The organism is Bradyrhizobium sp. 153 (genome assembly GCF_023073835.1).
Classification (GTDB): Bacteria; Pseudomonadota; Alphaproteobacteria; order Rhizobiales; family Xanthobacteraceae; genus Bradyrhizobium.
Genome location: NZ_JADPKH010000097.1, coordinates 1 through 110,461, shown reverse-complemented (window position 1 = coordinate 110,461; position 110,461 = coordinate 1). Strand labels below are relative to the sequence as shown.

Sequence of the window (110,461 nt, the reverse complement as noted above, 5' to 3'; positions counted from 1 at the left end):
GCGGACGAGATAGGGTGAGGTATAGGCGTGGACGCGCAAGCCTGCGGCCTCCAGCGTCGCGCGCAGATAGGCGAGCGTGGAGCCCTTGCCGTTGGTCCCGGCGATGTGGATCACCGGCGGCAGCTTGCGTTCGGGATGGCCGAGCCGCGCGAGCAGACGATGCATCCGCTCGAGCCCGAGATCGATGCGTTTCTGATGCAGGGCCGACAGCCGCCCGATCAGTTCGCCGAGCGGCGGCTTTGTGCTGTCAGAGGAGGCGTTCACGCGTGGGGCGCAGCCGGCGCCGTCTCGGCGGCCGATACGATCTGCGCGGGGCTCGCGACCGGCTGCACCGATCTCGATGCGCCTTCCTGCGGCGGCGCCTTGGTCAGCAAGCGGCAGAGCCGCGCCAGGGTCGGACGCAATTCGTGGCGATGTACGACCATGTCGACCATGCCGTGCTCCTTCAGATACTCGGCGCGCTGGAACCCCTCGGGGAGCTTTTCGCGGATGGTCTGCTCGATCACGCGCGCGCCGGCGAAACCGATCAACGCGCCGGGCTCGGCAATGTGCACGTCGCCCAGCATGGCGTAGGACGCGGTGACACCGCCGGTGGTCGGATTGGTCAGCACGACGATATAGGGCAGTTTTGCCTCACGCAGCATCTGCACCGCCACCGTGGTGCGCGGCATCTGCATCAACGACAAAATGCCTTCCTGCATGCGCGCGCCGCCCGATGCGGCAAACACGATGAATGGCGACTTCTTCTCGACCGCGAGCTCCATTCCACGCACGATGGCTTCGCCCGCGGCCATGCCGAGCGAGCCGCCCATGAAATCGAAGTCCTGCACGGCGACGACGACGGCGGAGCCTTCAAGCTTGCCGTAGCCGACCTTGATCGCGTCGTTGAGGTTGGTGCGCGCGCGCGCATCCTTGATGCGGTCGACGTATTTTTTCTCGTCGCGAAACTTGAGCGGGTCGGGCGTGACCTCGGGCAGCGCGACGTCGAACCAGGTCTCGTTGTCGAAGATCGACTTCAACCGCGCCACCGCGCCCATGCGCATGTGGTAGTTCGAGCCGGGGATGACGAACTGGTTGGCCTCGACGTCCTTGTAGAACACGAGCTGTCCGGAATCCGGACACTTGATCCACAGATTCTCCGGCGTCTCCCGCCGCAGCATGTTGCGGATCTTCGGCCGGACCACATTGGTAAGCCAGTTCATGCTTTGCTCCGATGCGCGAACCCGCCTCGCGGGTCGCCTGTAGAATATATGGCGGCCGGGCCGCTGCCCGGCAAGCTGCCGTGTCGCCTGCCCGGAAAGCGGAACTATGGCCTATTCCGCCGCTTGCTGCGCCCCCTTGACGCCCTGGGCCAGGGCCGCCGTCAGCTCGGCGACGGCGTCAACGGTTTTATCGGTCGCTCGCCCCTCGGCATCGAGGCTGTTCTTGAGCGCATCCACCAGTGCTGTGCCAACCACCGCACCATTGGCGTGCGAGGCGATCGCCTTGGCTGTCTCCGGCGTGCGGATGCCGAAGCCGACGCAGACCGGCAGCTTGGTATGTCGCTTGATGCGCGCAACGGCTTCGCTCACCGCCGAGGAGTCCGCAGCCGCCGCTCCGGTGATACCGGTGATCGAGACGTAGTAGACGAAGCCCGATGTGTTGGCGAGCACGGCCGGCAGGCGCTTGTCGTCGGTGGTCGGCGTCGCCAGGCGGATGAAGTTGAGGCCGGCCTTCATCGCCGGCAGGCACAGCTCGTCGTCTTCCTCCGGCGGCAGATCGACGATGATGAGGCCATCGACACCTGCGCTCTTCGCGTCAGCCAGGAACTTGTCGACGCCGTAGATGTAGATCGGATTGTAATAGCCCATCAGCACGATCGGCGTCGCGTTATCGTCCTTGCGGAAGCCGCGCACGAGCTCTAGCGTCTTCTTCAGCGTCATGCCGGCCTTGAGCGCGCGGAGACCCGCGGCCTGGATCGACGGACCATCGGCCATCGGATCGGTGAAGGGCATGCCGATCTCGATCACGTCGGCACCCGACCGCGGCAGCGCCTTGATGATCTCGAGCGACGTCGCCGCATCAGGGTCGCCGGCCATCAGGAAGGTCACGAAGGCCGGGCGGCCCTGCTTCGCAAGCTCGGCAAAACGGGTGTCGATACGCGTGCTCACTTCTTGCCCCTCAGGATGTCGCCGACTTGCGGGACGTCCTTGTCGCCCCGGCCGGACAGATTGACGACCATCAGGTGATCCCGAGGCCGCTTCGGCGCGAGCTCCATCACCTTGGCGATGGCGTGCGCCGGCTCGAGCGCCGGAATGATGCCTTCCAGCCGCGACAGCAATTGGAACGCAGCGAGTGCTTCGTCGTCCGTCGCGGAGAGATATTTGACGCGCCCGACCTCGTGCAGCCAGGAATGTTCGGGGCCGATGCCGGGATAGTCGAGACCGGCCGAGATCGAATGCGCGTCCTGGATCTGACCGTCCGCATCCATGAGAAGATAGGTGCGGTTGCCGTGCAGCACGCCGGGACGGCCGCCCGCGATCGAGGCGGCGTGCAGCTGCGTGAGTCCGTGGCCGGCGGCTTCGACGCCGAAGATCTCGACGGAGGGATCATCGAGGAACGGATGGAACAGGCCCATCGCGTTCGAGCCGCCACCGATGCAGGCCACCAGCGAGTCCGGCAAGCGGCCCTCGATCTCCTGCATCTGCGTCTTGGTCTCGTTGCCGATGATCGACTGGAAGTCGCGCACCAGCGTCGGATAGGGATGCGGGCCCGCCACCGTGCCGATGCAATAGAACGTGTTGTGCACGTTGGTGACCCAGTCGCGCAGCGCTTCGTTCATGGCGTCCTTCAGCGTGCGCGTGCCTGACTGCACCGGCATCACCTTGGCGCCCAGCATCTCCATGCGGATGACGTTGGGCTGCTGCCGCTCGACGTCAACGGCGCCCATATAGACCACGCATTCGAGGCCGAAGCGCGCGCACAGCGTCGCGGTGGCGACACCGTGCTGGCCGGCGCCGGTCTCGGCGATGATGCGCTTCTTGCCCATGCGCCGCGCCAGCATGATTTGGCCGAGCACATTGTTCACCTTGTGTGAGCCGGTGTGGTTGAGCTCCTCGCGCTTGAGATAAATCCTGGCGCCGCCGAGATGCTCGGTCAGGCGCTCAGCGAGATAGAGTGGCGAGGGCCGGCCGACATAGGTCTTGAGGTAGCCGTTCATCTCGGCCTGGAACGCCGGATCGGCCTTGGCTTCGGTATAGGCCTTCTCCAGATCGAGGATCAGCGGCATCAAGGTTTCGGCGACGAAGCGGCCGCCGAAAATACCGAAATGGCCGCGCTCGTCGGGGCCACTACGGTAGGAATTGGGTTTGGCGACGTTCATCGGACACTCAACTCTTGGCTCGTATCTTGGCTGGCGCGCGCGGCGCGGATGAAGGCCTTGATCATCTCCGGATCTTTCACGCCCGGAGCGCTCTCGACACCGGAGGAGACGTCGACGCCGCCGGCTCCGGTGACGCGGAGGGCTTCCGCAACGTTGTCGGCGTGAAGCCCGCCCGAGACCATATAGGGCAGGCTCACATCGAGATTTTGGAGCAGGTGCCAGTCGAAGGGGGCGCCGAGACCACCGGGGCGGGTTGCATCTTTCGGTGCGCGCGCATCGAACAGGATGCGGTCGGCGACTGCGGCGTAGCCGGGCAGCACCGCGAGATCGGCAGATGTGGCGACCGGCACCGCCTTCATCACCGGACGGCCGAACCGCTGCTTGATGTCGCGCAGCCGCGCCACGCTCTCCTTGCCATGGAGCTGAAGAATGTCCGGCGCCAGCGCGTCCATGATGTTGTCGAGCATGGCATCGTCGGCATCGACGATCAGCGCGACCTTGAGCGCACGGCGCTTCACCTGGCGCCCGAGATCGCGTCCCGCTTCCAGCGACAGGTGCCGCGGCGACGGCCGAAAGAACACGAAACCCACCATGTCGGCACCCGCCTCGAGCGCCACCTCGAGCGTCTCGGGCGTGGACAGACCGCAGATTTTGACGAGCAGGGACATGGTCTCAAAGGGGATGGAGGCCGCGGGCCCGCGGCCGGAAAACAGGGCTTTCGATTGCGGCCGCTTCTACAACGTCGCGCGCTGCTTGTCTCGCCCGATGGGCCCATAAAGGCCGACCCCCGAAGGGACTGGGAGGCGCTGGGACTCGGGCCTTGCCGCCGCCATTTGGGCCCGCAGATCGGCCAGTTCGCCCCTGGCAGCGCGTGCATCCGCCTCATTGCGGCGCGCCGCGCGCCGCCAGTGCCACTGGCCGAGCCAGACTGCGCATCCACCCGTCAGCACGCCAAGGGCAGCGACCAGGATCAAAAGCAGGAACAGCGGCAAGGTGACCGACAGCGAGGGGTCGGCCGACATGAAGGGATCGAAGGAGACGGTGACGAAATGCCGGTTGGCGACGGCGAAAACCAGCAGGAGCAGGCCCAGCGGAATCACGATCAGCGCGGTCAGGAACTTTCGCATCTCGCTTCGCTCGCCTTGAATCAAGCTTGCGGCCGCATCATGCGCGACCGCAGAAAATCCTGATGCCCGGCTCAATCTGCCGCGCCGGGATCCGGATGGTCGCGGTTCAGCCGCTCGCGCATTTCCTTGCCGGTCTTGAAGAACGGGACGCTCTTCTGGTCGACAGGCACATGAGCGCCGGTGCGCGGATTACGTCCGGCGCGTGCAGGGCGATGCTTGACCGAGAAGGCACCGAAGCCGCGCAGCTCGACGCGATCACCGCGTGCGAGGGCCGCTACGATCTCTTCGAGAATCGCATTCACAATGTTCTCGACATCCCGCTGGTACAGATGCGGGTTGTGCTCGGCGATACGCTGAACAAGTTCGGATTTGATCATCGAGAGATAGGACCCGGGAGCGTGCGGATGACCATTTCCGTGAAAATACCTTGATCTGTCAAGACGCTAAATCAAGATTGAGCGTCGTGAAAATACGTGACAAATGCCGAAAAAGCAGGCTGTGCCGGCACCCGTCACGCGGGAAAACCCCCGCACGCTCGCCTCGGTTCCGGTCAGTTTGACGCGGCCGGCTGCCACAGGGCCAGCATTCCATCCATTCCGAACCGATCGACCGCCTGTGCGACGCCGGTTTGCCCGATTTGATGCGCAATCGAGCTCAAACCCAGCGCTTCCAGCGTCACGGCGGCGGCCGTCTTGAGGAAGGGCAGATCGCCGAAGCGCGGCTCGAGCTTGTAATCGCGCACGCTGAGCCCCTTCTTGACGCCCTTCTGCTCGACCAGCCAGGTCACCGCCGTCTTCTCGTCGCCGATCTGGTCGATCAGCTTGAGATCGATCGCCTGGCGGCCGGTGAAGACGCGGCCATCGGCCACTTTCTCGAGCAGCGTGTCATCCATGCCACGCCGTTCCTTCACCAGGCCCCTGAACCAGGCGTAGGAATCCTTCACCAGCGCATCGAGCGCGGCCCGCGCCTCGGGGCTGGTGGGCTCGAAACCATTGGGCGCGGCCTTCAGCGGCGACGACTTCACCTCCTCGACCTTGACGCCGATGGTCTTCAGCAACTCGGAGACATTGGGGTATTGAAACAACACGCCGATCGAGCCGACCAGCGAGCTCTGCTGGGCGATGATGTGGTCGCTGGCGATCGCGGTGATGTAGCCGCCGGAGGCGGCAAGGCCCTCGACCACGACGACGAGCGGCTTCTTCGCCTTCAGTCGGGTGAGCGAATCGTAGAGCTGCTCGGAGCCGGCGGTGGTGCCGCCCGGCGAGTTGACGTGAACGATGACGGCAGCGGCCTGCGAATTCTCCAGCCGCTCCAGCGCCTGGGTGCGATCGGAATCGCTGCGGATCAGGCCCTCGATGTGGACGCGCGCGATCGAACCAGCAGACGCGAACGTGCCGCGCGCACCTGGTGTCGCGATCAGCGCAAAGCTCGCGATCGCCGCGATCGCGATCAGCGCGGCCATCACGCGCCAAAACGTCAGCTTGCGGCGGATCCTGCGGCGATCGACGATGATGTCCGAATCCAGCGACATCGGAATATCTCCAAAATGAAAGACGGAGCGCGTTGTGCCGTCACAGCGTGACCGTCGGCTTATTCTCGATACATCAATTGCGGCGCAATTTGAAGAAAACAAGGCCCGTCCTAGCCCGGATGGAGCGAAGCGCAATCCGGGATTGGCGGCGCAAGGACTTTCCCGGATGACGCTGCGCTCCATCCGGGCCGCGAGCACGCAACAAAAAGCCCCGGCTCGCGCCGGGGCTTCGATGCAGCGAAACGTGCGTTTCGCTTACTTGTTGTCGCGGTTCTTGAGCGCGGTGCCCAAGATGTCGCCGAGCGTTGCACCCGAATCGGAGGAGCCGTACTGCGCGATGGCTTCCTTTTCTTCGGCGACTTCGAGCGCCTTGATCGACACCTGGACCTTGCGGGCCTTCTTGTCGAACTGGATCACGCGGGCATCGACCTTCTCGCCGACGGCAAAGCGTTCAGCGCGCTGGTCGTTGCGGTCACGGGCGAGCTCCGAGCGCTTGATGAAGGTCGAGAAGTCGGTACCGGCGATCTTCACCTCGATGCCGCTCTCCTTCACTTCGAGCACTTCGCAGGTCACGACCGCGCCCTTCTTGACATCGCCCGGCTCGGCGAAGGGGTCGCCTTCGAGCTGCTTGATGCCGAGCGAGATGCGCTCCTTCTCGACGTCCACGTCGAGCACCACGGCCTTGACCATGTCGCCCTTCTTGTAGTTGTCGATCACCTGCTCGCCCGGAAGCTTCCAGTCGAGGTCGGAGAGGTGGACCATGCCGTCGACGTCGCCTTCGAGACCCAGGAACAGACCGAACTCGGTCTTGTTCTTGACCTCGCCTTCGACCACCGAACCGGTCGGGTGAGCTTCGACGAAGACCTCCCAGGGGTTGCGCATGGTCTGCTTGAGGCCGAGCGAGATGCGGCGCTTGACGGAATCGACTTCCAGCACCTGCACGTCGACTTCCTGCGAGGTCGAAACGATCTTGCCGGGGTGCATGTTCTTCTTGGTCCACGACATCTCGGAGACGTGGATCAGGCCTTCGATGCCCGGCTCGAGCTCGACGAACGCGCCGTAGTCGGTGATGTTGGTGACGCGGCCGGTGAAGCGGGCACCCAGCGGGTACTTGGCTTCGATGCCCTGCCACGGATCATCCAAGAGCTGTTTCATGCCCAGCGAGATGCGGTGCGTCTCGTGGTTGATCTTGATGATCTTGACCTTCACGGTCTGGCCGATCGAGAGCACCTCGGTCGGATGGTTGACGCGGCGCCAGGCGATGTCGGTGACGTGCAGGAGGCCGTCGATGCCGCCGAGATCAACGAACGCACCGTAGTCGGTGATGTTCTTGACCACGCCGTCGATGACCTGACCCTCTTCGAGATTCTGCACCAGCTCCTGACGCTGCTCGGCGCGGGTCTCTTCCAGCACGGTGCGGCGGGACACGACGATGTTGCCGCGACGGCGATCCATTTTGAGGATCTGGAACGGCTGCGAATTGTTCATCAGCGGCGCGACGTCGCGGATCGGACGGATGTCGACCTGCGAGCGCGGCAGGAAGGCCACGGCACCGTCGAGGTCGACGGTGAAGCCGCCCTTGACCTGGTTGAAGATGACGCCGTTGACCTTCTCGTTGTTCTGGAACGCCTTCTCGAGCTTGCCCCAGCTCTCTTCGCGGCGCGCCTTGTCGCGCGACAGCACGGCTTCGCCGAGGGCGTTCTCGATGCGATCGAGGAACACTTCCACCTCGTCGCCGACCTTGATCTCGCTGTCACGGCCGGGGCCGGAAAATTCGCGCAGGGCAACGCGGCCCTCGGTCTTCAGGCCGACGTCGATGACGGCCATGTCCTTTTCAATTGCAACCACCTTGCCCTTGACGACGGAGCTTTCCTGCAGGTTGCCGCCTGCGAAGGATTCGTCGAGCATCGCGGCGAAATCGTCGCGCGAGGGGCTATAGGTATCAGCAGAAGTCGAAGCCATTTGTTCTCCAGTTGCGGAAGTCTTGCCGGCCGTTGGGTTCATGGGCGCATCGCACACGCAGTGTCGGAAGGTCCGCAAGACCTTCGAGCGACCGCTCGCGGCTCCGGCTCGGTGCTGGAGCAGCGGAAGCGGGCCGGCTGAGGCCCGCGCGTTCGATACGTGGAAATTCTTGTCCGGAGCCTGGATCGCGTCGGCCCCAAATAGGGACCGAAGGTTATCGACCTCAAAGAGCGGGAGCGGGCGCTTCCTCCAATGACGGCTGCGGCTTAACCCCGCGACCGGCCCGCTCGGACGGCCTCGATAATGTCGATGGCAGCCCGGACGCCGCCTTCTATATCCAGTTGGGAGTTATCAAGCAAGTAAGCATCCGGCGCCGGCTTTAAAGGCGCAATCGGCCGGTTCTTGTCGCGCTCGTCGCGCTGCATGATGTCGGCAAGCACGGCCGCCTCGTCCGCCTCCTCGCCCCGCGCCCGCGCCTCCATGGTCCGGCGGTGAGCGCGGACCCTGGGGTCGGCGACCACGAAAATCTTCACGTCGGCATGGGGGCAGATCACGGTTCCAATGTCCCGGCCATCGAGCACGGCGCCGGGCGGATCGGCGGCGAATTGCCGCTGGAAATTGACCAGGACTTCGCGGACTCTCGGAATGGCCGAGACGATGGAGGCCCCCTCGCCGACCGTCTGGGTCTTGAGGACGGGATTGCCGAACTTTTCGGGGTCGAGTTCCAGCGCCGCCGCGACCGCGGCTGCCTCGTCGCGGAGATCATGACCGGACTGCATCAGCTCGTAAGCCACTGCGCGATAGATGACGCCGGTATCGAGATGGCGATAACCGTAATGGTGGGCGAGGCGCTTGCCGAGCGTCCCCTTGCCCGAGGCTGCGGGCCCGTCGATGGCGATGATCATGAAAACTCGGCCCCTAGCGAACGCATCATCGGAATGAAATCCGGAAAGCTGGTGGCGATGAAGGCGGTGTCGTCGACGCCGACCGGCTGGTCGGACGCGCAACCCATCACCAGCGCGGACATCGCGATGCGATGGTCCATGTGGGTGGCAACAACGCCCCCGCCGGGCACGTGACCGCGGCCTTCGACGATCAGATCGTCACCGGAGACCTCGACCTTGACGCCGTTGACGCGAAGCATGTCGGCCGTGGCCTCGAGCCGGTCGGATTCCTTGACGCGCAGCTCTTGCAGGCCGCGCATGATGGTCGTGCCCTCGGCGAAAGCGGCCGCGACGGCCAATACGAGGTATTCGTCGATCATCGAGGGCGCGCGCTCCGGCGGCACCTCGACGCCGCGCAGCTTCGACGCGCGCACGCGCAGCTGGGCCATCGGCTCGCCGGCGTCGCGTCGTACGTCGCTCTCCTCGATCGAGGCGCCCATTTCGCGCAGCGTGGTGAACAGGCCGGTGCGCAGCGGATTGGTCATTACGTCGGACAGGACGACGTCGGAGCCATCGGCGATCAGCGCGGCAACGACGGGGAAGGCCGCCGAGGACGGGTCGGCCGGCACGATGACGTTGGCACCGTGCAGCTCTGGCTGGCCTTGAAGCGTGATGCGGCGGCCGTGCTGGCCTTCCTTCGTGGAGGTGATGGCGGCACCAAAATGCTGCAGCATCAGCTCGGTATGGTCGCGGCTCGCCTCGGTCTCGATCACCGTGGTTGTGCCCGGCGCAGCCAGGCCCGCGAGCAGCACGGCCGATTTGATCTGGGCCGAGGCGACCGGGGTCATGTAGGTGATCGGCAGCGGATCGCGCGCGCCCTGCAGGGTCAGCGGCAGACGGCCGCCCTCGCTGCCCGACAAGGCCCTGGCGCCCATCTGTTCGAGTGGATCGAGGATCCGGCGCATCGGGCGGCTGCGCAGCGAGGCGTCCCCGTCGAACACCGCCGAGATCGGGCAACCCGCGACGGCGCCCATGACCAGGCGGCAGCCGGTGCCGGAATTGCCGAAATCCAGCGCCGCCTTGGGCTGGGCGAAGCCACCGACGCCGACACCGTTCACCGTCCAGGCGAAATCACCGGTGCGCTCGACCCTGGCGCCCAGCGCCTGCATGGATTTGGCGGTGTTGAGAACGTCTTCGCCCTCGAGCAGTCCCGAAACCCGGGTCTCGCCGACCGCGAGCGCCCCCAGGATCAGGGCGCGGTGGGAGATCGACTTGTCACCGGGTACCCGTACTTTCCCGGTCAGGGGGCCGCTGGCGCGAGACTGCAGCGGCCTCGGTTGGTCGGAATGGGTCAAGATTGTGTCCTTGGATGCGCCCTAAGGGGCTGGGGCGCAGGTACCACATGGTCCGCGCCCCGTCACGGGCATGTCGTTCTCCTGTAATGCGCTATTGACAGCGGGCCGCCAACTAGCCAAGTGAAGCACCGCTTTTCAGACATTCCCAGGATTCCTGCCGTGGCCAAGTCCGAACTCGGAACTAAACGTATTTGCCCGACCACGGGCAAGAAGTTCTATGACCTCAACAAGAATCCGGTGATCTCGCCCTATACCGGCGAAGTGGTGCCGATCGCCCCGGTCGCGCCCGCACGTGCGTCCCGCGGCGCCGAAGCCCGCAACGTGGCCCCGGACACGACGCCGGAGCCGGCAGAGGCCGAGGAGTTGGTCTCGCTCGAGGAGGCCGACGCCGAGGAGAACACCGGCAAGGTCAAGGCCGTCGTTCCGGAGTCCGAGGACGACATCGAGGTCGACGAGACCATCGAGGATGACGATGACGACGATTCGACCTTCATTGCCGACGACGAAGAAGGCGATGAGGACGTAACCGACATCATTGGTGATGTCGGAGGTGATGAAGAGACTTGAGATCAGCCCTGATCTGTGAAAAAGGGTGCACCGCGCGAGTCACCAGGGCTCGCCGGTTGGGGTGATCCACCAGGTTCATCCGGTCTAAGTTAAGGGGCCATAGCTCAGCTGGGAGAGCGCTTGCATGGCATGCAAGAGGTCGGCGGTTCGATCCCGCCTGGCTCCACCACGCTTCGCCCTTCGGGCTTCGCGTGGCGCAGCCACGCAGAGCCCGAAGGGTAAAGCGTGGTGTCCGGCGTAGCCCGAAGGGCGAAGACGGACTGGTGCGACGCCCACCTAACGACTACCCAGGCGATAGGCGTCAATGTGGTACGTCTACATTCTCCAAAGCGTTGACTTTCCTGATCAGGAATACATCGGCGCCACGGAAGATTTGAAGCGGCGAATTCCGGAACACAATGCCGGCAAATCTAGCCACACCGCTAAATATAAGCCTTGGAAACTGATCTGGTACTGCGCCTTCCCCGACAAGTACAAAGCTCTGGCGTTTGAAAAGTACCTGAAGTCTCATTCCGGCCGCGCCTTCACGAAGAAGCGGCTTTCCTAGGCTCTGACGAACTCCCCTACTCCCCGATCACCGCATTGAGCCGGTCGCGCAATGCGACGATCTCGTCCTTCATTGCGACCAGTTCCGGCACCGAGCAATCCGAGGCCGCCAGAATGGATTGCGGCACGCTGCGTGCCTTGTCCTTCAGCGCCTGGCCCTGCGGCGTCAGGGCGATCAGCACCTGACGCTCGTCCTCGCTCGAGCGGGTGCGCCTCACGAGATGGGCGGCCTCGAGCCGCTTGAGCAGCGGCGTCAGCGTGCCCGAATCCAGGAACAGCTTCTCGCCGATGTCCCTCACCGGTACGTCGTCGCGCTCCCATAGCACCAGCATCACCAGATATTGCGGATAGGTCAGGCCGAGCCGACCGAGCAGCGGCTTGTAGACACGATTGAAAGCATGCGCGGCCGAATAGACCGCAAAGCAGATCTGATTGTCGAGCCGCAGCGGCGCGTCCGCTGCCGATGGTTTCCGGGCCATGGGGACTCTCACGGGATTTGCCCGTATTGTGGGGTCGGGCGGCCGTAAATTCAATTGCAAACAATTAAATGTGAGGCACTGTAATTTCAGTTGTGCGCGATCTAATTGAAGCGATACAGATCGCGTCCACCCGAACCCCCAGGGAGATGAAAATGTCCGTGAACGTCCTCTACAAGACCAGTGCCAAGGCGACCGGCGGCCGCGACGGCCATGCTGCAACGCTCGACGGCGCCCTAGACGTCAAGCTGACCACGCCGAAGGAGCTCGGCGGCGGAGGCGGCGCCGGCAACAATCCCGAGCAGCTGTTTGCGGCGGGCTATGCGGCCTGCTTCATCGGCGCGATGAAGTTCGTGGCGTCGCAGGGCGGCCCCAAGGTTCCCAATGACGCGTCCGTCACTTCGACCGTCGGCATCGGCCCGCGCTCCGAGGGCGGTTTCGGTCTCGAGATCGATCTCGCCGTCTCGCTGCCGGGCCTGGCTCGCGCCGAGGCTGAGGCGTTGGTCGAGAAGGCGCACCAGGTGTGCCCGTACTCCAACGCCACGCGCGGCAATGTCGACGTTCGTCTGACGGTCGTCTGACCGCAATTGCGGATTGGCTGGCCCGAGATCCCCCTCGGGCTGGCCGCTTCCCATTGGTTTGCCATTCTGGGATTGCGCCGCGGCGGCGCATGCGGCCCTACGCGCGAAGCCATTGCTGGGATGCACGAACCTCGCTAGGCCTGTGATCAAGCATCGACACAGGGGAAGCGAAGGCATGAGTTCTGAAGCCGCCACAGGTGCCATGAGCGGATTGCGCGTCATCGATCTCACGCGCGTGCTCGGCGGTCCCTACTGCACCCAGATCCTCGCCGACCACGGCGCCGACGTGATCAAGGTCGAGCCGCCCGCGGGCGACGAGGTGCGCGAATGGGGCCCTCCCTTCCATGAGGAGGATGCGGCCTATTTCGTCGGCATCAACCGCAACAAGCGCTCGATCGGCCTCGACCTCGCCTCCGAAGGCGGCCGCGCCGTGCTGCTGAAGATGCTGGAGACGGCCGACGTCCTGATCGAGAACTTCAAGCCAGGCACGCTGGAGAAATGGGGCATCGGCAACGAGGTGCTGCGCGCAAAATTCCCGCGCCTCGTGCACTGTCGGATCTGCGGCTTCGGCGCCGACGGCCCGCGCGGCGGCAATCCCGGCTATGACGCCATCATCCAGGCCATGACCGGCATGATCGCGGCGACCGGCTCGCCGGAGAGCGGCCCGATGCGGATCGGCGTGCCGCTGGTCGACATCACCACTGGCCTGTACGCGGCGATCGGCATCCTGATGGCGCTGTCGGAGCGCCAGCGCTCCGGCAGGGGCCAGTTCCTGGAGACGACGCTGTACGAGACCGGCCTTGCCATCATGCATCCGCACACCGCCAATTATTTCATGCATGGCAAGCCACCCGCGCTCACTGGCAACGAGCATCCCAACCTCGTGCCTTACGCGATCTTCCCGACGAAAACCGACAACATCTTCATCGGCGTCGGCAACGACGGCACGTTCCGCAAGCTCGCCAAGGAGATCGGCAAGCCCGAGCTCGGCACCGATCCGCGCTTTGCCCGCAACAAGGACCGCATCGCCAATCGCGAGGCGCTGCGCGCCGAACTCGCCGCGGTGTTCAGCCAGCACGAGGCCGAGCCGCTCTGCAACCGCCTGCTCGCGGCGGGCCTGCCCGCTGGCCCGGTGCAGAAGATCGACCAGGCACTCACGAATCCGCACACGATCGCGCGCGGCGATATCATCGAGAAGGATTGGTACAAGGGCGTCGCCTCGCCGATCCGGCTCGACCGCAGCAAGCCGAGCCTGCGCCGCCTGCCGCCGAAATTCAGCCAGCACGCGGCTGAGGTGCTGGGCGAGTTCGGCTACTCCCGGGCGGACATCGACGCGATGGTCGAAAAGGGCGTGGTCTGCGGCCCCGAGCGTAAGCGCTGAGGCCTCGTGAAATAGACTTCAGCGTTGCCGCAACGGCGGTGCGCTCCCTCCCCGCTTGCGGGGGAGGGTTGGGGAGAGGGCGTCTCCAGAACGGGACAATCCCCAAGCGGAGAGAGCAGTCACCCGCGCCTTCGGCGCGACCTCTCCCGCAAGCGGGAGAGGTGTTCGAGATCGCCGCCTGATGGACAACTCACGTCATCCAATGCCGCACTGCGGCGCGAGCACGCGTGTGCAGCGCGAACGCACGGCGCGGTCTCCCGCACGCCTTCGCCTATTTTCCGGCTTCCCTTTTCCAGCGCTTGCCGCTTTCGTTTCGGCCGCTTACACAGTCATGTGAACGTCATGTGGCACTGCTAGCGCAAGCGCTTCTTTATTGACGGGCAAGGGAGGTTTTCTTGATGGCTCTTCGACATTTTGGTGCGGCTGCGGCTGTCGCAGTCACGGTCGGCATGATGGCCTCGCCGGCCCTGGCCGTGACCGACATCCAGTGGTGGCACGCGATGACCGGCGCCAACAACGACGTCATCGTCAAGCTCGCCACCGACTTCAACGCGTCGCAGAGCGACTACAAGGTAATCCCGACCTACAAGGGCAACTACCCCGACACGATGAACGCCGGCATCGCGGCCTTCCGCGCCGGCAATGCGCCGCACATCATGCAGGTGTTCGAGGTCGGCACCGCCACCATGATGGCGGCGACCGGCGCGGTGAAGCCGGTCTACAAGCTGATGGCCGAGACCGGCGAGAAGTTCGATCCGAAGGCCTACCTGCCCGCGATCACCGGCTATTACTCGACCTCGAAGGGCGAGATGCTGTCCTTCCCGTTCAACTCGTCGTCGACGGTGATGTGGGTCAACCTCGACGAGCTGAAGAAGGCGAACGTCGCAATCCCGAAGACCTGGCCTGAAGTGTTCGATGTCGCCAAGAAGCTGCACGACAACGGCCACCCCACCTGCGGCTTCTCCAATTCCTGGGTCACCTGGGTCAATCTCGAACAGCTCTCCGCCTGGCACAACGTGCCGCTGTCGACCAAGGCCAACGGCCTCGACGGCTTCGACACCGTGCTCGAATTCAACGGCCCGCTTCAGGTCAAGCACCTCGAGAAGCTGGTCGAGCTCCAGAAGGACAAGACCTACGATTATGCCGGCCGCACCAACACCGGCGAAGGCCGCTTCACGTCAGGTGAATGCCCGCTCTATCTGACCTCCTCGGCGTTCTTCGGCAACGTCAAGGCGCAAGCCAAGTTCGCCTTCACCGCCGTGCCGATGCCCTATTATCCCGACGTCAAGGGCGCACCGCAGAACTCGATCATCGGCGGCGCCTCGCTCTGGGTGATGGGCGGCAAGTCGGCCGACGAGTACAAGGGCGTCGCGAAATTCCTGGGCTTCCTGTCCGACACCGACCGCCAAGTCTACATCCACAAGGCCTCCGGCTATCTGCCGATCACCAAGGCGGCCTATGAGAAGGCCAAGGCGGAAGGCTTCTACAAGGACCAGCCCTATCTCGAGACCCCGCTGCTCGAGCTGACCAATAAGGAGCCGACCGAGAATTCCCGCGGCCTGCGCCTTGGCAACATGGTGCAGCTCCGTGACGTCTGGTCGGAAGAGATCGAGCAGGCGCTCGCCGGCAAGAAGACCGCCAAGCAGGCGCTCGATGCCGCGGTCGAACGCGGCAACACGATGCTGCGGCAGTTCGAAAAGACCGCCGTGAAGTGAGGCGATCGGCGGCAGGCCGGTAACCCGGCCTGCCGCTCCTGCGCGCATCATGCAAAAGCAAGCCATTTTCCAATCGAAGCTATTGCCCTACGCGCTGGTTGCGCCGCAGCTCGCGATCGTCCTGATTTTCTTCTACTGGCCGGCGTTGCAGGCAGTGATCCAGTCCTTCCTGCTCCAGGACGCCTTCGGTCTTTCGACGAGCTTCGTCTGGTTCGACAACTATCTCGAGCTTCTGCAGGACCGCGCCTATTTCGAAGCGATCGTGCGGACCTTCTTCTTCTCGTTCGCCATCGCGGTCTCATCGCTATCCTTTGCGCTGCTCCTCGCCGTGATGGCGGACAAGCCGCTGCGCGGCTCGATGCTCTACCGCACGCTGCTGATCTGGCCCTATGCGGTGGCGCCGCCGGTCGTCGGCGTGCTCTGGATTTTCATGCTGCATCCCTCGCTGGGCGTGCTCTCGCGTTATTTGCGCGTCCTGGGCATCGACTGGAATCCGCTGCTCGACGGCGACCAGGCCGCAACGCTGATCATCCTCGCCGCCGCCTGGAAGCAGATCTCCTATAATTTCCTGTTCTTCCTCGCGGGCCTGCAGAGCATCCCGCGAAGCGTGCTGGAGGCCGCCGCGATCGACGGCGCGCGCCCGATGCGCAGGTTCTGGACCGTGACCTTCCCGCTGCTGTCGCCGACCATCTTCTTCCTTTTGGTCGTCAACATCGTCTACGCCTTCTTCGACACGTTCGGCATCATCGACACCATGACCCGCGGCGGTCCCGGCAAGTCGACGGAGACGCTGGTCTACAAGGTCTATTCCGACGGCCTGCTCGGCGGCAATCTCGGCAGCTCCGCGGCGCAATCGGTGATCCTGATGATCATGGTGATCGTGCTGACGGGAATCCAGTTCCGCTTCGTCGAACGCAAGGTGACCTACTGATGGTCGAGGAAGAAGGCTTTCGGCGCTACGTCGCTCATATCATCCTCTGGATCGGGATCGCGATCGTCGCCTTCCCCGTCTACATCGCGATCGTCGCCTCGACCCAGGACAACGCGCTGATCGCGAACGGACAGATGTCGCTGCTGCCAGGCGGTCATTTCTTCAAGACTTACTACCAGACGATCTTCATCGGCACGAGCGGCTCGACCCGGGAGCCGGTCGGCAACATGATGCTGAACTCGCTGGTGATGGCGCTCTTGATCGCGGTCGGCAAGATCGCGATCTCGATCATCTCGGCCTATGCGATCGTGTATTTCCGCTTTCCGTTCCGGATGCCGATCTTCTGGCTGATCTTCATCACCCTGATGCTGCCGGTCGAGGTGCGCATCTATCCCACCTACAAGATCGTCGCCGATCTGCACATGCTCGACAGCTATGCCGGCCTGTCGCTGCCGCTGATCGCGTCGGCCACCGCAACGCTGCTGTTCCGCCAGTTCTTCATGACCGTGCCGGACGAGCTTTTGGAAGCCTCGCGGATCGACGGCGCCGGTCCCTTGCGCTTCTTCTGGGATACGCTGTTGCCGCTGTCGCGCACCAACATGGCGGCGCTGTTCGTCATCCTGTTCATCCTCGGCTGGAATCAATATCTCTGGCCGCTGCTGATCACCACCCGCGACGACATGCAGACGATCCAGATCGGCATCCGCAAGATGATCACCACCACCGACGCGCTGACCGAATGGCCGATCGTGATGGCAACTGCCGTGCTGGCCATGCTGCCGCCGGTGTTCGTCGTCGTCGCCATGCAGAAGCTGTTCGTGCGCGGCCTGGTCGAGACGGAGAAGTAGGTTCTTGCAAGTGAGTTTTCATGGCTAACGTCACCCTGCGCAACGTTCGCAAGACCTATCCCGGCGGCTTCGAAGCCATCAAGGGCATCGACGTCGATGTCGGCGACGGCCAGTTCTGCGTGCTGGTCGGCCCGTCCGGCTGCGGCAAGTCGACCTTGCTGCGCATGGTCGCGGGGCTGGAGACTGTCACCGGCGGCGAGATCGACATCGGCGGCCGCGTCGTCAACCAGATCGAGCCCGCCGATCGCGACATCGCGATGGTGTTTCAGAACTACGCGCTCTATCCGCATATGAGCGTCTACAACAACATGGCCTATGGCCTGCGCAACCGCGGAATGGCGGAAGCCGAGATCAAGACCCGCGTCGGGGAAGCGGCGCGCGTGCTCGAGCTCTCCGCCATGCTGGAGCGCAAGCCGCGCCAGCTTTCCGGCGGCCAGCGCCAGCGCGTCGCCATGGGCCGCGCCATCGTGCGCCAGCCGAAGGTGTTTCTGTTCGACGAACCGCTCTCCAATCTCGATGCCAAGCTGCGCATCGCGATGCGCGTCGAGATCCGCAGATTGCAGCGCCGGCTCAACACGACGTCGATCTACGTCACCCATGACCAGCTCGAGGCGATGACGCTCGCCGATATTCTGGTGGTGATGAATGGCGGCCAGGTCGAGCAGGTCGGCAATCCCCTCGCGATCTACCAAAAGCCGGCCACGACCTTCGTCGCCTCTTTCATCGGCGCGCCGCCGATGAACCTGATGTCCACCCGTCCCGACGAGATCAAGTCGCAGCTCGGCGGCAGCGCGGGCGAAGCCGGCATCCTCGGCATCCGTCCCGAAGACTTCGTCATCACCGACCAGACGCCCGCCGGCGGCGTCGCGCTGCCACTTACCGTTGAAGCGATCGAACGCGTCGGCGCCGAAACCTTCGTCTACGGCTCGCGGGCTCAGGAAGACCAGCGCGTCGCCGCCACGCCCGGCGAGCTGCCGCCCGGCGAGGTCATCGTCCGCCTTCCCGGAACCGAGGCGCCAGCCATCGGCCAGCAGATCCGCGTCGCAGCGGTTCGCCAAAAGCTGCATTTGTTCAGCGGCGATGGGCGGAAGCGGTTGGAAGCCTGACCGGGTTCCGAAGGGACAGCTAACAAAAAGTGCGAAAACAACCCCATGCACAGTAGCGGGGCCTTGTTTTCATTGACATAAATCGGCCTGCAATTTGCCGTCCCCGAACTTGTCCCGGGCGTTGCTCTGGCTGTCGAGAGAAAGGTCGTGGGGGATATCGGCGAGCGGTAGCGACGCCGTCCTACGGACGGCCATGCCCCGGCCATGACGATGTGGAAACGCCCGGCGCGAAGCAAAGCGCATCACATGCGGGAATGCCACCTGTGCAGGGCTCCTGCTACCTGCTTGAACCCACACGGGGATATGCCCATATTGCTGACCAAGGGGTGCCGCTTGCGGGCTCCGACACACCAAAGTCGCTTCTGCGAGGACTTTGTAAACTATGTCTCGTGTTCCAACGCTCTCCAGTCCCTTCCTGCTGGGCTTCGACGAGATCGAGCGCGTGCTCGATCGGGTCGTCAAAGGTGCCGACGGTTATCCTCCCTACAATATCGAGAGGTGCGACCGGTCGGACGGCCAGCCCGAGCGTTTGCGCATCACGCTGGCGGTCGCCGGCTTCACCCGCGACCAACTCGATGTAACTATTGAGGAAAACCAGCTCGTGATCCGCGGGCGGCAGCAGGACGACAAGACCCGGCAATACATCCATCGCGGGATCGCCGCCCGCCACTTCCAGCGCACCTTCGTGCTGGCGGAGGGGATGCTGGTGCTGGGTGCGGATCTGAAGAACGGGCTGTTGTCGGTCGATCTGGCCCGGCCTGAACCGGAGAGGATCGTTAAGACAATCGCTATCAATGAACACGAATAATGGAACGAGTAGCGGACTCGACCGCTTAGTGTTCCAGAGGAGTCGAGACCATGAGTGAAGGTCACGTTGCGTTCGAATACGAAGCCAAGAATGTCTCGCCCGAGACGCTGGCAACCCTCGGCGAAGGCCATATCGCCTATGTGAAGCAGATCCGCTCGGAGGACGTGCCGGGCCTGTTTCCCGAAGCACCGAAAATCGCGCCGGGCTTAAAACTCTTCGCGCTCCACGCCGCCGACGGCACGCCGATCATGCTGACCGACAGCCGCGAAGCCGCGATCGCCAATGCCTGGAGCAACGAGCTGCAAGCGGTGAGCGTGCACTGAGCACGCGCGTCGCGCGAACAGGGTTTCAAACGGGCATGCCTTCATGAGAAGGCGTGCCCGTTTTCATTTCGGGAGATGCAGTCTCGCGCGTCGTCACTGCGAACGCGGCGGAGTGCGGCTTAACTCTCGTGTCCCGGACAAGCTGCAACGCCCAGCGCTGCGCTGCGTCCGGGGCACGCGCCCTTAGAGTCGGCAATGACGCTCAAGCCGCCGTCGCCGGCGGCAGGGCCAGCACCGAATAGATCGCCTGGGCGTCGCGCGAGGCGCGGAGTTTCTTGGCGATGTCCTGGTCGCGCAAGAGGCGAGCGATGCGGGCGAGTGCCTTGAGATGGTCGGCGCCGGCGCCTTCGGGGGCGAGCAGCAGGAAGACGAGATCGACCGGCTGGCCGTCCATCGATTCGAAATCGATCGGGCGATCGAGGCGCGCGAACAGGCCAAAGATCTTTTCCAGCTTGGGCAGCTTGCCGTGGGGAATGGCGACGCCGTAACCGACTGCGGTGGTGCCGAGCTTTTCGCGCTGAAGCAGGACCTCGAACACGGAGCGTTCGTTCTGCCCGGTCAGCTCGGCGGCCTTGGCCGCGAGTTCCTGCAACGCCTGCTTCTTGCTGTTGACTTTCAATGCCGGGAGAATCGCCTCGGGTGCGACCAGATCGGTAATCGGCATGGAAGCTTTCCGAGGTGAATTAAGCCGTCAGGTTCCGATTTGGCCAGCTTGATAGACCAAGCTGCGCCGACGTCAATAACATGAAGCAGGAGGCGGACTTAGCCCCGGTCCTGATGTGGGGCGCTTCTACTCCAACGCAATCCCGGTGCCAACTCCCGCGTGCGGCTTTGCCACGGACATTGTTAAAGGCCCGGGATGGTACGGAGCCCGGGTCTCGGACCTAACCATCGGACTTACCGTCCACCTTGGCCCCCGGAGGGTCGATCCAGCCGACATTGCCATCCGCCCGGCGGTAAATGATGTTCACCCGGCCCGAGGAGCCGTGCTGGAAGACCAGGCAGGGCGCCCCGCTGAGGTCGAGTTCCATGACGGCCTCGCTGACCGAGAGGCGCTTCAGCGAGGTGGTTTGCTCGGCGATGATGACGGGGCTGTAGCCGGCGACCTCGTCCTCGCCTTCGGGCGCCTCGAGCACATAGCTCGTGGCATCGAGCGCAGCCATCGCCTCGGAGGCGACATGGGCCTTGCGGGCGGAACGGTCCTTGAGGCGATTCTTGTAGCGGCGCAGCCGCTTCTCGATCATCACCAGCGCCTGGTCGGCGCTGGCATAGGCGTCCGGCGCGTTCGAATCGGCCTCCAGCGTGATTCCCGAATCGAGATGCAGCGCGCAATCGGTGCGGAAGCCGAAGCCGTCCTTGCTCAGCGTGATGTGACCGGAATAATTGCCGTCGAAATATTTGCGCAGCACCTCATCCGTGCGGTCGGCAACGCGGCCGCGCAGGGCCTCGCCGACGCTGATGCTCTTTCCCGAAATTCGAAGAGTCATGTGATGCCTCGCTTGGTTCAAGTGCCTAGCTTGGATCGGTCTCGATGGGACATCGAGAGTAGCGCGATTTCGCGCCAGCGCAATCAGGCCGGCTCGGTGTTGCGGGGGCGATCGGACATTGCGGTGGCGAGGACGTTACCAAGAGCGCTCTGCTTGTCGCGGCGGCGTTGCACCGAAGAGGGAATGCGCATGGCTTCGCGGTACTTCGCGACCGTGCGGCGGGCAATATCAATGCCCGAAGCGCGCAAGCGTTCCACGATGGTGTCATCCGACAGGATTGCCGTGGGCGCTTCCGAATCGATCAGCTGCTTGATGTGGTGACGTACCGCTTCGGCGGAATGCGCCTCGCCGCCGTCAGCCGAGGCGATTGAGGCCGTAAAGAAATATTTCAGCTCGAACGTGCCGCGATTGGTCGCCATGTATTTGTTGGCGGTAACGCGCGACACCGTGGATTCATGCATCTGGATGGCGTCTGCGACAGCCTTCAGATTGAGCGGCCGCAAATGCGCCACGCCATGGGTGAAGAAGCCGTCCTGCTGGCGCACGATCTCGGTTGCAACTTTCAGGATGGTGCGGGCGCGCTGGTCGAGTGCGCGCACGAGCCAGGTCGCGTTCTGGAGCGCATCGGTGAAGTAGGATTTGTCGCCGTCCTTGCCGATCTTCTTCGACAGCTCGGAATAGTAGGTCTGGTTGACCAGCACGCGCGGCAGGGTGTCGCTGTTGAGCTCGACATGCCAGCCACCGTCGGGACCGGGGCGGACATAGACATCGGGCACCATGGTCTGGAGCCGCGCCGAGCCGAACTTCATGCCGGGCTTGGGATTGAGGCGGCGGATCTCGCCGATCATGTCGGCGATGTCCTCGTCGTCGACGCCGCAGACCTTGCGCAAGGACGCGATGTCGCGCTTGGCGAGAAGATCGAGATGCTCGACCAGGGCCTGCATCGCCGGATCATAGCGGTCGAGCTCGCGGAGCTGGATCGCCAGGCATTCGCTCAAGTTGCGCGCGCAGACGCCGGGTGGATCGAATTTTTGCAGCACGGCAAGAACGTCCTCGACGTCCTGTTGCGATGCGCCGAGACGCTCGGCGGCCTGGCCGAGAGCCGGCGGCAGATAGCCGGCCTCGTCGACGAGGTCGATCAGGTACTGGCCGATCATGCGCTGCGCCGGCGCGGTGAAGGCAACCGAGAGCTGCTCGGCAAGATGGTCCGACAGGGTCCTCTCTGCCGCGACGAAGGCTTCGAGATTGTAGGGTTCATCGCCGGAGGCACCACCGCCCCACTCGGTGTAAGTGGTCGGCGCGGCGTCCTGGGCATTGCGCGCGGCCGCCTCGGCCGGCTCCTCGGAGAAGACGTTGTCGAGGCCGGTGTCCAGGGTCTGCTCGATCTCGGCGCGGGTGCCGAGATCCTTGCTCATCCATTCTTCCTGTCCGGGCTCGAACGCCTCGGCGCTGCCGCCAAAGCCGTCGTCACCAACCCCATCACCGTGGCCGCCTTCGTCACCATCACCGAACTGGCTGGCCTCCGCGGTCGCTTCAGCGCCGCCGGCCTCGTCATTGGCCCGCTCCAGCAGGGGATTACGCTCGAGTTCCTCCTCCACGAAAGTCGTGAGATCGAGATTGGACAATTGCAGCAGCTTGATCGCCTGCATCAGCTGCGGCGTCATGACCAGCGACTGCGATTGCCGGAACTCTAATCTCTGCGTAAGCGCCATGAAGCAAGAACCGTTCCCAAAATTGGTCCGATTTTTGCTTATCCTAGTCCGGGCCCGATGTACACGCCTTGACGCCGCGCAAAAACAGGCTAGAGGCGGAATTCCTCGCCAAGGTAAAGCCGGCGCACGTCCGGATCGGCGACGATCTCATCCGGGGTACCCTCGGTCAGGATTTCACCGGCATAGACGATGTAGGCACGATCGGTGAGGCCGAGCGTTTCGCGCACATTGTGGTCGGTGATCAAGACCCCGATGCCGCGATTGGTCAGATGGCGGACGAGGTCCTGGATGTCGCCGACCGCGATCGGATCGATGCCGGCGAAGGGCTCGTCGAGCAGCATGTAGTTCGGCCGTGTCGCCAACGCGCGCGCAATCTCGACGCGGCGGCGCTCCCCACCTGATAGCGCGATCGACGGCGATTTCCTGAGGCGCGTGATGTTGAACTCGTCGAGCAGCGAATCGAGCTGGTGCTCGCGTTTCTTGCGCGAGGGCTCGACCACTTCGAGCACCGCGCGGATGTTCTGCTCGACGGTGAGGCCGCGGAAGATCGAGGCCTCCTGCGGCAGATAGCCGATGCCGAGCCGTGCGCGCTGATACATCGGCAGCTTGGTGACATCGTGCCCGTCAAGCTCGATCGCGCCGCGATCGGCCTTGATCAGGCCGGTGATCATGTAGAACACGGTGGTCTTGCCGGCGCCGTTCGGGCCGAGCAGACCGACCGCTTCGCCGCGGCGCACGTAGATGCTGACGCCGCGCACCACCTGACGACTGCCAAAGGCCTTTTCCACACTGTGCACAGCCAGGAAGCCGGGCCGCCGCAGCAGCTGCCCGCCTGTACCATTGGATCTGCTGCCGGCCCTGACCGGGTGAACCGCCTGCGGACGCGGCGGCTCGGCTCGATAGTCCGCCTGATAGTCGGCGTGATGGTCTCCTTGGAACTGGTCGGGCGCACGCACCGGCTGGCTCCGGGCGGTCGGCGGCGCATCCCGCACCGGGCTGGTGACGAGACCGCCGACATCGTCACCGAGCGCGCTGATGTCCTGACGCGCAAATCCTGGCCGGCCGCGTTTGGCGGGTCGCCGACGGAACATGCTGAAGAGATCGACCATCCCCGCCTTCTAGCCTTTCACGACGATCCTGCACGACAATCCTGCACGATGGTCCGCGCGTGATCCCGCGATCTGCCGCCCCGGTCTTTGCGATCCGCCGGTGCAGCCTGAGTGAGGGATGTCTCATGCCCAGTGAAACACGCCCGAAAAGCGGCGAACCCCGCTTCGAAAGCCCTTCGCGCTAGATACAGTCTTGCCGGGCAAGCTTCAACCTCGGATCGGGAGCAACCAAAGCAAGTTATTGAATTTACTTTTGTTTACTTGCGCCGGGCAACTGCAGAGGCGGTGCTGTGCCGGGTTTGGCGCCTTGCCCGCAATCATTGCTGCCGCCCTGCGGCAGCAGGGCCTGGACCCGGCCGCTCTCGGATTCCACCCGCGACACGCCCGTGGTCATGTCGACCATCAGGCGGTCGCCGCGCAGCACGTTCTTGCACTGCGTCAAGACCACGCCGCCGAGCATGGTGATGAGGTTGGTCTTGGTGTCGAACACGGCGGTCTCGCCCGTTACCACCTGGTCCTTCTGAGTGACCACGACATTGCCGCGCGCCTCCAGCCGCTTGATCGCGGAGCTGCCGCCCGGGCCGGGCGTTGTCGACTGCATCGGTGCCGCCTTCGCGCCCTTGGCCGCCGGCTGCGGCACGGCCGGCTTGTCGCCGCCGCCCGATTCATAAAACACCACCAGCGTCTTCGAGGTCATGGTGGTGTCGCCCTGCACGACCTTCACATTGCCGGCGAAGGTCGCCTCCTTCTTCTTGTCGCGCATTTCGAGCGAGGCGGCCTCGATCTGGATCGGCTGGTCGCGGTTTTGCGAAAAGCCCTGCATCGCGTTGGGCACGCCTTGCATCGTGCTCTGTGCAATGGCGGCCCCGCCAGCGACCACCGCAACGACGGCGGCGACAAGCACGGCTGTGCCGAGGACGGCACTCCGCATGTAGTCGCTGCGCGAAAAAAAACTGATCATGGAAATCACTTTGAATTGGCAGACTTGTTCTGAGGCGTACGCGTCTTTGCAGGTGGCGCAGGCTCGGCCGGGGGCGCAGGCTGTGCGGCGGCGGGGTCGTCCAGCTTGTCCAGGTGCATCACCACATTGCCTTCGAAGCGGATGAGATCGCCGCCCTCGGTGATCCGCAGCCGGTCCGCGGTCAGCGTGCCGTTGGTCAGCTTGACGTCGACGCGCTCGTCGGAGGTGACCGTGCCCTTGTTCATGTCGACGAAGGCCGAGTTCAGCCGCGCTTCGTAGCCGGTCGAGGTGCGCAGCAAGATGTCCTTGTGCAGATCGAGCTGCTGCTGCTTGTTGTCGAAACGGCCGGTGCGGGCGTCGAGGAACAGGGTGGATTGATCCTCCATCAGCACCTTTGCACGCAGATCCGAAAGATCGACATGATCGGGGTCGGTGATGTCCTGCGTCGCGGTCTTGGCCCAGAGCTCGTAGGGCCGCTGGTCAGGCGTGAAGCCGGCGAGGTGCGGCGTTTCCATGGTGATCTTAGTGCCCGACACCACCAGGTTTCCGGAATCGAGCGGCAGTTTCGGCATCAGCATGCGGAACGGATTGAAGACCGACACGCCGACGATGGCGGCCATGGAGAGCAGCACCGCGCCCGGCACCGCGACACGCAGAATCCGCACCAGGCGGCTGTGGCGCGCCGCGCTGGCAAACTTCGCCGCAAGCGCGGCGTCGTAGGTGGGATTCTGGGCCGAATTCACCTGGACTCCTGATTCACTCCTGAAGTGGCGCTCGCCTTGTCCGGTGGAAGGACGCCCCATTGTACCCGGCGCCGCCAAAATATGCAGCCGGCGACAGGCCGTTACGAAAGTGTCCGAAACGGGGCGGCAGCCCTGACCCTAGCGGCCACGAGCGGCATCAGGAATGCGCGAAAATGTCCTCTTCCGCCCAGCCCTGGAGGTCGAGCAGGGCGCGGGTCGGCAGGAAGTCGAAACAGGCCTGCGCCAGCGCGGAGCGGCCTTCCCGCACCAGCATGGCATCGAGCCGCTCGCGCAGGCCGTGCAGATGCAGCACATCGGAGGCGGCATAGGCGAGCTGCGGCTCGCTCAGGCTGTCGGAGCCCCAGTCGCTGGACTGCTGCTGCTTGGAGAGGTCGATGTTGAGCACCTCGCGCACCAGGTCCTTCAGACCGTGGCGGTCGGTATAGGTGCGGGTCAGGCGGGAGGCGATCTTGGTGCAGTAGATCGGCCCGGTCATGACGCCGAAGGTCTGGTACAGCACCGCGATATCGAACCGCGCGAAGTGGAAGATCTTCGTGATGGCGGGATCGGCCAGCAGCGCCTTCAAATTCGGCGCGTCGGTGTGCCCCTTGGGGATCTGCACCACGTCGGCGCTGCCGTCGCCGGGCGAGAGCTGCACCACGCAGAGCCGGTCGCGGTGCGGGTTCAGGCCCATGGTCTCGGTGTCGATCGCCACCGCTGCGGTGTAGCGGGACAGGTCGGGCAGGTCGCCGCGATGCAGGCGCACGGTCATGGCGTTTCAAAACCTCGAATGGTGTCGGCAGAATAGGCTAATCGGGATTCCCCGCGATGTATCCACTCACGGCGGGCCGCGCAAGCGCCGGCCGTGACCTTACGGGTCCGGTCAGATCGCCGCCAGCATGATGCAGATCATCGCGGCCACCGTGATGCGGCTGGGGCCGTCGCGGAAAGCGTAGATGATCGGATCGTCAGGCATCTCGCGGCGGTGCGCCATCATCAGGGCGCGGCCGAACCAGTAGAGCAGCAGCGGGTTGAGCAGCCACAGCATCCAGGGACGGCTGTAGAGCGGCGTCACCGCGGAGGAGGAGACGTAGAGCGAGAACACCGTTGCCGCGTTCATCGCGCTCGCCGCCGCCATCGCGGCGATGACATGCAGATCAGTGATCCTGTAATCGCGGTTGGAGGGATCGGCGAGGCCCGCGCTCTCGCGCATGCTGAGCTCGCTGAAACGCTTGATCAGCGCCAGCGAGGTGAACACGAACAGCGAGAAGATCAAAAGCCATTCCGACAGCACCACGCCGACGCCGACGGCGCCGGCGATGATGCGCAAGCTGTAGAGACCAGACAGCGTCACGACGTCGACCAGCATCTTGCGCTTGAGCGCGAGCGAATAAGCGATCGTGGTGACGAGATAGGCGCCGAGCACGCCCAGGAAGAGAGGCGAGATGCAGAGGCTGGCGACAAGCGCGAACAGCCACAGCGCAGGAATCGCTGCTAGCGCCGCGGAGATCGGCAGATCGCCGGCCGCGAGCGGGCGATGGCGCTTGGTCGGATGCTGCCGGTCGGCCGAAAGATCCAGGAGATCGTTCATCAGATAGGCGCCCGACGCGCAGGCGGAAAACGCCATGAACGCCAGCAATGCATAGCCGAGCGTTGGAAGGTTCATCTGATGCGCGGTGAGCGCCGGCACGAACACCAGCGTGTTCTTGGCGTATTGATAGACGCGCAGGGCCTTGGCCCAGGTTTTCCAGCTGACGTGGCTGTGGCCGCGGCTCTCGATGCGCTCGATCGCGCCGCGATCGAACGGCAGCGTATGGCCCGCGGCAAGATCGGCCGGCGTCACGACGCCGTCAAAGCCAAGATGTGCGGCAATGCCCGCCGCATGATCGGCGAAACGTCCGGCGACAAGATATATCTTCGCGCCCTGCGCCCGCGCCGCCAGCGCCTGATTCAGCACATCGGAATCATAGGGCAGATGGGCATAGTCGATCTCGGCCCGCGCCAGGATATCCGTGAGCGCGGCCATACCCGGGCGTCCGCCGGCGCCGAAGCGGGCCAGCATGCGGCCGGGCGCACTGAACAGCGCTTCCATCAGCAGTTCGGAACGCAGCAGCGCGCCTTCCAGATCGATCACAAGCGTCCGCCCAGCCGCCGCAATTGCCGACGGTGCGGGGGCGCCAGAATCATGTTGCCAGGCAGGCTGCTCCATCCGGAAACACTCTTACTTGACGCAAAATGACCGGCCCAAAGGCCGGGGAGCAGGGGAAAGGGATGGTCGCGAGCCTAGAGGGCATTCGCTAAGGGCGGCTTAATTCCCCCGGACAGGAGCGGGTTCGCGCGGGCGCCCTGTTGCCCGGATCCCACAACCCGCCCCGCGCTTCCTGTTGCGGCAGAGCTTTTACCTTGCCGCCGGTGGACATCGTCGCCGTCCACCCTATCTGCCAGTTTCGCGCGCCCCGCCGCGCTTACCCTGAATCAGGTGCCATGACCGAACAGACGCTCGCCGCGGCCGTCGACGACCCACAGGAGCGCCAACGCGGCTTTTCGCGCTATCAGGCGCTGCTCATCGCGCTGCTCGCGTTCACGCAATTCACGATCATCCTCGACTTCGTCATCATGTCGCCGCTCGGCGCCATCCTGATGCCTGCGCTCGACATCACGGCCGGGCAGTTCGGCGTCGCGGTCTCGGCCTACGCGTTCAGCGCGGGGATCTCGGGCATCCTGGCCGCCGGCTTTGCCGATCGGTTCGTCGCAAGCGCCTGCTGCTGTTCTTCTATGTCGGCTTCACGCTCGGGACCATGCTCTGCGCCGCCGCGCAGAACTACCATGTGCTGCTGCTCGGCAGGATCGTGACCGGATTGTTCGGTGGCGTGATCGGCTCGGTTGTGCTCGCCATCATCACCGATCTGTTCCCGCTGCACCTGCGCGGCCGCGTGATGGGCTTCATCCAGACGGCGTTTGCCGCAAGCCAGGTGCTCGGCATTCCCGCCGGGCTGTTCCTCGCCAATCACTGGAGCTGGCATGTCTGCTTCGCCGCGATCGTCGTGGTGTCAATCGCAGCGATCGCGGTCATCGCTTTCACCATGGAGCCGGTCGATGCGCATCTGAAATTGAAGCAGGACAGAAACCCGTTCCGGCACTTGATCGCGACCGTCGGGCAGAAGCGCTATACGCTGGCCTTCGCCGTCACGACGCTGCTGGCGACCGGCGGGTACATGCTGATGCCGTTCTCCAGCGCCTTCACCGTGCACAATCTCGGCATCGACATTGCGCATCTGCCGACGATCTATCTCGTCTCCGGCCTGTTCAGCATCGTCACGGGGCCTCTGGTCGGCAGGGCGAGCGACGCGTTCGGCAAATACCCGACCTTCGCGTTCGGCAGCGTCGTGTCGGTGATCATGGTGCTGGTCTACACCCGTCTCGGCCACGTCTCGCTCGCGACCGCGATCCTCGTCAACGTCTTGATGTTCGTCGGCATTTTCTCGCGCATGATCCCGTCGCAGGCGCTGATGTCGGCGATCCCCGATCCGAGCCAGCGCGGCTCGTTCAGCGCGGTCAGCGCCTCGCTTCAGCAGCTCTCCGGAGGACTCGGCTCAGTGCTCGCCGCCGCCATCATCGCCCAAGCGGCGGACGGCTCGCTGATCCATTTCGACCGGCTCGGCTACGTCGTGGTCGCGACGACGATCGTCGCGCTGGGCGCGATGTACTTTGTGCAGAAGGCGGTGGCGGAGCGGGCGGGAAAAGCGGGTGGTGTGAGAGCGGACGGGCTGATCTGTCCCATCAAGGGACCCATGCCACCTCGGTGCTTGGATCGTCGGCTACCATCGCGACTGATCGGAAGCAGCCCCATTTTGCGTCAAATCTTGCAAATGGTGCCCAGGAAAGGACTCGAACCTTCACGGCCGTTAAGCCACTGGCACCTGAAGCCAGCGCGTCTACCAATTCCACCACCTGGGCATGCCGTTTGGGGCACGGAGGCGGTTACTACGGTTCGGTGACGCCGTTGTCAATTCATGCGTGAAGCCTGTTGCGGGATGCCGATTGCGCATCGCAAACCGGCCCGATACAAGCCTGACAACCCCTTACCCACCTGCAGGAACCGACCCCATGGCATCGAATCTGGACACGCTCGTCACGGTTTTCGGCGGATCTGGGTTTTTGGGCCGGAACGTCGTCCGCGCCCTGTGCAAGCGCGATTACCGCATCCGGGTCGCGGTGCGGCGGCCGGAACTCGCCGGATATCTCCAGCCCTCCGGCAAGGTCGGGCAGGTCCACACCGTGCAGGCCAATTTGCGCTATCCGGCCTCGGTCGAGGCGGCGCTGCGCGATTCGCATGTCGTGATCAACCTCGTGGGCGTCCTCACCGAGAGCGGCGAGCAGACCTTTGACGCCGTCCAGGCCAAGGGCGCCGAGACCGTCGCCAAGGCGGCGGCCGCCGCCGGCGCCAGCCTGGTGCATGTCTCCGCGATCGGCGCCGACGCGGAATCGCCCTCGCGCTATGCCAAGGCCAAGGCGGCCGGCGAAGCCGCGGTCTTGGCCGCCGTACCGTCGGCGACGATCTTCCGCCCTTCCGTGATGTTCGGGCCCGAGGACCAGTTCACCAACCGCTTTGCCGCGCTGGGGCGAATGTTGCCGGTGCTGCCGCTGATCGGCGGCGAGACCAGGATGCAGCCGGTCTATGTCGGCGACGTCGCCACCGCGATCGCTGATGCCGTCGACGGCAAGGCCAAGGCCGGCGCGACCTATGAGCTCGGCGGGCCGGAGGTGCTGACCATGCGCGAGATCATCGAGACCATCCTCGAGATCACGGACCGCGAGCGAATGCTGATCCCGCTGCCGTTTGGGCTCGCCCGCTTCAAGGCCGCCTTCCTGCAATTCGCGCCGGGTGCACTGAAGCTGACGCCGGACCAGGTCACGATGCTCGAACGCGACAATGTCGTGTCGGATGCGGCGAAGGCCGCTGGCCTGACGCTGGAAGGGCTCGGCATCACGCCGGATTCGCTGGAGGCGATCGCCCCGCAATATCTCTGGCGTTTCCGCGCGGCCGGCCAGTTCCAGCGCAAGAGCGCCTAAAGACTCTCTCTCCGTCGTCATGGCCGGGCCGTTCGGAGAACGGCGTCGCTCTGCTCGACTATGCGAGGCCATCCACTCAGATCAGCGGTCGCAGCAAGACGTGGATGCCCGGGTCAAGCCCGGGCATGACGAGTTTGGAGGACGAGCAGGGCCAGAGGACGCACCGTCAGCGCGGCGAGACGTCAAAACTTCAGCTTCTTGAACACCGCTTCCGGCAGCGTCTTGATGATCAGCATCACGAGGCGCCATTTGCCGCTGACATAGACGACGTCGATTTTCCTCTCGACCGCCTGAAGGATCGCATCGCCGACCACCGGCGCCTCCACCGTGAGCGGGCCGATCAGCTTCATGCCTTCCGTCATCTTGGTGCGGACGAAGCCGGGCTTGACGGTGACGACATGCACGCCGCCGCGGCTGGCGCGGGCACGCAGGCCGGACAGGAAGGCGGAGAAGCCCGCTTTGGCCGAGCCGTAGACATAGTTCGAGGCGCGGCCGCGATCGCCGGCAACGGAGGACACGCCGACGATCGTGCCAGTGCCGCGGCCCAAGAATTTTTCGGCGAACAGGCCGAGGATCAGCGACGGGCCTTCGTAGTTGGAGCGCATGATCGTGGTGGCGTGGGCGAGATCGGATTGCGCGTTCTCCTGCACGCCCAAAAGGCCGACGATCGAGACCACGACATCAGGCAACGCCGGCAGGCCGCCGACAAAGCTCTCGAATGACGCGGTGTGGAGCACATCGAATTTGTGAAGACCGACCTCGATATTGTAACGCGCGCGCAGATCGGCGGCATCCCGCTCCAGCGTGGCGACGTCGCGGCCGGCGAGGGCGACGTCGTATCCCGCCTTGGCGAAGGCGCGCGCGGCGGCGCGGCCGATATCGGAGGAGCCACCCAGCACAATTGCGGACTTGCGTGACGTCACGGGCTAGACCTCATCAAACAGGCGTTGTGAAAGCTTCGAGCGGATGTTGCCTGTGGGATCAAGCGATCTGCGGATCGCGTTGAACCGCTGCAAGGCGGGATAGCCGGCCGCGAACGTCGCGCGCGACTGGCGCGCATCCTTGGCGAGGTACAGCCGCCCGCCGGCAGCGACGACCAGGCGATCGATCTCGTCGAGGAAATTCAGGATGTCGCCCTTCAGCGGGAAATCCAGCGCCAGCGTGTAGCCGGGCAGCGGAAACGACAGGATGCCGTCGCCCTGGCCGAGCTTCTTGAGCACGGCGAGGAAGGAGGCATCGCCGCGATGCGCGACGCGCTGGAGGATATCGCCGAGCACCTCGCGCGCGCCCTGCTCCGGAATCACGCATTGATGCTGAAGGAAGCCGCGCTTGCCATAGATGCGATTCCAGTCTTTGAGGCCGTCGAGCGGAAAGAAATACGGATAGAGCGAGACCACTTGGCTGCCGCCGGCGCGCCGCGCGCCCACGCGGTAGTACAGCTCGTTGAAGGCGCGAATGCTGAGGCGGTTCAGCGTGATCGAGGGCAGATCGACGGGGACGCCGAGGCCGGGATCTTTGCCGACGGGAAACGCAGCGGCGCCAGCGGCGAGTTCGTCTCTGCCGGCGTGTTCGCCGAGATAGATCAGCGCGCGGCCGAGATCGCGTCCTCGCGCCGCGCAATCGAGCCAGGCCACCGAATAGGTCGCAGCATCGCCCGCGTCGAGCGCTCGCATCGCGGCATCGAGATCGGACGCAGAGATCACCCGCTCGCGGATCCATCCGGTTTCGACCGGCCGCAACCGCATCGTCGCCTCGAGGATGATTCCGGTCAGGCCCATGCCGCCGACGGTCGCGAAAAAGGCATCGGAATTCTGCTCGCGCGAGGTTTCGATCACCTCGCCCTGCCCGGTGCGCAGCAAAATGCTGTCGAGGTAGCGACCGAAGCCGCCCTCGCCATGATGGTTCTTGCCGTGCACGTCGGCAGCGATTGCACCGCCGATCGACACGAAGCGCGTGCCGGGCACGACGAAGGGCAGGAAGCCGCGTGGGCCGAATGTCTCGATCAGGTCCGACAGCAGCATGCCGGCCTCGAGGCGGATGCGCCCGCTCGCCGGATCGAACCACCTGACCCGGTCGAACCCCGTCATCGCGACGGTCCTGGCGGCGCCGATCGCGGCATCGCCATAGGCGCGGCCATTGCCGCGCGCGACGGTGCCGGCCGAGACAGCCTCGCCGACGGCCGCGAACGAGCGCGGCCGCAGCACGTTGCTATCGACGACCGGAAAACGCCCCCAGCCGCTGACGAGGGTCATGGTTCAGCTCCTGTGCCGGGCACGCCGCCCTGGGCTGGAGACTGATTAGCGATCAAAAGCTTATTTTGCGTTGAAAACACCAGCAACCGGGTGTCTCGATGCCCACCTCTCCCCAGCGGGGAGAGGTGCGTCGGAGCACTTCAGCGCGAGCTGATTTGGATCGAGGGTTTCTGGCTTTACCGCCCCAGCGCCAGCGCGATCAGGCCGAGCGTGCCGACGATGACGCGCCACCAGGCGAACACCACGAAACCGTGTCGGGTGACGTAGGTCAAGAACGTCTTGACCACGATGATCGCGGTGATGAACGACACCACGAAGCCGATCGCGACGATGTTCATATGGTCCATCGTCATCTCGGCGCGGTTCTTGTAGAAGTCGTAGGCGAACGCGCCGATCATGGTGGGGATGGCGAGGAAGAACGAGAACTCCGCCGCCGCTCGCTTGTCCGCACCGAGCAGCATGGCGGCCACGATGCTGGCGCCGGAGCGCGACACGCCCGGGATCATCGCCACGCACTGCGCGATGCCGATATAGAGATACATCAAGAGTGGAAACTTGGTGGCTTCATGCTCGCGCGGCTTGAGCTCGAGCTTGTCGACCCAGAGCAGGATGGCGCCGCCGACGATCAGCGTGAAGCAGACGACCCACGGATTGAACAGCATGCTCTTGATGTACTTGCCGGCGAGGAGGCCGACGATCACGGCCGGCAGGAAGGCGACCAGCACGCCGATCACGAAGCGGCGCGCATAGGCATCGCCCGTGAACAGGCCAATCGCGACGTCCCACAGCTTCCTGAAATAGAGCCCGACGATCGCGAGGATCGCACCCAGCTGGATCAGAACCGTAAACGAATCCCAGAAGGCACCTTCACCAAGCTGGAAGAAGCGCTCCGCGAGCAAGAGGTGGCCGGTCGAGGACACGGGAAGGAACTCGGTCACCCCCTCGATGATGCCGAGGATCACTGCCCGTATTGCGTCTGACATATTACGGTCCATTTCGGCTGGAAAAGCGGGGCTCTTCTCGCCTATTCGCCCCCATGCCGCAATCGCAAAATGCGACGTCACGCCCTTGCTTCGCGGTTTTGAAGGACTAGTGTGGCGCCGCACAAATATTGATGGATTCTTAAGCACCATCAAATAGTCAAAGGCTTCATGTTTACGCTGTTTCATCATCCGTTCTGTCCGCACTCGCGCTTCATTCGCTTGATCGTGGGCGAATACGGGCTCGACCTGAAGCTGGTCGAAGAGCGCAGCTGGGAGCGGCGCGAGGCGTTTCTGCTGCTCAATGCGGCCGGCACGACACCAGTTCTGGTGGACGACGAGCAGCCGCCCATACCGGGCGCGGCGATCATTGCCGAATATGTCGACGAGGCCTATGGCGCCGCGATGGGCCCCAAGCGCCTGATGCCGGAAACCATCACCGAGCGCGTCGAGGTGCGCCGGCTGATGGCCTGGTTCAACGAAAAATTCTTCGAGGAGGTCTCGCACCCTCTCGTCACCGAGCGCATCTACAAGCGGTTCATGAGCGAGGAGGACGGTGGCGGCCCGCCTTCGGCCGACGTGATGCGCGCGGCCAAGGCAAACGTGCGCTATCATCTGGCCTATATCGGCTGGCTGGCGCAGACGCGTAACTTCCTCGCGGGCGACCGACTCACCTACGCGGATCTCGCCGCCGCGGCGCATCTCTCGGCGATCGACTATCTGGGCGACGTGCCATGGAGCGAGGACGATGCAGCAAAGGCGTGGTACGCGCGGGTGAAATCCCGCCCGTCGTTCCGTCCGCTCCTCAGCGAATGGCTGGCCGGGGTGCCGGCGTCGCGGACTTACGTGGACCTGGATTTCTGAATTGCGATCCGACTGAACTGAAGACACAGCTGGCGCACGAAGCACGCGCGCTCGGCTTCGACTGCATCGGCATCACTGCACCCGGCACGATCGAGAGCGCCGGAAAATACTTCCTTGAATTCATCGCCTCCGGCGGCCATGGCGACATGGATTGGCTGGCCGCGAGCCCTGAGCGCCGCGTCGATCCGCGCGGACTGTGGCAGGATGTGCGCTCGGTGATCATGCTCGGCGTCAATTACGGCCCCGACCAGGATCCGCTCGCGATCCTCAAGCAGCGCACGCATGCGGCGATCTCGGTCTATGCGCAAGGCGACGATTATCACGATCTGATCAAGAAGCGGCTGAAGGCGCTGGCGCGCTGGCTAATTGCGACCGCGCCGTCGGACGTAAAGGTGTTCGTCGACACCGCGGCCGTGATGGAGAAGCCCTTGGCGCAAGCCGCGCATCTGGGCTGGCAGGGCAAGCACACCAATCTCGTCTCGCGCGAGTTCGGCTCCTGGCTGTTCCTCGGCGCGATCTACACCACGCTCGAGCTGCCGCGTGACGACGCAGAGATCGACCATTGCGGCTCGTGCCGGGCCTGTCTCGACATCTGCCCGACCGCGGCGTTCCCTGCGCCCTACAAGCTCGATGCGCGGCGCTGCATCTCGTACCTCACCATCGAGAACAAGGGTCCGATCCCGCGCGAATTTCGCAAGGCCATGGGCAATCGGATCTATGGCTGCGATGATTGTCTTGCCGCCTGCCCCTGGAACAAGTTCGCGCAGGAGGGTCGCGAGGCCAAGCTCGCGGCGCGTGACGAGCTGCGCGCGCCTGCGCTCGCGGCGCTGGCCCGGCTCGACGATGCTTCATTCCGCACGCTGTTCACGAAGTCGCCGCTGAAGCGCATCGGCCGCAATCGCTTCGTACGGAACGTGCTGATCGCGATTGGCAACTCCGGGGAGCTAGCGCTGGCTGCGGAGGCGCGGCGATTGCTCGACGATGCAAGCCCACTGGTGCGTGGGGCGGCGGTGTGGGCGCTGGGGCAATTGGTGGAGCGCGAGGCGTTTGCCGAGGTGAGGCTGCAGGTTCTCGATCGCGAGCCCGACGAGAGTGTTCGTGAGGAGTGGCGCGCAGAATTCACGGTTAGCTCCTCATCCTGAGGAGCCGCGCAGCGGCATCTCGAAGGATCGAGGCCGAGCTGCCGCAGCGGAGCCTGCATGGTTCGAGACGGCGCTTCGCGCCTCCTCACCATGAGGGTTGAGGGCCTTGATTTCCCCGCGCCTTTCTTCAATCTCGCGCCTCATGACAAACATGCCTTTCTTTACCCGCGACGGCGACACATTCCATCCGACGGAAGTCGCCAACGGTCCCTGGGATCCGAAATCGCTGCACGGACGCGTCATCATCGGCCTGCTCGGCTTCGTCATCGAGGAGCGTCATTCCGGCCCCGAATTGGTGCCGGCGCGGCTCACCGTCGATATGTTTCGGCTACCGACCATCGACAAGCCGATTGAAGTGACGACGCGCCTGGTGCGCGACGGCCTGCGCATCCGCGTGGTCGAGGCGGAGTTTGTCTCCGGTGGCGTCAGCATGGCGCGGGCGTCTTGCCAGCTGCTGCGCAAGACGCAAAATCCCGAAGGCAATGTCTGGTCACCGCCGAACTGGGACGTGCCGAAGCCGGCCGACATTCCCAAGCCCACCGATCCCAGGCTCGGCATGAACGGCAAATGGACGACGCGCCCGATCGTCGGCCATATGGGCTCGCTCGGCCCGCGCCGGCTCTGGATGAGCGACGTGCGCGAGCTCGTCGCGGGCGTGGCGATGACGCCGTTCGTCCGTGTCGCCACCGGCGCCGATTTCGCCAGCCCGTTTGCCAATGCCGGCGACAGGGGGCTCGGCTACATCAACAGCGACGTCACCATCTATCTGCATCGCCTGCCGATCACAAACTGGATCGGATTCGAGGTGGTGAACCATCACGCCACTGATGGCGTCGCGATCGGCGAATGCTGGCTCTATGATGAACAGGGACCGATCGGGACCGCCACGGTCGCCGCACTGGCGCAGCGCAAGCCGATGGCGAATCCGTCGAAGCGGTAGCGCTCTCTCTACTCGTCGTTCCGGGCTCGCGCCAAGGGCCGCGCCCCGGAATGACGAGTGGAGACAGTTACGCCAAATGCCGCTGCATTTCCGGGCGCGCCTTCAGCTCGGCGCCCTGCTTGGCCACGATCTTCGCGATCCGCTCCGGCGCAAACTTCAGGTCGACGAACGCCGGCGCAGTGTTGGCAACTTCGTGATAGCTGGCAATCTTGCCCTCACGCAGCGTCATTATCGCCACGCCCTCGAACATCGCCCGCGCGCCATTCGCGTCCAGCAGGGTCGAACGATAGCTGAAGGTGTAGCGCGCATAGAGCGTGGTGCCGTCGGTGACGGGATCGTGCATGTCCCAGCGGAAATCGGTCGCCGTGCGATAGAACCAGTCGTCGATCAGCTCGGCGATCTTCTCGCGACCGGTGAAGACACCGTAGAAGACGTCGTGGTAGATGCCGTCCTCAGTGAAGAGGGCGGCGAACGCTTTGCCGTTGCGCTGCTCGACCGCGTCGCAGAACGCACGCAGCATGGCGACGGTGGTCATTGGCATTTCTCCCTCCCCGTTCTCTGTCATGCCCCGGCTTGCCGGCGCATCCAGTACGCCGCGGCTTCTCGGCTTAGGTATGACGGCCTCTGGAATACCGGATCGTCCGCTCAAGTCGGACGATGACATCGAGTGCTGAGCGGCAGTTTCACCCGATCTCCGCCACGGCGGCAAGAATGCGCGCGATGTCCTGCGGGCGGGAGAGGCGGTGATCGCCGTCCTGGATCATGGTCAGCACGACGTCGTCAGCCGGCAGGCGATGTGTCAGCGCGAAGGCGTGCTGCCATGGCACGTCGGGATCTTTCGCGCCCTGCAGGATGCGGATGGGGCAGCCGAGATCGATGGCGCTGCCGAGCACCAGGTGATTGCGTCCCTCCTCGATCAGATTTCGCGTAATCGGATAGGGCGAGCCGTCGCCATAGTCCGACGGCCGCAGCCAGAGGCCCTTGGTCTCGATCTCTTTCTTCACCGCCGGCGAAAAGTTCTTCCACATCAGCTCCTCGGTGAAGTCGGGCGCCGGCGCGATCAGGACGAGACCGGACAGCGAGGCCACGGCCTGTTGCGTCTCCTGGCGCTTCTTGATCTCGCGCGCGAGCAGCAGTGCCATCCAGCCGCCCATGGACGAGCCGATCAGGATTTGCGGGCCGGCGCAGAAGCGCTCGAACACTGCTACGCTCTCCTCCAGCCAGCGTCCGATGGTTCCATCGGCGAAATCGCCGCAGGATTCGCCGTGACCGGAATAGTCGAATCGGACCATTGCGCGGCCGTGCTCCCCGGCCCAGGCATCCAGCGCCATGGCCTTGCTGCCCTGCATGTCCGATTTGAATCCGCCGAGCCAGACCAGCCCGGGGCCTTTTCCGGCGCGGCGGCGCACCGCAATTCTGCGCGCCAACGGGCCTTCGCCCACGGTGATGAAGTCGAGCACGGTATCGGAAATTGCATCGGTCATGGAACGTTTACTCTGGCTGTGCTGTTTGAGCTGTTTGGACACGTCCGCCAGCACAATCCGACCTCGGCATTGGCCGTTTGGGACGCTTGCGGAACAGAACCAAGGTGTCTATGTCGTCTGCGTGCCAACGGGCGTGGCCAAAATGCCTCGCATTTGAGGGTTTTTCGCCTCTCGCACGAGCGACTTGCTTGCCGGCAAACGCATCTTCCTTCAAGATAGCCGCTTCCTTCACAACTTTGGAGAACCACCCATTCGCCGTCCTAATAAAGCTCCGCCCGCTGCCAGCAAAGACGGGCCGCGCATCAATGATGATATCCGCAATGCGCAAATCCAGCTGATCGATCAAACCGGTGACAACAAAGGCACGGTCGAGACGGTCCTGGCCATCAAGATGGCTCAGGAAGCCGGCATGGATCTGGTCGAGATTTCGCCGAATACCAGCCCTCCCGTCTGCAAGATCATGGACTACGGGAAGTACAAGTATTCCGCTCAGAAGAAAGCCGCCGAAGCCCGCAAGCGGCAGAAGACCGTCGAGATCAAGGAGATCAAGCTCCGTCCGATGATCGACGATCACGATTACGACGTGAAGATGCGCGCGATGCAGCGGTTCTTCGAAGAGGGCGACAAGGTCAAGATCACGCTGCGCTATCGTGGTCGCGAAATGGCGCACCAGGAGATCGGCACCAAGCTTCTGGACAAGATCAAAACCGACGTCGCCGAGCTCGCCAAGGTCGAGCAGGACGCAAGGTTCGAGGGTCGCCAGGTCGTGATGGTTCTGGCGCCGCGCTGACGCCGGCTCTTTGGGACTGAGAATTCAACGGCCCGTCCGGATCTCCGGCGGGCCGTTTTGTTTGTCAGGTTCTCGTCGCCTGCCAGGTGCCGCTACAGCGGTCGCCGGAAATGATGCCGTTCCACGAGCCGGCGCCGTTCATGCCGGCGAGCCGGCCGCCGCCGCTGGCGTGGGTGGCGCCGACCCAGACCTGGACCGCCACAGCGCCGCCGCGATTGACTTTGCCGGACACCCGGCCGCCGCCGGCGGACGACACCCGGCTGCCGGTGATGGTGAAGGGGACGCTGTAGCCGGAGCTGCAATTGCCCCGTGTGGTGGCGAAGGTGACATTCCAGATGCCGTCATAGCCGCTGACCCGGGCATCGGCAGTTGAAGGCGCCATGGCAGCGGCCAGCACGGCGAGCAGCCCCAGGCGGCGCGGGCGCGCAAAGCTGGAGAAAGAGGAAATCGATCGCGGGAAATGGGCCATTGGGTCCTGCTCCGGACATGAGGCGTGGACATTGGGGGTAGCAACCCCAAATAGTCGGCGGCTAGGTTCCGGCGGTTCATCGTTGCCATTTGGCTCCCGCTCTGTCATAAGCCCAGCCTTCATCGCCCGGCTGATTAAGGGCTGCCGTGGCGGTGTTTCGTGCGGGTTTCGCGCTCGTTCGCAAAACCTGAGCACAATCAACGCTCTAACGAGCATTTTAGACGGCCAGCCGCCTTCACGGGCGGATTTCTGTTGCGGCCATAGGAGAGCCAAATGCCCAAGCTGAAGACCAAATCGGGCGCTAAAAAGCGCTTCAAGGTGACTGCCACCGGCAAAGTGATGCACGCCCAGCGCGGCAAGCGTCACGGCATGATCAAGCGGACGAAGAAGCAGATCCGTCAGCTGCGCGGCACCCGCGTGCTGTTCAAGACCGACGGCGACAACGTCAAGAAGTACTTCTTGCCGAACGCCTGATCGCGTCCACGATCACTGCCACCTCGCGCCGCGTTCGCGCGGCGATCCGAAACCGAAGTCATCTCTGAAGGATTTTTGTCATGTCTCGCGTCAAACGCGGTGTGACCGCCCACGCCAAGCACAAGAAAGTCTACAAGGCCGCCAAGGGCTTCTATGGCCGCCGCAAGAACACCATCCGCGCCGCCAAGCCGGCGGTCGAGAAGGCCATGCAATATGCCTTCCGTGACCGCAAGCGCAAAAAGCGGACATTCCGCGCGCTCTGGATCCAGCGCCTCAACGCCGCAGTCCGTCCGTTCGGCCTGACCTACAGCCGATTTATCGACGGCCTCGCCAAATCTGGCGTCACCGTGGACCGCAAGGTGCTGTCGGATCTCGCGATCAACGAGCCCGCCTCGTTCCAGGCGATCGCCGAGAAGGCCAAGGCCGCGCTTGCGGCGTAACAGGGCCGACGCCGCGCTGGCGGCGTAGCCGTCCTCCACTGTGCTCTGCACAGCGTTCAGCTTGTGATGGCCCGGGCAGAGGCGCGTCTTGCCGCCTTACTGCCCCGGCCGTCATCTCTTGCGCAAGCATACTTCTCAGACGTGGATGCCCGGCAGCGCGCCGGGTGTGACGGGCTAGGATCATCGGCTCAGCATCCTGGCCAAAAGGGATTGCCATGACCGATCTTGCCCAGCTCGAAGCCCAGATCATCACCGACATCACCGCCGCGGCGGACGAGGCGGCGCTCGAAGCCGTGCGTGTCGCAGCCCTTGGCAAGAAGGGCTCGATCTCCGCACTGCTCGCAACGCTCGGCAAGATGTCGCCGGACGAGCGCAAGACGCAAGGCGCCGCGATCAACCAGGCCAAGGACAAGGTCACCGAGGCGCTCGCAGCAAAGCGCGACGTCTTGAAGTCGGCGGCGCTCGATGCCCGGCTGGCCGCCGAGACCATCGATGTCACGCTGCCCTTGCGCGATGCCGCGGCCGAGGCCGGCCGAATCCACCCGCTGAGCCAGGTCTGGGACGAGTTGACCACGATCTTCGCCGACATGGGATTCTCGGTCGCCGAAGGCCCCGATATCGAGACGGATGATTACAACTTCACCAAGCTGAATTTTCCGGAAGGCCATCCCGCGCGCGAGATGCACGACACCTTCTTCTTTCATCCGAAGGAAGACGGCTCGCGCATGCTGCTGCGGACCCACACCTCGCCGGTGCAGGTGCGCACCATGCTGAGCCAGAAGCCGCCCATTCGCGTGATCTGCCCGGGTCGCACTTACCGCATCGATTCGGACGCGACCCACACGCCGCAATTCCACCAGGTCGAAGGCCTCGTCATCGACAAGCACTCGCATCTCGGCCACCTCAAATGGATCCTGCACGAGTTCTGCAAGGCGTTCTTCGAGGTCGACCACATCAACATGCGCTTCCGTCCCTCGTTCTTCCCGTTCACCGAGCCCTCGCTTGAAGTCGACATCCAGTGCCGTCGCGACAAGGGCGAGATCCGCTTCGGCGAGGGCGAGGACTGGCTGGAGATTCTCGGCTGCGGCATGGTGCATCCGAACGTGCTGCGCGCCTGCGGCATCGATCCCGACGAGTACCAGGGCTTTGCCTGGGGCATGGGCATCGACCGCATTGCCATGCTGAAATACGGCATCGCCGATCTGCGCCAGCTGTTCGACAGCGACGTCCGCTGGCTGTCCCATTACGGCTTCAAGCCGCTGGAGGTACCGACGCTGGCTGGGGGGCTGAGCTCGTGATGGTCAGCGCTGGGAGCAATTCCACAAAGACCCTTTCCGTTCCCTCCCCCCTTGTGGGGGAGGGTCAGGGAGGGGGGTAGCCGCAGATGCCGCACACAGTGGTGAGCGACCGTCAGCGCAGCCGAGCGAAGCAACTTCGCCGCACGATGACGCGCGCTGAGACACTGCTATGGCGATATCTGAAAGCTAATCGCATGGATGGCCTGGGCGTCCGACGTCAGACACCGATCGGGAGTTACATCGCCGATTTCGTGTGCTTCTCATCGAAGCTAATTATCGAGCTCGATGGAGAATCTCACAATTTCGAGGAACGGCAGAAGGCAGATCAGCGTCGTGATGCGTTCTTCGTCGCGGAAGGATTTCAGGTTCTGCGTTTCACGAATGAGCAGGTGATGTCAAACCTTGAGGGAGTTGTCGAGGCAATCCGCCAGGCAGCTTCCGTCAGAGCGCGCGGCTTACCCCCCTCCCTGCCCCTCCCCCACAAGGGGGGAGGGAACACTGGCACCGACCAAGATCAATTCGTAAACACCGACAAGAACCGAGGCACACAGCCATGAAATTCACCCTCTCCTGGCTGAAGGATCATCTCGACACCGACGAGCCCCTGGAAAGGCTCGCCGACAAGCTCACCATGATCGGGCTCGAGGTCGAGAACATCGAGGACAAGGCGAAGGCGCTGAAGCCCTTCACCATTGCGAAGGTGATCTCGGCCGAGCAGCATCCGAATGCGGATCGCCTGCGGGTCTGCATGGTCGACACCGGTGACGGTGGCGCGCCGGTGCAGGTCGTGTGCGGCGCGCCGAATGCGCGGGCCGGGCTCGTCAGCGTGTTCTCGCCGCCCGGCACCTACATTCCCGGCAAGGACATCACGCTCGGGGTCGGCACCATCCGCGGCGTCGAGAGCCGCGGCATGCTGTGCTCGGCGGCCGAGCTGCAGATATCCAACGACCATGACGGCATCATGGAATTGCCTGCGGACGCGCCGATCGGCGCCGGCTACGCCGAATGGGCCGCGCTTGGCGATCCCGTGATCGAGATCAACCTGACCCCGAACCGGCAGGACTGCACAGGCGTGCACGGAATCGCGCGCGATCTTGCCGCTGCCGACATGGGCAAGTTCAAGGACCCCACGATCAAGCCGATCAAGGGCGAATTCCCCTGCCCGGTGAAAGTGACGGTCGAAGACGCCACGCTGTGCCCGGGCTTCGCGCTGCGCCTCGTGCGCGACGTCAAGAACGGCCCGTCGCCGGAATGGCTCCAGAAGCGGCTGACCGCGATCGGGCTGCGCCCGATCAACGCGCTGGTCGATATCACCAATTTCATGACGTTCGATCGCGCACGGCCGCTACATGTGTTCGACGCCAAGAAAGTGAGCGGCAATCTCGTCGTACGGCGCGCCCGCGAGGGCGAGAGCCTGCTGGCGCTCGACGGCCGCACCTACAATCTCGATCCCAATATCTGCGTGATCGCGGATGAGCACGGCGTCGAATCGCTTGCCGGCATCATGGGCGGCGAGGCCTCGGGCTGCGACGAGAACACCACCGACGTTCTGATCGAATCGGCGCTGTGGAACGAGATCAACATCGCCCAGACCGGCCGCAAGCTCGGTGTGAATTCGGATGCGCGCTACCGCTTCGAGCGTGGCGTCGATCCGGCCTTCATGGTGCCGGGGCTCGAGCTCGCGACCAAGCTGGTGATGGAGTTGTGCGGCGGCACGCCGTCCGAGACCGCCGTGGTCGGCAAGGCCTTCGGCGACGACCGCGTGATCGATTTCCCGGTCACCGAAGTCAAGCGTCTGTCCGGCATCGAGGTGCCCCAGCCGGAGATGAAGCGCATCCTGACCCATCTCGGCTTCATGATGGCGGGCCCAGGCCCGGTGGTGAAGGTCGCAGTCCCCTCCTGGCGCACCGACGTGCACGGCAAGGCCGACATCGTCGAAGAGATCGTGCGCATCTTCGGTGTCGACAAAGTGCCGATGACGCCGTTCGAGCGCGGCGAAGACGCACGCAAGCCTGTGCTGACCCCGCTTCAGCTGCGCACCCGGCGCGCGCGGCGCGCGCTGGCGAGCCGCGGCATGGTCGAGGCCGTGACGTGGTCGTTTATCGCAAAACCCGCGGCAAAATTGTTCGGCGGCGGCCAGCGCGAGCTCGAGGTGGCGAACCCGATCGCATCCGACCTTTCCGACATGCGCCCGACGCTACTCGCGGGCCTGCTCGCGGCGGCGCAGGCCAATGCCGATCGCGGCTTTGGCGACGTCGCGCTGTTCGAGGTCGGGCAGCTGTTCAGGGGAGACCGCCCGCAAGATCAGTTCATGGCGGCGAGCGGCGTACGCCGCGGCTTTGCGTCCTCGGAAGGTCTCGGCCGGCACTGGTCCGGCTCGGCGCAGGCTGATGTGTTCGACGCCAAAGCCGATGCGCTGGCGGTGCTCGCCGCTGCCGGCGCGCCGATGCAGGCGCTTCAGATCGTCGCCGGTGGCCCCGGCTGGCTGCATCCGGGGCGTTCGGGCACGATCCAGATCGGTCCGCAGAACGTGCTTGGCTATTTCGGCGAGATGCACCCGCGCGCGCTCGAGGCGCTCGGGGCCGACGGCCCGCTGATCGTGTTCGAGGTGATCCTCGACCGCATTCCGGAGGCGAAGAAGAAGCCGACCCGCGCCAAGCCTGCGATCGAGCTGTCGGCGTTCCAGCCTGTTATGCGCGACTTCGCCTTTATCGTCGATCGCACAGTCAAGGCCGGCGACATCGTGCGCGCGGCGCAAGGCGTCGACAAGAAGCTGATCACGGGGGTCAGCGTCTTCGACGTCTACGAGGGCAAGGGCATCGATGACGGCAAGAAGTCGATCGCGATCGCGGTCACGATCCAGCCGCGCGAGAAGACGCTGACTGACCAGGAGATCGAGGCTGTGGCCGCGAAGGTCGTGGCCGAGGTGACGAAGAAGACCGGCGGCACTCTTCGCGGATGAGCCTGACGGACTTTCTGCCGAAGGACGTCAGCCTCACCATTGCGATGGCGCTCTGCGCTGTCGCGTTCGTTTCGGGCACCGCCCGCGGCTTCTCCGGGTTCGGTTCGGCGCTGATCTTCATGCCGCTGGCGAGCAGCATCGCTGCGCCGCGGCTCGTGGCTGCCTTGCTGCTCGTGATCGATTTCGTCGCGGCCGCGCCGCTCCTGCCCGACGCCTGGCGCAAGGCGGACTGCAAGGCCACGGCCGTGATCGTGCTGGGCGCGCTGATCGGCGTGCCCCTTGGGACCTATTTCCTCAGCGTACTCGAGCCCGTCACCACGCGCTGGATCATCTCCTGCTTCGTCGCCGCGCTGCTGCTCCTGCTGCTGTCGGGCTGGCGCTATCGCGGCAAGGACCACACCTGGCTCTCGGTCGGCATCGGCGGCCTTTCCGGCTTCTGTAGCGGGCTGGCGCAGACCGGCGGTCCACCGATCGTCGGGTATTGGCTCGGCCGTCCGATTGCGCCGATCGTCGCGCGCGCCAACATCGTGCTGTTCTTCGGCGCGTCGGATTTCTTCTCGATGGTGAGTTACGCGAGCACGGGCCTGATCTCGCGCGAGTCGCTCGCGCTTTCGCTGATCGTCGGCCCGGTCTATGCGATCGGCGTCGCGTTCGGTGCATCACTGTTCGGCCGCGCGAGTGAGAAGGTGTTTCGCGGCATCTGCTACGCGTTGATCGCGCTGGCGGTGATTGCCGGGCTGCCGGTGCTGGATGGGATATTGCGGTAAACCAATGCTGTCGTCCCCTGCGAATGCAGGGGAACCATACCGCGTGATCTATCGATTAGGCACGAGTGACCCCCCCGACGAAGATCTTTTATCTGCTGGTCTTCGCCAAGCTCTCCCTGTGGTTTGTGGGTCCCTGCGTTCGCAGGGACGACAGCGGAGTGTTTGGGGACTGATTGCCTCACTGCCGCGGCACGCGTCGCTTCTTGGTCGACTGCGTCGGGACATCCGCCGGCTCGTCTTTGAGCGCGCCGATCTTGCGCAGCGCGGCGTCCGCGGCGCGTTCGCCGCTTTCCCAGGCGCCGTCGACGGTGCCCCACAGCGTCTCATGCGTGGCTTCGCCGGCAAGGAACATGTTGCCGATCGGCTCCGTCAAAACCTTTCGCGAGAGGTGACCGCCGGGCGCGGCCGCCGACATCGCGCCCATGACATAAGGCGAGGCATTCCAGCGCGTCGCGCTGGTCTTCTGCACGGCGGCCGCAGCTTCGCTGCCGAACAGTTTGGTGATCCACTCCTTCGCGAAAGCCGTCATCGCCTGCTCGCCCTGTCCGGAGAGATCGCGGCCGAACGAGCCGCCGACGTCGATTGAGCACAGCACGGAGCCGCCGATATTGGCGAACAACAGCGCCGTACGCGTCGAATTGCTCTGCTCGATCAGGGTGTCGTCGCGCGACAGTCCGAGCGGGTTGCCCGGCAGTTGCAGCACGATGCGATCGTAGCTGCCGAGGGTGAGCTTCGATGCCGCGTCCAGCGTGCGTTTCGGAATGTCGGGTCCGAACTTGATCGCGCCAGAGGTCAGTACGTTGGTCGAGACGGTGATGATGGCGGCGCGGGCCGCGATCTTGCCGCTTGGGGTCTCCACTCCGACATCGCGATTGCTCCAGACGATCCGGCTCACCGGCGTCGACAGCACCACCGGCGCCTGCTCGCCGAGTTTCGCGATCAGCGTCCCCAGACCCTGGCGGCAGGCGATCGCGCCATTGCGGTCCTGCGCGCGGGCCTTGTCGATGGCCGAAAGCTCCTTCAGATCCTTGCCCGCGAAGCCCGCGCCCAGCATGAACTCGGTCGCGCCAGCCCAGTCGCCGAGATCCTTCGGCAGCACGGAGGCGCAAGAGGTGTCCAGCTTGCCGCGCGCGGCGTCGTCGATGGCACGGTTGGTGCGGACCAGCGCGGCCAGGAACTCCTCGGTTTCGCCGGCGCGCGCATTGCGGCGGCCGATGCGCATTTTCTGGCCCGATGGCGCCGGCAGCACGTCGAGCCCGGCGCTGCGCGCCAGCCGGATCATCGGATTGGTGTCGGGATTGTGCATCCAGCGCGCGCCGCGGTCGAACGGCGTGCCGAAAATCGTGCTATCCGTGATGCAACGGCCGCCGATCTGGGCCGCCGCTTCCACCACCACAACCCTGCGGTTGGCGGCCATGATGCGCCGCGCTGCGGCAATCCCCGCAGCCCCCGCGCCAATCACGACGACATCGGCCTCCCGCGGCGGGGTCGCGGCGGTCGCGCGCAGCACAGGCATCGCGGCAAGGCCCGCCGACGCCGAAAGGAAGCCGCGGCGCGTGATAGTCATGTCATGGTTTCCGGGGACTTGCGACGTATGGGAACAGCCCGCGAACCTTGCCGTATCTGATGTTGCGCAGCAACCATCATGGTGAATCAATCGTACTTGATCTCACAGAGTGATGAACCGAATTGCAACACGTTTGGACCATGATAGAGAAGGGAAAAAGACGGCCGGAAAAGGCCCTGGGGGGAGTTTGAGATGGGGACGGTCCTGGACTCGGTCGGCAAGCTGATTGCCGCGTACCTCTCGAAGGAGGTGCCGGGCTACGAGCCGTTCACGCCGAGCGACCCGGAGCACCTGCGCGGCGTCATCGAGCCTGGCGACGTGCTGCTGGTCGAAGGCAACAACCGCATCTCCGGTATCATCAAATATCTGACGCAGTCGACCTGGTCGCACGCTGCGCTCTATGTCGGTCCGATCGAGGGCGCGGAGGAGGCTGACGGCGAGCCGCATGTGCTGATCGAGGCCAATATCGGCGAGGGCGTCACCTCTGCGCCTTTGTCGAAATATTTTCCCTATCACACCCGCCTCTGCCGCCCGGTCGGGCTGTCCTATGAGGACCGTACCACCGTCTGCCGTTATGCGATCAACCGCATCGGCTTCGGCTACGACACCAAAAACATCGTCGACCTCATGCGCTTCCTGTTCCCGCTGCCGATACCACAGCGCTGGCGGCGGCGCATGATCGCGCTGGGATCGGGCGATCCCACCAAGATCATCTGCTCGGCGCTGATCGCGCAGGCGTTCGACGCCGTGCGCTACCCGATCCTGCCGAAGATCACCAAGGCCGGCAGCCGCGCCGCTCGCCGCGAAATTCTGCACATCCGCGATTCCTCGCTCTACATGCCCCGCGACTTCGACATCTCGCCCTATTTCGAAGTCGTGAAACCCACCATCGTGCACGGCTTCGACTACACAGCCTTGCACTGGGCCGACAAGCAGAAGCCGCTCGAGGAGGTGGCGGGCACATTCAGTGTGTTTCCAGAAACGCTCCGTGCGCCGCCGCTCGTTCCTGAGGCGTCTGACGAAGCGACGCCGGCTGAAATTTCGGCTGAAGAAGTGAGCAAGCAACCTGCCGAGATGGCCGAACGAATGTCGGAGCATTTCCCGCTGCTAAAGAGATTGGCGATGTACCGCCCGCGGCGGCGGGGACGGGCAAGGGAGAGGGTGGCGTAGACCGCCTCCCCGCTGTCGTCCTGGCGAAAGCCAGGACCCGTTACCCCAGAGTGCAGTTTGACGAAGGCTCCGCGTTGGGTACGATTACCGCGCGCAGCCGAGAGATTCCGCGGTATGGGTCCTGGCTTTCGCCAGGACGACGCTGGGGCGTATCTCGCGCGTCCCTTTGCAAAGTCATTCTACAGTCATTGCGAGCGCAGCGAAGCAATCCTGACTGCCGCCGCGGTGAGATTCTGGATTGCTTCGCGGAGCCTGTCATCGGGCCGCGCTTCGCGCGGACCGTTGGCTTGCAATCGCGAAAGTAGGAACCTACCGCTCCGCCCGTCCGATCACTGCCATCAGCTCCGCGATCTTCTCGCGCTGATCGGCCTTGTCGCCACTGGCGATGGCGTGCTCGACGCAATGGGCGACGTGATCCTTCAGGATCTCCTCCTCGACCCGGCGCAGCGCGGCGCGCACCGCCGAGATTTGCGTGACGATGTCGATGCAGTAGCGATCTTCCTCCACCATTTTCGAGAGGCCGCGAACCTGACCCTCGATCCGGCCGAGACGTTTTCCGACAGATGTCTTGATGTCCATGCGCATGGGGCCTATATACCCCCCTAGGGTATCAATTGCAAGGGCGGAGCCTCGCCATGAACGACGCCGACCACGGGGACCATCACAAGCAGGAAACACATGCCGGATGCGGCTGTTCCAGGAAAGCCGCGCCGGCCGCAAAGCCGGCATCCTCCTGCTGCGGCGGCCACGGCGATCATGCCGGCCACGCCGATCATCATCACGGGCATGACCATGGCGGTGTCGCGACGAAGGTCCTCGATCCCGTCTGCGGCATGACGGTCGATCCCACGACCTCGAAGCACCACCTCACACATCACGGCGAGACGTTCCATTTCTGCTCGGCCGGCTGCCACACCAAGTTCGCCACCGATCCCGCCAAGTACCTCGCCAAGGACAAGGCGCCCGAGCCCGAGATGCCCGCGGGCACGATCTACACCTGCCCGATGCACCCCGAGATCCGCCAAGTCGGCCCCGGTAGCTGCCCGATCTGCGGCATGGCCTTGGAGCCGGAAGTCGCGAGTCTGGAGGCCGGTCCCAATCCCGAGCTCGCCGACATGACACGGCGGTTCTGGATCGGCGGGGCGCTGGCACTGCCGGCCGTGGTGCTGGAGATGGGCGGCCACCTCGCCGGCCCGCACAGCTGGATCGATCCGACATTGTCGAACTGGCTCCAGCTCTTCTTCGCCACGCCGGTGGTGCTGTGGGCCGGCTGGCCATTCTTCGTCCGCGGCTGGCAGTCGCTGCGGACGCGCAACCTCAACATGTTCACGCTGATCGCGATGGGCACAGGGGTGGCCTATGTCTACAGCGTCCTCGGCACCGTCGCGCCGCAAATATTCCCTGATACCTTCCGTGGCCATGAGGGTGCGGTCGCCGTTTATTTCGAGGCAGCTGCCGTGATCACGGTGCTGGTGCTGCTCGGCCAGGTGCTGGAGCTGCGCGCACGTGATGCGACCTCGGGCGCGATCAAGGCGCTGCTCCAGCTCGCGCCGAAGACCGCACGACGCGTCGAGCCTGATGGCAGCGAGCACGAGGTCGAGATCGATACGCTGCATGCTGGCGACCGTCTGCGCGTCCGCCCCGGCGAGAAGGTGCCGGTCGACGGCATCCTTCTCGAAGGCCGCTCTTCGCTCGACGAATCACTCGTCACGGGCGAATCCATGCCGGTCACCAAGGAGAGCGGAGCCAAGGTGATCGCCGGCACGCTGAATCAGTCCGGCAGCTTCATCATGCGTGCCGACAAGGTCGGGCGCGAGACGCTGCTGTCGCAGATCGTGCAGATGGTCGCCGACGCACAGCGCTCGCGCGCGCCGATCCAGCGCTTGGCCGACCAGGTCGCCGGCTGGTTCGTGCCGGCCGTGATCGTTGTCGCGCTCGCGGCCTTCGCTGCCTGGGCTTGGTTTGGACCAGAGCCGCGTCTCGCCTTCGGTCTCGTCGCAGCCGTCAGCGTGCTGATCATCGCCTGCCCCTGTGCGCTCGGGCTTGCGACTCCGATGTCGATCATGGTCGGTGTGGGCCGCGGTGCACAAGGAGGCGTGCTGATCAAGAACGCCGAGGCGCTGGAGCGAATGGAGAAGATCGACACGCTGGTGGTCGACAAGACCGGCACGCTGACCGAGGGCAAGCCCAAGGTGGTGGCGATCGTGCCGGCTGCCGGCTTTGCCGAGAATGACGTCCTTCGCCTCGCCGCCAGCGTCGAGCGTGCCAGCGAGCATCCCCTGGCCGACGCGATCGTGCGCGCGACAAAGGAGAAGCAGCTCACTCTTGAGCAAGTCGAGCATTTTGACTCGCCGACCGGCAAGGGCGCGACCGGCAAGGTCGAGGGCAAGAGCATCGTGCTCGGCAATGCCAGATATTTGTCGTCGATCGGAATCGACACCAAGCTGCTCGACGCCGAAGCCGAGCGGCTGCGCGGCGACGGTGCGACGGTGATCAACATGGCCGTGGACGGCCGGCTCGCCGGCCTGTTCGCGATCGCCGATCCGGTCAAGGCGTCGACCCCGGAGGCGCTGAAGGCACTCGCGGCCGAAGGCATCAAGGTCATCATGCTGACCGGCGACAACCGCACCACGGCGCAAGCGGTGGCGCGCCGGCTCGGCATCGCCGAGGTCGAGGCCGAGGTGCTGCCGGACCAGAAGAGCGCGGTGGTCGCCAAGCTGCAAAAGGCCGGCCGCAGCGTCGCGATGGCCGGCGACGGCGTCAACGACGCGCCAGCGCTGGCGGCCGCCGAAGTCGGCATCGCAATGGGCACCGGCACCGATGTGGCAATGGAGAGCGCTGGCGTGACCCTGCTCAAGGGCGATCTCGTCGGCATCGTGCGCGCGCGAAGACTGTCGCAGGCGACGATGAGCAACATCCGCCAGAACCTGTTCTTCGCCTTCATCTACAACGCCGCGGGCATCCCGATCGCAGCCGGCATCCTCTATCCGGCGTTCGGCCTGCTGCTCTCGCCGATCATCGCTGCGGCGGCGATGGCGCTGTCCTCGGTGAGCGTGGTCGGGAATGCGCTACGGCTGCGTGCGACCAGGTTGTGAATCGCTTGCGCGGCCAGGCAAGATATAGGTAGCCCGGACAGGCCAAGCGACACGCGAGGAGAGATATCTGATGCAGCGAATTACGATCACGATCGAGGATGATCTGCTGGCGGAGATCGACGCGGCGGCGGAAGCGCGCGGTTACCAGAACCGCAGCGAGATCATCCGCGATCTCGCCCGCGCCGGCCTGCAGAAGAGCAGCGAGGATACCACGCAGACCGGCTCCTGCGTCGCGGGGCTCGTCTACGTCTATGACCACGCCGCCCGAGATCTCTCAAAACGCTTGGTGCAGGAATTCCATGGCCATCACGACCTCGCGCTGGCGACCCTGCACGTCCATCTCGACGACGACAATTGCATGGAGATGACGGCGCTGCGCGGCGCCGCCTCCGAGGTCAAGCATTTCGCCGATCACATCATCGCCGAACGCGGCGTGCGCTACGGTCGCGTGGTGATGATCCCGACCGGCGAAGCCAAGCACGTAAAGGCGCGCAAGCACAGGCAGGGCCATCGGCATGAGTAGCAACTAGCCGCACACGCGGTGCCGACCCCTCTCCCCTTGCGGGAGAGGGTGGCTCACCGCGGAGCGGTGAGACGGGTGAGGGGTATGTCTCCGCACATCCAACTCTCATTTGAATGCGAAACAACCCCTCATCCGGCGCTTCGCGCCACCTTCTCCCACAAGGGGAGAAGGTAAGAATGAAGCCGCCCTTGCCGATGCCACATTGGGTGTCTACCTCTCGCGTGTTGCTTATTTCAGAGGGTCCCCATGCTGGATGCCGCCGTGAAGGCGTTGTCGCAAATGATCTCGCCGCCGATGCGCTCGATCCTGTGGCGATCGATCGGGCTTGCGCTGGTGCTGATCACCATCCTGGCGATCGGCCTGCAGCGGCTCCTCAGCTGGTTTGCGACCTCTGGCGAGGTCTGGCTGGAGGGCCTGCTCGGGCCCGGCTGGCATTCCTCGCTTGAAGTCCTCTCGTGGATCGTCTCGATCGCAGCGGGCCTCGGCGTCGTGTTCGGCGGCGTCTTCCTGATGCCCGCGATCACCTCGCTGGTGGCGAGCCTGTTCGTCGACGACGTCGCCGACGTCGTCGAGCGTGAGCATTATCCCGCCGAGCGGCCGGGCGTTGCGCTGCCATTCGGCCAGGCAATCCTCGAGGGCATCAAGACCGCGCTGCTGACGATTGTGGTTTATCTGATCGCGTTGCCGCTGGTACTCTTCGCCGGCGCCGGCTTCCTGATCTTCTTCCTCGCTGCCGCCTGGCTGCTCGGCCGAGAATATTTCGAGCTCGCGGCCATGCGCTTCCGCCCGCCGGAGCAAGCCAAGGCGATGCGGCGCGACAACGCCGCAACCATCTTCACCGCCGGTCTCTTCATCGCCGCCTTCGTCTCGATTCCGATCGTGAATTTGGCGACGCCGATCTTCGGCATGGCCTTCATGGTCCACATGCACAAGCGGCTATCCGGTCCGCGGCCCGAACTGATCGAGCCGGCGCGGCAGATGCGGTGACGCGCCCGGCGCGGCACTCAGACCGTCTTCTCCGGCCAGCGGCAGAGATCGTTGATCAGGCAAACCTCGCAGCGCGGCTTGCGCGCGAGACAGGTGTAGCGGCCGTGCAGAATCAGCCAATGATGGGCGTGCAGCATGAACTCGGCGGGGATCACCTTTTCGAGACCGAGCTCGACCTCGAGCGGCGTCTTGCCGGGCGCAAGCCCGGTGCGGTTGCCGACGCGGAAGACATGCGTGTCGACCGCCATGGTGTGCTCGCCAAAGGCCATGTTGAGCACGACATTCGCGGTCTTGCGTCCCGCGCCGGGCAGCGACTCGATCCCCGCGCGCGTCCGCGGCACCTCGCCACCGAATTCGCTGAGCACCTTTGCCGACAGCGCAATGACGTTTTTCGCCTTGGTGCGATAGAGGCCGATGGTCTTGATGTACTCGCGTAGGCGCTCCTCGCCGAGATCGAGCATCTTCTGCGGGGTGTCGGCCACCTCGAACAACGCGCGCGTCGCCTTGTTCACGCCGGCGTCGGTGGCCTGCGCCGACAGCACCACGGCGACCAGCAGCGTGAACGGGTTGACGTGCTCGAGCTCGCCCTTCGGCTCCGGATTGGCCTTGCGGAAACGGCTGAAGGCCTCGTGAATTTCGGCGGGCGTCCAGGGTTTTGTCGCTTTGAGCGATTTCTTCGCGGGAGCCCTCGGCTTCGCAACGGCCGGCTTTGGCTTTTTCTTCAGCCCGGGAGTTTTGCGCGGGACCGGCTTGCGGGTGATTTTCGCCATGATTGGGATATACTGAGCGACGATGAGCACAGGCAACGAAATTGAGCGCAAGCCTTCTGAAGATCCGCGCGAAGTGCAGATCTTCTCCGCGCTGCTGACGCCACATCGCTCGCTGAATCGCACCGGCTTCCTCGCCGTGATGCTGTTCCTGAGCGTGGTCAGCTTCGTCACGGGGCTCGCCTTTCTGATGATGGGCGCCTGGCCGGTGTTCGGCTTCTTCGGGCTCGACGTCCTCGTGATCTGGTGGGCCTTCAAGGCCAATTTCCGCGCCGCGCGGGCCAGCGAGGAGATCATGGTCACCCCTTCCGAATTGCGCGTGCGTCGCGTCAGCGATCGCGGCCAGGTCGCCGAATGGACGTTCAATCCGCTCTGGGTCCGGCTCGACATGGAAATCGACGAGGACTTTGGCATCGAGCATCTCTACCTCATCTCGCGCGGCCACCAGATCCAGATCGCCCGCTTCCTCGGGCCGGACGAAAAGGCAAGCTTTTACAAAGGCTTGTTTGAGGCATTGAACGCCGCCAAGCGCGGCCCGACCTACAACCCGGTCAGCTGATTCCAGATCGGAAATCGGGTGGTTTCGCACCCTTCCCTCTCCTACATTTCGGTCATGATGACACTCGCCATACATGACCAGCGCCTGGCCAAGCCGGGCCCCCAGAACGCCGCGCTGCGCGACTATGATTCCGTGCGCCGGGCGATCGCGTTCATCTCCGAAAACTGGCGGACGCAGCCGACCATCGAGGCGATGGCAGATGCGGCCGGCGTCACGCCCGATGAGCTGCACCATCTGTTCCGCCGCTGGGCCTCGATCACGCCGAAGGCATTCATGCAGGCGCTCACCCTCGACCATGCCAAGGGGCTCCTGCGGGATTCTGCGAGCGTCCTCGATGCGGCGCTCGACTCCGGCCTGTCAGGCCCCGGCCGCCTGCACGATCTCTTCGTCACCCACGAAGCGATGTCGCCGGGCGAATGGAAGAACGGCGGCGTGGGATTGACGCTGCGCTACGGCTTCCATCCCTCGCCATTCGGCACCGCGATCGTGATCGCGACCGACCGCGGCTTGTCGGGGCTGGCCTTCGCCGACCATGGCGAGGAGAAGATCGCGCTCGCCGACATGACGCGACGCTGGCCAAAAGCGACTTATGTGGAAGATCACGAAGGCACCGCGCCGTTGGCGCAGCGCATCTTCGACACGAAGCTGTGGCGGCCGGACCAGCCGCTACGCGTGGTCCTGATCGGCACTGATTTCGAGGTGCGGGTGTGGGAGACCCTGCTGAAGATTCCGATGGGACGCGCGGTGTCCTATTCCGACATCGCCTGCAACATCAACAGCCCGAAGGCCTCGCGCGCCGTCGGGGCCGCGGTCGGCAAGAACCCGGTCTCGTTCGTGGTGCCCTGCCACCGCGCCCTCGGCAAGAGCGGCACGCTCACCGGCTACCACTGGGGCATCACCCGCAAGCAGGCGATGCTGGGCTGGGAGGCGGGGCGGCTGGGAATGCAGTAGCTATTGTCATCCCGGCCTGGTCGGCAATCGCGCAAGGTCGGGACGACACCGAATGTGAGGGCGCGGTCTCACCGCACCTCGCACGATCGCGGCCTACCCCGCCAGATCCAGTTTCGACGCCACGGTTGAATCCGCATTGAGGCGGTAGATGATCGGCACGCCGGTCGCGAGCTCGCGCTTCAAAATGCCTTCAGGTGAAAGCTTTTCCAGCACCATGATCAGCGCGCGCAGCGAGTTGCCGTGGGCGGCGACCAGCGTGCGCTTGCCATTGAGCACGCTGGGCAGAATCTCCTGCACGTAGTACGGCAGCGCCCGCGCGAGGGTGTCCTTCAGGCTTTCGCCGCCGGGCGGCGGCACGTCGTAGGAGCGGCGCCAGATCAGCACCTGGTCCTCGCCCCATTTCTTGCGGGCGTCATCCTTGTTGAGGCCGGAGAGATCGCCATAGTCGCGTTCGTTCAGCGCGAGGTTCTTCGAAGTCGGCAGGCCTTCCTGCCCGAGTTCACCGAGGATGAGGTCGAGCGTGTGCTGCGCGCGCGTCAGCACCGAGGTGTAGGCGACGTCGAACACCAGGCCCTGCGCCTTCAGCTTACGGCCGGCTTCCTTCGCTTCAGTCACGCCTAGCTCGGTGAGATCAGGGTCCTTCCAGCCTGTGAACAGGTTCTTCAGATTCCATTCGCTCTGGCCGTGGCGTACGAGCACGAGAAGACGTTCGCTCATTCACTGCTTTCCGTTTCGTTCAGATGTCAGACAGGCCGAGCACGTCGGCCATGGAGTAATGCCCCGGCTTCTTGCCATGCGCCCACAGCGCCGCCTTGAGCGCGCCATGGGCGAACAGCATGCGGTCCTCGGCGTGATGCGACAGCGTCAGGCGCTCGAACGGGCCGAGGAAGCTAACACTGTGATCGCCGGCCGCGGTGCCGCCCCGCAGCGAGGCAAACCCGATGTCGCCCGGGCGGCGCGTGCCGGTGAGGCCGTCCCGGCCGCGCGCGGCGTGCTCATCGAGCGGTATGCCGCGGCCGCTCGCGGCCGCCTGGCCCAGCATCAGTGCCGTGCCCGAGGGCGCGTCGACCTTCATGCGATGATGGGTCTCGACGATCTCGATGTCAAAACTCGGGTCGAGCGCTTTGGCGACGCGCTTGACCACGGCCGCGAGCAGGTTGACGCCGAGACTCATATTGCCGGATTGCACCACGACAGCGCGGTTGGTCACGCTCTTGATCACGGCGTTATCCGAGCCCGACAGCCCGGTCGTGCCGATGACGTGGACGAGGCCGCGCTCGGCGGCGATCGCGACATTGGCGATGGTCGCGGCCGGCACGGTAAAATCGAGGATGCCGTCGGCATCCTTGGACATCGCCCATAGGTCGGCAGAGAGCTTGATGCCGTTGGCCGGGAGGCCTGCGAGCACGCCGGCATCCTTGCCGAGCAGCTCCGAGCCCGGCGCCTCCAGCGCGCCGGCCAGCACTGCGCCTTTGCTCTCGGCAATCGCCCGCGTCAGCGCGCGGCCCATCCGGCCGCCGGCCCCAGCAACAATCAAGCGCATGTCGGACATGGTGTGATCCTCTCCGCTGCCGTTGTAGCGGGGGCAGACAGTTCCGGCAACCGAGGGGCCTGACACCATCGTCATTCCGGGGCGATGCGCAGCATCGAACCCGGAATCTTGAGATTCCCCGGTGCGCAATTGCGCACCTGAGGCCTGGGCCTTCGGACCATCCCGGAATGACGGCGTGCTTCAGCCGTCCGACGGCTGCGGGCCGTCATAGCCCTCGATGATAATGAGATCGGCGATGGAGTGCGGCTGGCGCACCTTGATGTTGGCTTGGTATTCCGGCGAGTTGTAGCAGGCGAGCGCGGTCTCGTAGTCCGGGAATTCGATCACGACGTTGCGGTTGCGGCTGGCGCCTTCGACGGCGGTGAACTTGCCGGCGCGAACGACGAAGCGGCCACCCCATTTCTTGAAGATCGGACCGTTGGCGACGGCATAGGGCTTGTAGCCCTCGTCATTGCTCACATCGACGCGCCCGATCCAGTAGCCTTTTGCCATTGTTGTTCTCCCTCTTGTTAATCAGCCGAGCGCCTGCGCGATCTCGGCTTGAATGGCTTCCGCGATTGCCTTGGGCTCGGTGGCTTCCACCACCGGCCGCCCGACGACGAGGTAGTCGGCGCCGGCAACGATGGCGCGGCCGGGCGCCATGATGCGCTTCTGGTCGCCGCTTGCCGAACCCGCCGGGCGGATGCCGGGCGTGACGAGGCTCATCTGATGGCCAACAATCTTGCGCAAGGCACCCACCTCTTCCGGCGAGCAGACGAGACCATCGACGCCGAGCACCTGCGCCTGCTGCGCGCGCGCTTCGACCAGTTCGGAGACGCCGAGCCGATAGCCGGCCGCGTGCAGATCATCCTCATTGTAGGACGTCAGCACGGTGACGGCGAGGATCTTCAGGTTCGAATTGGCGCGGCCTTCGACAGCGCCCTTCATGGTCTGTGGATAGGCGTGCACGGTGAGGAAGGTTGCGCCGAGCTTGGTGATGCTCTCGACGCCTTGCGTCACGGTGTTGCCGATGTCGTGCAGCTTGAGATCGAGAAAGACCTTCTTGCCCTTGTCGGCGAGCCGGCCGACCAGCGGCAAGCCATCGGCATAGGCGAGCCGGTATCCAATCTTGTAGAAATTGACGCTATCGCCGAGCCTGTTGACCATCGCTTCCGCGATATCGACGCTCGGCACATCGAGCGCAACGATCAAGCGGTCCTTCGGGGCGATCTCGGCTGGCGTCATGTCACCTCACATCATGCGTTGGGAAATGTCGATCAACTGCCGCACCAGTGCCTGCAACGCGGCGATATCGCCCTCGTTCTTCAGCCTGTCCATATCGTCATAGGCCTGGTCGGCAAAGGCAAGCGTGAGCTGGTTGGCAATCACATTGGCATGGCAGGAGGTCAGGATCAGCCGCAACGCCTGCAGCGCACGGGCCGCGCCCAGCCGGCTCTGTGAGGCGCCGGCGAGCGCGAAGACGCGATTGCGGAACACGTCGCCGCGCGCCTCGTGCAGATCGTGTACGCGGCTGACCCAGTCGATCGCGTTCTTCAGCAGCGGCGGCACCGAAGCATTATATTCGGGCGTGACGATCAGCACGCCGTGATGCGCGCCGATCATGCGCTTGAGATTGATTGCGTGCTTGGGCACGCCGGATTTGGCCTGGAGGTCGCCGTCATAGATCGGCAGCGGAAAATCAGCGAGCGAGATGCGGGTGATTTCGACGCCGGCCTGGGCGAATTCATACGCCGCGACCGCCGCCAGCTTCGCGTTATGCGAGCCGGTGCGCAGCGAGCCGGGAATGATCAGGATCTTGGGAGCTGACATCCAATCCAATGCGTTCGGCGAAAAGAGCCCGCCGCGCAAAACGAGGAGCCGGCGGAATTAATCCTTGCGATACACCCAGACGCGGGCCGGCGGAAGGTTCATCCAGATCCGTTCAGAGGCCTCTGTGGACACGCCGGGCAGTGATTTCGGGATCGGCGGCACCACCGCATAGGTGAACTGGATGAAGGGCGCACCGGGCGCCAGCGCCGTGAAGGCGTCGCGGACGAGCCGCAGCCGCGTCAGCATCGGTTTTGTGACGAGCGGCAGGCCGGAGACGACCGCGGAGGCCGGCTCGCTCAAGACGTTCCAGAGCGTATCGCGCAAGCGATAGGCATCGCCCTGCACCACCTTGGCCTGCGGGTAGCGGTCGCGCAGCAGCGCACAGAAGCCAGGATTGTATTCGACGAGGACGAGACGCTTCTGGTCGATGCCGCGCTCGATCAAAGCCGAGGTGATGGCACCCGTGCCGGGCCCGAGCTCGACTACCGGAGCGTCGGAGTCGATATCGACGTAATGGGCCATGGTCCGAGCCAGCAGCTTGCCCGACGGCATCACCGCGCCCATGTGCAGCGGCTTTTCGATCCACGATCTGAGAAAGCGTACCTCATCATCGAGACGAGGCTTCTTCAACGCACGCGCGGACGATGGCAATGGCATGTCTGGACCGGACGGGACCGCAGGACGCGGCGTGTCAGAAAATGGTCATAAAGACGTATAGGCCGAAGGCGGCACGGTCAAGACGCGTCAACTCGCCCGATTACCGAAGAAATCCTTGACCTTGGCGAAGAAGCCCTCTGATTCCGGCTGCGTATTGCCGGAGGACAGCTTTTCGAACTCGGCCAGCAATTCCTGCTGCTTCCTGGTGAGGTTCTGCGGGGTCTCGACCACGACCTGGACGTACATGTCGCCCATCTGGCGCGAGCGCAGCACCGGCATGCCCTTTGATGCGATGCGGAAGCGGCGGCCCGACTGGGTTCCGGCGGGCACCTTCACCTTGGCCTTGCTCTTCTCGATCGTCGGCACCTCGAACTCGCCGCCAAGGGCGGCTGTCACCATCGAGATCGGCACGCGGCAATGCAGATCGGCGCCGTCGCGCTGGAAGAACTGGTGCTGGGCCAGCGACAGGAAGATGTAGAGGTCGCCGGGCGGGCCGCCGCGGACCCCGGCCTCGCCCTCGCCGGCGAGCCTGATCCTCGTGCCGTCCTCGACGCCTTGCGGAATGTTGACTGACAGCGTGCGCTCGCGGGTGACCCGGCCCTGTCCCGAGCAGGACGGGCAGGCATCCTCGATCATCTGGCCGCGGCCCTGACAGCCGGGACAGGTGCGCTCGAGGGTGAAGAATCCCTGCGACTGCCGCACGCGCCCGGCGCCGCCGCAGGTCGAGCAGGTCTTCGGCTTGGTCCCGGCCTTGGCGCCGATGCCCGAGCAGGCCTCGCAGGTGACCGAGACCGGAATCTCGATCTGCGCGTTCTTGCCGCCAAAGGCTTCCTCGAGCGTGATCTCCATGTTGTAGCGCAGGTCGGCGCCACGCTCGCGACCGCCGCGGCCGCGCTGTCCAGCCATGCCGAACAGGTCTTCGAAAATGTCAGAGAAGGAGGAGGCGAAGCCCGCGCCGAAACCGGCACCGCCGCCGCCGAAACCGCCGCCCTGCTCGAACGCGGCATGGCCGTAGCGATCGTACGCGGCACGCTTGTCCTTGTCCTTGAGGATCTCGTAGGCCTCGTTGATTTCCTTGAACTTGACCTCGCTGGTTTGATCCCCCGGATTGCGATCGGGATGGAATTTCATCGCCAGCTTGCGAAACGACGATTTCAGCTTGGATTCGTCGGCGTCGCGATCGACCTCCAGGGTCTCGTAGTAGCAGCGCTTGGTGGACGTGGACATGATGAGCTCGGTCTATCCAATCGCGTATCAAGTCGGAGCGAAACGACGCCGCTGCGCGACGACATGAGCGTCCCTCCGCCTTACGGCGGAAGACGGCACAGCGGCGTTCAGCATAACGGCTGAGAATTGATCGATCGTAACGGGCGCCTTGCCCGCCCGTCCCGACGCGGCGGCCTCCCCCGCGAGGGGGGAGGTCGGTAGCGCGTGTGGGGTCCAAGCCGTCCGCATCGTTACCCTCTCGGGGTTCAGGCGGACTTCTTGTTGTTCTTGTCGTCGTCGACCTCGGTGAATTCCGCATCGACAACGTCGTCCTTGGCCGCATCCTTCTTGGCGTCGGCCTCGGCCTGTTGCTTGTACATGGCCTCGCCGAGCTTCATCGACACCTGGGCCAGCGTTTGGGTCTTGGCCTTGATCGCCTCGGCATCGTCGCCCTTCAGCGCTTCCTTGAGGTCGCTGACGGCATCCTCGATGGCGCGGCGCTCGCTCTCGGCGACCTTCGAACCGTGCTCGGCCAGCGCCTTCTCGGTCGAATGCACCAGGCCATCCGCCTCGTTCTTGGCGGTCACCGCCTCGCGGCGCTTCTTGTCCGCCTCGGCATTGGCCTCGGCGTCCTTGACCATCTTCTCGATGTCGGCTTCCGACAGGCCGCCCGAGGCCTGGATGCGGATCTGCTGCTCCTTGCCGGTGGCCTTGTCCTTGGCCGAGACGTTGACGATGCCGTTGGCGTCGATGTCGAAGGTCACCTCGATCTGCGGCATGCCGCGCGGCGCCGGCGGAATGCCCATCAGGTCGAACTGGCCGAGCATCTTGTTGTCGGCCGCCATTTCGCGCTCGCCCTGGAAGACGCGGATGGTGACCGCGTTCTGGTTGTCCTCGGCGGTCGAGAACACCTGGCTCTTCTTGGTCGGGATCGTGGTGTTGCGGTCGATGATGCGGGTGAACACGCCACCCAGCGTCTCGATGCCCAGCGACAGCGGGGTGACGTCGAGCAGCAGCACGTCCTTGACGTCGCCCTGGAGCACGCCGGCCTGGATCGCAGCACCGATCGCCACGACCTCGTCCGGGTTGACGCCCTTGTGCGGCTCCTTGCCGAACAGCTGCTTCACGACCTCCTGGACCTTCGGCATGCGGGTCATGCCGCCGACCAGCACGACTTCGCCGATCTCACCGGCGGTGATGCCGGCGTCCTTCAGCGCTTTGCGGCAGGGCTCGATGGTCTTCTGCACGAGGTCGTCAACCAGCGCCTCGAACTTGGCGCGGGTGAGCTTCATCGTCAAATGCTTCGGCCCGGTCTGGTCCGCGGTGATGAAGGGCAGGTTGATCTCGGTCTGCGTCGTCGAGGACAGCTCGATCTTGGCCTTTTCAGCGGCTTCTTTCAGGCGCTGCAAAGCGAGCTTGTCGTTGCGCAGATTGATGCCCTGCTCCTTCTGGAACTCGTCGGCCAAATAACCCACGAGGCGCATGTCGAAATCTTCGCCGCCGAGGAAGGTGTCGCCGTTGGTCGACTTCACCTCGAACACGCCGTCGCCGATTTCGAGAATGGAGATATCGAAGGTGCCGCCGCCGAGGTCGTACACCGCGATGGTGCCGGCCTTGGTCTTGTCGAGGCCATAAGCGAGCGCGGCCGCAGTCGGCTCGTTGATGATGCGCAGCACTTCGAGGCCCGCGATCTTGCCGGCGTCCTTGGTTGCCTGGCGCTGGGCGTCGTTGAAGTAGGCGGGAACGGTGATGACGGCCTGATCGACCTTCTGGCCGAGATGGGCTTCCGCGGTCTCCTTCATCTTCTGCAAGATGAACGCCGAAACCTGCGAGGGCGAGTAGGTCTGGCCGTCGGCCTCGACCCAGGCGTCGCCGTTGGAAGCCTTCACGATCTTGTACGGAACGAGCTTCTTGTCCTTCTCGACCATCGGATCGTCGTAGCGGCGGCCAATGAGGCGCTTCACTGCGAAGAAGGTGCGCTCGGGATTGGTGACGGCCTGGCGCTTGGCCGGCTGCCCGACGAGGCGCTCGCCGTCATCCGTGACGGCGACGATCGAAGGCGTCGTGCGCATGCCTTCGGAATTCTCGATGACTTTGGCGTTCTTGCCATCCATCACGGCGACGCACGAGTTCGTGGTGCCGAGATCGATCCCAATGACCTTTCCCATGGTCCTGATATCCTTCTTTTTGCGGCAGGTTGGTTTGGGCCCAGAAGGCACCCGATCCAAACCCCCTAAGATCAAACATCCGCGATATTGCGATGATTGAGGCTCATATAGGAGGGGGGGAGGGGCCCGCAAGGACCGAACGCAAGTTTCGGCCGTGAAAACATTGGGTTTTGGAAGATCATATCCGGGCTCAACCGCCCTTGCGGGTGAGGAAATATTAACAGGTTCGGGTCTCAGCAAGCCCCGCCAGCGCAATCTGCCCCACCCTGTTACGACAAGGCCAAACCCGCTAAAAGGCGGACCGGCCGGGCAGCCGCAGCACAGCTGCTCCGCGCGACAATGCGGCCCGGTGGCCGACCATCGAACGGCCTCAATGTGAACCAATCAGAGTGCCCATGAAGCTGACCCGTCCCCTCGCCGCGCTCGCCATCCTCATTGCCTCGGCGCTTCCGGCCCTTGCCGCCGACGCCGTTTACCCGCCTGGCTTGCGCCTCGGCATGGTGCCGCTGATCGGGCTGAGCACGGCCAAGACCTTTCCGGGCTTCGAGAGCGAGGACGGCAATGTCAAGGTGCTGATCACCGAGCTGCCGCCGGCGGCCTATGGCGAGGTCGTGAGCGCCTTCAATTCCAATCCGGCCGGTGCGAACGGCGTCAAGCAGGACAAGATCGAAACCCCCGCGGGCCTTGCCTATTTCACCACCGAAAGCGGCAAGGCCGGCGATACCCCGGTGAGGCGCTATTCGATGATTGTGCCGGGCGCCGGCTTCTCCGGCTATGTCGCGGTGCAGATTCCGGAGAATGCGACCAAGATCTACAGCGATGAAGCGGTGCGCCAGATGTTTGCGACCGCCGTCACCCGCAAGCAGGTCTCGGCCGAAGAGCAGATCGCGCTGATGCCGTTCAAGATCACCGATCTCGCCGACTTCAAGGACATCCGTACGCTGGCGCCGGGCTCGAGCATCATCCTGGCCGACGGCGACGAGAGCACGGGCTATGAATCGAAGCCGTTCATGATCCTCGGCCTGATTGGCGCCACCCCCCAGCAGACCGACGACCGCGCCCGCTTCGCCCAGGAAGCGGCGCTCCAGATCCCCGGCGTGCGCGAGTCGCGCGTCACCATGTCCGAGCCGATCCGCATCAACGGCCAGCAGGGTTTCGAGACCCGGATCGACGGCGTCAGCGGCAAGGACAAGGTTCCGGTGACGGTGGTGCAGTGGATCCGCTTTTCAAGCGGCGGCACCTCGCTGCGCATCATCGCCAGCGCCCCGCGCGACCAATGGCCAAGCGCCTTCACCCGCTTCCGCGCCGTGCGCGACGGCATTCAGCCGAAGGGCTAGCTCCCGTACGCGGGAGCGGTGAGGATCCGCCGACCCAAGCCCAACCCCTCGCCAAGACCGACTGCATTTTCGGGCTTCTGTTCGCACACAAGCGGAACTAGGCTTGGCCTCCATTGGGTTCATTCCTGGAGGGGAGACGAACGATGCTGGATCGGCGACACATCTTGGCGGCGCTTGCGACCACGGCGCTCGCGGGCCTCGCACCAACCGCGCTGTTTGCGGCCGCGTCAATCAAGCCTGACGAAGCCTCCGCGCTGCTCGTGATCGACGTGCAGAATTGCTTCCTGCCCGGCGGCAGCCTCGCGGTGAAGGAAGGCGAGCAGGTGGTGCCCGTCATCAACAAGATCGCAAAAGCGTTTGCGAACGTGGTGATGACGCAGGACTGGCATACGCCCGGGCACATCTCGTTCGCTTCGGTGCATTCCGGCAAGAATCCGTTCGAGACCGTCGATCTTCCCTACGGCAAGCAGGTGCTGTGGCCGGACCATTGCGTGCAGGGCACCGACGGCGCCGCGCTGTCAAAGGATCTTGCGATCCCGCACGCCGAACTGATCATCCGCAAGGGTTTTCACAAGGAGGTGGACAGCTACTCGGCCTTTCTCGAAGCCGACGGCAAGACCTCGACGGGCCTTGCCGGCTATCTCAAGGGCCGCAAGATCAAGCGCGTCTTCGTCGCCGGTCTCGCCACGGATTTCTGCGTCGCCTGGACCGCGCTCGATGCGCGCAAGGCGGGCTTCGAGGTCTATGTGGTGGAGGACGCCTGCCGCGGCATCGACACGCAGGGTTCGCTGGCAAAGGCCTGGGCTGATATGGCCAAGGCCGGCGTGAAGCGGATTCAGTCTGCGGATATCGCGGTGACCGCGTAATAATTTCGCGCAGTCATTCCGGGGCGGCCCGAAGAGCCGAACCCGGAATGAGGCCAAGGTTCAGTTTGCCGCGCTGTTCGGCTCGTTGGTGTTGGCCGCGGGCGCGGCCTTCGCGCCGCCTTTGGCGACACCGACCAGGGCGGGACGCAGCACGCGCTCGCCGATGGTGTAGCCGGCCTGCACGACCTGCACCACGGTGCCCGATGGCACCGACGCATCGGGGACTTCGAACATCGCCTGCTGGAAATTAGGATCGAACTTCTGGCCCTGCGGATCGAACTTCTTGACGCCGTGCTTTTCCAGCGCGTTGAGCAGCGAGCGCTCGGTGAGTTCGACGCCTTCGATCAGCGAGATCAGGCCGGGATCGGCCGCGGCACGCGCCTCGGCCGGTACGGCATCGAGCGCGCGCTGGAGGTTGTCGGCGATGTCCAACACGTCGCGGGCAAAGCCGGTAATGCCGTAGAGACGGGCGTCGGCGACCTCCTTGCTGGTGCGCTTGCGCAAATTCTCCATCTCGGCCAGCGTCCGCAGCATGCGGTCACGCGCCTCGGCCGCTTCCTTCTGCAACGTCTCGACCGAGCCCGGCTCGGGATCGTCGGGCATGATGTAAGGCTTCGACACTACCGGCTCGCCGGTCGGCGCGGTCGTGTCTTCGGGTTGCCGGTCTTGATCGGTCATCGGCTCTAATCTCGAACTCGTTTCCAGGGATTGTTGGCCCGGATATCGTGCCTAAGCGTACGAAAATCAAGCGCCCGTGATCGGGAACGCCGGTCAGCCCCCCAAAAGCCGACTGACGATGCGGGCGGCGTAGTCCACCGTCGGGATCACACGGGCATAATTCAGCCGCGTCGGGCCGATCACGCCGAGAACGCCGACGATATGGCCGGCGGCATCCCGATAGGGCGAGATGATCGTGGAGGAGCCCGACAGCGAAAACAGCTTGTTCTCACTCCCGATGAAAATTCGCACGCCTTCCGCGGTCTCGGCCCGGCCGAGCAGGTCGATCACGCCGCGCTTGGTCTCGAGATCGTCGAACAACAGGCGCACCCGCTCGAGGTCCTCCAGCGCGTGCAGATCTTCCAGCAGATTGGCGTGGCCTCGGACGATGAGCTGGCGGTCCTCGTTCTCGCCTCCGGACCAGCTCGCGATGCCGGCCGCGATCACCTTTTGCGTCAGCTGATCGAGCTCGGCCCGGGCCTCGCCGAGTGCGGTCTCAAGCTCGAGCCGCGCTTCGGCCAGCGTGCGGCCACGAATCCGTGCATTGAGGAAATTGCCGGCTTCGGTCAGCGCCGAGGAGGGAACTCCGGGCGGCAGCGTCAGCACGCGGTTTTCGACCTGGCCATCCTCGCCGACCAGGATCACCAGCGCTTTCTCCGGTTCCAGACGAACGAACTCGATGTGCTTGAGCCGGGCGTTGGATTTTGGCGTCAGCACGACCGCGGCGGCACGGGTCAGGCCCGACAGCCGCATCAAGGCCTGGTCCAGCGCCGCCTCGACCGATTGCGCCTGGCCGACCGACGAAAGCTGACTCTGGATGGATTGCCGTTCGGCCTCGGTGAGGTCGCCGACCTGCATCAGGGCGTCTACGAAGAAGCGCAGTCCGAGTTCCGTCGGTAGCCGGCCGGCGGACGTATGGGGCGCATAGATCAGGCCGAGCTGTTCCAGGTCGGCCATGACGTTGCGGACCGAGGCCGGCGACAGCGGCATCGCGATCAGGCGCGAGATATTGCGCGAGCCCACCGGCTCACCGGTCGCGAGATAGCTTTCGACAATTTGACGAAAGATGTCGCGGGAACGCTCGTTGAGCTGGGCAAGGCCTGCGCGCGGCGCGATCAGATGCATCGGATCGTGATGGGCCACAGACGGTAACTCCTCTCAGATACTCATAATTTGTCCATCCCGGACGCTTCTGACAAGCGTGGCGTTTGCGGGCCCGAAATCAGGGGTGAAAAAACCTTGCCGCCCACCCTCACCCCACCTACAAGCACCGCGAATAGCCTTTCCCGTGAGTTTTTGGAGGACTTCCCATGCGGCCAAGCCGCCGTGCGCCCGACGAATTGCGCCCCGTGACGCTGGAGCGCGGCGTGGTCAAATATGCGGAAGGCTCGTGCCTGGTGAAATTCGGCGATACTCATGTGCTGGTCACCGCCACGCTGGAAGACCGCCTGCCGCCGTGGCTGAAGGGCCAGGGGCGCGGCTGGGTCACCGCCGAATACGGCATGCTGCCGCGCGCGACCTCAGAACGCACCCGCCGCGAGGCCTCCGCCGGCAAGCAGAGCGGCCGTACCGTCGAGATCCAGCGCCTGATCGGCCGCAGCCTCCGTACCATCGTCGATCTCGAAGCGCTCGGCGAGCGGCAGATCACGGTCGATTGCGACGTGCTCCAGGCCGACGGCGGCACCCGCACGGCTGCGATCACCGGCGCTTGGGTCGCACTTGCCGATTGCATCAACTGGATGAAGGCGCGCAACATGATCAAGGCCAATGTGCTGCGCGACAACGTCGCCGCGATCTCCTGCGGCATCTATAATGGCACGCCGGTGCTCGATCTCGACTATGCCGAGGATTCGGAAGCCCAAACCGACGCCAATTTCGTCATGACCGGCGATGGGCGCATCATCGAGGTGCAGGGCACCGCGGAACGCGAGCCGTTCACCGAAACCGAGTTCCTGGCGCTGATGGCGCTGGCCCGCAAGGGCGTCGCGCGTCTGGCGGACTTGCAGAAACTGGCTGTGGCGTAGTCAATAGGCCATGCACCGCCGAATCACGGACAAGCTCGTCATCGCCACCCACAATCCCGGCAAGCTCGCCGAGATGCGGGAGCTGCTTGCGCCGTACGGCATCGAGGCGGTGTCGGCTGGTGAGCTCGGCTTGGCCGAGCCCGAAGAGACCGGCAACGATTTCCGCAGCAACGCCGCGATCAAGGCGATCGCGGCGGCGCAGGCGACCAAGCTTGCCGCTTTCGCCGACGATTCTGGCATCGTGGTCGACGCGCTCGACGGCGCGCCCGGCATTTTCTCCGCGCGCTGGGCCGGGCCGAACAAAGACTTCGCAGCGGCGATGGCGCAGATCGAGCGCCTGCTCCAGGAGCGCGGCGCGACCACGCCCGACAAGCGCAAGGCCCATTTCGTTTCGGCGCTCTGCGTCGCCTGGCCCGACGATCATCGCGAAGAGGTCGAGGCGCGCGTCGACGGCACGCTGGTCTGGCCGCCGCGCGGCACCGCCGGCTTCGGCTACGATCCGATGTTTCTGCCCGATGGCCATAGCCGCACCTTCGGCGAGATGGAGAGCATCGAGAAGCACGGCCTGCCGCCCCTCGGCCTCGGCCTGTCGCATCGCGCCCGCGCCTTCGTAAAACTGGCGGAGATCTGCCTTGAGCCGCGCTAAGGAAGCCTTCGGCGTCTACGTGCATTGGCCGTTCTGCCTGTCGAAATGCCCCTATTGCGACTTCAACAGCCATGTCCGCCACGCCGCGATCGACGAGGCGCGCTTTGCATCCGCCTTCGCCCGCGAGATCGCAACCACGGCTGAGCGCGCACCCGGCCGTGAAGTGACCTCGATCTTCCTCGGCGGCGGCACGCCATCGCTGATGCAGCCCGCAACCGTCGGCGCGGTGCTCGATGCGATCGGCAAGCACTGGCATGTTGCAGGCGACGTCGAAGTGACGCTGGAGGCAAACCCGACCAGCGTCGAAGCCACACGCTTTGCCGGTTATCGCACCGCCGGCGTCAACCGCGTCTCGCTCGGCGTCCAGGCGCTCGACGATGCCTCCTTGAAGGCGCTCGGCCGTATGCACAGTGCGCGCGAGGCCCTCGATGCCGTCGCCATCGCGCGCCGTTCGTTCGACCGTTATTCGTTCGACCTGATCTACGCCCGACCCGACCAGACGCCGGCGATGTGGGCGGACGAGCTGCGTCTCGCGATCGATGAAGCGGCCGAGCATCTGTCGCTCTATCAATTGACGATCGAGGAAGGCACGCCGTTCTTCGGCCTGCACCAGGCCGGCAAATTGAAGACGCCGGACGAAGCCGTCGCGCGCGCGCTCTACGACGTGACGCAGGAGACCTGCGACAAGCTCGGCCTGCCCGCCTACGAGATTTCAAATCACGCGCGGCGCGGCGCCGAGTGCCGGCACAATCTGGTCTATTGGCGCGGCGAGGAATATGCCGGCATCGGTCCCGGCGCGCATGGCCGCCTCGACATCGATGGTATCAGGCACGCCACCGCCACCGAAAAGCGCCCCGAAGCCTGGCTGATGCGGGTCGAGACCAACGGCGACGGCGTCGTCACCGACGAGCTCCTCAACAGCGAGGAGCGCGCCGACGAATTTTTGCTGATGGGATTGCGGCTCGCCGAGGGAATCGACCCTGAGCGCTACAAAGCCCTCTCGGGCCGCCCGCTCGACCCCCGCCGCATTGCGCTGCTGCGCGAGGAAGGCGCGATCACGGTGGACGCCACGGGCCGGCTGCGCGTGACGAGCAGTGGCTTCCCCGTGCTGGATGCGGTGGTTGCGGATCTGGCGGCGTAAGCGCTACGCCCCAAAACTCTTCGGCGAGCCTGCCACCGCAACCCCGCCGCCGGTCGTCACCTTCATCACCGCAAGTCCTCGCTCGTTGGTGCCGTCGGGGCGGAAGCGAAACAGGCCGTCGATGCCGGCAAAGCCTGAGGGGTTGGTCAGCACGTCGGGCGAGAAGCGCGTCGTGCCTTGCGTGCGCGCCAGTGCGGCGACGAGGGCGACTGCGTCATAGGCGAGCGTCGCAGTGCGCACCGGCTCGGCGCCATATTTGGTGCGGTAACGGCCGGAGAAGGCGCGGAAGCCGGCCGGATCCGGCGCGGCATAGAGGCCGCCTTGCAACGCTGCGCTGGCATAGACGCGCGGATTGTCCCACAGGCCGGTGCCGAGCAGCTGGATGTTGCGCAAATTCGCACCCGCCGCAGTCATCGCATCCGCCACTGAAACCACGGCATCGCCGTCGTCGGCAATGAACAGCGCGTCCGCACTGCCGAGCTGCTGCGCCACGGTTCGAGCTGGGGTGGCGCGGTCGGCGCCGTATTTCTCGAACGCGACGATGCGCCCACCACGCCGCGGCACTGCCGCCTTCACGGCGGCTTCGACCACGTTGCCATAGGCGTTGTCGGGCACGAGCACGGCAACGGAGCGCTTTCCGATGCTGGCGGAATATTCGACGATGCGGTTGACGTCGGACTCCGGCAGGAAGCTGAGCAGATAGACGCCGCGTCCGGCGATGCTGGAATCGGTCGAGAATGCCATCACCGAGATGCCGCGCGTGCGCGCGACCTGCGCCACCGCCGGCACCGATTGTGCGAACAGTGGTCCCAGGATGATTTCGGCGCCCTCGTCGACCGCCTGCTGCGCACCAGCTTGCGCGCCTTGCGGGCTGCCATTGTCGTCCTTGATCAGGAGCTGGATGTTCGGGTTTTGGAACTCGGCCAGCGCCATCTCGGCGGCGTTGCGCATGGATTGCGCCGCGAGGCCTGCATTGCCAGCCGCCGACAGCGGCAGGATCACGGCGACCTTGACCCCACCGGTGCCAGCGGTCGTGCCCTGTTGGGGCGGACCAGCCGGCTGCGCCGGTGGCGCGGAGCTGGAGAACTGGCTGAGACTCTGCTGCACGCCGGCGCAGGCCGACAGCAAGGGGGCGCCGAGCAACAGGCCAAGCGCGCTCCGGCGGGTTGCCCCGGGCCATCGGGGCGCCGGACCGGAAGACTTCGAACTAGACGGGCCCACCATCGCAGATTCTCTTCCGACCGGCCGTCGCCCAGCCGGTCACCACATTGCTCCACGACGCAAGCCGCGGATTCAGGCATATTGTCGGCAAACAGTTAACCAAAACAAAAGGATAATCGCCACTTAACGCGACCACCCTCCTATCCTGGCCCACCGCTGGCCGTCACTTACGCAGCATCAAGGGAGGTTTCCGTCGCGAATATGGCGCGAGGGCCTTGCTCCCGCGCAACGTGACCCCGCATCGATCACATTCCCGTCCGTTCCTCGCCCCTCACCTCGGCCCGATCTTTTTCGAAGAGCTGGTTCCCAGCCCTGCGGATCGTGCCTAAGTTGACTTCATTATGCGCGCAAAGCCGGCCCCGATAAATACGCCTGAAGCTCAAGACGCCACCTTGCGCGGCTTCTCCATCGACGCCCATCGGCTTGCGGTGGCGAAGGCCGCGCCGGGCCTGCATCTGGTCGCGACCCCCATCGGCAATCTCGGCGACATCACCCTGCGTGCGCTTCAGACGCTCGCCGGCGTCGACGTCATCGCCTGCGAGGACACCCGCATCACGCGGCGCCTGACCGAGCGTTACGCCATCGCAGCGCAGCTCAAGCAATATCATGAGCACAACGCGGAAGCCGCGCGTCCGAAGATCCTGGAGGCGCTTGCGGCAGGCGGCTCGGTCGCGCTGGTGTCGGATGCCGGGACGCCGCTGATCTCCGATCCCGGCTTCAAGCTGGTGCGCGAGGTCTGCGCCGCCGGCCATGCGGTCTATGCGCTGCCCGGCCCCTCCTCGGTGCTGGCGGCGCTATCGGTCGCAGCGCTGCCGACCGACCGCTTTTTCTTCGAGGGCTTCTTGCCGTCGAAATCGGCGGCGCGCAGGTCGCGCCTTGTTGAGCTGGCTCGCATCGATGCGACACTGGTGATGTTCGAATCCGGCAACCGCGTGCAGGACGCGCTCGCCGATCTCGCCGAGATCATGGGGACGCGCGACGCCGCGATCTGCCGCGAGCTGACCAAACTTCATGAGGAGATCTCGCGCGCAACATTGAGCGAGCTGGCTCGCGAGGCGGATACGCTGGAGACGCGCGGCGAGTTCGTGCTGGTGATCGCCCCACCTGCGGCCGACGCCGAGGTGCTGACGTCGGATGCGCTAGACCAGCTCCTGCGCGAGCAGCTGGCCGCGCGCAGCGTCAAGGATGCCGTGGCACATGCGGTCGCACTCTCGGGCCGCCCGCGGCGCGAGGTCTATGCCCGCGCGCTCGAGCTCGCAAAAGACCTGCGGGGCGGCGATGGCGAAGACTGAGGTCCCGGCGGAACCGAAAGTCGCCTCGCCCGAGCGCATCGCCGCGTTCCGGACCGGCATCTCCGCCGAGAGCCGCGCCGCCGCCTATCTGATGGCCAAGGGCTACCGCATCCTCGCCAAACGTTATCGCACCCCGCATGGCGAAATCGACATCGTGGCGCGCCGCCGCAATTTGATCGCCTTCGTCGAGGTCAAGGCGCGGGCGACGCTGGATGACGCCGCCTTCGCGGTGACGCCGCGCCAGCAGCAGCGCATCATCGACGCCGCGCAAGGCTGGCTCGTGGCGCATCCCGAGCATGCCGAATTCGAATTGCGATTCGACGCCATGCTGATTGCGCCGCGATCACTTCCACGCCATGTGTTGGCGGCATTCGACGCCTCGACCTGAAAGGCAGACCATGAAACTCAACGTCGCCGTCCAGATGGACCCCATCGCCCGCATCAACATCAAGGGCGATTCCACCTTTGCGCTGCTCCTGGAGGCACAGAAGCGCGGCCACGGCCTGTCCTATTACACCCCCGACAAGCTCTCGATGGTCGGCGACGAGATCGTCGCTCCGGTTCAGCTCCTCACCGTGCGCGACGAGCCGGGTGACCATTTCACGCTCGGCGAGCCCAGGCGCGAAGCGCTCAACGGCTTTGACGTGGTGCTGCTCCGCCAGGACCCGCCGTTCGATCTCGCCTACATCACCTCGACGCATTTTTTGGAGCGCATTCATCCGAAGACGCTGGTGGTCAACGATCCCGCCTCGGTACGGAACGCGCCGGAAAAGCTGTTCGTGATGAACTTTCCGCAGCTGATGCCGCCGACCCTGATCTCGCGCGAATTAGATGAGATCAACGCCTTTCGCGACAGGCACGGCGCCGTCGTGATGAAGCCGCTGCACGGCCATGGCGGCGCCGCGGTGTTCCGCGTGATGCCGCAGGACATGAATTTCGGCTCGCTGTTCGACATGTTCTCGGTGACGTTCAAAGAGCCCTGGGTGATCCAGCAGTTCATTCCCGAGGTGAAGCACGGCGACAAGCGCATCATCCTCGTCAACGGCGAGTTCGCCGCCGCCGTAAACCGGGTGCCGGCCGCGGACGACCTCCGCTCCAACATGGTACGCGGCGGCGCGGCGCAGGAGACCGAGCTCACCCCGCGCGAGCGCGAGATCTGCGCCGCCGTCGGCCCGGCGCTGCGCGAGCGCGGCCTCCTGTTCGTCGGCATCGACGTCATCAACGGCAATCTCACCGAGATCAACGTCACCTCGCCGACCGGCATCCGCGCCATCGCGCGGCTCGGCGGGCCCGACGTGGCGGCGAAGATCTGGGACGCGATCGAGCAGAAGCGGGCGAAGTAAGGGCGCTGCGGAAATTTAGAGGACGCGCAATCTCTCCCAGCTCGTCCCGGAAGGACGGACGACATCCTTTGGTGTTGTGCGCGGCCCATCTCGTAGGCAGCCCCGCCGCTGCACGCCCCCACATCACTAACCACCCGTTCACCATGACGCCGCGCCTGTCATGCGAACGAATAGGCTGGCTTGCGTAAATCTACGGGGCCGTTGGCCGGTTGAATAACGCCGCGTTCACCATCAGCCGAAAACCACCACCGTCACTGGCCATCACATCCGGCCTCGCAACACCCCTTATACTTTTCCTCCCTACTCATCGACACGGGGGACCCGCCACGTGCGGTTCGAGTGCCCCGCGTATGAGTAGAAGCGTATGAATACCGCACGCCTTGTCGTTCTCGTCATCGCGCTCGCCGCCGGGGGCGTCGCTGCGTATCTGGCGAGCGGCTATCAGAATGGGCCCGCGCCCGTTCTGCCCGTCACCGAGAAACTGCCGACCGTCGAGGTTCTCGTCGCGAAAACCGACATCGGGCTCGGCCAGGCCGTGAAGCCCGAGGATCTGCAATGGCAGGTCTGGCCGGCGGCGACGGCAAGCAACGCGTTCATTCGCCGCGACAGCAGGCCCGAGGCGCAGACCCAGATCGCCGGCTCGATCGCGCGCGTGCCGTTGATGCAGGGCGAGCCGATCCGCGAGCAGAAGCTGGTCAGGGCCGAAGGCTCCGGCTTCATGGCTGCCATCCTGCCCTCCGGCATGCGGGCCGTGTCCACCGAAATTTCAGCCGAGACCGGCGCCGGCGGCTTCATCCTGCCGAACGACCGCGTCGACATCGTGCTGACCCGCCGCCTGAAGAATCCCGATACCAACGCATCGACCGGCGGCAACGACCTCATCGTGTCCGAGGTCATTCTGACCAACATCCGCGTGCTCGCGATCGACCAGGCGCCGAAGGAAAAGGACGGCCAGACCGCCGTGATCGGCAAGACCGTCACGCTCGAGCTCAAGCCCGACCAGGTCGCCACGCTGTCGGCTGCGCGCCAGGGCGGCACGCTCCAGCTCGCGCTGCGGAGCATCGTCGATGCCAACGCAGTCGACGGGTCGCCCGAGGACCAGGCGGTCAAGCGTCCCGGTGGCGTGAACGTAATTCGTTATGGCGTGCAGGCGCGCCAACTGACGTCACAGAAGTGATGATGGGGACAGTATGAACTACGGGGATGATCGGACGGGCCTGCGCATTCGGGGGAAGCGCGCGCGCTCGGTCTTGGCGGGGACGATGCTGCTGCTGGGGCTGCTCGCAGCCTCCGACCGGCTCAGTGCCGCGGATGCCCCGGTCGGCGATCAGGCACCGATGCAGGCGCCTGATCTCGGTGTGTCCTCGGTCGCGACGATCGCGCCGGCGCGGACGCGCTTTCTGTCGCTCGGCGTCGGCAAGTCCGTCGTCATCGACCTGCCGCGCGAGGTCAAGGACGTGCTGGTGGCCGATCCCAAGATCGCCAATGCCATAATCCGCTCGGCGCAGCGCGCCTATATCATCGGCGGCCAAGTCGGCCAGACCAACGTGGTGTTCTTCACCGCCGACGGCCAGCAGGTCGCCTCCTACGACATCGCGGTGAAGCGCGACCTCAACGGCATGCGCGCCGCGCTGCGCCAGTCGCTGCCGGGCGTGCAGATCGAAGGCATCGGCGACAGCGTGATGCTGACCGGCTCGGTCTCGAGCCCGGTCGAGGCACAGCAGGCGGGCGACGTCGCCGCAAAGCTCGTCGGCGGCTCGGACAAGGTCGTCAACAACATCGTCGTTCGCGGCCGCGACCAGGTGATGCTCAAGGTCGTGGTCGGCGAAGTGCGCCGCGATATCGTCAAGCAGCTGGGCGTGGATCTCAGCGCCAGCCTGAACGCCGGCACCGCGGTGGTGAATTTCAACAATTCCAACCCGTTCTCGGTGTCTGGCGGACCGATCGTCGCGAGCAACGGACTTGGAGTCGCCGGTCTCGCCAAGGGCGTCGCCACCGTCAGCGCCACGATGCGTGCGATGGAAAGCGCCGGCGTCATGCGTACGCTCGCCGAGCCGAGCCTGACCGCGATCTCGGGCGAATCCGCCACCTTCATCGCCGGCGGCGAATTCCCGATTCCGGCCGGCTATTCCTGCGATCCGGTCACCCACGTCTGTACCACCCAGGTCACCTACAAGAAGTTCGGCATCTCCCTGAACTTCACGCCGGTCGTGCTCAGCGAAGGCCGCATCAGCCTGCGCGTCATGACCGAGGTCTCGGAGCTGTCGAATACGAACGCGATCACACTGACGCAGGCGGTGTCCTCGACCTCGAGCAACTCGATCACCATCCCCTCGGTTCAGACCCGCCGAGCCGAAACGACACTGGAAATTCCCTCCGGCGGCTCGATGGCGATGGCCGGCCTGATCCAGCAGCAGACCAAGCAGGCGATCAACGGCCTGCCCGGCGTCGACCAGGTGCCGATCATCGGCGCGCTGTTCCGCAGCCAGGACTTCGTCAACAACGAAACCGAGTTGATGGTGATCGTGACGCCCTATGTGGTGCGCGCCGTCGCCCAGAAGGAATTGTCGCGGCCCGACGACGGTTTCGCGCCGGCCTCCGACGCGCAGACGGCGCTGCTCGGCCGCATGAACCGCCTTTATGGCATCACGCGCCGCGTCGATCCCATCAACGGCACGCCCGGCGATTTCGGCTTCATCATCGATTGACGACGAGCGGACGGCCTGGGGACCGGAGCAGAAACGGGGCAAGAGGGGAATCAAGCGATGACGAGGACGATAGCCGACCGACGCCGCCCTTTGAGCGTCGCGCTGGTGCTGACGGGGCTGTCCGTCATGCTGGGCGCGTGCAACACCACCGGTGAAATCGTCACTCAGACAGTGCCGACCGACTATCGCCAGCGCCACCCGATCGCGGTGCAGGAGGGTAGGCGCTCGATCGTGATCTTCGTCGGCAAGGCGCGCGGCGGCCTCTCGGCCGCGCAGCACGCGGATGTCGCAGGCATTGCCCGGGACTGGATGCGCGAAGGCACCGGCTCCGTCGTCGTCGACGTGCCCGTCGACACCGCGAATTCGCGTGCCGCGGCGGCGACTTATCGAGAAATCCGTTCCGTGCTCGCATCCGGCGACGTGCCCTCGCGCGCCATCCTCCAGCATCCCTATCGTCCCGAAGACCCCGGCCTCCTGCCGACGATCCGGCTGAGCTATTCCAAACTCAGCGCAGTGGCCGGACCCTGCGGGTTGTGGCCGGAAGACGTTGGTCCGAACATCCTCGACCCCGGCTACAATGAGAACCGGCCGTATTTCAATCTGGGCTGCGCCAGCCAGCGCAACCTCGCGGCCATGATCGACAATCCGGCCGACCTCGAGCAGCCGCGCGCCGAGACGCCCGCCTACACCGCACGGCGCGACATCGCCTTCGACCGCTATCGCAAGGGCTCGACGACCGCGACCTCCTATCCCGAGGCCGACAAGGCCAAACTCAGCGACACCGGCAAATGACTGGCATCCACGACGAAGAAGCGGACGATCCGCGGCACCCCGACGAACACATTGCACCGGTTCCTCGCATCTCGGTGCAGGCTTTTTGCGAGACCGAGCAGACGCTCGCCGCGGTGACCGCGGCGGGGGAGGATCGGCGGCTCGCCAAGGCGCATCTCACTGCCAGGGACGGTGGTCTCGCTGCGGCAATCGAAGTCTATGAAACGATGCCGACGCCGAACGTGATCGTGATCGAATCCGACGGCACGCGTGACATCCTGGAGGGGCTCGACGACCTCGCCGGCGTCTGCGACCCCGGCACCCGCGTCGTGGTGATCGGCAATCCCAACGACACCGCGCCCTATCGCGAGCTGGTCCGCCGCGGCGTCAACGACTACGTGGTCGGGCCAGTCGAAACCCTCGACGTCGTCCGCTCGATCTGTAGCCTGTTCTCGGCATCCGAAGCCATCATCACCGGCCGCGTCATCGCGGTGGTCGGCGCCAAGGGCGGCGTCGGCGCGTCCACCGTCGCGCACAATGTGGCCTGGACCATCGCCCGCGACCTCGCGCTCGATTCCGTCGTGATCGATCTCGACCTCGCCTTCGGTACTGCGAGCCTCGACTACAATCAGGATCCGCTGCAGGGCATCGCCAACGCGGTGCTATCGCAGGACCGGCCGGACACGGCGCTGATGGAGCGCCTGCTTGCCAAATGCACCGAGCGCCTCAGCCTGCTGGCCGCCCCCGCGACGCTCGACCGCGTCTACGATTTCGGCGCCGAAGCTTTTGATGCGGTGTTCGACACGCTGCGCATGACCACGCCCTGCATCGTGCTCGACGTACCCCACCAATGGTCGGGCTGGACGCGGCGGGCGCTGGTCAACGCCGACGACATCGTGATCGTGGCCGAGCCCGATCTCGCCAATTTGCGCAACACCAAGAACATGCTGAGCGTGCTCAAGGCGGCGCGCCCGAACGACCGGCCGCCGCTGTATTGTCTCAACCAGGTCGGCATGCACAAGCGCGCGGAGATCGAGGTCAAAGCTTTCGCCAAGACCATGGAGAGCCAGCCGCTCGCGGTGATCCCGTTCGATTCGAAGCTGTTCTCGACCGCCGCCAACAACGGCCAGATGATCGCGGAGGTCTCCAAGAGCCACCGCACCACCCTTCTGTTCCAGAACATGGCCAACCGCCTCGCCGGCCGCGGCGAGGTGAAGAAGCCGAAGCGCTCGCTGCTCGGCCCGCTGCTGAAGAAGCTGAAGGGCAGGTCGGGCCGCGGATCCGCCCCGCATCGCAAGGCGTCGTAGGGGCGGCAAGCGTTTTCGAGCGACGGATCCCGGTTCGCGTCAAGAAAGCGCGCCAAAAACGAGAATCCAAACGGCGCGAGCTATTTGTCCGCCCGCTGCTGCTTCTTCGCCAGCAATTGCCGCAGCGCCGTGACCTTTGCCGCCGCCTGGTCCGGCGGCAGGTCGGCCTTCACGATGGCCTCGGCCTCGGCTTGCTTTCCTTCCAGCCCCAGCACCAGCGCGAGATTGGCGCGCACGCGGGAATCGGCGGGATTGCGCTCATGCGCGCGGCGCATCGTTTCCTCCGCCCGCGGCAGATTATTCTGGAGCATGTAAGACAGGCCGAGATTGGACAAAACCTGCGGCTCGTCGGGCACGATCTTCAAGGCGGTCGCATAATATTGCTGCGCCTCCTCATTGCGGCCGAGCTGATCGAGCGCCGCGCCCTGCGCCGACAGGATGCGCCAGTCCGGATCCTCGGGCGTATGCGCTCGGCCGAGGACGTCGAAGGCCTGCTGGAAATTGCCGTTGTCGGCGAGCGCGCGGCCATAGCCGGCGAGCAATGCCTTGTTGCTGGGATGGCCGAGCACGGCCTGCTCCATCACCGCGACCGCCTGCGCCCGCTGGCCGCTCTCGCGCAGCGCCTTGCCATAGGCGAGCACAACGCCGGGATCACCGGGCTTGGCGCGATAGCGTTCGCGCAAGGTGTCCATGTCCGGCTTGGCGTCGGCCTTCACACTGGCTTCAGATCTAACGCCGAGCGCGCCGGTGACATCCTCGATGCCATTGGTCTGGCAGCCGGCGAGGACAAGCACCATCAACGCGGGAAGCAGGAATTTCGCCGAAGGAGAGGCGGGAGACGGACGCTTGGACATACTCTGATCACTCGGCGACTGATCAGAGATGCTTACCCATTAACGCTAAAGCCCCGTTAAGGAGGCGCGGCCATTAAGGCCTAATCGACGAACTCCGCGCCGAACTCGCAGCCGATGCGCCAGCGCAGGCGGCATTGGCGGGAATAATCGGGCGCGAAGATGATGGTGAATTGCGGCGGCACTTCCAGGAATTCCGCCACCACTTTCACGCCGCCATCCGAGATATCCGTGATCGTGCAGTCGCGCGGCAGCGAGCCCGCGCCAAAGTGGATTTTGGCGAGCCGGCTGCATACCCGACGTTCGCTTCTCCGGCGATTTGCAAGCATTTGAATTCTTCACCCGTTAGACCACGGCCCATCCCGCAAGGGTAGGAGTAGCGGACATTCGTTGGAATGTGCTGAGGAGAGCCGCTCGCATTCGAGGTGTAGTGTCCGCTTCACGTTTACGATCGGGTAGGATTTTCTCGGTCCTAGGGCATGTTCCCGTATTGTTCTTGCGAAAGGCGCTAGGCTCTGCTACCCCTAATTGCGCGAAAGGGCAGGCTGGTTCGAGCATGGTTCAGCGGGTTTCTACCGTCGCCTTTGAGGGGATTGAGGCCCGTGCGGTCGACGTGCAGGTGCAGGTCGCCCCGGGGCTGCCGGCCTTCGCCATCGTCGGCCTGCCGGACAAGGCGGTGTCGGAGGCACGCGAGCGGGTCCGTTCGGCTCTGATCGCCTCGGGGCTGGCGCTGCCGGCGCGGCGGATCATCGTCAATCTGGCCCCGGCCGACCTGCCCAAGGAGGGCAGCCATTACGACCTGCCGATCGCGCTCGGGCTGATGGCGGCGATCGGCGCGATCCCGCCCGATGCACTGACCGGCTTCACAGTTCTCGGCGAGCTCGGCCTCGACGGATCGATCGCGCCGGTCGCAGGTGTCCTGCCCGCCGCGATCGGCGCCAATGCGCGCGAGGAGGGCCTGATCTGCCCGGCAGCCTGCGGCTCGGAGGCGGCCTGGGCGAGCCCGGACATCCAGATCATGGCCGCACAATCACTCATTCAGATCGCCAACCATTTCAAGGGCACGCAGGTGCTGTCGCGGCCCTCACCGAAGGTGCATGAGGCCGCCGCCTCGTCCCTCGACCTGCGCGATATCAAGGGCCAGGAGAGCGCCAAGCGGGCGCTGGAGATCGCAGCCGCGGGCGGACATCACCTGCTGATGATCGGCGCGCCCGGCGCCGGCAAATCGATGCTGGCGGCGCGCCTGCCCTCGATCCTGCCGCCGCTGTCGCCCGGCGAACTGCTCGAAGTCTCGATGATCGCGTCCGTCGCCGGCGAGATCGAGGGCGGCGCGCTGACCGCGCGGCGGCCGTTCCGCTCGCCGCATCATTCCGCCAGCATGGCCGCGCTCACCGGTGGCGGCGTGCGCGCCAAACCCGGCGAGATCTCGCTGGCGCATCAGGGTGTGCTGTTCCTCGACGAGCTGCCGGAGTTCGATCCGCGCGTGCTGGATTCGCTGCGCCAGCCCCTGGAGAACGGCGAGGTCGCGGTGTCGCGCGCCAATCATCGCGTCACCTACCCTGCCCGCTTCATGCTGGTGGCCGCGATGAATCCGTGCCGCTGCGGCAACGCGTTCGAGCCGGGCTATGCCTGCAAGCGCGGCCGCATCGACCGCTGCACCGGCGACTACCAGGCGCGCATCTCCGGTCCGTTGATGGATCGCATCGATCTGCGCATCGAGGTGCCGGCGGTGACCGCGGCCGATTTGATTCTGCCGCCGCCGGCGGAAGGCTCCGCCGAAGTCGCCGCGCGCGTGGCGGCGGCACGCGACATCCAGCTTGCGCGTTATGCGGATGCCGGCCTGCCGAACGTCCGTACCAATGCCGAGGCGCCGGCCTCGGTCCTCGAAGAGATCGCAAAACCGGATGCGCAAGGCGCCAAGCTATTGCGGGACGCGGCGGAGACCATGCGGCTGTCGGCGCGCGGCTATCACCGCGTGCTGCGGGTCGCGCGCACACTGGCCGATCTCGACAACGCGGACAAGATCGGCCGGCTGCACCTCGCCGAAGCGCTATCCTACCGCGCACTCGCGGAGGATGTGCGGCAGATGGCGTGAAGCACACGCGCATCAACCCGGCGGTAACGAGTTTCCTTTACGCTCTGCAAACCATAAGCCCCATGTGTTTCCAACTCGAGTTCCCGAGGGGCGGGCGAGTAGAGTGTCATGTTGCGTTTCAAGATCCTGGCCTCGGTTGTTCCCCTGTTGGCGGCGGCGGTGTTCGCCCGCGGCGAGATCGGATCGGTCTCGCATCCCTGCATTGCCCTGGGCGAGTCCTCGGTCGAGCTCACCTCCCTGTTCTGGACCGCCGGCGTGCATGTCGCCTTCACCGATGATCCCGCGCAGGCCACGGTACGGGTCCAGGTCACCGACAATGCGGACGCTGCGGACTTCGCGGTGGTCGACGACGGCCTCGGCTCGGAATCGGAATCCTGCCAGGGCAATCCGTGGACACGCCTGGTCTCAATCGCCGCGCAGCCCGTCGACGGCGGCCAGGTAATCTATCTCTCCACCGAAGGGCCGGCCGATTACCGCATCTATGTGCGCTCGAAGACGTTCTCGCAGCGCGAGGCCGCGGCGCTGATCGTCGGCGCCCGCGGCGGCCATGGCCGCCTGCAGGCCGCCTCACTCTAAACCGCGGTGAGATCACGATCGCGCTTTAGCTTCTTGTTTGCGCATGACCTTTTTGGAAAATCGCTGCACACTTTTGCGGATCATGCTCTGAAGCGTTAACACCTCGTCAACCCTGTTTGGAGGCGGCGCCAAAGCCTCAAGCTGTTCGCAAGGTCGACGCGACATCGTCGCACACGGCGGGCACGGGGTTTCGGACAAGGGTCGGTGGCGATGGGTCGGACGTTCCGGATCAAGGTGCGCATGCGCCGCTTCAGGCGACAGCATCCCCGTATCGCCTTCGCGCTCCGCTCCTTCATGATCTTCTCGGCGACGTTCGGCGCCGCCTATGGCTTCGTCTCCGGCAGCCGGTCCGAGAATTCCGGCTACGATCCCAACGCCTTTGCGATCGGCGCGAGCTTCCTGTTCGCGCTGGCGTGCCTTGGTCTTGCGACGCTGAGCATGCGGCTGCGCTTCGTCAACAAGCGGCTGCGTTCGCTCGCCGCCCACAACGAGGCGCTGATCGACCGCAATTGGGAGCTCAAGGAAGCCGAAGAGCGCGCCCGCAGCCTGTTCGAGCAGCAGGGCGACCTGATCGTGCTGCGCGACACGAGCGGCCGCATCACCTTTGCCAATGACGCCTATTGCGCGCTGGCCGGACAGGCCCGGAGCGCGCTGGTCGGCACACGCTTCGACTTCGACGTGCTGGAGCAGGGCGACAGCGCGCGCGAGAGCAGCGGCACGCGCGTTCACGACCAGAAAATCGCAACCCCGCTCGGTGCGCGCTGGATCGCCTGGCGCGAGGGCTATGTGCGCCGCGATGCCGGCCAGCCCGCCGAATTGCAGAGCGTCGGGCGCGACGTCACCGACCGCACCGAGACCGAGCGCGCTTTGTCCGACGCGCGCGATCAGGCCGATGCCGCCAACCGCGCGAAGTCGCGTTTCCTCGCGATGGCCTCGCACGAAATCCGCACGCCCCTCAACGGCATCATCGGCATGGGCAGCCTCTTGCTCGACACCACGCTGACGCCGGAGCAGACGACCTACGCCAGGGCGGTGAAAACTTCGGGCGAAGCACTGATGGCGCTGATCGAGGAGCTGCTCGATTATTCCAAGATCGAAGCCGGCAAGCTCGATCTCGAGCAGCGTCCGTTCGCCTTGTCCACGCTGGTCGAGGAGATCACCGAGCTTCTGGCGCCGCGTGCGCAGGCCAAGACTCTCGAGATCGCGTCCTATATCGACGAGCGCCTGCCGCTCGAGGTGGTGGGGGACGCCGCGCGGCTGCGCCAGGTGCTGCTCAACCTCGCCGGCAACGCCATCAAGTTCACCGCGAGCGGCGGCGTCGCGCTGATCGTCGAGCCCGGCATCCGGCCGAACGAGATCAGCTTCCTGGTCCGCGACACCGGCATCGGCATCGCGCCGGAAGCGCAATCGCGCATCTTCCGGGAGTTCGAGCAGGCGGACGAGCGCGTCGCGCGCACCTATGGCGGCACCGGACTCGGCCTGTCCATCAGCGAGCGCATCGTCAAGCGCATGGGCGGCCGGATCACGCTCGAGAGCGAACCGGGCAGGGGGTCGACCTTCGAGGTCGCGGTGCCGCTAGCCCCGTCACAAGCAGGTAGCGGACAGACGGCATTCGCCTGCCCCGAACTCGCCGGCAAGCCGATTCTCCTCGTCGCCGAGGGCATCGAGGCGTCGCTGATCGCACGGCGCCTGGAGCGCTGGGGCGGTCAGACCTGCATGGTGGCGGACGCCGCCGTGGCTCAAGCGCTGCTGCCGGAGCGTTCATGGCACGCCATGCTGGTCGATCGCGCGATCGGTCCCGCCGCTTCCGACCATCTCGGCGAAACCGCGCGGGCGCATGCGATGCAGCGCCTGGTGCTGCTGACCTCGAGCTCGCGCCATGAGGAACTGTCCCCGGCCTTCACCGGATTCCTGGTGAAGCCGCTGCGCGCCGCCTCGCTCGCGACACGCCTTTCGCTGACGCCGGAGGTCGCCTCGCCCGAGCTCGCACCGCAGCCATTGGCCGAATCCAAAACTGCAACGCCGGCGAAAGGGCTGTCGATCCTCGTTGCCGAGGACAACGAGATCAATGCGCTGTTGATGCGCTCGCTGCTGACGAAACTCGGCCACCGCGTCGTCATCGCTATCCACGGCGAGGCGGCGCTGGAATCCTGGCTCGCCGCCTCATCGGCCGGCACGCCCTATGATCTCGTGCTGATGGATATCCAGATGCCGCAGCTCGACGGCATTGAGACGACAAAGCGCATTCGCGCGCATGAGGCGGCCATGGGTCGCCAGCGCATGCCGATCCTGGCGCTCACCGCCAATACGCTGGTCGAGGACCGCTACGCTTGCTTCGAGGCAGGCATGAATGGATTCCTGATCAAGCCGCTCGACCGCGAGAAGCTGGATCAGGCGCTGGCGGGGCTGGCCGCGTCCCGCCACCTGAGTGTCTGATCCAGAATTTCACGAAAACCTCGGCCCGACCGGCAGTCGATAATTGAAATCGGCCTCGTTGCGCGTCACCATCCCCGAGGGGACGTTTTGCAATAGGGGACTTTGCGCATGAACGTGCTTTGCCGCCTCGCACTCATTGTCCTTATCGCTGGAATTTCCCGACACACCGCGGCCGATACGCCGGAACTCATCACATCGCTCAAGCAAGGCGGCTACGTGCTGGTGTTTCGGCACACCGCCACCGATGACAGCCAAAAGGACGTCTACCCTTTCAAATTCGACGACATGAGCGCGCAGCGCCAGCTCAGTGAAAAGGGCAGGGACATGGCGCGTCAGATCGGGACAGCGGTCAAGGATCTCGCGATTCCGATCGGCGAGGTCTACACCAGCCGGCTGAACCGCGCGGTCGAGGCGGGCAAGCTGATCTCCGGCCGCGAGGTCAAGCCGGTCGATGCGCTAACGGACAGCAGCAACGCCAGTGCGTCGGGAATGGCCAACCCGACGGGTGCAAATGCAAAGGCGGGCCAAGCCGTGCGTCATCTCGTCGATACGCCGCCGAAGGCCAGCACCAACACGTTCCTGATCACCCATAAGACGAACATCGCCGATGCCTTCGGCAAGGAGGCCGGCGACGTGCAGGAAGGCGAAGCCTTCGTCTACAAGGCCAGCAGCTCCGGCCCCGCCATCTTTGCGGGGCGCATCAGGCTAGCGGACTGGAATACGAAGGCAGGCAAGTGAGCCAACCAGCGGCGGCGTGCCAGCTAGGGTAACGGCCAGGTCGGGAGCCGAGCATGCCCCGTGCCGTCGGGCGGGACTCAGTCCGTCGGCATGCGAAAGAAAACGCGGCGCAGTGAGCTTATCAGGCGGCGCTCGGTCGGCTTTGAAGATGGTGTCCGCTTTTGCCGCGCGCTTGCAATGTGGGCACACGAAAAGATGCGCGATGATCGGCGTCGGCTCGTCCGCCAGCAGTTCGGAGCGAAACCACTTCATCTCGATGTGGCAGTCCGGGCAGATCGGAGCTTCAAGCTGCTCCGCAGCGCTTCTGAGACGATCAACCATAGTGCCTCTCCGCCGTTCTTGAAGGCATAGCGGAATACCGATTTTAGGTCTGCAACAAAAGACACTCAGCCCAACCAGCCAGGGGGGCCATGTTCACCGGCGCGATTACAGCCGCCTGAGCGCCACGCTCTCCACCGTGTGGTCGGCGCCCTTCTTCAGGATCAGCGTCGCGCGGGGCCGGGTCGGCAGGATGTTGTCCTCGAGATTGGCGAGATTGGTGCGCTCCCAGATCGCGATCGCGGTGGCGGTGGCTTCCTCATCCGACAACAGCGCGTAGCGGTTGAAGTAGGATTTCGGGTTGGTGAAGGCGGTGTCGCGCAGCGCCAGGAAGCGCTTGATGTACCATTGCCGCAGCGCCGCCTCGTCGGCGTCGATATAGACCGAGAAATCGAAGAAGTCGGAGACCACAGGCACCGCCTTGCCGTCGCGCGGCAGCTTGCCCGTCTGCAGCACGTTGACGCCTTCGACGATCAGGATGTCGGGCTGGTCGATCTCGGCCCACTGGTTCGGCACGATGTCGTAGGTCAGATGCGAATAGACCGGCGCGCGCACATGACGACGTCCGGACTTGATGTCGGAGAGGAAGCTGAGCAGCAGTGGCAGGTCGTAGCTCTCGGGAAAACCCTTCTTCTGCATGATGCCCTGCCGATCGAGCACCGCGTTGGGGTAGAGAAACCCGTCGGTGGTGATCAGCTCGACCTTCGGGCGCGGCGACCAGCGCGCCAAGAGGGCCTGGAGCACGCGGGCCGTGGTGGATTTGCCCACCGCGACCGAGCCGGCAACGCCGATGATATAGGGCACCTTGCGGTCGCGGATGTTGAGGAATTGCCGCTCGGCGTAATACAGGCGCTGCATCGCATCGACGTAGATCGAGAGCAGGCGCGACAGCGGCAGGTAAATGTCCTCGACCTCCTGGAGGTCGAGGCGGTCGTGCAGCGAGCGCAGCCGGTCGAACTCGCCCGGCTCCAGCGTCATCGGCGTGTCGTCGCGCAGGCGCGCCCATTCTTCGCGCGTATAGACGCGGTACGGATTATACTGCTGCTCGGGTGCGCGGATATCCATGACGCGATCTTTCCACCTCGGCTAGTTGCCGCTCTTGCGCGACGCCTTTTCTTCCAACCCTGACATCGACGTCCGCTTGTCCAGCGCGGCCTCGACCTCCTCCAGCTTTACGCCGCGGGCCTTGAGCAGCACAAGGAAATGGTAGAGCAGATCGGCGCTCTCGGCGATCAGATGCGCGCGATCGTTTTCGACTGCTGCGATTACGGTTTCGACTGCCTCCTCACCGAACTTCTTGGCGCAATGCTCGGCGCCCTTGTCCAGAAGCTTGCGGGTATAGGAGGCCTCGCCACCGGCGGCCGCGCGGGCATCGATGGTCTCGGCCAGATCATGGATCGTGAAACGCGGCATACGGAATACTCGGAAAACGCGATACGGCCGAACGAGCCGTCCCACACGGCTCGTGTAGCACTTTTACGAACGGGAGTCGTCAGGCATCGAGGCGCATGGGCAGCCCGCGCCGTGCCATATGCTCCTTGGCTTCGCGGATGGTGAATTCCCCGAAGTGGAAGATCGAGGCCGCCAGCACGGCGGTGGCGTGCCCGTCGCGGATACCGTCGACGAGATGGTCAAGATTGCCGACGCCGCCCGAGGCAATCACCGGAACGGAGACGCTGTCGGCGATCGCGCGGGTCAGCGGAATGTCAAAGCCCTGCCTGGTGCCGTCGCGATCCATCGAGGTGAGCAGGATCTCGCCGGCGCCGAGCGAGACCACTTCCTGGGCATATTCGATGGCATCGATGCCGGTCGAATTGCGCCCGCCATGGGTGAAGATCTCCCAGCGGTCGCCGCCCGGACGCTTGACGCGCTTGGCATCGATCGCCACCACCACGCATTGCTCGCCGAATTTTTCGGCCGCTTCCTTGACGAACTCCCGCCGTGATACCGCGGCGCTATTGATCGAGACCTTGTCGGCGCCGGCGCGCAGCAGCGTCTTGATGTCGTTGACCTCACGCACGCCGCCGCCGACGGTGACAGGCATGAAGCAGGCTTCTGCCGTGCGCCGGACCACATCAAGCATGATGCCGCGGTTCTCATGGGTCGCAGTGATGTCGAGGAAGGTAAGCTCGTCGGCCCCAGCGGCATCATAGGCGATTGCGGCCTCGACAGGGTCGCCGGCATCGCGCAAATCGACGAAATTCACGCCCTTGACGACCCTTCCGTCCTTGACGTCGAGGCAGGGGATCACGCGCACCTTGAACATTGGATGCCTCCTAGCGCGCGTTACGGATCAAAGCGAGGGCGGCGGCGGGATCAAGCCGGCCATCATAGAGCGCGCGGCCTGCGATCGCGCCGGCGAGCTTCTTGGCGCGCGGCGTCAGCATCGCCTTGACGTCCTCGATCGAAGCAAGGCCGCCGGAGGCGATCACCGGAATCGAAATCGCGTCCGCCAGCGCAATGGTCGCGTCCAGATTCAGGCCCTTGAGCAGACCGTCGCGTGCGATGTCGGTGAAGATGATGGCGGCAACGCCGGCGTCCTCGAACCGCTGCGCGATCTCCAGCACTGTGACCTGCGAGGTCTCGGCCCAGCCTTCGACAGCGACCTTGCCGTCGCGGGCGTCTAACCCGACCGCGACGCGGCTGGGGAATTGCTTCGCCGCCGCCTTCACCAATTCAGGGTCGCGCACCGCGGCGGTGCCGATGATGACGCGGGTGATGCCCTTGCCGAGCCAGGCTTCAACCGTCGCGAGATCGCGAATGCCGCCGCCGAGCTGCACCGGAATCTTGATCGTCTTCAGCATCACCTCGACGGCCTGCGCATTGACCGGCTTGCCGGCAAAGGCGCCGTCGAGATCGACGACGTGGAGATACTCAAAGCCCTGCGCGGCGAAGCTCTGCGCCTGCGCCGCGGGATCGAGATTGAATACGGTGGCGCGCGCCATGTCGCCTTGCTCGAGACGCACGCACTGGCCGTTCTTGAGATCGATCGCGGGGAAGAGAATCATGTTGCACCTGCTCCCGTCCCCATCGTAGGAACGGACCTGTCAGCTATGCACTCCGTCATTGCGAGCGCAGCGAAGCAATCCAGACTGCCGCCGCGCAAAGACGCTGGATTGCTTCGCTTCGCTCGCAATGACGAGGTGAAAGCCGTCGAATTCATCACGGTTTCCATCGCAAAAAGTTCGAGATCAGGGCCAGCCCGAACCGCTGGCTCTTCTCGGGGTGGAATTGCGTGCCGATCGCGGTGTCCTTCGCGACGATCGCGGTGACGGGCCCGCCATAGTCGGCGCGCGCCAGCACGTCCGCCTCGTTGGCGGGGTTGAGGTGATAGGAGTGCACGAAATAGGCGTGCTGGCCCTTGGGGCCAAGCGGCAGCTTGTTCAGCACCGGATGCTCGCGCAGCACCTCGAGCGTGTTCCAGCCCATGTGCGGGATCTTCAGGTTTTCGTCGCGCGGCGTGATCTTCTCGACGTCGCCGCCGATCCAATTCAGCCCCTCCGTCGTGACGTGCTCCTTGCCGCGGCTCGCCATCAATTGCATGCCGACGCAGATGCCGAAGAACGGCCGCGCCTTGACGCGCACCGCTTCGGTGATGGCCTCAACCATGCCGTTGACGGCGTCAAGTCCGCGCCGGCAATCGGCGAAAGCGCCGACGCCCGGCAGCACCAGACGGTCGGCGCTGTAGGCCTGGTCCGGATCGCTGGTAACGAATACCTTTTGCGGGTCCTCCAGGCTGCGCGCGGCACGTTCGAAGGCCTTGGCGGCGGAATGCAGATTGCCCGAACCGTAATCGATGATGGCGACGCTCATCTTGACCCTCCCGGTTCTGGAAACAACCCAATGATGCCGCCCGCCGGCAACGGCGGCGGGTTCGAGAATTGCTGACCCGGCACGCTACGGGTCGGCGGCGGGCCGCCGCGATCGACGGCCCATTGATCGTTGACGATGCCGTGCTGCTTCTGGCTCCAACGTTCGAAGAAGCGATGCTCGGCAGTGTCTTCCTTGTCGGCAATCACGACGTCGAGCTGCCGCCATTTGCCGCGTGAGAGAGTCCAGCGGCGCAGGCTCGAGGCCTCGAAGCCCATCAGCAGCGCGACGATGATATTGGCGAAGAAGATCGAGCTGCGTCCAACACCCAGGCTGGACAGCCCCGCATTGAACGCGGCCACGAAGATCACCCAGCCGATCAGCGCCAGCCACAGCCGATTCCACAGCAGCCAGAGCGGGCCGAAGATCATCGCCCAAAAGTGGAAGCCGTCGCGCACGAAGACGAACTTGTCGGTCGCGCGCAAATCGGCTCCGGCAGGGGAGGGAGCATGAACTGTGTAGACAGGCATGGTGATGCCCCGTTCTCTAAATTCAGTGATACCGCAAGCGGCGCGTGCCGCCGGCCGAAGATGTCAGCCGCCGAGCGAGCCCTTGGTGGACGGGATCTCGCCCACAGCCTTCGGATCGATCGCGACAGCGGTGCGCAGCGCCCGCGCCAGACCCTTGAAGCAGGACTCGGCGATATGGTGGCTGTTATCGCCATATAGGGTCTCGACGTGGAGAGTCACGCCGGCGTTGATGGCGAAGGCCTGGAACCACTCGCGCACCAGCTCGGTGTCGAACTCGCCGATCTTGTCGCGGGGAAAGTGGGCCTTGAACACCAGGAACGGGCGGCCCGAGATGTCGATGACCACGCGCGACAGCGTCTCGTCCATGGGCATGTGCACGCTGGCATAGCGGGTGATACCCGCCATGTTGCCGAGCGCCTGCTTGGCCGCCTGGCCGAGCGCAATGCCGGTGTCTTCGGTGGTATGGTGATGATCAATGTGCAGGTCGCCTACCGCCTTGATCGTGAGGTCGATGCGGGAATGGCGGGCGAGGAGATCGAGCATATGGTCGAAAAAGCCGATGCCGGTCGCGATATTGGCCACGCCGGTGCCATCGAGGTTCACGGTGACCTCGATGTCGGTTTCCTTGGTCTTGCGCTTGATCGTCGCGGTGCGCATTGAAGGCTTTCGCTTTCATTTCAGCATGATCTCGGTCGGAAAAGCGATATCCGCTTTTCCAAATCATGCTGTTCGGGGCCGAAAACGCCGGTCTTTTACCAGCCAAATGACGCCTTCGCTACTGCGGGAACGGCTCGCCGGGCCTCTACTTCTGCCTATGGTGAGCGAATTAGGCCCGGAGCGGCCGTTGTGCGCCGGTTGTCCGCCGGTTGTCCCTTTGGCCCCGACCGCCTAAATCAGGCCGACAACGAGGGTCATTCATGCAGGATTCCCAGAACAGCTCCCCTAGCTGGCACGGCACCACGATTTTGACGGTCCGCAAGGGCGGCAAGGTGGTGGTTGGCGGCGACGGCCAGGTCTCGATCGGCCAGACCGTGATCAAGTCCAACGCCAAGAAGGTCCGCAAGCTCGGCAAGGGCGACGTCATCGGCGGCTTTGCCGGCGCCACCGCCGACGCCTTCACGCTCTTTGAGCGGCTGGAGAGCAAGCTGGAGCAATATCCGGGGCAGCTGACCCGGGCCGCGGTCGAGCTCGCCAAGGACTGGCGCACCGACCGTTACCTGCGGCGGCTGGAGGCCATGATGATCGTGGCCGACAAGGACGTCTCCCTGGTCCTGACCGGCACCGGCGACGTGCTCGAGCCTGAGGCCGGCGTGATGGCGATCGGCTCCGGCGGTAATTATGCACTCGCGGCGGCCCGCGCCCTGCTCGACACCGATAAGGACGCCGAGACCATCGTCCGCCGCTCCCTCGACATCGCTGCCGACATCTGCGTCTACACCAACCGGAATGTGACGATCGAGAGCCTCGCGAGCGGGTAGGCGGAGTGTCATTTGTCCGAAGGCTTGTCCGGATGCTCGGTGCAACCTCTCCCGCTTGCGGGGGAGGTCGGCGCGAAGCGCCGGGTGGGGGCTCTCTCCTCTGGGGGATTGTCCCATTGCGGAAGCACCCTCTCCCCGACCCTCTCCCGCAAGCGGGAGAGGGAGCGCAATGCCACCGCGGCTGCTAGATGACGCCCACCTACGCCTTCCGCTCGATGACAACGGCCGATCTGCCGCTGATCCGGCGGTGGCTGGGCGAAGCGCATGTGCGGGAATGGTGGGGCGATCCGGACGAGCAGCTTGAGCTGGTCAGCGGCGATCTTGACGAGCCGGCGATGGACCAGTTCATCGTGTTGGCCGACGGCAAGCCCTTCGGCTATCTTCAGTGTTACCGGCTGACGGCCTGGAATACGGGCTTTGGGCCGCAACCGGAGGGCACGCGTGGGATCGACCAGTTCATCGGCGAAAGCGACATGATCGCGCGCGGCCATGGCTCGGCCTTCATTCGCCAATTCGTCGACGCGCAGCTGCGCGCCGGTCTGCCGCGGATCGTGACCGATCCTGATCCGCTCAACGCACGCGCGGTACGCGCCTATGCGAAGGCCGGCTTCGTCCGCGACCGCATGGTCGAGACGCCGGACGGACCGGCGCTGTTGATGGTGCGTCAACCGTGACGCTGGCGAACACGCAACGGAGCAAGCTCGCCGTACCCCCGCAAGCCTGGCTCGGCATCGCGCTGTTGCTGGTGGCGTTGCAGGCCTCCATCCTGTTCGCGGCGGGGCGCGTGCCGATCTGCACCTGCGGCTATGTGAAGTTGTGGCATGGCGTGGTGAACAGCTCGGAGAATTCGCAACAGGTCGCCGACTGGTACAGCTTCTCCCACGTCCTGCACGGCTTCCTGTTCTACGGCCTGACCTGGCTGCTGTTCGCGCGGCTGCCCGCGCTGCCTTTGTCATGGCCGGCGCGGCTGATCATCGCCATGCTGATCGAAGGCGCCTGGGAAATCGTCGAGAACTCGCCATTCATCATCGAACGCTACCGTGCCGGTACGATTTCGCTGGACTATTACGGCGACAGCATCGTCAATTCGGTCTCTGACACGCTGTTCATGGTGCTGGGCTTCCTCGCCGCACGCCTGCTGCCGGTGCCGGCAACGGTGGCGATCGGGCTCGCCTTCGAGATCATGCTGGCGCTCCACATTCGCGACAATCTGACGCTGAATATTCTGATGCTGATCCATCCGATCGAGGCCGTGAAGCAATGGCAATCCGGCCCGCCGATCATCTGATGGCTGAAAAAAGCGGCTTGTCCCGGCCTGAATCTGACCCTAGCTAAGGTGCCATGACAGACTTCTCCCCCCGCGAAATCGTTTCTGAACTCGACCGTTTCATCGTCGGCCAGGCCGATGCCAAGCGCGCCGTCTCGATCGCGCTTCGCAACCGCTGGCGGCGACAGCAGCTCGAAGGCTCCTTGCGCGAGGAGGTGCTGCCGAAAAACATCCTGATGATCGGCCCCACCGGCGTCGGCAAGACGGAAATCGCGCGGCGGCTCGCCAAGCTCGCGAATGCACCCTTCCTGAAGGTGGAAGCGACCAAGTTCACCGAAGTCGGCTATGTCGGCCGCGACGTCGAGCAGATCGTGCGCGATCTCGTCGAGGTCGCGATCGTCCAGGTGCGCGAGCGCAAGCGCAAGGACGTGCATGCGCGGGCGCAGCTCGCGGCCGAGGAGCGCGTGCTCGATGCACTGGTCGGCGCCAATGCCTCTTCCGCGACGCGGGAGTCGTTCCGCAAGAAGCTGCGTGCCGGCGAGCTCAATGACAAGGAAATCGAGATCGAGACGCAGTCGTCCGGCGGCGGCATGCCGATGTTCGAGATCCCCGGCATGCCGGGCGCGCAGATGGGCGCGATCTCGATCGGCGACATCTTTGGCAAGCTGGGCGGCCGCAGCAAGACGCGACGGCTGACGGTGGAGGGCTCGCATGAAATTCTCGTCAACGAGGAATCCGACAAGCTCTTGGACACCGAGCAGCTCACGCTGGAGGCGATCAGCGCGGTCGAGAACAACGGCATCGTGTTCCTGGACGAGATCGACAAGATCTGCGCGCGCGACGGCCGCGTCGGCGGCGACGTCTCGCGCGAGGGCGTGCAGCGCGATCTCTTGCCGCTGATCGAGGGCACCTCGGTCTCGACCAAGCACGGCGCGGTCAAGACCGACCACATCCTGTTCATCGCCTCCGGCGCCTTCCATGTCGCAAAGCCGTCCGACCTGTTGCCGGAGTTGCAGGGCCGGTTGCCGATCCGCGTCGAATTGCAGGCGCTGACCCGCGACGACATGCGCCGGATACTGACCGAGCCCGAAGCCTCGCTGATCAAGCAATATGTCGCCTTGATGCTGACCGAAGGCGTGACGCTCGACATCACCGACAGCGCGATCGATGCGCTGGCCGACGTCGCGGTCGCCGTCAATTCCACCGTCGAGAACATCGGCGCGCGGCGGCTCCAGACCGTGATGGAGCGGGTGCTGGACGAGATCTCCTTCACCGCTCCCGACCGCAATGGCGAGACGGTCCGGGTCGACGCCGATTACGTGCAGAAGCACGTCGGCGACCTCGCCAAAAATGCGGATTTGAGCCGGTTCATTTTGTAATTCGGTCGGGGTCGGCTATCTATCCCGCTGTCGTCCTGGCGAGGGCCAGGACCCATTACCCCCGGCGGTCCTTGTTGAAACAGATGGCGACTCCGATTTCGGCTCAAACGACCTTCTGTGGTTTTGGGCCCGGGATCAGCGCTCGCTATGCGCGCTTGTCCGGAGGGACCGCGGAGATTGACGCGCGTCGAGTGCCATATGCGCGCTAGCGTCCTGCAAAACCCCTGGCGTCTGCTGCTCGCGATCAACGCCGCCGTCCTCGTCGGCGTGTTCGTCCACAAGATCCAGCTGCCGCCTTACGTCCCCTATATCCACCTTCTCGTCGACTACCATTTCGGCTTCATCAAGCGCGCGCTGATCGGGGCGATCGTCGCGCTGTTCACGGCGAAGGTACCGGTATGGCTGGTGTTCGCGCTCGGCGGCGCGACGTGGCTGGTAACGCTGGGCCTTTACGCAAGACTGTTCCAGAACACGTTCGGCTTCACCGCGAGGACGCTGCCGTTGTTCGTCTTCACTGCGGGCTCGCCGTTCTTCCTCAAGAACTTCATGCATACGCTCGGCCATTTCGACATCTATGGCTGTGCGCTGGCGATCGTCCTGCTGCTGATGCCGGCGGGCTCATTGCTGTTCGTGGCGACGGCTGCGCTGTTCTCGATCATGCTCGTCCTGATCCACCACATCCATCTCTTGATGTATGTGCCGACGATCATCACCATCGTCGTGATCAGACATTACCTGGCTTGCGGCTGCCGTCGCACCAACGTCGCGTTCGGTGTCGCCGCCTTCGCGGTCGTCTCCGGATTGTTCTTCGCGGCGCAATTTCTGGGAACGATGCCGATCCCGGAGGCGGAATTCGTCACCCATCTCAAGAGCCGGATGGCCGATCCATCCCGCACCGACCTGCTGCAATTCAGCTACATCTGGTATCAGCCGCTGGCGAAGGAGGTTGCCGACACCTGGGGCCGGCTGCCGCACAACATCCTCGGCGTGCCGGTCTTCGCACTTTTGATCTGGCTGCACACGCCGTTATGGCGCTTCTTTGCGAACCTGATCAACGCGCTCGCCAGCGAAACGCATCGCCGTCTCGTGATCGCGGCGCTGATCGGCGTCAGTCTCGCTTATCTCGTGATGTTCGCCATGGTGTTCGACTATTCGCGCTGGATCTCGAACTGGGCGGTCTGCATGTTCCTGATCCTGCATGCGGTGAAGATGCTGCCCGCCGCACGGAAGGCGCCGCCGATTCAGGCGGAGGATCGCAACACCAACATCTTCGGTTTGATCATCACGTTGATCCCGCGCGTCGGAATCATCCGGCCGTTTTAGGAGCTGCGCTCCCGCTCCCGCTGCGAGCGGGAGAGGTTTAGTGCCTCGCCCGCCGAATTCGCACATACAGCGCACCTTCGCCGCCGTGCCCGATATGGGCCTCCTCGAAGCCGACGACGAAGGCGCGGAATTCCGGCAGGCTCAGCCATTCAGGCACCTGGCGACGGAGCACGCCGCTTTCGCCGCCGCTGCGGCCCTTGCCGGTGATGACCAGGACGAAGGTCAGGCCGTCGTGATGGGCGCGGTGCAGGAAGCCGGTCAGCGCACGATGGGCACGCGTCTGGGTCATGCCATGCAGGTCGAGCCGCGCCTCGATCTCGCGTCGTCCGCGCGACAGCTTTGCGCGCTCGCGCTTGCCGAGCGGCGCCAAGGGCGGCACGGACGGTTTTGCCACGCGCGGCGCCGGGACAGCCGCGACCGGCCTTGACGCTGACGCAGGTCTGGCCGCCTCGGCGGCAAGCGAGGATTCAGCGCGCGGCGCGGCGGGCGCCTTCGGCGCCCGAAGCTTCCTCAGCGGCTTCACCTGCTTTGCAACGAGCTCCCACAGCTCGCGCTCCTCCTCGCTCAGGGCGCGGCGACGCGGCACGGGGCGGGGCTCCAGCACGGGCGGACGGGATGATCGCTTCATTGCTGCCGATGCGAGCGATTCTTCACCGGCCGCTGCGGTTCGCGAACGGGCTCGATCGCCGGACGCGGCACCGGTAGCGGGACGGAACCGGCAGTGGCGACCGTTTCGTTTTTGTCGACCGTCGCCTCAGCAGCAGGAGAGGCGGGCTTCGCCGGATCGGGCTGCGGAAACAGCTTTGCGATCTTTTCCGACGGCCGCGGATCCGGCACCGGCAATCGCGCGCCGCGCACACTGGGATCGAGGCTCTTCGGCACCAGCATCACGAATTGCATGGGATGGCGCAACCGCCCGGAGACGCGGCCGGCATCCGCGCCCGCGCCAAAATAAAGGTCGGCGCGCGCAGGTCCAATGATGGCCGAGCCGGTGTCCTGGGCGATCATCAGCCGGTGGAACGGCGTCTTGGCGCGTTCGGACTCGATCGGCAGCTCGCCCTCGATGAAGAACGGCGTGCCGTAGACGTGCAGCGATTTGTCGACCGCGATCGAGCGGCCGGCCGTCAACGGAATCCCTTGCGCGCCCACCGCCTCCTCCTTGTCGGAGAGATTGACCTCGCGGAAGAAGATGTAGGCGCGGTTCTGGCGACGCAATTCCTCGGCCCCATCCGGATTCTGCGCCATCCATTCCCTGATCTTCTGCATCGACATCTCCTCCTTCGGAATGATGCCGCGCTCGATCAGGATGCGACCTACCGCCGTGTAAGGATAGCCGTTATAGGCGTCGTAATTGAGCCGGACCGTGCCGCCGTCGTCGAACTTGATCCGTGCCGAACCCTGGATCTGTGCGAACAAGAGATCGGTCGGGTCCTTGAGCCAGGCGATCTCCAGCCCGCGGCCGGCGATCTTGCCGTCCTCGATCTCGCCGCGGTCGTAATAGGGCACCAGCTTGCGGCGACCGATCTTGCGATAGACCGGGCCCTTGTTGGGCAGGCTGACCGAGTCCTGCTTGTAGCCACGCACGAACAGGTTGGAGGGCCGGCGATAGACCGGAACGTTGTAAACGTCGGTCTGGGTGCGCGATCCCTCGAGCACGGGCTCGTAATAGCCGGTGACGAAGCCGTCGGGCTCACCGAGACGGGAGATGCGCAGCGGCGCAAAATTCTGCTCGAAGAAGGTCTTGGCTCTGGCGTCGTCGGTGAGTTCGAGCGATTTGGCGACCCGGCAGGGCTCACTCAGCGAAGCGCCGAGTGCTTTGGCTTCGGCTTTCGGCTCGGACGCGCCGGTCTGCGTGTTGATCGAACGGCAGCTCGCGCGGAAGGTCTTGTAGGCGGCGAGATGATTATCGTCGCTCCAGCCCTTCACGTCCGCCCAGGCCAGCGGCAGATATTGCGCGCCGGGAATCTCGAACGGCAGCGAAAGCTGCGGATAGGGCAAGGCGCGCGGCGGGGCCGCAGGCAATGTTGGAAGATGACGGTGGTGACTGCGGTAGTGGCGCCGCGCCGCCTCGGCGCCGAGCGAAAACGACGACAGCACGACGACACCTGCGCAAAGCGCCGTCGCGCTGGTCTTCAAGAAGATCTTAATTCGCGCTTCCGGTACCAACCAGCTTCCAGTTCGGATCGCGAGAGGAGGTGTCGCGGGCGAAAGTCCAGATGTCGGTGATGTCGGCGACCGTGTCGGCGCTGCCGTCGACGATGTTGCCGGCCTTGTCGCGGGTGACCGAGATCATCTGCGAGACGAAGCGCACGGTGAGCTGGGCGGTGCGGTCGCGCAGCTCGGCGCCGACGAGCTCGGCCTTGTCGATCGAGACGAAACGCGTCTCGGTCTTCTGCTCGTTCTTCTCGCGCTCCTTGATCGCGGCCTCGAAGCTCTCATAGACTTCCGACGACAACAAATCGCGCAGCGCGCGGCGGTCGCCATTGGCGAAGGCCAGCACGATCATCTCATAGGCGCCACGGGCACCCGAGATGAAATGGCGTGGGTCGAAGGTGGAATCCTTGTCGACGATGGCGTCGAGACCCTGCGCGAGCGGGGTGCCCGGCTCGGCCAGGCCCTTCCAGCGGTCGGTGGGCGGGGTCGGCTCGGCCGTCGGCGCCAGCGGGGCCTGGTCGATCACCTTGCCCGGCATGGTCACGACGTTCTTGTCCTGGGCACCTTGGAGCGCGTTGCGGTCGAACGGCGGCCGTTCGCTGCCGGTGCGCTGCCCCAGCACACTGCGCAGCCGCAGAAAGATGAAGACCGCCAGCGCCAGGAAGATGATGGTGTAGATGTCCACGTCGTATTCGCTTTCTGGTCTTTTCCGAGGGTCTCTTTATCAGAGGTCCTTGCCGGGAAAAATCGATCCGGCCAGTAGACCGTTCCATAGGGGAACGGCAAGTCTACATCACCATTTCAGGTCCGCGCGTCTGGTCCCTGGGATGTAGGCACGAAATCTTGCCCGGCCAATGGCGCCTTTTGGCACAGTGCCGAGTGTAGCGCGTTTTATGCCCAAGGGGAAACCCGATCCTGCGCGGAAATCGCGCTTCTTCAATCGTTTAGGGCGCAATTTCGCGCAAAAGATCGGGGTGAACGTCACAGTTGCGGGCGCGACTCCGATCCCTCACCTGGGGGTCGTTCGTCCTTGTGGAATGAGGCGGCCCTATGTTAGCCAACCGCCGCGAAATTCAGCCCAAATCGGGTAAGGAGAGACTTTCATGACCAACGGTAACGGCACCCCTCCCGAGGCGGCCCAGGCTCCCCAGCTCAACGTGCTGGCGCAATATACCAAGGACCTCTCGTTCGAAAATCCGAACGCGCCGAGCTCGCTCCAGCAGCAGAGCCAGCCGCCGCAGATCAACATCCAGATCAATGTCAGCGCCAACAATCTCAGCGAACATGAGTTCGAGGTGACGTTGTCGGTCGAGGGCAAGGCCGAGGCCGCGAGCAAGGTGATGTTCTCGTTCGAGCTCGCCTATGCCGGCGTGTTCCGGATCGCCAATGTGCCGAAGGAGAATTTGCATCCGCTGGTCATGATCGAGTGCCCGCGCCTGCTGTTCCCGTTCGCCCGCGAGATCATCGCGACCGCGGTCCGCGACGGCGGGTTCCCACCGCTGATGCTAGATCCGGTCGACTTCGTCGGTCTGTATCGTCAGAACATGGAGCGGCAGATGGCCGCTCAGGGCCAAGCCGGTCAGGCCTGACCGGCCGCCACGGCAACTGGAGCGGGCAGGTACTCGTTCCAGATCGCCTTGTCGCCGAGCGTTGCGATGAAGGTGCGATGGGCCTCGCGTTCGGCAGCAGAAACCCGCGGCGCGAGCGGCACCAGGCGCTGTCGCCGCGGCGCTTCGCCACTTGCACTGACGCGAATTTCCTCGGTTTCCGAGGCCAGCAGCAACTGCGACTGCCGCGCCCCGACCAGGTCGACATAGACCTCGGCCAGAAGCTCGGCATCGAGCAACGCACCGTGCTTGGTGCGGTGTGAATTGTCGATCGCGTAACGCGAGCAGAGATCGTCGAGCCGGTTGGACACGCCGGGATGCTTGCGCCGTGCCAGCAGCAGCGTGTCCACCAGCCGCTCGCGCGGGATCGCTGCGCGCTTGATCCGGTCGAGCTCGGCGTTGATGAAGCTAATGTCGAACGAGGCGTTGTGGATCACCAGCGGCGCATCGCCGATGAATTCCAGAAACTCGTCGACGATCTCGTGGAACAGCGGCTTGGTCGCCAGAAATTCGGCCGACAGCCCGTGCACTGCAAAGGCCTCGGCCGGCATGTCCCTTTCAGGGTTCATGTAGCGGTGGAAGGTCTGTCCGGTCGGCATGCGATTGAAGATCTCGACACAGCCGATTTCGACCAGGCGATCGCCGCGGAGCGGATCGAGGCCGGTGGTTTCGGTATCGAGAACGATTTCGCGCATGATCGAGATGGCCGTGTAAAATCGGCGAATCAGGCTCGCCGCTGCGGCATCTTAACGACCTCGGCCAGGATGTGCTTGATTTGCGCCCGCACCGGCTCAAGTCCGTGTGACGTATCCACTACGAAATCGGCGCGCTTGCGCTTTTCGGCGTCGGGCATCTGCTTGGCGATGATGGCATCGAGTTTTGCTTCGTCCATCGTTCCCCGCGCCAGCACCCGCTGGCGCTGAAGTTCCGGCGAGGTCGAGACCACGACCACGGCGTCGACCCGTTTCTCGCCACCCGTCTCGAACAGGAGGGGAATGTCCAGGACCACGACGGGGACCTTGGCCGCTTCCGCATCGGCAAAGAATTTTTGCCGGGAGGCGCCGAGCATCGGATGAACGATCTGCTCGAGCTTCTTGATCGCGGCCGGATCGTGCACCACGCGCGCGGACAGTTTGGACCGGTCGACCTTGCCGTTGATGGTCGTGCCGGGGAAGGCAGCCTCGATCGCGGGAGCCGCTTCGCCCTCATACAAATGATGAACTGCGGCATCGGCGTCGTAGACGGGAACACCAGCCTCCGCGAACAATTTCGCGGTGGTGGATTTGCCCATCCCGATCGAGCCGGTCAATCCCAGGATCCGCATCAGCGCCCAGCCTGTCTGTCGTTCACACCGCAACTAGCCTCTCGCGGCGCAGGAACGCAAGCAGCGGCAGTAGCGGCAGGCCGAGAATGGTGAAATGGTCGCCCTCGATGCGCTCGAACAGATGGATGCCGAGACCCTCGAGCTGGTAGGCGCCAACGCTGGTGGTCACGGCAGCGCCGGCGGCGTCGAGATAGGCCGTAAGCTCCGCTTCCGTCATTTGCCGCATCGTCATGCGGGCCACGGAAACATCCTCGAAAACAATCCTTCCGTTGTGCGCCACCGCCACCCCCGAATTCAGCTCGTGGCTGTTGCCGGAGAGATCGCGCAATTGCGCCATCGCCTGGAGACGGCCAGCGGGCTTGTTGAAGAGGTGCTCGCCAAGAGCCAGCGTCTGGTCGGCGCCTATCACATAGCTTGCGGGATAATGAGCCGAGACCGCCTTGGCTTTCTCACGCGCCAGCAGCAGGGCGATCTCGCGCGGGTTTGAGAGTTTCGACACCGCCTGGATGCCGCGCTCATCGATAGCAGCCGTGGCGGCCACGAATTCGAGTCCAGCATTCGCCAGCAGCATTTTCCGCGCGCTGCTCTGCGAGGCCAGGATCAGCGGAGATGTGCCGCGCCACAGACCCATGGCGACAACTATTCCGAGGGCCGGTTGCGTTGGCGATCGGTGTAGAGCTTCATGATCGCCGCGGCGGTTTCCTCGATCGAGCGCCTTGTGACATCCAGCAGTGGCCAGTCATGCTTGGCGCTGAGCTTGCGTGCGAATGCGACCTCCTCGGCGACCGCTTGCTTATCGGTATAGGTGTCACTGCCGGAATTGGCACCCATGGAGAGCAGGCGGTTCTGGCGCACCTGAATCAGGCGTTCCGGCGTCGCATGCAGGCTCACCACCAGCGGCCGCGTCAGGGTTTCCAATTGCGAGGGCACCGGAATGCCCGGAACCAGCGGCACATTGGCGGTGCGGATGCCGCGATTGGCGAGATAGATCGACGTCGGCGTCTTCGAAGTGCGGGACACACCCACCAGCACCACGTCAGCTTCGTCGAGGCCTTCGACGTGCTGCCCATCGTCGTGGATCATGGTGTAGTTCAGCGCGTCGATGCGCTTGAAATATTCCGCGTTGAGCACGTGCTGGGCGCCGACGCGACCCGTGGTCGCGGCACCGAGATAGGCTTCGAACAGTTGCATCACCGGGCCGATGATCGACAGGCTCGGAACGTTGATCTCCTTGCACTTGTTCTCGAGCCTGAAGACCAGATCCTTCTCCAGCAGCGTGAACAGCACGATGCCCGGCGCCTCCTCGATCTCATCGAGTACGCGATCGAGCTGCTTTTGGCTGCGCACCAGCGGATAGACGTGCTCGACCGGCGTCACGTTGGCGTATTGGGCCGCGACCGCGCGGGCCACGGTGATCAGCGTCTCACCCGTGGAGTCGGAGACGAGGTGCAGATGGAAATAATTGTTCGAGGTCGGCACAAAAACCCTTTGTATGGAGGCGGTGTGATTTGTGGATTTCTGTGGAGCTTAACCCCTCGGAAAGGGTTGCGCGACAGGAGGGGCGGGACAACGGCCAATTTTCTTCACACCGCTGCCCGTCAGGACAAGTTTGCCGGTCCTCCGCGACGGCAACGGGATTGCGCGGACAAGCCTCTTGATAAGCTGCCGACAGGCGGGCGCAAGCCCCTGAACGCGGGTCAATTATTCCGACAGGCCAGACGGGCGCAGGATATGTTGATGGATGTGAACAAGCGCGCGTGAAGCCGCGGACGAAATTGTGTGAGTCCAATCCACGGTCACATAGACTCAAACCTTAAGAATCTAAGATTCTAGATTTGAGGAAGGCGCTACGGACGGATAAGTGTGCAGGGTAAGACCTTAACGAGTTCTTACTATCCCCAGCGTTTGGAATGCTCGGCAGGAATCCGGGACGGCACATGTTTGAAGACCTCTATTTCTGGATCAAGGCGCTGCACGTGATCGCCGTCATCGCCTGGATGGCGGGCATGCTCTATCTGCCACGGCTGTTCGTCTATCATTCGGAGACCGAAATCGGCTCGAAGCAGTCCGAAACGTTCAAGATCATGGAGCGCCGGCTACTCAAGGCGATCATCAACCCCGCCATGATGGTCACTTGGCTGGCCGGGCTTTATCTCGCCTGGTCCGGCCATTGGTTCACTTCCGGGTGGCTGCACGTAAAACTGGCACTGGTCCTGGCAATGTCCGCGGTCCACGGCTTTTTTTCCCGCTGGCTGACGGATTTCGCCCGCGACCGGCGCCCGCGGACCCAGAAATTCTATCGGATTATCAATGAGGTGCCGACAGTCCTGATGATTTTCATCGTGATCATGGTGATCGTGAAGCCGTTCTAGGCAATGCGCGCGACGAATCCCTCGGCGCTTCGGCTTGCGGAGCAGGAAGCGATTTTCTATATTATCGGTATCCCACCCAACGCAGGCGGATGTGGTTGTGTCTGAGCTTTCCAGAGGCCGGACACCGCATCAGGTTTGAAGCCTCACCGGCACTCTCCTTGCCAGACCTGCGGACCTTACCTTCTCACGTCCGCATTTCAGCCTCCTCGCACCCCTTCCAAGGTTACCCCACAGGACCACCCCAATGCGGGAAATTAAACTTCAGGACCTTAAGTCGAAAACCCCGGCCGAGCTGGTCTCGTTCGCGGAAGAGAACGGGGTCGAGAATGCCAGCACCATGCGCAAGCAGGAGCTGCTGTTCGCTATCCTCAAGCAGCTTTCGCTGGCCGAGACCGACATTGTCGGCGAGGGCGTCGTCGAGGTGCTGTCCGACGGCTTTGGCTTCCTCCGCTCGCCCGATGCAAATTATCTGCCGGGTCCGGACGACATCTACGTTTCGCCCTCGCAGATCCGCCGGTTCGGCTTACGCACCGGCGACACACTCGAAGGCCATATCCGCAGCCCGAAAGAGGGCGAGCGCTATTTCGCGCTGCTGAAGGTCAACACGCTCAATTTCGAGGATCCGGAAAAGGCCAAGCACAAGGTCAATTTCGACAACCTCACGCCGCTGTTTCCGAATCAGCGCTTCCGCATGGAGATCGACGATCCCACGCGAAAGGATCTCTCCGCACGCGTGATCGACATCGTCGCGCCCATCGGCAAGGGCCAGCGCGCTTTGATCGTCGCGCCGCCGCGCACCGGTAAAACCGTGCTGATGCAGAACATCGCGCATTCGATCACGCACAATCACCCCGAATGCTATCTGATCGTGCTCCTGATCGACGAGCGCCCGGAAGAAGTCACAGACATGCAGCGTTCGGTGAAGGGCGAGGTGGTGTCCTCGACCTTCGACGAGCCGGCGGTGCGCCACGTCCAGGTCGCCGAGATGGTGATCGAGAAGGCCAAGCGCCTGGTCGAGCATGGCCGCGACGTCGTGATCCTGCTCGATTCGATCACGCGCTTGGGTCGTGCCTACAACACCGTGGTGCCGTCATCCGGCAAGGTGCTGACCGGCGGTGTCGATGCCAACGCGCTCCAGCGCCCGAAGCGCTTCTTCGGCGCCGCCCGGAACATCGAGGAGGGCGGCTCCCTGACTATCATCGCGACGGCACTGGTCGATACCGGCAGCCGCATGGACGAAGTCATCTTCGAAGAGTTCAAGGGCACCGGCAACTCGGAGCTGATCCTGGACCGCAAGGTCTCGGACAAGCGCACCTTCCCGGCGATCGACATCTCGCGCTCCGGCACCCGCAAGGAGGAGCTCATCACCGATCCGCAGGTGCTCAAGAAGATGTACGTGCTCCGCCGCATCCTGAACCCGATGGGCACCATGGACGCGATCGACTTCCTGCTCGACAAGCTGCGCTCGACCAAGAGCAATTCGGAGTTCTTCGACTCGATGAACACCTGAGTGCAGTGCAACGGAAAGTGGAGGGCGCCCTGGGGCGCCCTTTCTTGTGCAGCTTTGCTGCAGTGAACCTGCAGCATGGCAAGAGGCTTGTTACATAGCCCGTTTTTATTTAAGTCATTGATATAGTACGATAATGTTTTCAATTCGGTGAGCCGACCGAGTTGAACGGCTGCGTTCTGCAGCAAAAATGCTGTGCCAATATTGCACTGCAATGCAATCTTCTGCTGCGGGATGTGGCGCAGCAAAATCATGCCGCCTGGCGTTCGAAATGGAGGTTTGCCTTTTCTCCGGCAGCCGGACAAATAGGCCATGCATCCGCAAGACCAGACCATCTTTGCGCTGTCGTCCGGCCGTCCGCCAAGCGCGATTGCGGTGGTGCGGGTCTCCGGGCCACGGGCTGGCTTGGCGCTGACGACGCTGGCGGGTGAGCTGCCGGCGCCGAGGCACGCCAGCCGCAGGTTGCTCCGTGACGCCGTGGGCCAGCCGATCGATGATGCGGTCGTGCTCTGGTTTCCGGGGCCGGCAAGTGCGACCGGCGAGGACGTCGCCGAATTCCACGTCCATGGCGGCCGCGCTGTGCTCTCGGCGCTCCTCGCTGCAATTTCTGCTATCCCGAACACGCGAGCGGCCGAGCCCGGCGAGTTCACGCGACGTGCATTCGAGAACGGCAAGCTCGACCTCACCGAGGCCGAGGGCCTCGACGATCTCATCCACGCCGATACCGACCGCCAGCGGCGTCAAGCGCTGCGCCAGTTGCAGGGCCTGCTCGGCAATCGTGCACGCGATTGGCGCGAACGTATCATCGAAGCTTCGGCCTTGATCGAAGCCGGCATCGATTTCTCGGATGAGGGCGACGTGCCTGCCGAGCTTCTGGCGCCCGCCGTCAAGGCGATCGGAGCGCTGCATCGCGAAATTGCAGAAGTCCTTGCGGCACAGGGCCAAGCTGAACGGCTGCGCGATGGCCTGGTGGTCGCGATCGCAGGCGAGCCGAATGTCGGCAAGTCGACGCTGATCAATCAGCTCGCACGCCGCGAGGTTGCGATCGTCTCGCCGTACGCTGGCACCACACGCGATGTGATCGAGGTGCAGCTCGATCTCGACGGCTACCCCGTCACGCTGATCGACACCGCCGGCATTCGCGAGACCGACGATCCTGTCGAGCAAGAGGGCGTGCGCCGGGCACGGGCCAGGGCCGAAGACGCGGATCTCGTGCTGTGGCTGGTGGAGGGATCGCAGACCATCGATCCGGACGCGACGCGGTTGCTGCGGAAGGCCGGCGGCGGGAATGGTCCGTCTGGCGGCTCGATCTGGATCGTGCGCAACAAGGTCGATCTCGGCGGGGCTGGGGGATCGGGGCCGCGGGACGAGTTCGCGATCTCCGCGAGCCGGGGCGATGGCATCCCTCAGCTGGTCGATGCTCTCGTGAAATTCGCCTCTGAATTCTTCGGGAGCAGCGAGGGTGCATTGGTGACCCGGGCACGCCAACGCGAGCTGTTGCGCCAAGCGGCAGACAGCTTGCGCCGGAGTTTGGAGCTTGTAGAAGAGGGCGAAGAGCTCGCCGCCGAGGAATTGCGTGCCGCGGCCTATGCCTTGGGCCGGGTGCTGGGCCGGGTGGACGTGGAAGACGTGCTCGGCGCCATTTTCCAGAAATTTTGCATCGGAAAGTAGGATTAGTTCTTCATTGTAGAACTAGCCTTTGTTCCACTCTTTGCGTTTCACGTGAAACACATGCTGTGGTTCCTTTGCCTCGTGAAACGTTGGGGCGCCGGCCGTCGTTACGAGCATCACTGCACGATAATCCAGACTGCCCACGAAAGATTCTGGGATGCGTCGCCGCGATATCTTTTGATCATTTCAGTGATTTTGTTTCACCTGAAACGCAGCAGGTTCAATAGCTCGTCTACTGTGCATGGGGTTGTTTTCGCGAAATCGCTTTCCCCTCGAATGCTCCGTTTCACGTGAAACATCTCCGCCTAGTTTCCACTTCCGGCTTTCACACCTCTGAGCTAGAAGTTGGCTCATGCGAACAGAGCGAGAGAACTACGACGTCATCGTCATTGGCGGCGGTCACGCCGGCTGTGAGGCCGCGGCGGCTGCTGCTCGGATGGGTGCAACAACCGCTCTTGTGACGCATCGTTTCTCGACCGTAGGCGCGATGTCCTGCAACCCCGCCATTGGGGGTCTCGGCAAGGGCCATCTGGTCCGCGAAGTCGATGCGCTCGATGGTCTGATGGGCCGGGTCGGCGATGCCGGCGGCATCCAATTTCGTGTCCTCAACCGCCGCAAGGGTCCGGCTGTCCGTGGTCCTCGCGCTCAGGCCGACCGAAGGCTTTATGCGGCCGCGATGCAGGCCGCGGTCCGGGAGACCGAGGGTCTTTCCGTCCTCGAGGGGGAGGCTGAGGAGCTGATCGTGGTGGAAGGCCGGGTCATCGGTCTGCGCCTGGCCGACGGCCGGGAGCTTCGGGCAGGGGCGATAGTCGTCACCACCGGCACCTTCCTGCGCGGTCTGATCCATCTCGGCGAGAAGAATTGGCCCGCCGGTCGCGTCGGCGAGGCACCGGCGATGGGCCTTTCTGGCTCCTTTGAGCGCGCCGGCTTCACCCTCGGGCGGCTGAAAACGGGGACTCCTCCCCGCTTGGACGGCACCACGATCGATTGGTCGGCCGTCGAAATGCAGCCCGGAGACGAACCGCCTGAGCCGTTCTCGGTGATGACGGAACGGATCACGACCCCGCAGATCCAGTGCGGCATCACCCGGACCACCTCGGTGACCCATGAGGTGATCCGCGCCAATGTCCATCGCTCCCCGATGTATTCCGGCCAGATCAAGAGTTCCGGTCCGCGTTATTGTCCGTCGATCGAGGACAAGATCGTCCGCTTCGGCGACCGTGACGGCCATCAGATCTTCCTGGAGCCGGAAGGGCTCGACGATACAACTGTCTATCCCAACGGCATCTCGACCTCGCTCCCTGAGGAGGTCCAGCTCGCGATCCTCGCCAGCATTCCCGGCTTGGAGCGGGTGAAGATGGTCCGTCCGGGGTACGCCATCGAATACGACCACATCGACCCCCGCGAGCTCGATCCGACCCTCCAGACCAAGCGTCTGCGCGGTCTGTTCCTGGCCGGGCAGATCAATGGCACCACCGGATACGAAGAAGCCGCCGGGCAGGGCATCGTGGCAGGCGTCAACGCAGCGCTCTCCGCCAGCGGGGCGGCGCTAACGGTGTTCGACCGGGCGGATGGCTATCTGGGTGTGATGATCGACGATCTCGTCACCCGCGGGATCAGCGAGCCCTATCGGATGTTCACCTCCCGGGCGGAATACCGGCTGACGCTGCGGGCCGACAATGCGGATCAGCGTCTCACCGAGAAGGGCATCGCCTTGGGGTGTGTCGGCAGTGCCCGCATGCAGCATCATCGCGCCAAGATGGATGCGCTGAACGCAGCCCGCGCGCTCTCGAAGTCGCTTGCGATCACTCCGAACGAGGCGATCAAGCACGGACTCTCCCTGAACCGCGATGGCCAGCGCCGGTCCGCCTTCGAACTGATGGCCTATCCGGATATCGGCTGGAGCCAGGTCCGGGCGATCTGGCCGGAACTGTCGGCGATCGACCCCATCATCGCGACCCACCTCGAAACCGACGCCAAATACGACGTCTATCTGGAGCGCCAGAGCGCCGACGTCGAAGCCTTCCGGCGCGACGAGGGTATGGTGCTGTCGGAGGTCGATTATCAGCAGGTCCCCGGTCTCTCCAATGAGGTGCGGACCAAGCTGGAGAAGGCCCGACCGTTCACGGTCGGCCAAGCCGGCCGGATCGATGGGATGACGCCGGCGGCGCTCGGCATTCTCGCGGCCTACCTGCGGCGCGAGGCACGGAAGACCTCGAAGGCGATTGCATAGGCGTTTCACGTGAAACAGCGCGGGCCGGGAGGCGGCAGATCGTCATCAGGAAAACCTGCGGCGGGCGAGGGTGCCGGTCGACGGCCCGAGCCGAGGCTGATCAGACCGAAGATCGACAGCGCCGGCACCAACGATCAATCGCTGAACGCCCTCATCGCTGCTGACAAGATTGCGGCGCTCAAGCTCGCGCCTGTTTCAGATGAAACGGAAGACCGGCTCGATCGCTACATCGCCTTGCTCCGCGAGTGGCAGGCCAAGACCAACCTGGTCGCGCCCTCGACCCTGCCGCACCTCTGGACCCGGCACATCGCCGACTCGCTTCAGCTCGTGGATCTCGCACCGGCGGCAAAACGATGGGCCGACCTCGGGAGCGGCGGTGGCTTCCCGGGCATCGTCCTGGCCTGCGCCATGGCCGGGAGGCCCGATGCTCGCGTCCATCTTGTCGAGCGAATCGCCAAGAAGGCCGCGTTCCTGCGCGAAGCGATCCGTGTCACCACATCTCCGGGAGTCGTACATCTCGCTGAAATCGGGGATAATGTGGATAGAATCACCGGCCCCGTCGATTGCGTCACCGCGCGTGCGCTCGCTCCGCTACATCAACTCATCGGCTTTGCGGAGCCGCTGATACGCCAGGGCGCAAAAGCGTTATTTCTCAAGGGTCAAGATGTAGAGGCTGAATTGACCGAAGCCGCTAAATATTGGAATATTCGGCCTCAGCTTCATCCAAGCCGCACCGGCGACGGCTGGATCGTGGAACTGACGTCTGCCGAACGGCGCGGGTGAGGCGTTCAGGGGCCTGAGTGGGAATTTACGATGACCGTGATTGACGAGCCGCAGCAAGAACAGACCGCCCAAGAACAGGCAGCGGAGGTGCCGCATGGCCACCCGCGCATCCTGGCGCTGGCAAATCAGAAGGGGGGCGTCGGAAAAACAACCACAGCGATTAACCTCGGCACGGCGCTCGCAGCGATTGGCGAACGCGTCCTGATCGTCGATCTCGATCCGCAGGGCAACGCCTCGACCGGCCTCGGCATCGATCGCCGCAACCGTAGCTGTTCGATCTACGACGTGCTGGTCGGCGAAGCCGCCTTGCGCGAGGCTGTGGTCTCGACCGCGGTGCCGCGGCTGCACATCGCGCCCTCGACCATGGATCTCTCCGGCCTTGAGCTCGAGCTCGGCACCACGCCCGGCCGCGCCTTCAAGCTGCGCGACGCCATCGGTGCGCTCAACAACAATGTCTCTCCGGATGCCGACTACACCTACGTGCTGATCGACTGCCCGCCTTCGCTCAACCTGCTCACGGTCAACGCGATGGCGGCGTCCGATGCGATCCTGGTACCGCTGCAATGCGAATTCTTCGCGCTCGAAGGTCTGTCGCAATTGCTGCAGACCGTGGAGCAGGTGCGCTCGACGCTCAACCCGAATCTGTCGATCCACGGCATCGTGCTGACCATGTTCGACTCGCGTAACAACCTCTCGAACCAGGTCGTCGCCGACGTCCGCCAGTTCATGGGCGAGAAGGTCTACAAGACCATGATCCCGCGCAACGTGCGCATCTCGGAAGCGCCGTCCTACGGCAAGCCGGTGCTGGTCTACGACCTCAAATGCGTCGGCAGCGAAGCGTATTTGCGGCTCGCCACCGAGGTGATCCAGCGCGAGCGCGAGCTGCGGACCACGCATTGACGAGGCCGTAGGGTGGCAAAGGTGTCTTCGCCGGGTCCACCGTCTTCCGCACACACTGGTGGGCACGCTTCGCTTACCCACCCTACGTTTCGAAATTCAGTTCTGGAGTGCGCTCAAGTGAATCCAAGGGAGCTGGCGATGGCCGACGAAGCGCGTTCGCGACTGGGCCGGGGTCTTGCGAGTCTGATTGGTGATGTCGGCGGCGAGGCTCAGCATGTCGATCGCCCGCGCGCGCAGCGCAAGGTGCCGATCGAATTCATCAAAGCCAATCCGCGCAATCCGCGTCGCACCTTTTCGGAGGCCGAGCTCAAGGAGCTCTCCGACTCCATCAAGCAGCACGGTGTGATCCAGCCGATCGTGGTGCGTCCGGTGAAGGGCGCGCAGGATCGCTACGAGATCATCGCCGGCGAGCGGCGCTGGCGCGCTTCGCAAATGGCTGGCCTGCATGAAGTGCCGATCGTCCCGGTCGACATCAGCGACAGCGATGCGCTGGAGTTCGCGATCGTCGAGAACGTGCAGCGCGAAGACCTCAACCCGATGGAAGAGGCGCAGGGCTATCACGCGCTTGCCAACGAGTTCAAACGCAGCCAGGACGATATCGCAAGAGTCGTCGGCAAGAGCCGCAGCCACGTCGCCAACATGATGCGTCTGACGAAGCTGCCGGCCGAGGTGCAGGCCTTGATCGCAACCGGCGAGCTGACGGCTGGCCATGCTCGCGCACTGATCGGCGTGCCCGATCCGCTCGCGGCCGCCAAGCGCATCGTCGAGGAGGGCCTCAACGTCCGTCAGACCGAGGCGCTTGCGCATGAAGAGGGCGTGCCGGGGCGCAAGCCGCAGAAGGCGCGCGCTGGGGCGAAGGAAAAGGACCCCGATACGGTCGATCTGGAAAAGCGCGTCAGCGACGCGCTCGGTCTCAAGGTCACCGTCAATCACCGCGATCCTGGCGGATCCGTGCAGATCAACTATCGCAACCTCGATCAGCTCGACGAGGTGATGAAGCGGCTCGCGAAGGGCGCGCTGTAGCTCGCGTGTCGTTCCGGAGCTGGGTGCGAAACCGGGATCGTGCGCGGCACGTCCAATCTATTTCCCTCACCCTGAGGAGCTGCGAAGCGGCGTCGCGAAGGGCGGGGATCACAGGCGGGCCTGCATCCTTCGAGACGCGCGCAAGAGCGCGCTCCTCAGAGCCTGACCGAAAAAGGGTGAGCGGTTTTGGCCGGCTTGTGATTCCTTCGGATTTGCAAAGATTCGAGGGAGGACACCATGCCGTGGACCAAAA

113 protein-coding genes, 2 tRNA genes and 1 pseudogene (1 of these 116 cut by a window edge) are annotated in these 110,461 nt (G+C 64.5%); 58 read left to right on the top strand and 58 right to left on the bottom strand.

The features are described 5' to 3' along the window. From IVA91_RS25100 to aroA, 11 genes are all read right to left on the bottom strand, one after another. Window positions 1-264: the start of a folylpolyglutamate synthase/dihydrofolate synthase family protein gene (locus IVA91_RS25100; protein WP_247276513.1), read on the bottom strand. 1,080 nt of this gene lie to the left of the window's left edge; the window shows 264 of its 1,344 coding nt (coding positions 1-264); it begins with the start codon at window positions 262-264; the stop codon falls past the left edge of the window. Beyond that, window positions 261-1,202, bottom strand: coding sequence for an acetyl-CoA carboxylase, carboxyltransferase subunit beta (gene accD / locus IVA91_RS25095; protein ID WP_247276514.1), 942 nt, complete (start codon window positions 1,200-1,202; stop codon window positions 261-263). Before accD ends, IVA91_RS25100 begins: the two co-directional genes overlap by 4 nt. Before the next feature lie 111 nt (window positions 1,203-1,313). After that, the gene (gene trpA / locus IVA91_RS25090) at window positions 1,314-2,150 is read right to left on the bottom strand and encodes a tryptophan synthase subunit alpha (protein WP_247276515.1); all 837 of its coding nucleotides are present in this window, start codon (window positions 2,148-2,150) and stop codon (window positions 1,314-1,316) included. After that, on the bottom strand, window positions 2,147-3,361 hold the full coding sequence (gene trpB, locus IVA91_RS25085) for a tryptophan synthase subunit beta (RefSeq protein WP_247276516.1): 1,215 nt from the start codon (window positions 3,359-3,361) through the stop codon (window positions 2,147-2,149). The genes trpA and trpB overlap by 4 nt, the downstream gene beginning before the upstream one ends. Then, window positions 3,358-4,029: a phosphoribosylanthranilate isomerase gene (locus IVA91_RS25080; protein WP_247276517.1), complete on the bottom strand. Its 672-nt coding sequence runs from the start codon at window positions 4,027-4,029 to the stop codon at window positions 3,358-3,360. The genes trpB and IVA91_RS25080 overlap by 4 nt, the downstream gene beginning before the upstream one ends. 66 nt (window positions 4,030-4,095) lie before the next feature. Next, window positions 4,096-4,488, bottom strand: a complete 393-nt coding sequence (locus tag IVA91_RS25075) for a lipopolysaccharide assembly protein LapA domain-containing protein (protein ID WP_247276518.1) — start codon at window positions 4,486-4,488, stop codon at window positions 4,096-4,098. Window positions 4,489-4,559: 71 nt separating this feature from the next. Continuing rightward, window positions 4,560-4,865 carry an integration host factor subunit beta gene (locus IVA91_RS25070; protein WP_008539997.1) on the bottom strand — a complete coding sequence of 102 codons (306 nt, stop codon included), beginning with the start codon at window positions 4,863-4,865 and terminating at the stop codon, window positions 4,560-4,562. Between the two features lie 173 nt (window positions 4,866-5,038). After that, entirely contained in the window at window positions 5,039-6,019 is a 981-nt protein-coding gene (gene sppA, locus IVA91_RS25065; RefSeq protein WP_247276519.1) for a signal peptide peptidase SppA, read from the bottom strand. A 255-nt stretch (window positions 6,020-6,274) separates the two neighbouring features. Further along, entirely contained in the window at window positions 6,275-7,981 is a 1,707-nt protein-coding gene (rpsA, locus tag IVA91_RS25060) for a 30S ribosomal protein S1 (RefSeq protein WP_247276520.1), read from the bottom strand. 266 nt (window positions 7,982-8,247) lie between these two features. Then, window positions 8,248-8,886, bottom strand: a complete 639-nt coding sequence (gene cmk / locus IVA91_RS25055; protein WP_247276521.1) for a (d)CMP kinase — start codon at window positions 8,884-8,886, stop codon at window positions 8,248-8,250. Then, window positions 8,883-10,220, bottom strand: coding sequence for a 3-phosphoshikimate 1-carboxyvinyltransferase (gene aroA, locus IVA91_RS25050; RefSeq protein ID WP_247276522.1), 1,338 nt, complete (start codon window positions 10,218-10,220; stop codon window positions 8,883-8,885). The genes cmk and aroA overlap by 4 nt, the downstream gene beginning before the upstream one ends. A gap of 159 nt (window positions 10,221-10,379) precedes the next feature. Here aroA and IVA91_RS25045 point away from each other — a divergent pair, with 159 nt between their 5' ends. The 3 genes from IVA91_RS25045 (at window position 10,380) to IVA91_RS25035 (ending at window position 11,334) form a co-directional block, all read left to right on the top strand. Next, complete coding sequence (locus IVA91_RS25045; protein ID WP_247276523.1) at window positions 10,380-10,787, top strand: TIGR02300 family protein; 408 nt, start codon at window positions 10,380-10,382, stop codon at window positions 10,785-10,787. 93 nt (window positions 10,788-10,880) lie between these two features. Beyond that, a tRNA-Ala gene (locus IVA91_RS25040) sits at window positions 10,881-10,956 on the top strand. Between the two features lie 135 nt (window positions 10,957-11,091). Further along, window positions 11,092-11,334, top strand: a complete 243-nt coding sequence (locus IVA91_RS25035; protein ID WP_247276524.1) for a GIY-YIG nuclease family protein — start codon at window positions 11,092-11,094, stop codon at window positions 11,332-11,334. A gap of 16 nt (window positions 11,335-11,350) precedes the next feature. Here IVA91_RS25035 and IVA91_RS25030 read toward each other — a convergent pair whose 3' ends face one another. After that, on the bottom strand, window positions 11,351-11,812 hold the full coding sequence (locus IVA91_RS25030; RefSeq protein WP_247276525.1) for a MarR family transcriptional regulator: 462 nt from the start codon (window positions 11,810-11,812) through the stop codon (window positions 11,351-11,353). Between the two features lie 152 nt (window positions 11,813-11,964). On the opposite strand from IVA91_RS25030, the gene IVA91_RS25025 reads away from it, so the two are divergent. From IVA91_RS25025 to IVA91_RS24990, 8 genes are all read left to right on the top strand, one after another. Next, complete coding sequence (locus IVA91_RS25025) at window positions 11,965-12,390, top strand: organic hydroperoxide resistance protein (RefSeq protein ID WP_247276526.1); 426 nt, start codon at window positions 11,965-11,967, stop codon at window positions 12,388-12,390. A 175-nt stretch (window positions 12,391-12,565) separates the two neighbouring features. Further along, window positions 12,566-13,771 (top strand): CaiB/BaiF CoA-transferase family protein, encoded by a 1,206-nt coding sequence (locus tag IVA91_RS25020; RefSeq protein ID WP_247276527.1) that lies wholly within the window; start codon window positions 12,566-12,568, stop codon window positions 13,769-13,771. A gap of 398 nt (window positions 13,772-14,169) precedes the next feature. Next, window positions 14,170-15,486: a sn-glycerol-3-phosphate ABC transporter substrate-binding protein UgpB gene (gene ugpB, locus IVA91_RS25015; protein WP_247276528.1), complete on the top strand. Its 1,317-nt coding sequence runs from the start codon at window positions 14,170-14,172 to the stop codon at window positions 15,484-15,486. Window positions 15,487-15,535: 49 nt separating this feature from the next. Then, window positions 15,536-16,417 (top strand): sn-glycerol-3-phosphate ABC transporter permease UgpA, encoded by an 882-nt coding sequence (gene ugpA / locus IVA91_RS25010; protein ID WP_247303926.1) that lies wholly within the window; start codon window positions 15,536-15,538, stop codon window positions 16,415-16,417. Continuing rightward, window positions 16,417-17,265 (top strand): sn-glycerol-3-phosphate ABC transporter permease UgpE, encoded by an 849-nt coding sequence (gene ugpE / locus IVA91_RS25005; RefSeq protein ID WP_247276530.1) that lies wholly within the window; start codon window positions 16,417-16,419, stop codon window positions 17,263-17,265. Before ugpA ends, ugpE begins: the two co-directional genes overlap by 1 nt. 20 nt (window positions 17,266-17,285) lie before the next feature. Then, window positions 17,286-18,371 (top strand): sn-glycerol-3-phosphate import ATP-binding protein UgpC, encoded by a 1,086-nt coding sequence (locus tag IVA91_RS25000; RefSeq protein WP_247276531.1) that lies wholly within the window; start codon window positions 17,286-17,288, stop codon window positions 18,369-18,371. Window positions 18,372-18,753: 382 nt separating this feature from the next. Further along, window positions 18,754-19,179 (top strand): Hsp20 family protein, encoded by a 426-nt coding sequence (locus IVA91_RS24995; protein ID WP_014438749.1) that lies wholly within the window; start codon window positions 18,754-18,756, stop codon window positions 19,177-19,179. Window positions 19,180-19,229: 50 nt separating this feature from the next. After that, on the top strand, window positions 19,230-19,502 hold the full coding sequence (locus tag IVA91_RS24990; RefSeq protein ID WP_007598581.1) for a DUF1150 domain-containing protein: 273 nt from the start codon (window positions 19,230-19,232) through the stop codon (window positions 19,500-19,502). Window positions 19,503-19,704: 202 nt separating this feature from the next. Here the strand turns inward: IVA91_RS24990 and ptsN are convergent, their stop codons facing one another. The 8 genes from ptsN to IVA91_RS24950 form a co-directional block, all read right to left on the bottom strand. Further along, window positions 19,705-20,166 carry a PTS IIA-like nitrogen regulatory protein PtsN gene (gene ptsN / locus IVA91_RS24985; RefSeq protein WP_027514736.1) on the bottom strand — a complete coding sequence of 154 codons (462 nt, stop codon included), beginning with the start codon at window positions 20,164-20,166 and terminating at the stop codon, window positions 19,705-19,707. Window positions 20,167-20,386: 220 nt separating this feature from the next. After that, on the bottom strand, window positions 20,387-20,989 hold the full coding sequence (gene raiA, locus IVA91_RS24980) for a ribosome-associated translation inhibitor RaiA (protein ID WP_247276532.1): 603 nt from the start codon (window positions 20,987-20,989) through the stop codon (window positions 20,387-20,389). 83 nt (window positions 20,990-21,072) lie between these two features. After that, on the bottom strand, window positions 21,073-22,701 hold the full coding sequence (gene rpoN, locus IVA91_RS24975; protein WP_247459390.1) for an RNA polymerase factor sigma-54: 1,629 nt from the start codon (window positions 22,699-22,701) through the stop codon (window positions 21,073-21,075). A gap of 89 nt (window positions 22,702-22,790) precedes the next feature. After that, a complete protein-coding gene (gene lptB, locus IVA91_RS24970; RefSeq protein WP_247276534.1) occupies window positions 22,791-23,810 on the bottom strand; it encodes an LPS export ABC transporter ATP-binding protein in 1,020 nt (339 codons plus the stop codon). A 247-nt stretch (window positions 23,811-24,057) separates the two neighbouring features. After that, window positions 24,058-24,771: an LptA/OstA family protein gene (locus tag IVA91_RS24965; protein WP_247276535.1), complete on the bottom strand. Its 714-nt coding sequence runs from the start codon at window positions 24,769-24,771 to the stop codon at window positions 24,058-24,060. 5 nt (window positions 24,772-24,776) lie between these two features. After that, on the bottom strand, window positions 24,777-25,514 hold the full coding sequence (gene lptC / locus IVA91_RS24960) for an LPS export ABC transporter periplasmic protein LptC (RefSeq protein WP_247276536.1): 738 nt from the start codon (window positions 25,512-25,514) through the stop codon (window positions 24,777-24,779). A gap of 157 nt (window positions 25,515-25,671) precedes the next feature. Beyond that, window positions 25,672-26,286 carry a ribonuclease D gene (locus IVA91_RS24955; RefSeq protein ID WP_247276537.1) on the bottom strand — a complete coding sequence of 205 codons (615 nt, stop codon included), beginning with the start codon at window positions 26,284-26,286 and terminating at the stop codon, window positions 25,672-25,674. 111 nt (window positions 26,287-26,397) lie between these two features. Continuing rightward, on the bottom strand, window positions 26,398-27,648 hold the full coding sequence (locus tag IVA91_RS24950; RefSeq protein WP_247276538.1) for a UbiA family prenyltransferase: 1,251 nt from the start codon (window positions 27,646-27,648) through the stop codon (window positions 26,398-26,400). Between the two features lie 350 nt (window positions 27,649-27,998). On the opposite strand from IVA91_RS24950, the pseudogene IVA91_RS24940 reads away from it, so the two are divergent. Continuing rightward, a pseudogene (locus IVA91_RS24940) lies at window positions 27,999-29,257 on the top strand (MFS transporter); the annotation flags it as partial. 127 nt (window positions 29,258-29,384) lie between these two features. Here IVA91_RS24940 and IVA91_RS24935 read toward each other — a convergent pair. Continuing rightward, a tRNA-Leu gene (locus IVA91_RS24935) sits at window positions 29,385-29,471 on the bottom strand. Between the two features lie 150 nt (window positions 29,472-29,621). Between IVA91_RS24935 and IVA91_RS24930 the strand changes: the two genes are divergently transcribed. Beyond that, window positions 29,622-30,587 carry a complex I NDUFA9 subunit family protein gene (locus IVA91_RS24930; protein WP_247276541.1) on the top strand — a complete coding sequence of 322 codons (966 nt, stop codon included), beginning with the start codon at window positions 29,622-29,624 and terminating at the stop codon, window positions 30,585-30,587. A gap of 182 nt (window positions 30,588-30,769) precedes the next feature. Here IVA91_RS24930 and IVA91_RS24925 read toward each other — a convergent pair whose 3' ends face one another. From IVA91_RS24925 to IVA91_RS24915, 3 genes are all read right to left on the bottom strand, one after another. Next, window positions 30,770-31,510 carry an SDR family oxidoreductase gene (locus tag IVA91_RS24925; RefSeq protein WP_247276542.1) on the bottom strand — a complete coding sequence of 247 codons (741 nt, stop codon included), beginning with the start codon at window positions 31,508-31,510 and terminating at the stop codon, window positions 30,770-30,772. A gap of 3 nt (window positions 31,511-31,513) precedes the next feature. Continuing rightward, window positions 31,514-32,839 carry an FAD-binding oxidoreductase gene (locus tag IVA91_RS24920; RefSeq protein WP_247276543.1) on the bottom strand — a complete coding sequence of 442 codons (1,326 nt, stop codon included), beginning with the start codon at window positions 32,837-32,839 and terminating at the stop codon, window positions 31,514-31,516. A 176-nt stretch (window positions 32,840-33,015) separates the two neighbouring features. Then, window positions 33,016-33,822: an undecaprenyl-diphosphate phosphatase gene (locus tag IVA91_RS24915; RefSeq protein WP_247276544.1), complete on the bottom strand. Its 807-nt coding sequence runs from the start codon at window positions 33,820-33,822 to the stop codon at window positions 33,016-33,018. Between the two features lie 168 nt (window positions 33,823-33,990). Here IVA91_RS24915 and IVA91_RS24910 point away from each other — a divergent pair, with 168 nt between their 5' ends. The 3 genes from IVA91_RS24910 to IVA91_RS24900 all read left to right on the top strand — a co-directional run bounded on the left by IVA91_RS24910 (window position 33,991) and on the right by IVA91_RS24900 (window position 36,765). After that, window positions 33,991-34,683 (top strand): glutathione S-transferase family protein, encoded by a 693-nt coding sequence (locus tag IVA91_RS24910; RefSeq protein ID WP_247276545.1) that lies wholly within the window; start codon window positions 33,991-33,993, stop codon window positions 34,681-34,683. Beyond that, on the top strand, window positions 34,632-35,825 hold the full coding sequence (gene queG, locus IVA91_RS24905; protein ID WP_247276546.1) for a tRNA epoxyqueuosine(34) reductase QueG: 1,194 nt from the start codon (window positions 34,632-34,634) through the stop codon (window positions 35,823-35,825). The genes IVA91_RS24910 and queG overlap by 52 nt, the downstream gene beginning before the upstream one ends. A gap of 142 nt (window positions 35,826-35,967) precedes the next feature. Then, window positions 35,968-36,765: an acyl-CoA thioesterase domain-containing protein gene (locus tag IVA91_RS24900; protein WP_247459388.1), complete on the top strand. Its 798-nt coding sequence runs from the start codon at window positions 35,968-35,970 to the stop codon at window positions 36,763-36,765. Between the two features lie 67 nt (window positions 36,766-36,832). Here the strand turns inward: IVA91_RS24900 and IVA91_RS24895 are convergent, their stop codons facing one another. Together IVA91_RS24895 and IVA91_RS24890 are read right to left on the bottom strand one after the other, a co-directional pair. After that, window positions 36,833-37,300, bottom strand: coding sequence for a nuclear transport factor 2 family protein (locus tag IVA91_RS24895; protein WP_247421607.1), 468 nt, complete (start codon window positions 37,298-37,300; stop codon window positions 36,833-36,835). 148 nt (window positions 37,301-37,448) lie between these two features. After that, window positions 37,449-38,249: an alpha/beta hydrolase gene (locus tag IVA91_RS24890; protein WP_247276548.1), complete on the bottom strand. Its 801-nt coding sequence runs from the start codon at window positions 38,247-38,249 to the stop codon at window positions 37,449-37,451. 250 nt (window positions 38,250-38,499) lie between these two features. Between IVA91_RS24890 and infC the strand changes: the two genes are divergently transcribed. Beyond that, window positions 38,500-39,039 carry a translation initiation factor IF-3 gene (gene infC / locus IVA91_RS24885; RefSeq protein WP_247276617.1) on the top strand — a complete coding sequence of 180 codons (540 nt, stop codon included), beginning with the start codon at window positions 38,500-38,502 and terminating at the stop codon, window positions 39,037-39,039. A gap of 64 nt (window positions 39,040-39,103) precedes the next feature. On the opposite strand, the gene IVA91_RS24880 is transcribed toward infC, so the two are convergent. Further along, entirely contained in the window at window positions 39,104-39,508 is a 405-nt protein-coding gene (locus tag IVA91_RS24880) for a hypothetical protein (protein WP_247276549.1), read from the bottom strand. 273 nt (window positions 39,509-39,781) lie between these two features. On the opposite strand from IVA91_RS24880, the gene rpmI reads away from it, so the two are divergent. The 6 genes from rpmI to IVA91_RS24850 all read left to right on the top strand — a co-directional run bounded on the left by rpmI (window position 39,782) and on the right by IVA91_RS24850 (window position 45,449). Continuing rightward, entirely contained in the window at window positions 39,782-39,982 is a 201-nt protein-coding gene (gene rpmI, locus IVA91_RS24875; RefSeq protein ID WP_008539890.1) for a 50S ribosomal protein L35, read from the top strand. A gap of 80 nt (window positions 39,983-40,062) precedes the next feature. Beyond that, window positions 40,063-40,422 carry a 50S ribosomal protein L20 gene (rplT, locus tag IVA91_RS24870; protein ID WP_247276550.1) on the top strand — a complete coding sequence of 120 codons (360 nt, stop codon included), beginning with the start codon at window positions 40,063-40,065 and terminating at the stop codon, window positions 40,420-40,422. A 215-nt stretch (window positions 40,423-40,637) separates the two neighbouring features. After that, a complete protein-coding gene (gene pheS, locus IVA91_RS24865; RefSeq protein ID WP_247276551.1) occupies window positions 40,638-41,720 on the top strand; it encodes a phenylalanine--tRNA ligase subunit alpha in 1,083 nt (360 codons plus the stop codon). Between the two features lie 86 nt (window positions 41,721-41,806). Continuing rightward, complete coding sequence (locus IVA91_RS24860; RefSeq protein WP_247421450.1) at window positions 41,807-42,277, top strand: endonuclease domain-containing protein; 471 nt, start codon at window positions 41,807-41,809, stop codon at window positions 42,275-42,277. Further along, window positions 42,274-44,682 carry a phenylalanine--tRNA ligase subunit beta gene (gene pheT / locus IVA91_RS24855; RefSeq protein ID WP_247421448.1) on the top strand — a complete coding sequence of 803 codons (2,409 nt, stop codon included), beginning with the start codon at window positions 42,274-42,276 and terminating at the stop codon, window positions 44,680-44,682. The genes IVA91_RS24860 and pheT overlap by 4 nt, the downstream gene beginning before the upstream one ends. After that, entirely contained in the window at window positions 44,679-45,449 is a 771-nt protein-coding gene (locus tag IVA91_RS24850; RefSeq protein ID WP_247276554.1) for a sulfite exporter TauE/SafE family protein, read from the top strand. Before pheT ends, IVA91_RS24850 begins: the two co-directional genes overlap by 4 nt. 178 nt (window positions 45,450-45,627) lie before the next feature. Here the strand turns inward: IVA91_RS24850 and IVA91_RS24845 are convergent, their stop codons facing one another. Next, window positions 45,628-47,016: an NAD(P)/FAD-dependent oxidoreductase gene (locus IVA91_RS24845; RefSeq protein ID WP_247421446.1), complete on the bottom strand. Its 1,389-nt coding sequence runs from the start codon at window positions 47,014-47,016 to the stop codon at window positions 45,628-45,630. Between the two features lie 192 nt (window positions 47,017-47,208). Between IVA91_RS24845 and IVA91_RS24840 the strand changes: the two genes are divergently transcribed. Further along, a complete protein-coding gene (locus tag IVA91_RS24840) occupies window positions 47,209-48,186 on the top strand; it encodes a YiiX/YebB-like N1pC/P60 family cysteine hydrolase (protein WP_247276556.1) in 978 nt (325 codons plus the stop codon). A gap of 309 nt (window positions 48,187-48,495) precedes the next feature. Here the strand turns inward: IVA91_RS24840 and IVA91_RS24835 are convergent, their stop codons facing one another. Beyond that, window positions 48,496-48,771, bottom strand: coding sequence for a metal-sensitive transcriptional regulator (locus IVA91_RS24835; RefSeq protein WP_247276557.1), 276 nt, complete (start codon window positions 48,769-48,771; stop codon window positions 48,496-48,498). Window positions 48,772-48,821: 50 nt separating this feature from the next. On the opposite strand from IVA91_RS24835, the gene IVA91_RS24830 reads away from it, so the two are divergent. The 3 genes from IVA91_RS24830 (at window position 48,822) to IVA91_RS24820 (ending at window position 52,791) form a co-directional block, all read left to right on the top strand. Next, window positions 48,822-51,281: a heavy metal translocating P-type ATPase gene (locus IVA91_RS24830; RefSeq protein WP_247276558.1), complete on the top strand. Its 2,460-nt coding sequence runs from the start codon at window positions 48,822-48,824 to the stop codon at window positions 51,279-51,281. A 70-nt stretch (window positions 51,282-51,351) separates the two neighbouring features. After that, window positions 51,352-51,804 (top strand): nickel-responsive transcriptional regulator NikR, encoded by a 453-nt coding sequence (gene nikR / locus IVA91_RS24825; protein ID WP_247276559.1) that lies wholly within the window; start codon window positions 51,352-51,354, stop codon window positions 51,802-51,804. Window positions 51,805-52,050: 246 nt separating this feature from the next. Further along, on the top strand, window positions 52,051-52,791 hold the full coding sequence (locus IVA91_RS24820; protein WP_247276560.1) for a sulfate transporter family protein: 741 nt from the start codon (window positions 52,051-52,053) through the stop codon (window positions 52,789-52,791). Window positions 52,792-52,808: 17 nt separating this feature from the next. Here IVA91_RS24820 and nth read toward each other — a convergent pair whose 3' ends face one another. Continuing rightward, window positions 52,809-53,561: an endonuclease III gene (nth, locus tag IVA91_RS24815; protein WP_247276561.1), complete on the bottom strand. Its 753-nt coding sequence runs from the start codon at window positions 53,559-53,561 to the stop codon at window positions 52,809-52,811. A gap of 22 nt (window positions 53,562-53,583) precedes the next feature. Here nth and IVA91_RS24810 point away from each other — a divergent pair, with 22 nt between their 5' ends. Further along, entirely contained in the window at window positions 53,584-54,117 is a 534-nt protein-coding gene (locus IVA91_RS24810) for a DUF2244 domain-containing protein (RefSeq protein WP_247276562.1), read from the top strand. A gap of 54 nt (window positions 54,118-54,171) precedes the next feature. Further along, window positions 54,172-55,068: a bifunctional helix-turn-helix domain-containing protein/methylated-DNA--[protein]-cysteine S-methyltransferase gene (locus tag IVA91_RS24805; RefSeq protein ID WP_247276563.1), complete on the top strand. Its 897-nt coding sequence runs from the start codon at window positions 54,172-54,174 to the stop codon at window positions 55,066-55,068. Window positions 55,069-55,161: 93 nt separating this feature from the next. Here IVA91_RS24805 and IVA91_RS24800 read toward each other — a convergent pair whose 3' ends face one another. From IVA91_RS24800 to dnaK, 8 genes are all read right to left on the bottom strand, one after another. Beyond that, a complete protein-coding gene (locus tag IVA91_RS24800) occupies window positions 55,162-55,785 on the bottom strand; it encodes a 2,3-bisphosphoglycerate-dependent phosphoglycerate mutase (RefSeq protein ID WP_247276564.1) in 624 nt (207 codons plus the stop codon). A 19-nt stretch (window positions 55,786-55,804) separates the two neighbouring features. Continuing rightward, a complete protein-coding gene (gene dapB, locus IVA91_RS24795; RefSeq protein ID WP_247276565.1) occupies window positions 55,805-56,620 on the bottom strand; it encodes a 4-hydroxy-tetrahydrodipicolinate reductase in 816 nt (271 codons plus the stop codon). A 180-nt stretch (window positions 56,621-56,800) separates the two neighbouring features. Then, window positions 56,801-57,112, bottom strand: a complete 312-nt coding sequence (locus IVA91_RS24790; RefSeq protein WP_247276566.1) for a DUF1330 domain-containing protein — start codon at window positions 57,110-57,112, stop codon at window positions 56,801-56,803. A gap of 21 nt (window positions 57,113-57,133) precedes the next feature. Continuing rightward, entirely contained in the window at window positions 57,134-57,844 is a 711-nt protein-coding gene (pyrF, locus tag IVA91_RS24785; protein ID WP_247276567.1) for an orotidine-5'-phosphate decarboxylase, read from the bottom strand. Window positions 57,845-57,850: 6 nt separating this feature from the next. After that, window positions 57,851-58,429, bottom strand: coding sequence for an NAD(P)H-dependent oxidoreductase (locus IVA91_RS24780; RefSeq protein WP_247276568.1), 579 nt, complete (start codon window positions 58,427-58,429; stop codon window positions 57,851-57,853). A 57-nt stretch (window positions 58,430-58,486) separates the two neighbouring features. Then, window positions 58,487-59,086, bottom strand: a complete 600-nt coding sequence (locus IVA91_RS24775) for an rRNA adenine N-6-methyltransferase family protein (RefSeq protein WP_247276569.1) — start codon at window positions 59,084-59,086, stop codon at window positions 58,487-58,489. Window positions 59,087-59,173: 87 nt separating this feature from the next. Next, window positions 59,174-60,313 (bottom strand): molecular chaperone DnaJ, encoded by a 1,140-nt coding sequence (dnaJ, locus tag IVA91_RS24770; protein ID WP_247276570.1) that lies wholly within the window; start codon window positions 60,311-60,313, stop codon window positions 59,174-59,176. A 245-nt stretch (window positions 60,314-60,558) separates the two neighbouring features. Next, window positions 60,559-62,460, bottom strand: coding sequence for a molecular chaperone DnaK (dnaK, locus tag IVA91_RS24765; RefSeq protein ID WP_247276571.1), 1,902 nt, complete (start codon window positions 62,458-62,460; stop codon window positions 60,559-60,561). Window positions 62,461-62,855: 395 nt separating this feature from the next. Here dnaK and IVA91_RS24760 point away from each other — a divergent pair, with 395 nt between their 5' ends. Together IVA91_RS24760 and pncA are read left to right on the top strand one after the other, a co-directional pair. Next, a complete protein-coding gene (locus tag IVA91_RS24760; protein WP_247276572.1) occupies window positions 62,856-63,797 on the top strand; it encodes a hypothetical protein in 942 nt (313 codons plus the stop codon). A gap of 143 nt (window positions 63,798-63,940) precedes the next feature. Next, window positions 63,941-64,663, top strand: a complete 723-nt coding sequence (gene pncA / locus IVA91_RS24755; RefSeq protein WP_247276573.1) for a bifunctional nicotinamidase/pyrazinamidase — start codon at window positions 63,941-63,943, stop codon at window positions 64,661-64,663. 60 nt (window positions 64,664-64,723) lie between these two features. Here the strand turns inward: pncA and grpE are convergent, their stop codons facing one another. Both grpE and hrcA read right to left on the bottom strand, forming a co-directional pair. After that, entirely contained in the window at window positions 64,724-65,341 is a 618-nt protein-coding gene (gene grpE, locus IVA91_RS24750; protein WP_247276574.1) for a nucleotide exchange factor GrpE, read from the bottom strand. A gap of 93 nt (window positions 65,342-65,434) precedes the next feature. Continuing rightward, window positions 65,435-66,523 (bottom strand): heat-inducible transcriptional repressor HrcA, encoded by a 1,089-nt coding sequence (hrcA, locus tag IVA91_RS24745; protein ID WP_247276575.1) that lies wholly within the window; start codon window positions 66,521-66,523, stop codon window positions 65,435-65,437. Between the two features lie 167 nt (window positions 66,524-66,690). Here hrcA and rph point away from each other — a divergent pair, with 167 nt between their 5' ends. From rph to hemW, 3 genes are read left to right on the top strand one after another with little or no spacing between them, the layout of a single operon-like run. Next, window positions 66,691-67,404: a ribonuclease PH gene (gene rph / locus IVA91_RS24740; RefSeq protein WP_247276576.1), complete on the top strand. Its 714-nt coding sequence runs from the start codon at window positions 66,691-66,693 to the stop codon at window positions 67,402-67,404. A 10-nt stretch (window positions 67,405-67,414) separates the two neighbouring features. Next, complete coding sequence (rdgB, locus tag IVA91_RS24735; protein WP_247276577.1) at window positions 67,415-68,050, top strand: RdgB/HAM1 family non-canonical purine NTP pyrophosphatase; 636 nt, start codon at window positions 67,415-67,417, stop codon at window positions 68,048-68,050. Further along, entirely contained in the window at window positions 68,037-69,191 is a 1,155-nt protein-coding gene (gene hemW / locus IVA91_RS24730; protein ID WP_247276578.1) for a radical SAM family heme chaperone HemW, read from the top strand. The genes rdgB and hemW overlap by 14 nt, the downstream gene beginning before the upstream one ends. 3 nt (window positions 69,192-69,194) lie before the next feature. Here hemW and IVA91_RS24725 read toward each other — a convergent pair whose 3' ends face one another. Then, entirely contained in the window at window positions 69,195-70,415 is a 1,221-nt protein-coding gene (locus IVA91_RS24725; protein WP_247276579.1) for a penicillin-binding protein activator, read from the bottom strand. A gap of 338 nt (window positions 70,416-70,753) precedes the next feature. Here IVA91_RS24725 and rsmI point away from each other — a divergent pair, with 338 nt between their 5' ends. The 7 genes from rsmI to IVA91_RS24690 all read left to right on the top strand — a co-directional run bounded on the left by rsmI (window position 70,754) and on the right by IVA91_RS24690 (window position 77,833). Then, a complete protein-coding gene (gene rsmI / locus IVA91_RS24720; protein ID WP_247276580.1) occupies window positions 70,754-71,704 on the top strand; it encodes a 16S rRNA (cytidine(1402)-2'-O)-methyltransferase in 951 nt (316 codons plus the stop codon). Next, a complete protein-coding gene (locus tag IVA91_RS24715; RefSeq protein ID WP_247276581.1) occupies window positions 71,691-72,092 on the top strand; it encodes a YraN family protein in 402 nt (133 codons plus the stop codon). The genes rsmI and IVA91_RS24715 overlap by 14 nt, the downstream gene beginning before the upstream one ends. Window positions 72,093-72,102: 10 nt before the next feature. Continuing rightward, on the top strand, window positions 72,103-73,047 hold the full coding sequence (gshB, locus tag IVA91_RS24710) for a glutathione synthase (RefSeq protein WP_247276582.1): 945 nt from the start codon (window positions 72,103-72,105) through the stop codon (window positions 73,045-73,047). A 364-nt stretch (window positions 73,048-73,411) separates the two neighbouring features. Next, window positions 73,412-74,224, top strand: a complete 813-nt coding sequence (gene cpaB / locus IVA91_RS24705) for a Flp pilus assembly protein CpaB (protein ID WP_247276583.1) — start codon at window positions 73,412-73,414, stop codon at window positions 74,222-74,224. Window positions 74,225-74,237: 13 nt separating this feature from the next. Beyond that, window positions 74,238-75,755: a type II and III secretion system protein family protein gene (locus tag IVA91_RS24700; RefSeq protein WP_247276584.1), complete on the top strand. Its 1,518-nt coding sequence runs from the start codon at window positions 74,238-74,240 to the stop codon at window positions 75,753-75,755. A 57-nt stretch (window positions 75,756-75,812) separates the two neighbouring features. Then, on the top strand, window positions 75,813-76,547 hold the full coding sequence (locus IVA91_RS24695; protein ID WP_247276585.1) for a CpaD family pilus assembly protein: 735 nt from the start codon (window positions 75,813-75,815) through the stop codon (window positions 76,545-76,547). After that, window positions 76,544-77,833 carry an AAA family ATPase gene (locus IVA91_RS24690; RefSeq protein WP_247276586.1) on the top strand — a complete coding sequence of 430 codons (1,290 nt, stop codon included), beginning with the start codon at window positions 76,544-76,546 and terminating at the stop codon, window positions 77,831-77,833. Before IVA91_RS24695 ends, IVA91_RS24690 begins: the two co-directional genes overlap by 4 nt. A gap of 80 nt (window positions 77,834-77,913) precedes the next feature. On the opposite strand, the gene IVA91_RS24685 is transcribed toward IVA91_RS24690, so the two are convergent. Both IVA91_RS24685 and IVA91_RS24680 read right to left on the bottom strand, forming a co-directional pair. Then, a complete protein-coding gene (locus IVA91_RS24685) occupies window positions 77,914-78,687 on the bottom strand; it encodes a tetratricopeptide repeat protein (RefSeq protein WP_247276587.1) in 774 nt (257 codons plus the stop codon). 80 nt (window positions 78,688-78,767) lie between these two features. Continuing rightward, entirely contained in the window at window positions 78,768-79,013 is a 246-nt protein-coding gene (locus IVA91_RS24680; protein WP_018644993.1) for a PilZ domain-containing protein, read from the bottom strand. Between the two features lie 227 nt (window positions 79,014-79,240). On the opposite strand from IVA91_RS24680, the gene IVA91_RS24675 reads away from it, so the two are divergent. From IVA91_RS24675 to IVA91_RS24660, 4 genes are all read left to right on the top strand, one after another. Continuing rightward, window positions 79,241-80,779: a YifB family Mg chelatase-like AAA ATPase gene (locus tag IVA91_RS24675; protein ID WP_247276588.1), complete on the top strand. Its 1,539-nt coding sequence runs from the start codon at window positions 79,241-79,243 to the stop codon at window positions 80,777-80,779. A 108-nt stretch (window positions 80,780-80,887) separates the two neighbouring features. Next, the gene (locus IVA91_RS24670; protein WP_247276589.1) at window positions 80,888-81,355 is read left to right on the top strand and encodes a hypothetical protein; all 468 of its coding nucleotides are present in this window, start codon (window positions 80,888-80,890) and stop codon (window positions 81,353-81,355) included. A gap of 210 nt (window positions 81,356-81,565) precedes the next feature. After that, window positions 81,566-83,791, top strand: coding sequence for an ATP-binding protein (locus tag IVA91_RS24665; protein ID WP_247276618.1), 2,226 nt, complete (start codon window positions 81,566-81,568; stop codon window positions 83,789-83,791). Between the two features lie 108 nt (window positions 83,792-83,899). Next, the gene (locus IVA91_RS24660; RefSeq protein WP_247421424.1) at window positions 83,900-84,529 is read left to right on the top strand and encodes a histidine phosphatase family protein; all 630 of its coding nucleotides are present in this window, start codon (window positions 83,900-83,902) and stop codon (window positions 84,527-84,529) included. Here the strand turns inward: IVA91_RS24660 and IVA91_RS24655 are convergent. The 8 genes from IVA91_RS24655 to hisB all read right to left on the bottom strand — a co-directional run bounded on the left by IVA91_RS24655 (window position 84,497) and on the right by hisB (window position 89,844). After that, window positions 84,497-84,850 carry a hypothetical protein gene (locus IVA91_RS24655; RefSeq protein ID WP_247421421.1) on the bottom strand — a complete coding sequence of 118 codons (354 nt, stop codon included), beginning with the start codon at window positions 84,848-84,850 and terminating at the stop codon, window positions 84,497-84,499. The genes IVA91_RS24660 and IVA91_RS24655 overlap by 33 nt on opposite strands. A gap of 105 nt (window positions 84,851-84,955) precedes the next feature. Beyond that, entirely contained in the window at window positions 84,956-85,912 is a 957-nt protein-coding gene (coaA, locus tag IVA91_RS24650; RefSeq protein ID WP_200497031.1) for a type I pantothenate kinase, read from the bottom strand. Between the two features lie 21 nt (window positions 85,913-85,933). Next, the gene (locus IVA91_RS24645) at window positions 85,934-86,260 is read right to left on the bottom strand and encodes a phosphoribosyl-ATP diphosphatase (protein WP_247276591.1); all 327 of its coding nucleotides are present in this window, start codon (window positions 86,258-86,260) and stop codon (window positions 85,934-85,936) included. Window positions 86,261-86,339: 79 nt separating this feature from the next. Beyond that, on the bottom strand, window positions 86,340-87,113 hold the full coding sequence (hisF, locus tag IVA91_RS24640) for an imidazole glycerol phosphate synthase subunit HisF (protein ID WP_145630398.1): 774 nt from the start codon (window positions 87,111-87,113) through the stop codon (window positions 86,340-86,342). Between the two features lie 10 nt (window positions 87,114-87,123). Further along, window positions 87,124-87,855: a 1-(5-phosphoribosyl)-5-[(5-phosphoribosylamino)methylideneamino]imidazole-4-carboxamide isomerase gene (gene hisA, locus IVA91_RS24635; RefSeq protein ID WP_247276592.1), complete on the bottom strand. Its 732-nt coding sequence runs from the start codon at window positions 87,853-87,855 to the stop codon at window positions 87,124-87,126. A 154-nt stretch (window positions 87,856-88,009) separates the two neighbouring features. Next, complete coding sequence (gene hisH, locus IVA91_RS24630; RefSeq protein WP_247276593.1) at window positions 88,010-88,660, bottom strand: imidazole glycerol phosphate synthase subunit HisH; 651 nt, start codon at window positions 88,658-88,660, stop codon at window positions 88,010-88,012. After that, window positions 88,657-89,187, bottom strand: coding sequence for a DUF2628 domain-containing protein (locus IVA91_RS24625; RefSeq protein WP_247276594.1), 531 nt, complete (start codon window positions 89,185-89,187; stop codon window positions 88,657-88,659). Before IVA91_RS24625 ends, hisH begins: the two co-directional genes overlap by 4 nt. 63 nt (window positions 89,188-89,250) lie before the next feature. After that, entirely contained in the window at window positions 89,251-89,844 is a 594-nt protein-coding gene (gene hisB, locus IVA91_RS24620) for an imidazoleglycerol-phosphate dehydratase HisB (protein WP_247276595.1), read from the bottom strand. A gap of 260 nt (window positions 89,845-90,104) precedes the next feature. Here hisB and hslV point away from each other — a divergent pair, with 260 nt between their 5' ends. From hslV to IVA91_RS24595, 5 genes are all read left to right on the top strand, one after another. Continuing rightward, window positions 90,105-90,665, top strand: a complete 561-nt coding sequence (gene hslV / locus IVA91_RS24615) for an ATP-dependent protease subunit HslV (protein WP_247276596.1) — start codon at window positions 90,105-90,107, stop codon at window positions 90,663-90,665. 188 nt (window positions 90,666-90,853) lie between these two features. Beyond that, window positions 90,854-91,339 carry a GNAT family N-acetyltransferase gene (locus IVA91_RS24610; protein WP_247276597.1) on the top strand — a complete coding sequence of 162 codons (486 nt, stop codon included), beginning with the start codon at window positions 90,854-90,856 and terminating at the stop codon, window positions 91,337-91,339. Beyond that, complete coding sequence (locus IVA91_RS24605; protein WP_247276598.1) at window positions 91,336-91,953, top strand: DUF2585 domain-containing protein; 618 nt, start codon at window positions 91,336-91,338, stop codon at window positions 91,951-91,953. The genes IVA91_RS24610 and IVA91_RS24605 overlap by 4 nt, the downstream gene beginning before the upstream one ends. Window positions 91,954-92,006: 53 nt before the next feature. Next, window positions 92,007-93,311: an ATP-dependent protease ATPase subunit HslU gene (hslU, locus tag IVA91_RS24600; protein WP_247276599.1), complete on the top strand. Its 1,305-nt coding sequence runs from the start codon at window positions 92,007-92,009 to the stop codon at window positions 93,309-93,311. 198 nt (window positions 93,312-93,509) lie between these two features. After that, the gene (locus IVA91_RS24595) at window positions 93,510-94,634 is read left to right on the top strand and encodes a hypothetical protein (protein WP_247276600.1); all 1,125 of its coding nucleotides are present in this window, start codon (window positions 93,510-93,512) and stop codon (window positions 94,632-94,634) included. A 37-nt stretch (window positions 94,635-94,671) separates the two neighbouring features. On the opposite strand, the gene IVA91_RS24590 is transcribed toward IVA91_RS24595, so the two are convergent. The 3 genes from IVA91_RS24590 to IVA91_RS24580 are packed head-to-tail and all read right to left on the bottom strand — an operon-like array spanning window position 94,672 to window position 97,473. Continuing rightward, window positions 94,672-95,262 (bottom strand): Smr/MutS family protein, encoded by a 591-nt coding sequence (locus IVA91_RS24590; protein ID WP_247276601.1) that lies wholly within the window; start codon window positions 95,260-95,262, stop codon window positions 94,672-94,674. After that, a complete protein-coding gene (locus IVA91_RS24585; RefSeq protein WP_247276602.1) occupies window positions 95,259-96,800 on the bottom strand; it encodes an MltA domain-containing protein in 1,542 nt (513 codons plus the stop codon). The genes IVA91_RS24590 and IVA91_RS24585 overlap by 4 nt, the downstream gene beginning before the upstream one ends. Then, on the bottom strand, window positions 96,778-97,473 hold the full coding sequence (locus IVA91_RS24580; RefSeq protein WP_247276603.1) for a Tim44/TimA family putative adaptor protein: 696 nt from the start codon (window positions 97,471-97,473) through the stop codon (window positions 96,778-96,780). The genes IVA91_RS24585 and IVA91_RS24580 overlap by 23 nt, the downstream gene beginning before the upstream one ends. Window positions 97,474-97,891: 418 nt before the next feature. Here IVA91_RS24580 and secB point away from each other — a divergent pair, with 418 nt between their 5' ends. Continuing rightward, the gene (secB, locus tag IVA91_RS24575) at window positions 97,892-98,377 is read left to right on the top strand and encodes a protein-export chaperone SecB (RefSeq protein ID WP_247276604.1); all 486 of its coding nucleotides are present in this window, start codon (window positions 97,892-97,894) and stop codon (window positions 98,375-98,377) included. Here secB and dnaQ read toward each other — a convergent pair. From dnaQ to IVA91_RS24555, 4 genes are read right to left on the bottom strand one after another with little or no spacing between them, the layout of a single operon-like run. Beyond that, window positions 98,368-99,090 carry a DNA polymerase III subunit epsilon gene (dnaQ, locus tag IVA91_RS24570; RefSeq protein WP_247276605.1) on the bottom strand — a complete coding sequence of 241 codons (723 nt, stop codon included), beginning with the start codon at window positions 99,088-99,090 and terminating at the stop codon, window positions 98,368-98,370. The genes secB and dnaQ overlap by 10 nt on opposite strands. 29 nt (window positions 99,091-99,119) lie before the next feature. Next, entirely contained in the window at window positions 99,120-99,719 is a 600-nt protein-coding gene (coaE, locus tag IVA91_RS24565) for a dephospho-CoA kinase (RefSeq protein ID WP_247276606.1), read from the bottom strand. 22 nt (window positions 99,720-99,741) lie between these two features. Beyond that, on the bottom strand, window positions 99,742-100,350 hold the full coding sequence (locus IVA91_RS24560; protein ID WP_247276607.1) for a Maf family nucleotide pyrophosphatase: 609 nt from the start codon (window positions 100,348-100,350) through the stop codon (window positions 99,742-99,744). 8 nt (window positions 100,351-100,358) lie between these two features. Further along, window positions 100,359-101,198, bottom strand: coding sequence for a pyruvate, water dikinase regulatory protein (locus IVA91_RS24555; protein WP_247276608.1), 840 nt, complete (start codon window positions 101,196-101,198; stop codon window positions 100,359-100,361). A 458-nt stretch (window positions 101,199-101,656) separates the two neighbouring features. On the opposite strand from IVA91_RS24555, the gene hemJ reads away from it, so the two are divergent. From hemJ to IVA91_RS24520, 7 genes are all read left to right on the top strand, one after another. Further along, window positions 101,657-102,091, top strand: a complete 435-nt coding sequence (hemJ, locus tag IVA91_RS24550; RefSeq protein WP_247276609.1) for a protoporphyrinogen oxidase HemJ — start codon at window positions 101,657-101,659, stop codon at window positions 102,089-102,091. A 244-nt stretch (window positions 102,092-102,335) separates the two neighbouring features. After that, window positions 102,336-103,601 carry a transcription termination factor Rho gene (rho, locus tag IVA91_RS24545; protein ID WP_247276610.1) on the top strand — a complete coding sequence of 422 codons (1,266 nt, stop codon included), beginning with the start codon at window positions 102,336-102,338 and terminating at the stop codon, window positions 103,599-103,601. Between the two features lie 309 nt (window positions 103,602-103,910). Then, complete coding sequence (mnmE, locus tag IVA91_RS24540) at window positions 103,911-105,269, top strand: tRNA uridine-5-carboxymethylaminomethyl(34) synthesis GTPase MnmE (protein WP_247449007.1); 1,359 nt, start codon at window positions 103,911-103,913, stop codon at window positions 105,267-105,269. 352 nt (window positions 105,270-105,621) lie between these two features. Beyond that, window positions 105,622-107,502: a tRNA uridine-5-carboxymethylaminomethyl(34) synthesis enzyme MnmG gene (mnmG, locus tag IVA91_RS24535; protein WP_247276612.1), complete on the top strand. Its 1,881-nt coding sequence runs from the start codon at window positions 105,622-105,624 to the stop codon at window positions 107,500-107,502. A gap of 141 nt (window positions 107,503-107,643) precedes the next feature. Next, window positions 107,644-108,285 carry a 16S rRNA (guanine(527)-N(7))-methyltransferase RsmG gene (gene rsmG, locus IVA91_RS24530; RefSeq protein ID WP_247276620.1) on the top strand — a complete coding sequence of 214 codons (642 nt, stop codon included), beginning with the start codon at window positions 107,644-107,646 and terminating at the stop codon, window positions 108,283-108,285. Between the two features lie 30 nt (window positions 108,286-108,315). Further along, window positions 108,316-109,185 carry a ParA family protein gene (locus IVA91_RS24525; protein WP_247276613.1) on the top strand — a complete coding sequence of 290 codons (870 nt, stop codon included), beginning with the start codon at window positions 108,316-108,318 and terminating at the stop codon, window positions 109,183-109,185. A gap of 138 nt (window positions 109,186-109,323) precedes the next feature. After that, window positions 109,324-110,208 (top strand): ParB/RepB/Spo0J family partition protein, encoded by an 885-nt coding sequence (locus tag IVA91_RS24520; protein ID WP_247276614.1) that lies wholly within the window; start codon window positions 109,324-109,326, stop codon window positions 110,206-110,208. Window positions 110,209-110,461 lie beyond the last annotated feature (253 nt).

Bases quoted from the DNA above. Each gene is read 5' to 3' on its own strand.
- ugpE (WP_247276530.1), top strand. From the start codon at position 16,417: ATGGTCGAGGAAGAAGGCTTTCGGCGCTACGTCGCTCATATCATCCTC.
- pheS (WP_247276551.1), top strand. From the start codon at position 40,638: ATGACCGATCTTGCCCAGCTCGAAGCCCAGATCATCACCGACATCACC.
- IVA91_RS25030 (WP_247276525.1), bottom strand. From the start codon at position 11,812: ATGGCCCGGAAACCATCGGCAGCGGACGCGCCGCTGCGGCTCGACAAT.
- hisF (WP_145630398.1), bottom strand. From the start codon at position 87,113: ATGTTCAAGGTGCGCGTGATCCCCTGCCTCGACGTCAAGGACGGAAGG.
- IVA91_RS24805 (WP_247276563.1), top strand. From the start codon at position 54,172: ATGATGACACTCGCCATACATGACCAGCGCCTGGCCAAGCCGGGCCCC.
- trpB (WP_247276516.1), bottom strand. From the start codon at position 3,361: ATGAACGTCGCCAAACCCAATTCCTACCGTAGTGGCCCCGACGAGCGC.
- IVA91_RS25020 (WP_247276527.1), top strand. From the start codon at position 12,566: ATGAGTTCTGAAGCCGCCACAGGTGCCATGAGCGGATTGCGCGTCATC.
- IVA91_RS24910 (WP_247276545.1), top strand. From the start codon at position 33,991: ATGTTTACGCTGTTTCATCATCCGTTCTGTCCGCACTCGCGCTTCATT.
- dnaJ (WP_247276570.1), bottom strand. From the start codon at position 60,313: ATGTCCACGTCCACCAAGCGCTGCTACTACGAGACCCTGGAGGTCGAT.
- IVA91_RS24790 (WP_247276566.1), bottom strand. From the start codon at position 57,112: ATGGCAAAAGGCTACTGGATCGGGCGCGTCGATGTGAGCAATGACGAG.
- secB (WP_247276604.1), top strand. From the start codon at position 97,892: ATGACCAACGGTAACGGCACCCCTCCCGAGGCGGCCCAGGCTCCCCAG.
- ptsN (WP_027514736.1), bottom strand. From the start codon at position 20,166: ATGCCGATTACCGATCTGGTCGCACCCGAGGCGATTCTCCCGGCATTG.
- rsmI (WP_247276580.1), top strand. From the start codon at position 70,754: ATGCGCGCAAAGCCGGCCCCGATAAATACGCCTGAAGCTCAAGACGCC.
- raiA (WP_247276532.1), bottom strand. From the start codon at position 20,989: ATGACTCTTCGAATTTCGGGAAAGAGCATCAGCGTCGGCGAGGCCCTG.
- IVA91_RS24655 (WP_247421421.1), bottom strand. From the start codon at position 84,850: ATGGTTGATCGTCTCAGAAGCGCTGCGGAGCAGCTTGAAGCTCCGATC.
- dnaK (WP_247276571.1), bottom strand. From the start codon at position 62,460: ATGGGAAAGGTCATTGGGATCGATCTCGGCACCACGAACTCGTGCGTC.
- rpmI (WP_008539890.1), top strand. From the start codon at position 39,782: ATGCCCAAGCTGAAGACCAAATCGGGCGCTAAAAAGCGCTTCAAGGTG.
- sppA (WP_247276519.1), bottom strand. From the start codon at position 6,019: ATGTCGCTGGATTCGGACATCATCGTCGATCGCCGCAGGATCCGCCGC.
- IVA91_RS25080 (WP_247276517.1), bottom strand. From the start codon at position 4,029: ATGTCCCTGCTCGTCAAAATCTGCGGTCTGTCCACGCCCGAGACGCTC.
- IVA91_RS24810 (WP_247276562.1), top strand. From the start codon at position 53,584: ATGAGCACAGGCAACGAAATTGAGCGCAAGCCTTCTGAAGATCCGCGC.
- mnmG (WP_247276612.1), top strand. From the start codon at position 105,622: ATGCGAACAGAGCGAGAGAACTACGACGTCATCGTCATTGGCGGCGGT.
- ugpB (WP_247276528.1), top strand. From the start codon at position 14,170: ATGGCTCTTCGACATTTTGGTGCGGCTGCGGCTGTCGCAGTCACGGTC.
- hemJ (WP_247276609.1), top strand. From the start codon at position 101,657: ATGTTTGAAGACCTCTATTTCTGGATCAAGGCGCTGCACGTGATCGCC.
- pheT (WP_247421448.1), top strand. From the start codon at position 42,274: ATGAAATTCACCCTCTCCTGGCTGAAGGATCATCTCGACACCGACGAG.
- IVA91_RS24890 (WP_247276548.1), bottom strand. From the start codon at position 38,249: ATGACCGATGCAATTTCCGATACCGTGCTCGACTTCATCACCGTGGGC.
- IVA91_RS24930 (WP_247276541.1), top strand. From the start codon at position 29,622: ATGGCATCGAATCTGGACACGCTCGTCACGGTTTTCGGCGGATCTGGG.
- queG (WP_247276546.1), top strand. From the start codon at position 34,632: ATGGCTGGCCGGGGTGCCGGCGTCGCGGACTTACGTGGACCTGGATTT.
- hisB (WP_247276595.1), bottom strand. From the start codon at position 89,844: ATGCGCACCGCGACGATCAAGCGCAAGACCAAGGAAACCGACATCGAG.
- IVA91_RS24560 (WP_247276607.1), bottom strand. From the start codon at position 100,350: ATGGGTCTGTGGCGCGGCACATCTCCGCTGATCCTGGCCTCGCAGAGC.
- IVA91_RS24845 (WP_247421446.1), bottom strand. From the start codon at position 47,016: ATGACTATCACGCGCCGCGGCTTCCTTTCGGCGTCGGCGGGCCTTGCC.
- hisH (WP_247276593.1), bottom strand. From the start codon at position 88,660: ATGAGCGTCGCCATCATCGATTACGGTTCGGGCAATCTGCATTCCGCC.
- nth (WP_247276561.1), bottom strand. From the start codon at position 53,561: ATGGCGAAAATCACCCGCAAGCCGGTCCCGCGCAAAACTCCCGGGCTG.
- IVA91_RS24780 (WP_247276568.1), bottom strand. From the start codon at position 58,429: ATGTCAGCTCCCAAGATCCTGATCATTCCCGGCTCGCTGCGCACCGGC.
- IVA91_RS25000 (WP_247276531.1), top strand. From the start codon at position 17,286: ATGGCTAACGTCACCCTGCGCAACGTTCGCAAGACCTATCCCGGCGGC.
- cmk (WP_247276521.1), bottom strand. From the start codon at position 8,886: ATGATCATCGCCATCGACGGGCCCGCAGCCTCGGGCAAGGGGACGCTC.
- IVA91_RS24695 (WP_247276585.1), top strand. From the start codon at position 75,813: ATGACGAGGACGATAGCCGACCGACGCCGCCCTTTGAGCGTCGCGCTG.
- lptB (WP_247276534.1), bottom strand. From the start codon at position 23,810: ATGGTCGATCTCTTCAGCATGTTCCGTCGGCGACCCGCCAAACGCGGC.
- IVA91_RS24955 (WP_247276537.1), bottom strand. From the start codon at position 26,286: ATGACCGTGCGCCTGCATCGCGGCGACCTGCCCGACCTGTCCCGCTAC.
- IVA91_RS24900 (WP_247459388.1), top strand. From the start codon at position 35,968: ATGACAAACATGCCTTTCTTTACCCGCGACGGCGACACATTCCATCCG.
- rho (WP_247276610.1), top strand. From the start codon at position 102,336: ATGCGGGAAATTAAACTTCAGGACCTTAAGTCGAAAACCCCGGCCGAG.
- IVA91_RS24860 (WP_247421450.1), top strand. From the start codon at position 41,807: ATGCCGCACACAGTGGTGAGCGACCGTCAGCGCAGCCGAGCGAAGCAA.
- IVA91_RS24700 (WP_247276584.1), top strand. From the start codon at position 74,238: ATGAACTACGGGGATGATCGGACGGGCCTGCGCATTCGGGGGAAGCGC.
- rph (WP_247276576.1), top strand. From the start codon at position 66,691: ATGCGGCCAAGCCGCCGTGCGCCCGACGAATTGCGCCCCGTGACGCTG.
- grpE (WP_247276574.1), bottom strand. From the start codon at position 65,341: ATGACCGATCAAGACCGGCAACCCGAAGACACGACCGCGCCGACCGGC.
- IVA91_RS24850 (WP_247276554.1), top strand. From the start codon at position 44,679: ATGAGCCTGACGGACTTTCTGCCGAAGGACGTCAGCCTCACCATTGCG.
- IVA91_RS24680 (WP_018644993.1), bottom strand. From the start codon at position 79,013: ATGCTTGCAAATCGCCGGAGAAGCGAACGTCGGGTATGCAGCCGGCTC.
- rplT (WP_247276550.1), top strand. From the start codon at position 40,063: ATGTCTCGCGTCAAACGCGGTGTGACCGCCCACGCCAAGCACAAGAAA.
- IVA91_RS25025 (WP_247276526.1), top strand. From the start codon at position 11,965: ATGTCCGTGAACGTCCTCTACAAGACCAGTGCCAAGGCGACCGGCGGC.
- IVA91_RS24645 (WP_247276591.1), bottom strand. From the start codon at position 86,260: ATGCCGCGTTTCACGATCCATGATCTGGCCGAGACCATCGATGCCCGC.
- nikR (WP_247276559.1), top strand. From the start codon at position 51,352: ATGCAGCGAATTACGATCACGATCGAGGATGATCTGCTGGCGGAGATC.
- pyrF (WP_247276567.1), bottom strand. From the start codon at position 57,844: ATGACGCCAGCCGAGATCGCCCCGAAGGACCGCTTGATCGTTGCGCTC.
- IVA91_RS24715 (WP_247276581.1), top strand. From the start codon at position 71,691: ATGGCGAAGACTGAGGTCCCGGCGGAACCGAAAGTCGCCTCGCCCGAG.
- rpoN (WP_247459390.1), bottom strand. From the start codon at position 22,701: ATGGCGCTTACGCAGAGATTAGAGTTCCGGCAATCGCAGTCGCTGGTC.
- IVA91_RS24665 (WP_247276618.1), top strand. From the start codon at position 81,566: ATGGGTCGGACGTTCCGGATCAAGGTGCGCATGCGCCGCTTCAGGCGA.
- IVA91_RS24915 (WP_247276544.1), bottom strand. From the start codon at position 33,822: ATGTCAGACGCAATACGGGCAGTGATCCTCGGCATCATCGAGGGGGTG.
- IVA91_RS25035 (WP_247276524.1), top strand. From the start codon at position 11,092: ATGTGGTACGTCTACATTCTCCAAAGCGTTGACTTTCCTGATCAGGAA.
- IVA91_RS24895 (WP_247421607.1), bottom strand. From the start codon at position 37,300: ATGACCACCGTCGCCATGCTGCGTGCGTTCTGCGACGCGGTCGAGCAG.
- dnaQ (WP_247276605.1), bottom strand. From the start codon at position 99,090: ATGCGCGAAATCGTTCTCGATACCGAAACCACCGGCCTCGATCCGCTC.
- IVA91_RS24830 (WP_247276558.1), top strand. From the start codon at position 48,822: ATGAACGACGCCGACCACGGGGACCATCACAAGCAGGAAACACATGCC.
- IVA91_RS24595 (WP_247276600.1), top strand. From the start codon at position 93,510: ATGCGCGCTAGCGTCCTGCAAAACCCCTGGCGTCTGCTGCTCGCGATC.
- IVA91_RS24820 (WP_247276560.1), top strand. From the start codon at position 52,051: ATGCTGGATGCCGCCGTGAAGGCGTTGTCGCAAATGATCTCGCCGCCG.
- IVA91_RS24725 (WP_247276579.1), bottom strand. From the start codon at position 70,415: ATGGTGGGCCCGTCTAGTTCGAAGTCTTCCGGTCCGGCGCCCCGATGG.
- IVA91_RS25070 (WP_008539997.1), bottom strand. From the start codon at position 4,865: ATGATCAAATCCGAACTTGTTCAGCGTATCGCCGAGCACAACCCGCAT.
- IVA91_RS24520 (WP_247276614.1), top strand. From the start codon at position 109,324: ATGGCCGACGAAGCGCGTTCGCGACTGGGCCGGGGTCTTGCGAGTCTG.
- coaA (WP_200497031.1), bottom strand. From the start codon at position 85,912: ATGGATATCCGCGCACCCGAGCAGCAGTATAATCCGTACCGCGTCTAT.
- IVA91_RS24690 (WP_247276586.1), top strand. From the start codon at position 76,544: ATGACTGGCATCCACGACGAAGAAGCGGACGATCCGCGGCACCCCGAC.
- coaE (WP_247276606.1), bottom strand. From the start codon at position 99,719: ATGCGGATCCTGGGATTGACCGGCTCGATCGGGATGGGCAAATCCACC.
- ugpA (WP_247303926.1), top strand. From the start codon at position 15,536: ATGCAAAAGCAAGCCATTTTCCAATCGAAGCTATTGCCCTACGCGCTG.
- hisA (WP_247276592.1), bottom strand. From the start codon at position 87,855: ATGATTCTCTTCCCCGCGATCGATCTCAAGAACGGCCAGTGCGTGCGT.
- IVA91_RS24670 (WP_247276589.1), top strand. From the start codon at position 80,888: ATGTTGCGTTTCAAGATCCTGGCCTCGGTTGTTCCCCTGTTGGCGGCG.
- IVA91_RS24610 (WP_247276597.1), top strand. From the start codon at position 90,854: ATGACGCCCACCTACGCCTTCCGCTCGATGACAACGGCCGATCTGCCG.
- hslV (WP_247276596.1), top strand. From the start codon at position 90,105: ATGCAGGATTCCCAGAACAGCTCCCCTAGCTGGCACGGCACCACGATT.
- IVA91_RS24685 (WP_247276587.1), bottom strand. From the start codon at position 78,687: ATGTCCAAGCGTCCGTCTCCCGCCTCTCCTTCGGCGAAATTCCTGCTT.
- IVA91_RS24990 (WP_007598581.1), top strand. From the start codon at position 19,230: ATGAGTGAAGGTCACGTTGCGTTCGAATACGAAGCCAAGAATGTCTCG.
- IVA91_RS24775 (WP_247276569.1), bottom strand. From the start codon at position 59,086: ATGCCATTGCCATCGTCCGCGCGTGCGTTGAAGAAGCCTCGTCTCGAT.
- gshB (WP_247276582.1), top strand. From the start codon at position 72,103: ATGAAACTCAACGTCGCCGTCCAGATGGACCCCATCGCCCGCATCAAC.
- IVA91_RS24965 (WP_247276535.1), bottom strand. From the start codon at position 24,771: ATGATCAGTTTTTTTTCGCGCAGCGACTACATGCGGAGTGCCGTCCTC.
- IVA91_RS24920 (WP_247276543.1), bottom strand. From the start codon at position 32,839: ATGACCCTCGTCAGCGGCTGGGGGCGTTTTCCGGTCGTCGATAGCAAC.
- IVA91_RS24840 (WP_247276556.1), top strand. From the start codon at position 47,209: ATGGGGACGGTCCTGGACTCGGTCGGCAAGCTGATTGCCGCGTACCTC.
- IVA91_RS24800 (WP_247276564.1), bottom strand. From the start codon at position 55,785: ATGAGCGAACGTCTTCTCGTGCTCGTACGCCACGGCCAGAGCGAATGG.
- rpsA (WP_247276520.1), bottom strand. From the start codon at position 7,981: ATGGCTTCGACTTCTGCTGATACCTATAGCCCCTCGCGCGACGATTTC.
- IVA91_RS24675 (WP_247276588.1), top strand. From the start codon at position 79,241: ATGGTTCAGCGGGTTTCTACCGTCGCCTTTGAGGGGATTGAGGCCCGT.
- IVA91_RS24880 (WP_247276549.1), bottom strand. From the start codon at position 39,508: ATGGCCCATTTCCCGCGATCGATTTCCTCTTTCTCCAGCTTTGCGCGC.
- IVA91_RS24760 (WP_247276572.1), top strand. From the start codon at position 62,856: ATGAAGCTGACCCGTCCCCTCGCCGCGCTCGCCATCCTCATTGCCTCG.
- pncA (WP_247276573.1), top strand. From the start codon at position 63,941: ATGCTGGATCGGCGACACATCTTGGCGGCGCTTGCGACCACGGCGCTC.
- IVA91_RS24835 (WP_247276557.1), bottom strand. From the start codon at position 48,771: ATGCGCATGGACATCAAGACATCTGTCGGAAAACGTCTCGGCCGGATC.
- IVA91_RS24590 (WP_247276601.1), bottom strand. From the start codon at position 95,262: ATGAAGCGATCATCCCGTCCGCCCGTGCTGGAGCCCCGCCCCGTGCCG.
- IVA91_RS24525 (WP_247276613.1), top strand. From the start codon at position 108,316: ATGACCGTGATTGACGAGCCGCAGCAAGAACAGACCGCCCAAGAACAG.
- IVA91_RS24625 (WP_247276594.1), bottom strand. From the start codon at position 89,187: ATGCCTGTCTACACAGTTCATGCTCCCTCCCCTGCCGGAGCCGATTTG.
- IVA91_RS24995 (WP_014438749.1), top strand. From the start codon at position 18,754: ATGTCTCGTGTTCCAACGCTCTCCAGTCCCTTCCTGCTGGGCTTCGAC.
- rdgB (WP_247276577.1), top strand. From the start codon at position 67,415: ATGCACCGCCGAATCACGGACAAGCTCGTCATCGCCACCCACAATCCC.
- IVA91_RS25075 (WP_247276518.1), bottom strand. From the start codon at position 4,488: ATGCGAAAGTTCCTGACCGCGCTGATCGTGATTCCGCTGGGCCTGCTC.
- cpaB (WP_247276583.1), top strand. From the start codon at position 73,412: ATGAATACCGCACGCCTTGTCGTTCTCGTCATCGCGCTCGCCGCCGGG.
- accD (WP_247276514.1), bottom strand. From the start codon at position 1,202: ATGAACTGGCTTACCAATGTGGTCCGGCCGAAGATCCGCAACATGCTG.
- hslU (WP_247276599.1), top strand. From the start codon at position 92,007: ATGACAGACTTCTCCCCCCGCGAAATCGTTTCTGAACTCGACCGTTTC.
- mnmE (WP_247449007.1), top strand. From the start codon at position 103,911: ATGCATCCGCAAGACCAGACCATCTTTGCGCTGTCGTCCGGCCGTCCG.
- dapB (WP_247276565.1), bottom strand. From the start codon at position 56,620: ATGTCCGACATGCGCTTGATTGTTGCTGGGGCCGGCGGCCGGATGGGC.
- IVA91_RS24660 (WP_247421424.1), top strand. From the start codon at position 83,900: ATGAACGTGCTTTGCCGCCTCGCACTCATTGTCCTTATCGCTGGAATT.